105 protein-coding genes, 1 other RNA gene and 1 riboswitch (1 of these 107 cut by a window edge) are annotated in these 112,900 nt (G+C 69.8%); of the genes, 42 read left to right on the top strand and 64 right to left on the bottom strand.

What is annotated here, in order from left to right; all coding sequences use genetic code 11:
* From fliD to D9R12_RS09885, 14 genes are all read left to right on the top strand, one after another.
* On the top strand, positions 1-964 hold the 3' portion of the coding sequence (gene fliD, locus D9R12_RS09950; RefSeq protein WP_014159470.1) for a flagellar filament capping protein FliD. Its footprint begins 386 nt before the window's first position; the window shows 964 of its 1,350 coding nt (coding positions 387-1,350); its start codon lies beyond the left edge, outside the window; its stop codon occupies positions 962-964.
* Between the two features lie 12 nt (positions 965-976).
* Positions 977-1,366, top strand: a complete 390-nt coding sequence (fliS, locus tag D9R12_RS09945) for a flagellar export chaperone FliS (RefSeq protein ID WP_014159469.1) — start codon at positions 977-979, stop codon at positions 1,364-1,366.
* Positions 1,366-1,677, top strand: coding sequence for a hypothetical protein (locus tag D9R12_RS09940; protein WP_014159468.1), 312 nt, complete (start codon positions 1,366-1,368; stop codon positions 1,675-1,677). The genes fliS and D9R12_RS09940 overlap by 1 nt, the downstream gene beginning before the upstream one ends.
* 425 nt (positions 1,678-2,102) lie before the next feature.
* Positions 2,103-2,684: a PilZ domain-containing protein gene (locus D9R12_RS09935; RefSeq protein WP_122230165.1), complete on the top strand. Its 582-nt coding sequence runs from the start codon at positions 2,103-2,105 to the stop codon at positions 2,682-2,684.
* 88 nt (positions 2,685-2,772) lie between these two features.
* Positions 2,773-3,402, top strand: a complete 630-nt coding sequence (locus tag D9R12_RS09930; protein ID WP_122230163.1) for a response regulator — start codon at positions 2,773-2,775, stop codon at positions 3,400-3,402.
* 226 nt (positions 3,403-3,628) lie between these two features.
* Entirely contained in the window at positions 3,629-5,026 is a 1,398-nt protein-coding gene (gene rpoN, locus D9R12_RS09925) for an RNA polymerase factor sigma-54 (protein ID WP_122230161.1), read from the top strand.
* A complete protein-coding gene (locus D9R12_RS09920; RefSeq protein WP_122230159.1) occupies positions 5,026-6,549 on the top strand; it encodes a sigma-54 dependent transcriptional regulator in 1,524 nt (507 codons plus the stop codon). Before rpoN ends, D9R12_RS09920 begins: the two co-directional genes overlap by 1 nt.
* 61 nt (positions 6,550-6,610) lie before the next feature.
* Entirely contained in the window at positions 6,611-6,979 is a 369-nt protein-coding gene (gene fliE, locus D9R12_RS09915) for a flagellar hook-basal body complex protein FliE (protein ID WP_122230157.1), read from the top strand.
* A gap of 388 nt (positions 6,980-7,367) precedes the next feature.
* Positions 7,368-9,083: a flagellar basal-body MS-ring/collar protein FliF gene (gene fliF, locus D9R12_RS09910; RefSeq protein ID WP_122230155.1), complete on the top strand. Its 1,716-nt coding sequence runs from the start codon at positions 7,368-7,370 to the stop codon at positions 9,081-9,083.
* On the top strand, positions 9,076-10,080 hold the full coding sequence (gene fliG / locus D9R12_RS09905; protein WP_122230153.1) for a flagellar motor switch protein FliG: 1,005 nt from the start codon (positions 9,076-9,078) through the stop codon (positions 10,078-10,080). Before fliF ends, fliG begins: the two co-directional genes overlap by 8 nt.
* Complete coding sequence (locus tag D9R12_RS09900; protein WP_122230151.1) at positions 10,080-10,694, top strand: FliH/SctL family protein; 615 nt, start codon at positions 10,080-10,082, stop codon at positions 10,692-10,694. Before fliG ends, D9R12_RS09900 begins: the two co-directional genes overlap by 1 nt.
* Positions 10,691-12,097, top strand: coding sequence for a flagellar protein export ATPase FliI (gene fliI, locus D9R12_RS09895; RefSeq protein WP_122230149.1), 1,407 nt, complete (start codon positions 10,691-10,693; stop codon positions 12,095-12,097). Before D9R12_RS09900 ends, fliI begins: the two co-directional genes overlap by 4 nt.
* Before the next feature lie 43 nt (positions 12,098-12,140).
* Entirely contained in the window at positions 12,141-12,596 is a 456-nt protein-coding gene (gene fliJ, locus D9R12_RS09890) for a flagellar export protein FliJ (protein ID WP_122230147.1), read from the top strand.
* Positions 12,593-13,984, top strand: coding sequence for a flagellar hook-length control protein FliK (locus tag D9R12_RS09885; RefSeq protein WP_122230144.1), 1,392 nt, complete (start codon positions 12,593-12,595; stop codon positions 13,982-13,984). Before fliJ ends, D9R12_RS09885 begins: the two co-directional genes overlap by 4 nt.
* A gap of 54 nt (positions 13,985-14,038) precedes the next feature.
* Here D9R12_RS09885 and D9R12_RS15795 read toward each other — a convergent pair whose 3' ends face one another.
* Positions 14,039-14,215 carry a hypothetical protein gene (locus tag D9R12_RS15795; protein ID WP_170159221.1) on the bottom strand — a complete coding sequence of 59 codons (177 nt, stop codon included), beginning with the start codon at positions 14,213-14,215 and terminating at the stop codon, positions 14,039-14,041.
* Positions 14,216-14,793: 578 nt separating this feature from the next.
* Here D9R12_RS15795 and D9R12_RS09880 point away from each other — a divergent pair.
* The 5 genes from D9R12_RS09880 (at position 14,794) to fliP (ending at position 18,164) form a co-directional block, all read left to right on the top strand.
* Positions 14,794-15,288, top strand: coding sequence for a flagellar basal body-associated FliL family protein (locus D9R12_RS09880; RefSeq protein ID WP_014159455.1), 495 nt, complete (start codon positions 14,794-14,796; stop codon positions 15,286-15,288).
* Complete coding sequence (gene fliM / locus D9R12_RS09875; protein ID WP_122230142.1) at positions 15,288-16,292, top strand: flagellar motor switch protein FliM; 1,005 nt, start codon at positions 15,288-15,290, stop codon at positions 16,290-16,292. Before D9R12_RS09880 ends, fliM begins: the two co-directional genes overlap by 1 nt.
* A complete protein-coding gene (fliN, locus tag D9R12_RS09870) occupies positions 16,289-16,621 on the top strand; it encodes a flagellar motor switch protein FliN (RefSeq protein ID WP_122230140.1) in 333 nt (110 codons plus the stop codon). Before fliM ends, fliN begins: the two co-directional genes overlap by 4 nt.
* A 281-nt stretch (positions 16,622-16,902) precedes the next feature.
* Positions 16,903-17,301 carry a flagellar biosynthetic protein FliO gene (gene fliO / locus D9R12_RS16195; protein ID WP_122230358.1) on the top strand — a complete coding sequence of 133 codons (399 nt, stop codon included), beginning with the start codon at positions 16,903-16,905 and terminating at the stop codon, positions 17,299-17,301.
* On the top strand, positions 17,298-18,164 hold the full coding sequence (gene fliP / locus D9R12_RS09860) for a flagellar type III secretion system pore protein FliP (RefSeq protein ID WP_122230138.1): 867 nt from the start codon (positions 17,298-17,300) through the stop codon (positions 18,162-18,164). The genes fliO and fliP overlap by 4 nt, the downstream gene beginning before the upstream one ends.
* Before the next feature lie 244 nt (positions 18,165-18,408).
* Here fliP and D9R12_RS09855 read toward each other — a convergent pair whose 3' ends face one another.
* Positions 18,409-18,750, bottom strand: a complete 342-nt coding sequence (locus D9R12_RS09855; protein WP_122230136.1) for an endonuclease domain-containing protein — start codon at positions 18,748-18,750, stop codon at positions 18,409-18,411.
* A 395-nt stretch (positions 18,751-19,145) separates the two neighbouring features.
* On the opposite strand from D9R12_RS09855, the gene D9R12_RS09850 reads away from it, so the two are divergent.
* From D9R12_RS09850 to D9R12_RS09790, 13 genes are all read left to right on the top strand, one after another.
* The gene (locus D9R12_RS09850) at positions 19,146-19,415 is read left to right on the top strand and encodes a flagellar biosynthetic protein FliQ (protein ID WP_014159449.1); all 270 of its coding nucleotides are present in this window, start codon (positions 19,146-19,148) and stop codon (positions 19,413-19,415) included.
* A gap of 19 nt (positions 19,416-19,434) precedes the next feature.
* Positions 19,435-20,223 carry a flagellar biosynthetic protein FliR gene (gene fliR / locus D9R12_RS09845; RefSeq protein ID WP_122230134.1) on the top strand — a complete coding sequence of 263 codons (789 nt, stop codon included), beginning with the start codon at positions 19,435-19,437 and terminating at the stop codon, positions 20,221-20,223.
* A 26-nt stretch (positions 20,224-20,249) separates the two neighbouring features.
* Positions 20,250-21,413 (top strand): flagellar biosynthesis protein FlhB, encoded by a 1,164-nt coding sequence (flhB, locus tag D9R12_RS09840; protein WP_122230132.1) that lies wholly within the window; start codon positions 20,250-20,252, stop codon positions 21,411-21,413.
* Positions 21,410-23,494: a flagellar biosynthesis protein FlhA gene (gene flhA, locus D9R12_RS09835; RefSeq protein ID WP_122230130.1), complete on the top strand. Its 2,085-nt coding sequence runs from the start codon at positions 21,410-21,412 to the stop codon at positions 23,492-23,494. Before flhB ends, flhA begins: the two co-directional genes overlap by 4 nt.
* A gap of 223 nt (positions 23,495-23,717) precedes the next feature.
* Positions 23,718-25,394, top strand: a complete 1,677-nt coding sequence (gene flhF / locus D9R12_RS09830) for a flagellar biosynthesis GTPase FlhF (protein ID WP_122230128.1) — start codon at positions 23,718-23,720, stop codon at positions 25,392-25,394.
* Positions 25,381-26,235 (top strand): MinD/ParA family protein, encoded by an 855-nt coding sequence (locus tag D9R12_RS09825; RefSeq protein ID WP_122230126.1) that lies wholly within the window; start codon positions 25,381-25,383, stop codon positions 26,233-26,235. Before flhF ends, D9R12_RS09825 begins: the two co-directional genes overlap by 14 nt.
* Positions 26,232-26,984 (top strand): RNA polymerase sigma factor FliA, encoded by a 753-nt coding sequence (locus tag D9R12_RS09820; protein ID WP_122230124.1) that lies wholly within the window; start codon positions 26,232-26,234, stop codon positions 26,982-26,984. Before D9R12_RS09825 ends, D9R12_RS09820 begins: the two co-directional genes overlap by 4 nt.
* Positions 26,985-28,024: 1,040 nt before the next feature.
* On the top strand, positions 28,025-28,768 hold the full coding sequence (locus D9R12_RS09815; protein ID WP_122230121.1) for a flagellar motor protein: 744 nt from the start codon (positions 28,025-28,027) through the stop codon (positions 28,766-28,768).
* Positions 28,769-28,793: 25 nt separating this feature from the next.
* Complete coding sequence (motD, locus tag D9R12_RS09810; protein WP_122230119.1) at positions 28,794-29,816, top strand: flagellar motor protein MotD; 1,023 nt, start codon at positions 28,794-28,796, stop codon at positions 29,814-29,816.
* Between the two features lies 1 nt (position 29,817).
* Complete coding sequence (locus D9R12_RS09805; protein WP_122230117.1) at positions 29,818-30,597, top strand: ParA family protein; 780 nt, start codon at positions 29,818-29,820, stop codon at positions 30,595-30,597.
* Positions 30,594-32,039 (top strand): putative bifunctional diguanylate cyclase/phosphodiesterase, encoded by a 1,446-nt coding sequence (locus D9R12_RS09800; protein WP_122230115.1) that lies wholly within the window; start codon positions 30,594-30,596, stop codon positions 32,037-32,039. Before D9R12_RS09805 ends, D9R12_RS09800 begins: the two co-directional genes overlap by 4 nt.
* 9 nt (positions 32,040-32,048) lie before the next feature.
* On the top strand, positions 32,049-32,708 hold the full coding sequence (locus D9R12_RS09795) for a sensor histidine kinase (RefSeq protein WP_014159438.1): 660 nt from the start codon (positions 32,049-32,051) through the stop codon (positions 32,706-32,708).
* 90 nt (positions 32,709-32,798) lie between these two features.
* Positions 32,799-33,884: an HDOD domain-containing protein gene (locus D9R12_RS09790; protein WP_170159220.1), complete on the top strand. Its 1,086-nt coding sequence runs from the start codon at positions 32,799-32,801 to the stop codon at positions 33,882-33,884.
* Positions 33,885-33,979: 95 nt separating this feature from the next.
* Here the strand turns inward: D9R12_RS09790 and D9R12_RS09785 are convergent, their stop codons facing one another.
* The 3 genes from D9R12_RS09785 to ubiE all read right to left on the bottom strand — a co-directional run bounded on the left by D9R12_RS09785 (position 33,980) and on the right by ubiE (position 37,575).
* A complete protein-coding gene (locus D9R12_RS09785) occupies positions 33,980-35,953 on the bottom strand; it encodes a M1 family metallopeptidase (RefSeq protein WP_122230111.1) in 1,974 nt (657 codons plus the stop codon).
* A 384-nt stretch (positions 35,954-36,337) separates the two neighbouring features.
* Positions 36,338-36,805, bottom strand: a complete 468-nt coding sequence (locus tag D9R12_RS09780; RefSeq protein WP_122230109.1) for a YbaK/EbsC family protein — start codon at positions 36,803-36,805, stop codon at positions 36,338-36,340.
* 8 nt (positions 36,806-36,813) lie between these two features.
* Positions 36,814-37,575 carry a bifunctional demethylmenaquinone methyltransferase/2-methoxy-6-polyprenyl-1,4-benzoquinol methylase UbiE gene (gene ubiE, locus D9R12_RS09775; protein ID WP_122230107.1) on the bottom strand — a complete coding sequence of 254 codons (762 nt, stop codon included), beginning with the start codon at positions 37,573-37,575 and terminating at the stop codon, positions 36,814-36,816.
* 86 nt (positions 37,576-37,661) lie between these two features.
* Here ubiE and D9R12_RS09770 point away from each other — a divergent pair, with 86 nt between their 5' ends.
* Both D9R12_RS09770 and D9R12_RS09765 read left to right on the top strand, forming a co-directional pair.
* Positions 37,662-39,350, top strand: coding sequence for an MFS transporter (locus D9R12_RS09770; RefSeq protein ID WP_122230105.1), 1,689 nt, complete (start codon positions 37,662-37,664; stop codon positions 39,348-39,350).
* Positions 39,347-40,459, top strand: a complete 1,113-nt coding sequence (locus D9R12_RS09765; RefSeq protein WP_122230103.1) for an HlyD family secretion protein — start codon at positions 39,347-39,349, stop codon at positions 40,457-40,459. Before D9R12_RS09770 ends, D9R12_RS09765 begins: the two co-directional genes overlap by 4 nt.
* A gap of 70 nt (positions 40,460-40,529) precedes the next feature.
* Here D9R12_RS09765 and fucP read toward each other — a convergent pair whose 3' ends face one another.
* A complete protein-coding gene (gene fucP, locus D9R12_RS09760; protein ID WP_014159431.1) occupies positions 40,530-41,840 on the bottom strand; it encodes an L-fucose:H+ symporter permease in 1,311 nt (436 codons plus the stop codon).
* A gap of 131 nt (positions 41,841-41,971) precedes the next feature.
* Here fucP and D9R12_RS09755 point away from each other — a divergent pair, with 131 nt between their 5' ends.
* Complete coding sequence (locus D9R12_RS09755) at positions 41,972-42,427, top strand: nucleoside deaminase (RefSeq protein WP_122230101.1); 456 nt, start codon at positions 41,972-41,974, stop codon at positions 42,425-42,427.
* Here D9R12_RS09755 and D9R12_RS09750 read toward each other — a convergent pair whose 3' ends face one another.
* From D9R12_RS09750 to D9R12_RS09735, 4 genes are all read right to left on the bottom strand, one after another.
* Complete coding sequence (locus D9R12_RS09750; protein ID WP_043290865.1) at positions 42,428-42,862, bottom strand: hypothetical protein; 435 nt, start codon at positions 42,860-42,862, stop codon at positions 42,428-42,430.
* A 128-nt stretch (positions 42,863-42,990) separates the two neighbouring features.
* Positions 42,991-44,346, bottom strand: coding sequence for an ATP-dependent protease ATPase subunit HslU (gene hslU / locus D9R12_RS09745; RefSeq protein WP_122230099.1), 1,356 nt, complete (start codon positions 44,344-44,346; stop codon positions 42,991-42,993).
* 287 nt (positions 44,347-44,633) lie between these two features.
* Complete coding sequence (gene hslV / locus D9R12_RS09740) at positions 44,634-45,185, bottom strand: ATP-dependent protease subunit HslV (RefSeq protein ID WP_014159427.1); 552 nt, start codon at positions 45,183-45,185, stop codon at positions 44,634-44,636.
* A gap of 96 nt (positions 45,186-45,281) precedes the next feature.
* Entirely contained in the window at positions 45,282-45,614 is a 333-nt protein-coding gene (locus D9R12_RS09735) for a hypothetical protein (protein ID WP_210538865.1), read from the bottom strand.
* An 80-nt stretch (positions 45,615-45,694) separates the two neighbouring features.
* Between D9R12_RS09735 and D9R12_RS15785 the strand changes: the two genes are divergently transcribed.
* Entirely contained in the window at positions 45,695-45,838 is a 144-nt protein-coding gene (locus tag D9R12_RS15785) for a hypothetical protein (RefSeq protein ID WP_014159425.1), read from the top strand.
* Between the two features lie 83 nt (positions 45,839-45,921).
* Here the strand turns inward: D9R12_RS15785 and xerC are convergent, their stop codons facing one another.
* The 9 genes from xerC to D9R12_RS09690 all read right to left on the bottom strand — a co-directional run bounded on the left by xerC (position 45,922) and on the right by D9R12_RS09690 (position 57,933).
* Complete coding sequence (gene xerC / locus D9R12_RS09730) at positions 45,922-46,911, bottom strand: tyrosine recombinase XerC (protein WP_244671868.1); 990 nt, start codon at positions 46,909-46,911, stop codon at positions 45,922-45,924.
* Positions 46,911-47,585: a DUF484 family protein gene (locus D9R12_RS09725; protein WP_122230097.1), complete on the bottom strand. Its 675-nt coding sequence runs from the start codon at positions 47,583-47,585 to the stop codon at positions 46,911-46,913. The genes xerC and D9R12_RS09725 overlap by 1 nt, the downstream gene beginning before the upstream one ends.
* Complete coding sequence (gene dapF, locus D9R12_RS09720; protein WP_122230094.1) at positions 47,582-48,424, bottom strand: diaminopimelate epimerase; 843 nt, start codon at positions 48,422-48,424, stop codon at positions 47,582-47,584. The genes D9R12_RS09725 and dapF overlap by 4 nt, the downstream gene beginning before the upstream one ends.
* Positions 48,417-48,701 carry an LPS translocon maturation chaperone LptM gene (gene lptM / locus D9R12_RS09715; protein ID WP_014159421.1) on the bottom strand — a complete coding sequence of 95 codons (285 nt, stop codon included), beginning with the start codon at positions 48,699-48,701 and terminating at the stop codon, positions 48,417-48,419. Before lptM ends, dapF begins: the two co-directional genes overlap by 8 nt.
* 91 nt (positions 48,702-48,792) lie before the next feature.
* Positions 48,793-50,973 carry a S9 family peptidase gene (locus D9R12_RS09710; protein WP_122230092.1) on the bottom strand — a complete coding sequence of 727 codons (2,181 nt, stop codon included), beginning with the start codon at positions 50,971-50,973 and terminating at the stop codon, positions 48,793-48,795.
* 88 nt (positions 50,974-51,061) lie between these two features.
* Positions 51,062-53,167: a prolyl oligopeptidase family serine peptidase gene (locus tag D9R12_RS09705; protein ID WP_122230090.1), complete on the bottom strand. Its 2,106-nt coding sequence runs from the start codon at positions 53,165-53,167 to the stop codon at positions 51,062-51,064.
* A gap of 74 nt (positions 53,168-53,241) precedes the next feature.
* Complete coding sequence (locus D9R12_RS09700) at positions 53,242-53,574, bottom strand: hypothetical protein (protein WP_043290329.1); 333 nt, start codon at positions 53,572-53,574, stop codon at positions 53,242-53,244.
* 351 nt (positions 53,575-53,925) lie between these two features.
* Positions 53,926-56,706: a preprotein translocase subunit SecA gene (gene secA, locus D9R12_RS09695; RefSeq protein ID WP_122230088.1), complete on the bottom strand. Its 2,781-nt coding sequence runs from the start codon at positions 56,704-56,706 to the stop codon at positions 53,926-53,928.
* Positions 56,707-56,979: 273 nt separating this feature from the next.
* Positions 56,980-57,933 carry a M23 family metallopeptidase gene (locus D9R12_RS09690; RefSeq protein ID WP_014159415.1) on the bottom strand — a complete coding sequence of 318 codons (954 nt, stop codon included), beginning with the start codon at positions 57,931-57,933 and terminating at the stop codon, positions 56,980-56,982.
* Between the two features lie 72 nt (positions 57,934-58,005).
* On the opposite strand from D9R12_RS09690, the gene D9R12_RS09685 reads away from it, so the two are divergent.
* On the top strand, positions 58,006-58,416 hold the full coding sequence (locus D9R12_RS09685; protein ID WP_014159414.1) for a DciA family protein: 411 nt from the start codon (positions 58,006-58,008) through the stop codon (positions 58,414-58,416).
* A gap of 129 nt (positions 58,417-58,545) precedes the next feature.
* Here D9R12_RS09685 and lpxC read toward each other — a convergent pair whose 3' ends face one another.
* The 15 genes from lpxC to D9R12_RS09610 form a co-directional block, all read right to left on the bottom strand.
* Entirely contained in the window at positions 58,546-59,463 is a 918-nt protein-coding gene (gene lpxC / locus D9R12_RS09680) for a UDP-3-O-acyl-N-acetylglucosamine deacetylase (RefSeq protein ID WP_122230086.1), read from the bottom strand.
* Positions 59,464-59,839: 376 nt separating this feature from the next.
* Positions 59,840-61,096 (bottom strand): cell division protein FtsZ, encoded by a 1,257-nt coding sequence (gene ftsZ / locus D9R12_RS09675; RefSeq protein WP_122230084.1) that lies wholly within the window; start codon positions 61,094-61,096, stop codon positions 59,840-59,842.
* Between the two features lie 304 nt (positions 61,097-61,400).
* Entirely contained in the window at positions 61,401-62,636 is a 1,236-nt protein-coding gene (ftsA, locus tag D9R12_RS09670) for a cell division protein FtsA (protein ID WP_014159411.1), read from the bottom strand.
* The gene (locus D9R12_RS09665) at positions 62,633-63,526 is read right to left on the bottom strand and encodes a cell division protein FtsQ/DivIB (RefSeq protein ID WP_122230082.1); all 894 of its coding nucleotides are present in this window, start codon (positions 63,524-63,526) and stop codon (positions 62,633-62,635) included. The genes ftsA and D9R12_RS09665 overlap by 4 nt, the downstream gene beginning before the upstream one ends.
* Positions 63,523-64,479, bottom strand: a complete 957-nt coding sequence (locus D9R12_RS09660) for a D-alanine--D-alanine ligase (protein WP_122230080.1) — start codon at positions 64,477-64,479, stop codon at positions 63,523-63,525. Before D9R12_RS09660 ends, D9R12_RS09665 begins: the two co-directional genes overlap by 4 nt.
* Positions 64,476-65,927 carry a UDP-N-acetylmuramate--L-alanine ligase gene (gene murC, locus D9R12_RS09655; RefSeq protein WP_122230078.1) on the bottom strand — a complete coding sequence of 484 codons (1,452 nt, stop codon included), beginning with the start codon at positions 65,925-65,927 and terminating at the stop codon, positions 64,476-64,478. The genes D9R12_RS09660 and murC overlap by 4 nt, the downstream gene beginning before the upstream one ends.
* Positions 65,924-67,045, bottom strand: a complete 1,122-nt coding sequence (murG, locus tag D9R12_RS09650) for an undecaprenyldiphospho-muramoylpentapeptide beta-N-acetylglucosaminyltransferase (RefSeq protein ID WP_342345477.1) — start codon at positions 67,043-67,045, stop codon at positions 65,924-65,926. Before murG ends, murC begins: the two co-directional genes overlap by 4 nt.
* A complete protein-coding gene (gene ftsW / locus D9R12_RS09645) occupies positions 67,042-68,340 on the bottom strand; it encodes a putative lipid II flippase FtsW (RefSeq protein WP_014159406.1) in 1,299 nt (432 codons plus the stop codon). The genes murG and ftsW overlap by 4 nt, the downstream gene beginning before the upstream one ends.
* Positions 68,340-69,425 (bottom strand): phospho-N-acetylmuramoyl-pentapeptide-transferase, encoded by a 1,086-nt coding sequence (mraY, locus tag D9R12_RS09640; protein ID WP_122230074.1) that lies wholly within the window; start codon positions 69,423-69,425, stop codon positions 68,340-68,342. Before mraY ends, ftsW begins: the two co-directional genes overlap by 1 nt.
* Positions 69,415-70,902 carry a UDP-N-acetylmuramoyl-tripeptide--D-alanyl-D-alanine ligase gene (locus D9R12_RS09635; RefSeq protein WP_122230072.1) on the bottom strand — a complete coding sequence of 496 codons (1,488 nt, stop codon included), beginning with the start codon at positions 70,900-70,902 and terminating at the stop codon, positions 69,415-69,417. Before D9R12_RS09635 ends, mraY begins: the two co-directional genes overlap by 11 nt.
* Entirely contained in the window at positions 70,899-72,410 is a 1,512-nt protein-coding gene (locus D9R12_RS09630) for a UDP-N-acetylmuramoyl-L-alanyl-D-glutamate--2,6-diaminopimelate ligase (protein ID WP_122230070.1), read from the bottom strand. Before D9R12_RS09630 ends, D9R12_RS09635 begins: the two co-directional genes overlap by 4 nt.
* Complete coding sequence (locus tag D9R12_RS09625) at positions 72,407-74,194, bottom strand: peptidoglycan D,D-transpeptidase FtsI family protein (RefSeq protein ID WP_244671877.1); 1,788 nt, start codon at positions 74,192-74,194, stop codon at positions 72,407-72,409. The genes D9R12_RS09630 and D9R12_RS09625 overlap by 4 nt, the downstream gene beginning before the upstream one ends.
* A 104-nt stretch (positions 74,195-74,298) precedes the next feature.
* Positions 74,299-74,562: a cell division protein FtsL gene (ftsL, locus tag D9R12_RS09620; protein ID WP_014159401.1), complete on the bottom strand. Its 264-nt coding sequence runs from the start codon at positions 74,560-74,562 to the stop codon at positions 74,299-74,301.
* Positions 74,559-75,686: a 16S rRNA (cytosine(1402)-N(4))-methyltransferase RsmH gene (gene rsmH / locus D9R12_RS09615; protein WP_122230064.1), complete on the bottom strand. Its 1,128-nt coding sequence runs from the start codon at positions 75,684-75,686 to the stop codon at positions 74,559-74,561. Before rsmH ends, ftsL begins: the two co-directional genes overlap by 4 nt.
* Positions 75,687-75,700: 14 nt before the next feature.
* Positions 75,701-76,183 (bottom strand): division/cell wall cluster transcriptional repressor MraZ, encoded by a 483-nt coding sequence (locus tag D9R12_RS09610; RefSeq protein ID WP_122230062.1) that lies wholly within the window; start codon positions 76,181-76,183, stop codon positions 75,701-75,703.
* A 292-nt stretch (positions 76,184-76,475) separates the two neighbouring features.
* On the opposite strand from D9R12_RS09610, the gene D9R12_RS09605 reads away from it, so the two are divergent.
* On the top strand, positions 76,476-77,246 hold the full coding sequence (locus tag D9R12_RS09605; protein WP_122230060.1) for an NRDE family protein: 771 nt from the start codon (positions 76,476-76,478) through the stop codon (positions 77,244-77,246).
* 49 nt (positions 77,247-77,295) lie between these two features.
* On the opposite strand, the gene rnpB is transcribed toward D9R12_RS09605, so the two are convergent.
* Positions 77,296-77,654, bottom strand: an RNA gene (gene rnpB / locus D9R12_RS09600) — RNase P RNA component class A.
* An 89-nt stretch (positions 77,655-77,743) separates the two neighbouring features.
* On the opposite strand from rnpB, the gene D9R12_RS09595 reads away from it, so the two are divergent.
* Positions 77,744-78,718, top strand: coding sequence for a zinc-dependent alcohol dehydrogenase family protein (locus D9R12_RS09595; protein WP_170159218.1), 975 nt, complete (start codon positions 77,744-77,746; stop codon positions 78,716-78,718).
* Positions 78,719-78,849: 131 nt separating this feature from the next.
* On the opposite strand, the gene rsmI is transcribed toward D9R12_RS09595, so the two are convergent.
* Entirely contained in the window at positions 78,850-79,668 is an 819-nt protein-coding gene (rsmI, locus tag D9R12_RS09590) for a 16S rRNA (cytidine(1402)-2'-O)-methyltransferase (protein WP_122230056.1), read from the bottom strand.
* Between the two features lie 68 nt (positions 79,669-79,736).
* Between rsmI and D9R12_RS09585 the strand changes: the two genes are divergently transcribed.
* Entirely contained in the window at positions 79,737-81,119 is a 1,383-nt protein-coding gene (locus D9R12_RS09585; RefSeq protein WP_122230054.1) for a penicillin-binding protein activator, read from the top strand.
* On the top strand, positions 81,112-81,498 hold the full coding sequence (locus D9R12_RS09580) for a YraN family protein (RefSeq protein ID WP_122230052.1): 387 nt from the start codon (positions 81,112-81,114) through the stop codon (positions 81,496-81,498). The genes D9R12_RS09585 and D9R12_RS09580 overlap by 8 nt, the downstream gene beginning before the upstream one ends.
* A 169-nt stretch (positions 81,499-81,667) precedes the next feature.
* On the opposite strand, the gene thiL is transcribed toward D9R12_RS09580, so the two are convergent.
* The 10 genes from thiL to D9R12_RS09530 form a co-directional block, all read right to left on the bottom strand.
* Positions 81,668-82,648, bottom strand: a complete 981-nt coding sequence (thiL, locus tag D9R12_RS09575) for a thiamine-phosphate kinase (protein WP_122230050.1) — start codon at positions 82,646-82,648, stop codon at positions 81,668-81,670.
* 9 nt (positions 82,649-82,657) lie between these two features.
* Positions 82,658-83,125: a transcription antitermination factor NusB gene (gene nusB / locus D9R12_RS09570; RefSeq protein ID WP_014159392.1), complete on the bottom strand. Its 468-nt coding sequence runs from the start codon at positions 83,123-83,125 to the stop codon at positions 82,658-82,660.
* On the bottom strand, positions 83,122-83,589 hold the full coding sequence (gene ribH, locus D9R12_RS09565; protein WP_014159391.1) for a 6,7-dimethyl-8-ribityllumazine synthase: 468 nt from the start codon (positions 83,587-83,589) through the stop codon (positions 83,122-83,124). The genes nusB and ribH overlap by 4 nt, the downstream gene beginning before the upstream one ends.
* Positions 83,590-83,621: 32 nt before the next feature.
* A complete protein-coding gene (ribB, locus tag D9R12_RS09560) occupies positions 83,622-84,743 on the bottom strand; it encodes a 3,4-dihydroxy-2-butanone-4-phosphate synthase (RefSeq protein WP_122230048.1) in 1,122 nt (373 codons plus the stop codon).
* The gene (locus tag D9R12_RS09555) at positions 84,740-85,360 is read right to left on the bottom strand and encodes a riboflavin synthase (protein ID WP_122230046.1); all 621 of its coding nucleotides are present in this window, start codon (positions 85,358-85,360) and stop codon (positions 84,740-84,742) included. The genes ribB and D9R12_RS09555 overlap by 4 nt, the downstream gene beginning before the upstream one ends.
* 199 nt (positions 85,361-85,559) lie before the next feature.
* A riboswitch (FMN riboswitch) is annotated at positions 85,560-85,738 on the bottom strand.
* Between the two features lie 81 nt (positions 85,739-85,819).
* Positions 85,820-86,914, bottom strand: coding sequence for a bifunctional diaminohydroxyphosphoribosylaminopyrimidine deaminase/5-amino-6-(5-phosphoribosylamino)uracil reductase RibD (gene ribD / locus D9R12_RS09550; RefSeq protein WP_122230044.1), 1,095 nt, complete (start codon positions 86,912-86,914; stop codon positions 85,820-85,822).
* Positions 86,907-87,398, bottom strand: a complete 492-nt coding sequence (locus D9R12_RS09545) for a GNAT family N-acetyltransferase (protein WP_425479091.1) — start codon at positions 87,396-87,398, stop codon at positions 86,907-86,909. Before D9R12_RS09545 ends, ribD begins: the two co-directional genes overlap by 8 nt.
* The gene (gene nrdR, locus D9R12_RS09540; protein WP_122230042.1) at positions 87,395-87,928 is read right to left on the bottom strand and encodes a transcriptional regulator NrdR; all 534 of its coding nucleotides are present in this window, start codon (positions 87,926-87,928) and stop codon (positions 87,395-87,397) included. Before nrdR ends, D9R12_RS09545 begins: the two co-directional genes overlap by 4 nt.
* Before the next feature lie 149 nt (positions 87,929-88,077).
* Positions 88,078-89,346, bottom strand: a complete 1,269-nt coding sequence (gene glyA / locus D9R12_RS09535) for a serine hydroxymethyltransferase (RefSeq protein WP_122230040.1) — start codon at positions 89,344-89,346, stop codon at positions 88,078-88,080.
* A gap of 210 nt (positions 89,347-89,556) precedes the next feature.
* Entirely contained in the window at positions 89,557-90,021 is a 465-nt protein-coding gene (locus D9R12_RS09530) for an RcnB family protein (protein WP_122230038.1), read from the bottom strand.
* Between the two features lie 238 nt (positions 90,022-90,259).
* On the opposite strand from D9R12_RS09530, the gene ettA reads away from it, so the two are divergent.
* Complete coding sequence (gene ettA, locus D9R12_RS09525; RefSeq protein ID WP_122230036.1) at positions 90,260-91,924, top strand: energy-dependent translational throttle protein EttA; 1,665 nt, start codon at positions 90,260-90,262, stop codon at positions 91,922-91,924.
* A 234-nt stretch (positions 91,925-92,158) separates the two neighbouring features.
* Here ettA and def read toward each other — a convergent pair whose 3' ends face one another.
* The 18 genes from def to D9R12_RS09430 form a co-directional block, all read right to left on the bottom strand.
* Entirely contained in the window at positions 92,159-92,689 is a 531-nt protein-coding gene (gene def, locus D9R12_RS09520; protein WP_122230034.1) for a peptide deformylase, read from the bottom strand.
* Positions 92,686-93,873 (bottom strand): nicotinate phosphoribosyltransferase, encoded by a 1,188-nt coding sequence (pncB, locus tag D9R12_RS09515; RefSeq protein ID WP_122230032.1) that lies wholly within the window; start codon positions 93,871-93,873, stop codon positions 92,686-92,688. Before pncB ends, def begins: the two co-directional genes overlap by 4 nt.
* 49 nt (positions 93,874-93,922) lie before the next feature.
* A complete protein-coding gene (locus tag D9R12_RS09510; RefSeq protein WP_122230030.1) occupies positions 93,923-94,768 on the bottom strand; it encodes a glycosyltransferase family 2 protein in 846 nt (281 codons plus the stop codon).
* Positions 94,752-95,597, bottom strand: coding sequence for a glycosyltransferase (locus D9R12_RS09505; protein WP_122230028.1), 846 nt, complete (start codon positions 95,595-95,597; stop codon positions 94,752-94,754). Before D9R12_RS09505 ends, D9R12_RS09510 begins: the two co-directional genes overlap by 17 nt.
* Entirely contained in the window at positions 95,594-97,870 is a 2,277-nt protein-coding gene (gene gspD, locus D9R12_RS09500) for a type II secretion system secretin GspD (RefSeq protein WP_122230026.1), read from the bottom strand. Before gspD ends, D9R12_RS09505 begins: the two co-directional genes overlap by 4 nt.
* Positions 97,871-97,879: 9 nt before the next feature.
* Positions 97,880-98,695, bottom strand: a complete 816-nt coding sequence (locus D9R12_RS09495; protein WP_147475073.1) for a general secretion pathway protein GspN — start codon at positions 98,693-98,695, stop codon at positions 97,880-97,882.
* Positions 98,685-99,320: a type II secretion system protein GspM gene (gspM, locus tag D9R12_RS09485; RefSeq protein WP_122230020.1), complete on the bottom strand. Its 636-nt coding sequence runs from the start codon at positions 99,318-99,320 to the stop codon at positions 98,685-98,687. Before gspM ends, D9R12_RS09495 begins: the two co-directional genes overlap by 11 nt.
* The gene (locus D9R12_RS09480; protein WP_122230018.1) at positions 99,310-100,455 is read right to left on the bottom strand and encodes a PilN domain-containing protein; all 1,146 of its coding nucleotides are present in this window, start codon (positions 100,453-100,455) and stop codon (positions 99,310-99,312) included. Before D9R12_RS09480 ends, gspM begins: the two co-directional genes overlap by 11 nt.
* Positions 100,452-101,321 (bottom strand): type II secretion system minor pseudopilin, encoded by an 870-nt coding sequence (locus tag D9R12_RS09475; RefSeq protein WP_122230016.1) that lies wholly within the window; start codon positions 101,319-101,321, stop codon positions 100,452-100,454. Before D9R12_RS09475 ends, D9R12_RS09480 begins: the two co-directional genes overlap by 4 nt.
* Entirely contained in the window at positions 101,318-101,956 is a 639-nt protein-coding gene (locus tag D9R12_RS09470) for a general secretion pathway protein GspJ (RefSeq protein ID WP_014159373.1), read from the bottom strand. The genes D9R12_RS09475 and D9R12_RS09470 overlap by 4 nt, the downstream gene beginning before the upstream one ends.
* The gene (xpsI, locus tag D9R12_RS09465; RefSeq protein WP_122230014.1) at positions 101,953-102,372 is read right to left on the bottom strand and encodes a type II secretion system protein XpsI; all 420 of its coding nucleotides are present in this window, start codon (positions 102,370-102,372) and stop codon (positions 101,953-101,955) included. The genes D9R12_RS09470 and xpsI overlap by 4 nt, the downstream gene beginning before the upstream one ends.
* An 86-nt stretch (positions 102,373-102,458) precedes the next feature.
* The gene (gene xpsH, locus D9R12_RS09460; protein ID WP_425479090.1) at positions 102,459-102,974 is read right to left on the bottom strand and encodes a type II secretion system protein XpsH; all 516 of its coding nucleotides are present in this window, start codon (positions 102,972-102,974) and stop codon (positions 102,459-102,461) included.
* A gap of 43 nt (positions 102,975-103,017) precedes the next feature.
* On the bottom strand, positions 103,018-103,455 hold the full coding sequence (gene gspG, locus D9R12_RS09455) for a type II secretion system major pseudopilin GspG (RefSeq protein ID WP_122230010.1): 438 nt from the start codon (positions 103,453-103,455) through the stop codon (positions 103,018-103,020).
* A gap of 50 nt (positions 103,456-103,505) precedes the next feature.
* Entirely contained in the window at positions 103,506-104,723 is a 1,218-nt protein-coding gene (xpsF, locus tag D9R12_RS09450; protein WP_122230008.1) for a type II secretion system protein XpsF, read from the bottom strand.
* A gap of 43 nt (positions 104,724-104,766) precedes the next feature.
* Positions 104,767-105,105 carry a GIY-YIG nuclease family protein gene (locus tag D9R12_RS09445; RefSeq protein ID WP_122230006.1) on the bottom strand — a complete coding sequence of 113 codons (339 nt, stop codon included), beginning with the start codon at positions 105,103-105,105 and terminating at the stop codon, positions 104,767-104,769.
* An 86-nt stretch (positions 105,106-105,191) separates the two neighbouring features.
* Entirely contained in the window at positions 105,192-106,916 is a 1,725-nt protein-coding gene (gene gspE / locus D9R12_RS09440) for a type II secretion system ATPase GspE (protein WP_425479089.1), read from the bottom strand.
* Positions 106,917-107,084: 168 nt separating this feature from the next.
* Entirely contained in the window at positions 107,085-111,518 is a 4,434-nt protein-coding gene (purL, locus tag D9R12_RS09435) for a phosphoribosylformylglycinamidine synthase (protein ID WP_122230004.1), read from the bottom strand.
* Positions 111,519-111,624: 106 nt separating this feature from the next.
* On the bottom strand, positions 111,625-112,458 hold the full coding sequence (locus D9R12_RS09430; protein WP_122230002.1) for a disulfide isomerase DsbC N-terminal domain-containing protein: 834 nt from the start codon (positions 112,456-112,458) through the stop codon (positions 111,625-111,627).
* Positions 112,459-112,900 lie beyond the last annotated feature (442 nt).

Genomic DNA, 112,900 nt, shown 5'->3' with positions numbered 1-112,900 from the left:
TGGCAGCACCCGCCTGGACGTGAGCATCTCCTCGTCCAACAACACCCTGGCCGGCATCCGCGATGCCATCAACGCCGCGGCCGGCGGCAAGGGCGTGGCGGCAAGCATCGTGACCGGCGAAGATGGCGCGCATCTGGTGATGACCTCGCTGGACGGTGGCACCAACAACGCCATGACCATCAGCGCCAACAACGACAGCGGCGACCTCTCGGCCCTCAGCTACGGCGACGGTGCGCCCGGAAGCATGACCCAGCTGGTGGCTGCGAGCGATGCCCAGGTCAAGGTGGATGGCATCGTGAAGAAAAGCGCCAGCAATACCGTCACCGGGATGGTGGATGGGGTGACGTTCAATCTCGCCACCGCCAGTGTGGGCACCACCACGCAGATGACGATCACCAACGACACCGCGGCCCAGTTCACCGCGGTCAAGAATTTCGCCGACAAGTACAACGCGGTGCTGCAGTCCATCGCCTCGACCACCAGCTACAACAGCAGCACCCAGGTCGCCGCCGCGCTGAACGGAGATTCGATGGTGCGTGGCACCAGCCGCCAGCTGCGCGATCTGGTCAGCGCCAACGTGGTCGATCTGGGGGCCATGGGAATCACCTTGTCCAAGGACGGCTCGATGACCCTGTCCCAGGCCGACTTCAGCGCGGCCATGGCCAAGGACGCCTCGGCGCTGACCAAGGTCTTCGGCAGCGGCACCGACACGATGGTGAGCGGAATGTCCACGGTGCTCAAAGGCCTGACCACCAGCGGCGGCCTGCTGGATTCGCGCAGCGACAGCCTGAGCGCGCAAACCAGGAAGCTCGATGCGCAGAAGCAAGCCCTGGACACCCGCATGGCCGCCGCCGAGGCGCGCTACAAGGCCCAGTTCACCGCGCTGGACACGCTGATGACCCAGCTGCAGAGCACCAGCGATTTTCTGACCCAGCAACTTGCCAAGAGCAGCAGCAATGACTAACCGAGCCGCCCCATGAACGCGCGCAGCCTCGCCAACCACTACAAGCAGACCGGCGCCAGCAGTGCCGTGCTCGATGCCAGCCCGCACCAGCTGATCGCGATCATGCTGGCCACCGCGCGCGAGCGCGTGCGCCTGGCGATCGCCTCGCTGGAGCGCGGCGATGTGACCCGCAAGGCACACGCGATCACCGACACCTGCGCCATCATCGGCGGGCTCAACGGCGCGCTGAACATGGAAGCCGGCGGCGAGATCGCCCAGGGCCTGGCCGCGCTGTATGACTACTGCCAGCGCCGCCTGCTGGCGGCTAACCTCAACAACGATGCCGCCCCGCTGCACGAGATCGACGGCATCCTGGACGACATCGAGTCGGCCTGGCGCCAGATCGCGCCGAAGGCGCCGTGATGGACGCCGCGCCGCAGTCCGCGACGGCGGGCGTGCCCGCGCTGCCGGCAGCGGCCATCGGCCAGGCCATCGGCGTGGAGGATTTCGACCAGGCCGCCGAGCTGCTGGCCCGGCATCAGCACCAGCTGGTCGTGGCCCTGGCCGGGGTCGACCTCAACACCGCCGACCGAGCGCCCTGGCTGCAGCTGCTGACCGAACACCGCGGCCTGATGGGCCAGCTGCGCGCCGCGCGCGACACCGCCGCGATGGAACTGGCCCGCCTGGACGCCGGCCGCCGTGGCGCCAACGCCTGGCTGCGCGCGCTGAAGTAGGCCTCAGGGCGCGGCGTGCTCCTGGCCCCCTCCCTTGCGCAGCAGGGGAGGGCTGGGGAGGGGTTGCTGTTGGCTTGGTGCTGTTGCGTCCGCAAAAGCACCCCTCCCCAGCCCTCCCCTTCGCGGTGCGAAAGGGAGGGGGCGCAGCGCCAAGCACCCCAGCCCAGCCCTCCCCCTCGCGATGCGAAGGGAGGGGGCCAGCGCCGGGCACCCCACCCCAGCCCTCCCCTTCGCGATGCGAAAGGGAGGGGGCGCAGCGCCAAGCACCCCTCCCCAGCCCTCCCCTTCGCGATGCGAAAGGGAGGGGGCGCAGCGCCGAGCACCCCACCCCCAGCCCTCCCCTTCGCGGTGCGAAAGGGAGAGGGTGGCACCCACCCAGCACGCCGTTTGCGCCATCCTTGCGCGCCCGTCCTGCCGAGTGCGCCATGACCGAGGTTCCTTCGATGACGCCCGAGCAAGCCCGCCACGCCCTGTTTGGCGAGATCCTGACCCTGGAGGAAACCCGTGCGGCCCGCTTCCTGCCCGGCGCGCTGCTGCCGGCGGCGGTCCAGGACGCCTGCGCCCAGGGCGAAGCACTGCTGCGCGCGCTGGCGGTGATCGACGACGGCGCCGCGCGCAGCGACGAGCAGGACCCGCAGGGCGAGCCGGCACTGCTGCGCATGGAGGCCAAACTGGACGTCCTGACCCTGCTGGTGGCCGAGTTGGCGGCCGCGCAGGAACGCGGCGATCCGCGCCAGCCGCTGGTGTGGTCCGCGCGCGGGGTGGAGCTGGTGGCAAGTGACCCGCCCGCGGCCGGCCAGCAAGGCCTGTTGCGCGTGCGTGCCTCGGACTGGCTGCCAACCTGGCTGCTGTTGCCTGCGCAGGTGCTGGCGGTGCAGGCCGAAGGTGCGGGGACACGGGTCTGGCTGGCGTTCGTGCAGCTCTCGCCGGCGCTGCAATCGGCGCTGGAACGCCATGTCTTTCGCATCCATCGACGCGAGGTGGCGCAGCTGCGCCGCGAGCGTTAGGCCCCGGGGCGACCGGCGCCTTGTTGCCGCGCCGGTGGTTTCGTTAAGGTGACATGCGGCCAGGGCGGCCGAAACAGGAGTCTCACCCTTGCGCGTGCTGATCTGCGATGACCATGCCCTCGTCCGCGCCGGCGTCAAGCGCCTGCTGGAAGCGATGGACGGGGTGGAGGTCGTCGGCGAGGCCGCGGGTGCCGACGAGGTGGTGATCAAGGCCCGGCAGGTGCTGCCGGAGGTCATCGTGCTGGACCTGTCCCTGAAGGGCCGCAGTGGCTTTGATGCGCTGGCCGAACTGCGCCGCACCTGTCCCGAGGCGGCCATCGTGGTGCTGTCCATGCATGAGGACGTGCTGCACGTGCGCGAGGCGCTTTCGCGCGGGGCGCTGGGCTACGTGGTCAAGGACGCCTCGCCGGCCGAGCTGGAGATCGCGCTGCGTGCGGCGGCGGCCGGTCGCAATTTCCTCAGTCCCCAGGTCGCCGCGCCGCAGCTGCGCGGCTACCGCGCCGCGCGCGAGCCGGGCGACATCGAAAGCCTGCCGCGCCGCCAGCGCGAGATCCTCGACGCGCTCGGCGCCGGGCGCACCACCAAGCAGATCGCCGCCGACCTGAACATCAGCGTCAAGACGGTGGAAACCCACCGCGCGCGGATGATGGAAGCGCTCGGCTGCCGGAATGCCGGCGAGCTGCTGCGCGTGGCCATGCGCCACTACGACCGGCCGTGACAAAAACCCCGTCTTGTGACGCAGTCGACACCTGACCGGGCGTGTCACTTCATGGCCAACCGCTTCGATTCACGTCATTTTTACGACGCAATGTCGGGCATTGCCTTACATTGCGCCGGGAAAACCCCGAGTCCCTACAGGGATCACCCTGATTAGAGACCCGTCGCGTCAACTTCACGATAGCTCCCAAGCCGGCACCGCAGCCGGATGACCCGGAGAAATCAACGTGAAAGGCACCCTGACCGCCAGGATGGCGCAAGGCGTCAACCTGACGCCGCAACTGCTCCAGTCCATCCGCCTGCTGCAGCTGAGCGGCCAGCAGCTCGAACAGGAACTGGCCCAGACCCTGGAGCGCAACCCGTTGCTGGAGACCGCGGACGCCGAGCCCGAGCTCGACACCGGCGAGGACGCCGAAGTGGCGCAGCGCGAAACCGGCGCCTGGGACGAACTCCCCGAGGCGGCCTTCCTGTCCGGCCTGTCCGGCAACAGCGCCGGTGGCGGCGATCTGGACGATGCCAGTGCCCGCATCGCCGAAGGTGAGTCCAGCGACATGCGCCTGCGCCTGCTGGACCTGCTGGCCCTGTCCTGGCGCAAGGCCGAGCTGACCATGGCCGCCTGGTGGCTGGACCGTTGCGACGACAACGGCTACCTGGAGCAGCCGCTGCAAGCGCTGCTGGCCGAGGGCGCGGCCTGCTTTGATGTGGACCAGCTGCAGGTCGTGCGCCAGCGCCTGCTGCACGGCGAATGGCCCGGCATGGCCGCCGCCGATCCGGGCGAGTGTCTGCGCGCCCAGCTGCGCATGGCCCCGCAAGGCCCGGCCAACGCCCTGGCCGCGCGCATCCTGGCCGAGCACCTGGCGCTGCTGGCCGCGCACGACGATGCCGCCCTGGCCGCCGCCACCGGCGCCTCACTGGAGCAGGTCCAGGCCGCCGTCGCCCTGCTGATGTCGCTGCGGCCCCATCCGGCCCAGGCCCCAGCCATGGCCGAGCCGGCCCACATCGTGCCCGACGTGGTGGTGTGGTTTGCCGGCGGCGCCTGGCGGGTCGCGCTGGGCCGCCACAGCAGCCCGCGGGTGCGCATCTCGGCCCATTGCGAGCGCGCCCTGTCCGGCACCGGCGGCGGCAACGCGGTGCTGCGCGGCCTGCTGGACGAGGCCCGCTGGCTGGTCCGCGGCCTGGCCATGCGCAACGACACCCTGATGCGCACCGCCCAGCTGCTGGTCGAGCGCCAGCGCGGTTTCCTGGAGCATGGCGAGGAAGCCATCCTGCCGCTGACCCTGCGCGAGGTGGCCGACGCCATCGGCGTCCACGAATCGACCGTCTCACGCATCGTCTCGGGCAAGTACATCCAGACCCCGCGCGGCACCATCGAACTCAAGCGCCTGTTCGCGGTACGCCTGGAAGGCGCCGATGTCTCCGGCAGCGCGGTGCGCGCCATGGTCAAGCGCCTGATCGAGGACGAACCGCGCACCGCGCCGCTGGCCGATGAGGTCATCGCCGGCCTGCTCGCCCGCCAGGGCGTGCGCATCGCCCGCCGCACCGTGGCCAAGTACCGCGATCAGCTGTCCATCGGTCCGGCCAAGGCCCGCCAGTCCCGCCAGAACAGCCAGCAGGTCGCCGCCTGATGAACACCGCCCGCATTCTCGTCATCGACCAGGACATGGACCGCGCCGAGCGCGTGGCGACCCTGCTGGAGTTCATGGACTACACCCCGCGCATCGTCGCCGAGGTGGCCGACATCGACCCGGCACGCGCGCGCCCGACCGACTGGATGGCGGTGATCGTCGGCGAGGTGGACGATGCCGCGCTGGCCGGCTTCACCGCCTGGCTGGCCAAACAGCCGCTGCACCCGCCGGTGCTGGAGCTGCCCGGCCACGCCCCGGACGCGGCCTGGCGCGCCGCCCTGCACCGCCAGACCGTGTGGCCGCTGGATTTCCCGGTGCGCCGCACCCAGCTGCAGGACGCACTGGCCAAGGCTGCGGTCAAGCACGCCGAAGCGCAAGCCCGGGTCGGCCGCGCCCAGTCCGGCCCGACCGGGCGCAGCGCGCGCGCGGTCGAACTCAACCGCATGATCGACCAGGTCGCCCCCCACGACACCACCGTGCTGATCCTGGGCGAGTCGGGCACCGGCAAGGAAGTGGCCGCCCGCGCCCTGCACGAGCGCTCGGCCCGCCGCGCCAAGCCCTTTGTCGCGGTCAACTGCGGCGCGATCCCGGCCGATCTGCTGGAAAGCGAACTGTTCGGTCACGAGAAGGGCTCCTTCACCGGCGCCCTGACCCAGCGCAAGGGCCGTTTCGAGATGGCCGAAGGCGGCACCCTGCTGCTGGACGAGATCGGCGACATGTCCCTGGCCATGCAGGTCAAGCTGCTGCGCGTGCTGCAGGAGCGCAGCTTCGAGCGGGTCGGCGGCACCCAGACCATCAAGTGCGACGTGCGCGTCATCGCCGCCACCCACCGCGACCTGGAAGCGCGCATCGGCACCGGCCAGTTCCGCGAGGACCTGTTCTACCGGCTCAACGTGTTCCCCATCGAGATGCCCGCCCTGCGCGAGCGCATCGAGGACCTGCCCGAGCTGGTCGAGGCCATCACCCGCCAGCTGCGCGACCAGGGCCGCGGCCATGTAACCCTGTCCGAGGAAGCCATCACCGCGCTCAAGCGCCACCCTTGGCCGGGCAACGTGCGCGAGCTGTCCAACCTGATCGAGCGCCTGTCGGTGCTGCACCCGGCCGCCACCGTGCGCGCCGCCGACCTGCCGCCGCGCTACCGCGGCACGCTGCCCGGCGAAGGCCTGGACGCGGCCCCGGTGCTCTCCCAGATCGCCCGGCCGCAGATGCACCAGAGCGACCTGATGGCCGCCCTGGCCGAGCCGGTCGCCACCGCGTCGGTGCCGGTCACCATGGCCGCCCCGGCCGCCACGGCGCCGGCCAGCGACAGCACGCTGCCGGCCGCCGGCATCGACCTGCGCAACCACATCGCCACCATCGAGCTGGACCTGATCCGCGCCGCCCTGGCCCAGGCCGGTGGCGTGGTCGCCCACGCCGCGCCGCTGCTGGGCCTGCGTCGCACCACCCTGGTGGAGAAGCTGCGCAAGTACGGCATCGACCGCGAGGCCAGCGACGCCATGCCGGCGGTCGCGGCAGGTTTCTGACGGGGCCGGTGGCACGGGATTTGCCTGATCAGGTCAAGAACCCGTCCGCCGGAAAGCCGCAATGACCGACGCCATCTCCTCGATCCTCTCCCAGATCCGCGCGCATGAAGCGCGGACCCGGGAAGGGCTCGGCAGCGCCATCGACGTCGGCGGTTTGGGCAACGTCGGCAAGCCCGGCGGCACCGGCGAAACGGCGCCGGCCAACGGCGCAGGCTTCGGCCAGCTGCTGTCCAGGGCGATCGACAACGTCAGCCAGACCCAGGCCAACGCCGGCGCGCTGCAGACCGCCTTCGAACTGGGCGATCCGCGCGCCGACCTGGCCCGCACGATGGTCGCCATGCAGCAGGCGCAGGTGGCATTCCGGGCCACGGTCGAGGTCCGCAACCGCCTGGTCCAGGCCTACCAGGACGTGATGAACATGCCGGTGTGAGGCCGGGACTCGGGGTCCGGGACCCGGGACCCGGGAAAGCAGAGACAACATCGAAAGACGCACGCCACAGCTTGAATCGCCAAGACGAGAAGGCCACGGCAGGACACGCTTTCCCCGGGACTCGGGGTCCGGGACCCGGGACCCGGGAAAGCAGAGACAACATCGAAAGACGCACGCCACAGCTTGAATCGCCAAGACGAGAAGGCCACGGCAGGACACGCTTTCCCCGGGACCCGGGTCCCGGGTCCCAAGTCCCGACAGAAAAAGACAACAAGACCACAGCAGAACGCTTTCCCGGGTCCCGGGTCCCGGGTCCCGAGTCCCGAGTCCCGGGTCACCAGTCCCCGTCCCACGCCCCGACACACCAGCCCAACCCGACCCCTGACCCATGAGCGCAACCGCCCTTCCCAAAGCTGCCAACGCCCTGCGCGAGCTCGGGCGTTTCCAGGACATCCCGGTGGTGCGCCAGCTGGGCGTGTTCGTGCTGGCCGCAGCGGCCATCGCGCTGGGCCTGTGGCTGTTCTTCTGGACCCAGAAGCCGGACGACGTGATGGTCCAGGCCGGGCTGGATGCCAAGTCCACCGCCGAGGCCTCCGATGCGCTGCGCACCTCGCAGATCCCGTTCAAGCTCGACCCCGCCTCCGGCGCGCTGACCGTGCCGGCCGACCAGGCCGGTGCCGCGCGCATGGCCCTGGCCAGCGCCGGCATCGCCGCAGCCAACCCGGCTGGCTACGAGTCGCTGCAGGGCGACCAGGGCTTCGGCACCAGCCAGTTCGTCGAGAACGCGCGCTACCAGCACGCGATGGAGATCGAGCTGGCCCGCACCATCACCCAGCTGCGGCCGGTACGCGAAGCCCGGGTCCACCTGGCCATGCCCAAGCCGTCGGCCTTCACCCGCCAGAACGAGCCGGCCAGTGCCTCGGTGGTGCTGCAGCTCAACGCCGGCCAGACCCTGGAACAGAACCAGATCGATGCGATCGAGCGCCTGGTGGCCTCCTCGGTGTCGGACCTATCGCCCGAGCGGGTCACCGTGGTCGACCAGTTCGGCCGCCTGCTCTCGCAGGACGATCCGACCAGCGAGGAGGCGGTCAGCAACAAGCAGTTCGAACAGCAGCGCCGTCAGGAAGCGATGTACGTGCAGCGCATCGAGGAACTGCTGGCGCCGATGACCGGCGCTGGCCGGGTCAGCGCCAAGGTCAGCGTGGACATGGACTTTGCCCAGACCGAGCAGGCCAGCGAGACCTACGGCCCGCAGCCGGCGATCGTGCGCAGCGAACAGCTGAGCGAATCGGGCACCCTGTCCCCTTCCAACGCCAACGCCCAGGGCGTGCCGGGCAGCGCCAGCAACACCCCGACCCCGGCCAACACCGCCAGCCCGGCCGCACCGGCCAATGGCGCCGCGCCGGCCGCCGACGCCACCGCTACCGCCAATCCCGGCGGTGGCCAGGGCACGCGCAGCTCGGTCCGCAACTACGAGATCGACCGCACCCTGACCCATACCCGCCAGGCCACTCCGCGCATCCGCCGGGTCACCGCCGCGGTGCTGGTGGACAACGTGGCCGGTGCCCCGGCCGCCGCGGGCAAGCCCGCCGCCAGCCGCGCGCTCAGCGACGCCGAACTCAAGCGCATCCAGACTCTGGTCCAGCAGGCCATCGGCTACGACCAGCAGCGCGGGGATGTGGTCTCGGTGGTCAACGCGCCGTTCGCCGCGTCGGCCATCGACGCGCCGGACACTTCGGTGCCGCTGTGGCAGGACCCGCGCACCCTGACGATCGCGCGCCTGGTCCTGGGCGGGCTGGCGGTGCTGGGACTGATCTTCTTCGTGCTGCGCCCGGCCTTCAGGTCGATGCTCTCCCCGCGCGGCGCAGCCGGCAGCGCCCTGGCGCCGGTGGCTGCTGGGCCGCAGGTGATGCCCACGGTGGCCGGCGAGATGGTGGAGGACGAGGACGTGCCGGTGAAGCTCTCCCCGGCCTATTCGCCCAAGCCGGTGCTGCCGCCGGCCCCGGGCTTCGACCAGAAACTGCAGAGCGCGCGCGAGATCGCCAGCGCCGATCCCAAGCGCGTGGCCCAGGTCGTGCGCGAGATGGTGGCTTCCGATGGCTGACCAGGACGAAAAACTCAGCGGCACCCAGCGCGCGGCCGTGGTCCTGCTGTCGCTGGGCGAAGCCCAGGCCGCCGAAGTGCTCAGGCACATGGGCGCCCGGGAAGTACAGAAGCTCGGCCTGGCCATGGCCAGCGTCGGCGACATCCCGCACAAGGTGGTCGAGCAGATCATCGGCCAGTTCGTCGACACCCTGCAGCAGCCGGCCAAGATCGGCGACGGTGCCGACGAGTACGTGCGCGCCGTGCTGATGCAGGCGCTGGGCGAGGAACGTGCCAGCGGCCTGATCGACCGCATCCTGACCGGCCGCAACACCCCCGGCCTGGAAGCGCTCAAGTGGATGGAGCCCAAGGCCATTGCCCAGCTGGTGCGCAACGAACACCCGCAGATCATCGCCATCGTCATGGCCCACCTGGAAGGCGACCAGGCCGCCGAAGTGCTCAAGTGCCTGCCGGCCGAGCTGCACGGCGACCTGCTGGTGCGCATCGCCACCCTGGACGGCATCCCGCCGCAGGCGCTGGCCGAACTCAATGACGTGATGGCGCGCCAGTTCACCGGCAGCCAGACCAAACCCTCGGCCATCGGCGGGGCCAAGGTCGCGGCCAACATCCTCAATTTCGTCGAGGCCGGCCAGGACGAAGCGCTGCTCAAGGCCATCGCCGAGGTGGACGACAGCCTGGGCACGCAAATCCGCGACCTGATGTTCGTGTTCGACAACCTGGCCGGGCTGGACGACCGCACCATGCAGGCGATCCTGCGCGAGGTCTCCACCGACAAGCTGGCCCTGGCCATGCGCGGCGCCGACATGCGGGTGCGCGAGAAGATCACCCGCAACATGTCCCAGCGCGCGGCCGAGATCCTGCTCGACGACATGGAAGCGCGCGGCCCGGTGCGCCTGGCCGAAGTGGAAGCGGCGCAGAAGGACATCCTGGACCAGGTCCGCAAGATGGCCGAGGCCGGCGAGATCTCCATCAGCACCCGCGCCGAGGCCCTGATCTGATGCGCAGCCCCTTCGCACCCGCCGCCGATGCGGTGCGCTGGAACGCCCCCGGCCTGGGGCCGGCCGCGGCCGAGCCGGCCTTGCCCAAGCCGCCGACCGCCGCCGAGATCGACCAGATCCGCAGCGCCGCCCAGGAAGAGGGCCACGCGGCCGGCTATGCCGCCGGTGTCGCCGCCGGCCAGGCCGAGGTGCAGCGCCGCATCGCCCAGATCCAGGGCGTGCTGGATGGCTTCATCCATCCGCTGGCGCGCCTGGATGGCGAAGTGGCCGATGCGCTGGCGGACCTGTCGGTGCGCATCGCCGGGGTGCTGGTCGGACGCGCCTATGCCGCCGACCCGACCCTGCTGGCCGACCTGGTGCGCGAAGCCCTGGATGCGGTGGGCAGCGGCAGCCGCGAGATCGAACTGCGCCTGCACGGCGATGATTTCGGCGTGCTCGCCCCGCACCTGGCCGGCCTGGACGGCGTGCGCCTGACCGCCGACCCGGCCCTGGGCCGCGGCGAACTGCGCCTGCACAGCGAGGGCGTGCGCATCGACGGCACGCTTCATGCACGGCTGCAGTCGGTGCTGGAAGCCGCCCTGGCCGCCAGCGACGAGGCCACGACCCCGCAATGAACACCACCGCGCACCGCGCCGCCACGATCGAGGGCCTGCAGGGCGCACGCAACCTGCGCCTGGCCGAGCGGCTGCGCGCGGCCGCGCCGGAGCCGCCGCACATGGGCCTGGTCCGCGAAGGCGTGCTGCGCCGCGCGGTCGGCCTGACCCTGGAAGCCTCCGGCTGCAGCGCGCCGAGGGGCTCGCGCTGCCGCGTGGCCACCTCCGGCGGACGTTGGGTCGATGCCGAGGTGGTCGGCTTCTCCGGCGACCGCACCTACCTGATGCCGACCGGCGACCTGCAGGGCCTGCTGCCCAACGCGCGCGTGGTCTGGACCCGTCGCAAGGGCGAAGTGGCCGTCGGCGAAGGCCTGCTCGGCCGGGTCATCGACAACGAAGGCGCACCGCTGGACGGCAAGGGCCCGATCCGCGCCGAACGCTACGTGCCGCTGGCTGGCACTCCGATCAACCCGCTCTCGCGGATGCCGATCAGCGAGTCGCTCGATGTCGGCGTGCGCGCGATCAACGCCGTGCTGCCGATCGGCCGCGGCCAGCGCGTGGGCCTGTTCGCCGGCTCGGGCGTGGGCAAATCCACGCTGCTGGGGATGATGACCCGCTTCACCGGGGCCGACGTCATCGTGGTCGGGCTGATCGGCGAACGCGGCCGCGAAGTGCGCGATTTCGTCGAAGCCACGCTGGGCGAGGAAGGCCTGCGCCGTGCGGTCGTGGTCGCCGCCCCGGCCGACCGTCCACCACTGGCGCGCCTGCATGGCGCGCTGCGCGCCACCGCGATCGCCGAGTGGTACCGCGACCAGGGCCTGCAGGTGCTGCTGCTGATGGATTCGCTGACCCGCTTCGCCCAGGCCCAGCGCGAGATCGGGCTGTCGGTCGGCGAGCCGCCGACCACCCGCGGCTATCCGCCCAGCGTGTTCGCCAAGCTCCCGGCCCTGGTGGAGCGTGCCGGCATGGGCGCCGACGGGCGCGGTTCGATCACCGCCTTCTATACCGTGCTGACCGAAGGCGATGACCAGCAGGAGCCGATCGCCGACGCCTCGCGCGCCATCCTTGACGGCCACATCGTGCTGACCCGACGCATCGCCGATGCCGGCCAGTACCCGGCCATCGACATCGAGCAATCCGTCAGCCGGGTGATGCAGGACATCACCGACGCGCCCTGGCGCGAACACATCCGCAAGCTCAAGCGCCTGATCGCCGCCTACAACGCCCAGCGCGACCTGATCGCGATCGGCGCCTACCAGCGCGGCAGCGATCCGAATGTGGACCAGGCGCTGGCGCGCTGGCCGGCGATCCAGAATTTCCTCGGCCAGGACGTGCGCGAGTGCTCGGATGTGGCCGCCAGCCGCGATGCGCTCTCGCGCCTGCTCGACGAGGGCAACGGCCAGCCGTTCCCGCTCACGCAGTAACCGTTTCAACCCACGAAAGCCCCCACGCAAGAGACCCACGACCATGCGCTCCCAACGGCTCGACCCGCTGATCAAGGTGACCCAACAGCGCCAGGATGAGGCCGCCCGCACGGTGGCCGAACGCGAACAGGCCGTGCGCGAGCAGCAGGAGCGCCTGGAGGCGCTGCGCCGCTACGCCGAGGAATACGCCGCCTCGCCGGCCAACGCGACCATTTCGCCGGCGCTGCTGGTCAACCGCATCGCCTTCCGCGAGCGGCTCAATGCGGCCGTGGTACAGCAGGCCGGCATCGTCGACAGGAGCCGCCAGCTCAGCGACGTCGAACGCGCCCGCCTGATGCTGGCCAGCCGCCAGACGCTGGTGCTGGAGAAGCTGGCCGACAGCTATCGCGCCCAGGAAGCACAGGTCGAACAGGCCAAGGCCCAGCGCGAGCTGGACGAGATCGGCAGCCGTCGCAGCAACGTGACCGCCCTGGCGATCAGCGCGGGAGAGGACGCATGAGCGTGGGCAACGCCACCGCAACGCAGGGCAACGTGCTGCTGGCCGGCGCCGGTGGCGGCGGCTTGGCCAATGCCCGCGCGCCCAGCGAGGCGGCGCAGGACCGGCTCAGCTACGCCGACTTCGCCGCCAGTGCCGATGCCAGCGCCAACTCGGCTTCCCCCCAGGACGCAGCTGCGCCCGCGGCGGCCAGCCCCGCTGGCCTGGCGCCGCCGCCCTCCACCACGACGGCGCTTGCCATGCACAACGTGTCCTCCTTGCAGCAGGGCGCAGCCGCTGCGGCGGCCGCCACCAACCAGGCCGCCTCCCTGGCCGCCAATGCCGCCAAGCTAGTGGGCACGACGGCCGCTTCGGCCACTGCGCAGGCCAAGGACAGCGCCAGGATGGCCGCCGCCGAGGCACCGGCCGATGCGTTGTCGATGCGCGCCGCGCTAGGGGCGCAGGAACCGGGCGATGCCGCCACGACGCCTCCGCTGGCGACCAGGTTCGCCGAGGCCACCGACGCCGACCCCGCGGCTGAAGCCACCCCGCCGGCCGAGACCACGCTGTCCCAGCAGATGCTGGCGCTGCTGGCCGGCAGCCTGGCGATCGCTGCACCGGCCCCGCCCGCGCAGAACGCGGTGACCCTGCCGGTCGCCGACACCAGCGCCACCGGCGCAGGCACCGGCACGGCTTCGGCACTGATGGCCAGCAATGCCGCCAGCCAGCTGCAGCAATCGCCGGGCCTGGCCCAGGCCGGCGCACTCTCGGCGCTGCTCGATCCCAGGGCCGCCGCATCCACCGACACGCCGGCCGATGCGCTCAAGCTGGCGCTGAACGTGGCGGCCGACGCAGATGCTGGCAGCACGTTCGCGGTGCAGACCGACAAGGACGACAGGACTTCATTGTTTGGCCTGTCCGGCACCGGCGCCACCGCGCCCACGTTGGATCGTCCGCTGACCAGCAACGCGGTCACCGCCACGCCGCTGGCCATGCCGACGCGCCCGGACGATGGCTTCGACGATGGCCTGGGCGCACGCATCGGGTGGATGGCCGAACAGAAGCTTGGCCATGCGCAGATCCGCCTCAACCCGGAAAACGCCGGCCCGATCGATGTGCGCATCCAGCTGGACGGCAGCCAGGTCAACGCCAGCTTCCACAGCGCCAGTGCCGAGGTGCGTCAGGCACTGGAAGCCAGCCTGCCGCGCCTGCGCGAAATGCTCGGTCAGCAGGGCATGCAGCTGGGCAACACCGACATCGGCCAGGGCCAGGCGCAGCAACAATCCGGGCAGGGCCAGCCCGCACCGCGCGGCGTCACCGGCGGCAGCGACACCGGCACCCTGGCCGGCGTTGCCGCCGCACCCGCCCCGATCCTCGTGCGCAGCCGCGGCCTGCTGGACGAGTACGCCTGATCGCCCGCGCCGTGGCACCCGGCGCAAGCGCCGGCGCGGGTGGTGCCCCTAGCGCTACGACGCCAGGGGACCGCTGTAGCCGTCAACGAAACCATCAACGAAACTGCCCAGGCCCGCTGCCGCGAACAACACCAGGGCCGCGGCCAGCAAGATGTTGCGGCTGTTCCTGCGATAGCCGATGACCAGGCAGATGACGCCCACGGCCAGCAGTGCGTACTCGAGAATGTCCATATTCGTTCTCCGGTGATGTGAAAGGTCGCCCTGGCGCGCGTCGGCCAGGCCAGCTCGAAAGTTCCCGGTTTTCAGCCCTGAAACCCAGCCCGCGCGTGCGCCGGGCCGGCCCAAGCGGTGACCGGCTCATCGTCCAGCGTGGCGCACGCGCGCGGTGTGGTGGCGACATGGGCGCGCGGGCCTGTGCATGCCTCGGTCATCTTTACCTTCCCTGTTCGATGAAGGGGTTGCCCCCAGCGGCGGGTTTTTTTCCCGGCCCTGCGCACGGAGCGGCCGGCACGGGGATTGTTCGGTCCGGTGCGGCGGGCGTCAAGCTCGCGGACCGGGCCTGAAACCCACGCGCGACCTGCGCTTCGGGTCGGCCCGGCGAGGCGAGGTCCGTACGACATCGGCACCGCAAGCCCCCAGTCGGCTGCGCTGATCGCCTGATCGCCGCCTGCTGCCCGACCGCCGACGGAATCCCGCCGCCGCCACCGTCGGCGCTTCGTCGCGCCACCCGCCAGCAACCCCGCGGCTGCGGCACGCGGCTTGCAGTGGCATCGGAGGAGTCCTTTTCCATCAATACCGGAGTTGTTCCCGTGGCGACCAAACCCGCAGCGGCCGATGCGCCGAAGAAGAAGAGCAAGCTGCCGCTGATCATCGGCGCGGTGGTGCTGCTGGGCGGCGGCATGGCCGGTGGCTGGTTCCTGCAGCAGCGCGGCGCCAAGCATGCCGCGACCGCCGAAGCTGGGCCCCGCGCTGCGCCCGCCAGGGCCGCGGCCACCTACTACGCGCTGGAACCGGCCTTCGTGGTCAACCTGGCCGATACCGATGCCAACCGCTACCTTCAGTGCGACGTGCAGCTCATGACCCGCGATCCGGACACGCTCAAGGCCATCGAGGCCCAGGCCCCGGCCATCCGCAACCGCCTGCTGCTGCTGTTCGGCCAGCAGACCTCGGTGCAGCTGGCCCAGCGCAGCGGCAAGGAGCGCCTGCAGGCGGCGGCGCTGGAGGAGGTCAAGAAGGTGCTGGCCGCCGAAGGTGGCGCCAACAAGCCCGAAGCGGTGATCTTCACCAGCCTGGTCGTGCAGTGATGAGCGAGGAGCTGCTGTCCCAGGAGGAAATCGACGCCCTGCTCCACGGCGTGGACAGTGGCGCGGTGGGCATGGGTCCGGCCGCCGCGCCGGGCGAAGTGCGCAGCTACGACTTCAACAACGCCGGCCGTGTCGTGCGCAGCCGCCTTCCCGGACTGGACACGGTCAACGAGCGCTTCGTGCGCAACTTCAAGACTGGCCTGTTCAACCTGCTGCGGCGTGCGCCGGAGCTGACCTACCGCGGCACCGACGTGCTGCGCTTCGACGAATACGCCAACGCCCTGCCGGTGCCGGCCAGCGTCACCCGCGTGCACATGGCCCCGCTCAAGGGCACCGCCCTGGTGGTGTACGAGCCGCGCCTGGTGTTCACCGTGGTGGAGAACTTCTTCGGCGGCACCGGGCGGATGCCGGCGCGCCTTGAAAACCGCGAGTTCACCCCGTCCGAGCAGCGGGTGATCCAGCTGATGCTCAAGCAGACCTTCACCGACCTGGCCGAGGCCTGGACACCGCTGCTGGCAGTGCATTTCCAGGCGCTGCCGCCCGATCCCTACACCCCGATCGGCGAGCTGATGGACGGCCGCGACCACATGGTGGTCAGCCGGTTCTCGGTGGCGCTGGAAACCGGCGGCGGCGATTTCGCCATCGCCATTCCCTACAGGATGCTCGAACCGCTGCGCGAGGACCTGGAAGCCCCCCGCCGCCCGCACGCCGAACCGGACACCACCTGGGCCCGTGCGATGCGCACGGCCATCGAACAGGCCAGCCTGGAAGTGAGCCTGTCCATCGCCCATCGTCAGATCAGCCTGCGCGAGCTGTCGCGCCTGAAGGTCGGCGACATCATCCCGATCGAGCTGGCACGCCCCGTGCATCTGGAAGTCGAACGCACGCCGATGTCCGTCGGCGAGTTCGGCACCCACAACGGCTTCAACGCCTTCAAGGTCACCCAGGTGCAGTTCCCGCACGTGCCCTCCTCCAATGATTCCCAAGAGCCTGTCGCCTCATGAGCACCGAGAACGCCGCCCCCGCCGCCTTCGATCCGCTGACCGCCGAGCCCGGCGCGCCGGTGGCCGGCGACCTGAACCTGGACGTCATCCTGGACGTGCCGGTGCAGCTGTCGCTGGAAGTGGGCCGCACCCGCATCCCGATCCGCGACCTGCTGCAGCTCACCGCCGGTTCGGTGGTGGAGCTGGAACGCGCCGCCGGCGAACCGTTGGACGTGTTCGTCAACGGCACCCTGATCGCCCAGGGCGAAGTGGTGGTGGTCAACGAGCGTTTCGGCGTGCGCCTGACCGACGTGGTCAGCCCGGCCGAGCGCATCAAGAGGCTCAAGTGAATCCTGCGGCGCCCGCACCGGCGCCGGCCCACCCGGCGCCCGGCGCGGGCGCCGCATCGCCGTTGATCGCAGTCCCGGCGATGGCCATTGCCTCCACCAATGCCGGCAACACCGCTGCACCGGATCAAGCCAGCCAGATGCCAGCCCAGCGCGAAGCCACGTCAGCCGCGGCCGCGCCTGCCGGCAACGCGCCGACACAGGCCCGGGCCACTGGCAGCGACGCCGCACTCGCCGGCAACGCGCCAGCCAGCGCACCGGCGCAGGTCGAAAAGCAGTTCACCGTGCCCGGTCACCCGGCCAGTACCGCCACCACCACCCAGCTGGGCACGCCGATCGGTGCGCCTGCGGCTTCGCCCGGCGGCGCCGGCAGCATCGGTGGCGCCGTGCTCGCCCTGGTCCTGGTGGTCGGCCTGATCCTGGTATTGGGATGGCTGGCCAAGCGCATGCCGGGGATCGGCGGGGCCAGCAATCCGGCGTTGAAGGTGATCGGATCGCTGTCCCTGAGCCCGCGCGAACGGGTGGTGGTGGTGGCCGTCGGTGACACCCAGCTGGTGCTGGGCACCGGCGCCGGCGGCACCCGCCTGCTGCACCAGCTCGACACACCGCTGCCCGTCACCCCGGCCAAGGCGCCACCCGCCTTCGCCCAGGTGCTGGCGCAACGCTTGGGCAGAAAGCCGTGAGCCGCCCGCGTGTCCGGTCACGTGCCCGCCTGATCCGCCTGCTGGTGGTCCTGTTGCTGGGCATTGCCCTGCCGCTGGCCGGCAGCGCGTTGGCCCAGCAGGCCGCCGCACCAGCCGCGCCGCAGGCCCAGGCCCCGGCCGCCACGCCGGCGCAGAACAGCCTGCCCAGCGTCGCCGACCTGGCCGGCCAGCAGCTGCCGCAGGTCAACGTCGGCCAGGTCGGCGGCGAGAAGGTCAGCATGCCGCTGCAGGTGCTGCTGCTGATGACCTCCATCACGCTGCTGCCGGCGGCGCTGCTGGGGATGACTGCCTTCACCCGGATCATCATCGTGCTGGGCCTGCTGCGCCAGGCATTGGGCACCGGCCAGACGCCGTCCAACCAGGTGCTGCTGGCGCTGGCGCTGTTTTTGACCTTCATGGTGATGACGCCGGTGTTCGATGCGTCCTGGGCCCACGGCATCGCGCCGTACCTGGACAAGACCATGGACTTCAAGACCGCATGGAGCGCGGCGATCGACCCGTTCCGCGGCTTCATGCTGGCCCAGGTCCGGCAGAACGACCTGATGACCTTTGCCGGCCTGTCCCACACCGGGCCCTATGCCAATGCGCAGGACGTGCCGTTCGGCGTGCTGGCCGCCTCGTTCCTGACCAGCGAGCTGAAGACCGCCTTCGAGATCGCGTTTTTGATCTACATTCCGTTCGTGATCATCGACCTGGTGGTGGCCAGCGTGCTGATGTCGATGGGCATGATGATGCTCTCGCCGATGCTGATCTCAGCGCCGTTCAAGATCCTGCTGTTCGTGCTGGTCGACGGCTGGGTCCTGGTGGTCGGCTCGCTGGCCTCAAGCTTCAATCCGTTCTGACGCCAGGGGCAAAAGCGACCCCTCCCCAGCCCTCCCCTGCGCTGCGCGCAAGGGAGGGGGCCAGAGCACACGGCGACAACCAGGCTGACCCGCTTTTCGCCCCCTCCCTTGCGCAGGGGAGGGCCAGAGCACACGGCGACAACCAGGCTGACCCGCTTTCCGCCCCCTCCCTTGCCCGCGCAGCGCGCAGGGGAGGGCTGGGGAGGGGTCGCTTTTGCTTTTGCTTCCGCCTCCGCTTTGCGCCTCAGTCCGGCAGCGCCAGCCGCCGCAACAGGTCCTCCAGCACCGCATCGGTCTGCTGAAGCACCTCGTGGTTCCAGTAGCGCACGACGCGGTAGCCGGCCGCGTTCAGGGCGGCGGTCCGGCGCGCATCGGCCTGGGCCCGAGCGCCGTGCTGCCCGCCGTCCAGTTCCACGATCAATCGGGCCGCCGGCGCGGCGAAATCGGCGATGAAGCCTGCGATCGGCATCTGCCGGCGGAACTTCACGCCCGCCAGCTGCCGGCCGCGCAGGCGCTGCCAGAGCCGGTGCTCGGCGTCGGTGGGGGCGTTGCGCAGCGTGCGTGCGCGGTGACGCAAGGCATCCATGCCTGGGTCCTGGGTCTGGAAAGACAACCCAGCGTAGCAAGGCTGGCGGGGCTGCTGGAAGCCCAAAGCAACCCCTCCCCAACCCTCCCCTGCGCTGCGCGCAAGGGAGGGGGCCAAAAGCCCTGGTCGTCAGCGGACTGGATTGGCCCGGCCCTCCGGCAGCGCAGACGAGGGGCGCGAAAAGCCTGCCGGCGTCGCTGTTGCCGTGCGCTCTGCCCCCTCCCTTGCGCGCAGCGCAGGGGAGGGCTGGGGAGGGGTCGCTTCTGCCGCGAAAGGTCGCTCCCATGCAGCGACCACCCCGGGGGCCGCACCCACCAACCCCGGCACGCGCCTTGCAACTGCCCTGCGCAGGCGCCGGGCTTCCGGCGCGTCCTCTCAACATCGCGCAGCACGCCATGACCCCCGAAACCGCCATGACCGAAATTTCCCGCGGGCTGGAGACCGCCCTGGTCCTGGGCGCGCCGCCGCTGCTGGCGGTGCTGGTGATCGGGGTGGTGGTGGGGATCGCCCAGGCCGCCACCCAGATCAACGAGCCGACCATCGCCTTCGTGGTCAAGGCGCTGACCCTGGTGGCGACCCTGGCGGTGGCCGGCAACTTCCTGCTCGGCCGGTTGACCAGCTTCACCGTCGATCTGTTCCACCGCATCCCGCAGCTGATTGGCTAAGCGGCAGGCACTGCGCGCCATGGACACCGTGACCCTGACCACGTCCACCGGCGTGGACCTGTTCGGCCTGCTGGCCACGGTGCTGTGGCATGCGCTGCGGATCGGTGCGGCGGTGCAGGTGCTGCCGGTGATCGGCGGCCGGACTCTGCCGGCGCGGGTGCGCCTGATCCTGGTGTTGGCCCTGTCGGCCACACTTTCCACGGTATTGCCGCCGGCCCCGCCGATGGCGATCGATGCGGCCACGGTGCTGGGCGTGCTGCGCGAGTTCACCGTCGGCATCGCCATCGGCCTGATGCTGCGGCTGGCGTTCGAGGCCGGGCAGCTGGCCGGCGAACTGGTGTCCCAGGGCATGGGCCTGTCGTTTGCGACCATGGCCGATCCGCTGAGCGGGGCGTCCTCGCCGGTGCTGGCGCAGTGGTTCTTCCTCGTGTTCTCGCTGCTGTTCTTCACCCTGGACGGGCACCTGGCGCTGATCAGCCTGCTGGCCGACAGCTACGTCAACCTGCCCATCGGCGCAGCCCTGCCCGATCGCCAGGCGGTGCTGTCGGCGGTGCCGGAATTCTTCGGCGCCTGCCTGCGCGCCGGGGTGCTGCTGGCGCTGCCGGTGATCATGGCGCTGCTGGCGGTGAATATCGCGTTCGGGGTCCTTGCCCGCGCGGCCCAGCAACTCAATCCCATGCAGATCGGCCTGCCGGTCTCGCTGCTGGTCGGCCTGGTCCTGCTGATGCTGCTGGCACGCCAGCTGCAGGCCCCGGTACAGGCGCTGTTCGACCAGGCCTTTGCCGCCGCGCACGCGGTCACTGGCTGAACACGGCCGCCTGACAGGACCGCACGATGAGCAGCCAGGACCAGGAAGACCGCACCGAGGCCCCGACCGAAAAACGCCTGCGCCAGGCCCGGGAGAAAGGCAACGTCCCGCGCTCGCGCGAACTGGCCAACGTGGCCGTGCTGGGCTGCGCGGTGCTGGCACTGAAGGCCAGCGCCGGCCACATCGGCGCGGCCAGTCGCGACTGGATGCGGGCCGCGCTGCACTACGACCGCGCCCTGCTCGACGCGCCCGACCGGCTGCTGCCGCACGCCGCGGGCCTGCTGGGATCGCTGGTGGCGCCGATGCTGCCGATGCTCTTCGCTGCGCTGATCGCCTGTGCGATTTCCCCGGCGATCATGGGCAGCCTGCGCTTTGCCGGGCAGTCGCTGCAGCCGGATTTCTCGCGTCTGAACCCGATGTCCGGCCTGGCCCGGATGTGGGGCAGGGAAAGCCTGGCCGAGGTGCTGCGCTCGCTGCTGCGGGTGGCCTTGATCGGCGGGATCGGCGGCTGGATGGTGTACCGCGCGTTCAAGGCCTTGCTGGGCATGCCGCAGGCCTCGCTGGAGCAGTCGGTGGCCGGCGGGGTGCAGATGGCCATGACCACGTTGCTGGCCATGGTCGGTGCGCTGGGCGCACTGGCCCTGATCGACGTGCCGTGGCAGCACTTCCAGTACCGGGCCAGGCTGAAGATGACCAAGCAGGAGATCCGCGACGAGCACAAGGAGGCCGAGGGCAATCCGGAGATGAAGGCCCGGGTGCGCCAGGTGGCCATGCAGATGTCGCGGCGCCGGATGATGGAGGCGGTGCCCACCGCCGATGTGGTGCTGGTCAACCCCACCCACTACGCGGTGGCCCTCAAGTACAAGGCCGACGGCGGCATGCGCGCGCCGGTGGTGGTGGCCAAGGGCATGGACGAGATGGCCATGGCGATCCGCGAACTGGCCGGGCAGCACCGCATCGCGGTGGTCGAGGCCCCGCCGCTGGCACGGTCCTTGTACAGGCAGGCCCAGCTCGATCAGGAAATCCCGGTGAAGCTCTACGCAGCCGTCGCACAAGTCCTCTCCTACGTGTACCAGCTGCGCGCCTGGGCCCCTGGTCGCGGGCCGATGCCCTCGCTGGCCGAGGTCGATGCCGGACCCGAGGGCGCGGTCGACTTCGATCCGCACGGCGCCGGGGAGTCCTCGCCGTGAGCGCACAACCCGGACGGATCTCCGTCAACGGCGTGATCGGCGCGATCCGGAGCGGTGCGGCCGCCCCGCTGGTGGTGGTGGCGATGCTGGCCATGGTGATCGTGCCGCTGGCGCCGATCGTCCTGGACGGGCTGTTCACCATCAACATCGCCCTGTCGCTGGTGGTGATGCTGGCGGTGGTGTACGTGAAGCGGCCGCTGGAGTTCTCGATCTTCCCCAGCGTCCTGCTGATGGTCACCCTGCTGCGGCTGGCGCTGAACGTGGCCTCCACCCGGGTGGTCCTGCTGCACGGCCACAAGGGTCCGGGCGCGGCCGGCCATGTGATCGAGTCCTTCGGCCAGTTCGTGATCGGCGGCAGCTTTGCCGTGGGCATCGTGGTCTTCGCGATCCTGACCATCGTCAACTTCGTGGTGGTCACCAAGGGCGCCGGGCGCATCTCCGAGGTCTCGGCGCGCTTCATCCTGGACGCCCTGCCCGGCAAGCAGATGGCGATCGATGCCGACCTCAACGCCGGCCTGCTGACCCGCGAGGAAGCCAAGGCCCGCCGCCAGGAAGTGCGCGAGGAAGCCGACTTCTACGGCTCGATGGATGGTGCCTCCAAGTTCGTCCGCGGCGATGCCATCGCCGGCATGCTGATCCTGGCGATCAACATCATCGGTGGCCTGCTGATCGGCGTGCTCCAGCACGACATGGGCTTCGGCGATGCGTTCAGGACCTACACCCTGCTGGCCATCGGCGACGGCCTGGTCGCGCAGCTGCCGGCGCTGCTGATCGCCACCGCGGTGGCGATGTTGGTGACCCGCTCCACCGGCGAGCAGGACATGGGCGCCACGGTGTCCAGGCAGGTGTTCGGCCACCAGCGCGCGCTGACCGTGGCCGCGCTGCTGCTGGGCCTGATCGGGATCATCCCGGGCATGCCCAACATCCCGTTCCTGCTGCTGGCCGGCATCCTGGGCTTTGCCGCCTTCAGGCTGCACCAGCGCACCCTGGCCGCGCCCCAGGCCGAAGCCGCCGCGGCGGCCAGTGCCGGCGCCGCCGCCGCGCCCAATGCCGAGCTGAGCTGGGACGAGATCCGCCCGGTCGAGCCGCTGGCCCTGGAAGTGGGCTACAAGCTGATCGCGCTGGTGGACAAGCAACAGGGCGGCGAGCTGCTGGCGCGGCTCAAGGGCGTGCGCCGCAAGCTGACCCAGGACCTGGGCTTCCTGATCCCGGCCGTGCACGTGCGCGACAACCTGGAGCTGGCTCCGGGCCAGTACCGGGTGCTGGTCCACGGGGTGCCGCTGGCCGGTGGCGAGATCCACCCGGATCGCGAACTGGCCCTGGACCCGGGCCGGGTGTTCGGGGCGCTGGACGGCATCCCCGGCAAGGACCCGGCCTTCGGCCTGGATTCGACCTGGATCCTGCCCAGCCAGCGCGCGCATGCCGAATCGCTGGGCTACACCGTGGTCGATGCGGCCACGGTGGTCGCCACCCATCTGTCGCACCTGATCCGCGAGCGCGCCGCCGAACTGCTGGGCCTGGAAGAAGTACAGCAGCTGCTGGCCACCCTGGGCCGCGGCGGCAACGCCAAGCTGGTCGAGGACCTCACGCCCAAGCTGCTGCCGCTGTCGGTGGTGGCCAAGGTGCTGCAGTCGCTGCTGACCGACAGGGTCCCGCTGCGCCAGATCCGTCAGATCGTGGAGACCCTGCTCGAGCACGCCCCGCATACCCAGGACCCGGCCCAGCTCACCGCCGCGGTGCGCGTGGCGTTGGGCCGCTTCATCGTCCAGGAGATCAACGGCATGGCCGAAGAGTTGCCGGTCTACACCCTGGCCCCGCAGCTGGAACGGGTGCTGCAGGATTCGGTCAACGGCGCCGGCGCCGCGCTGGAGCCGGGCCTGGCCGAACGCATCCACCAGAACCTGAGCCAGTGCGTGACCCAGCAGGAAAGCAAGGGCGAACCGGCCGTGCTGCTGGTCCCCGGCGGGGTGCGCGCCTCCATCGCCCGCCTGGTCCGCCACAGCGTGCCGGCGCTGTCGGTGCTGGCCTATTCGGAAGTGCCCGAGGACAAGCGCCTGCGGCTGGTGGGGGCGGTGGGCTGAGCCGGAAGGTGGGTTCGCGCGGATTCCTGCGTCGACCCCGCCTCGGTGGTCCCGGGTCCGCGCCAGGCGCTGCCGGGGCCATGGGCACGCCGGCGATCGGCCATGCCGGGGCTTCCGCGCCGACACACCGTCGCTGCCTGCGCCCGGCGATCGCGGCACGGGTCCTGCATGGCCCTGGACAGCGTGATGCCGGGTGGCCGGCAGCGCAGGAGGTCCACTGAAAATGAACATCAAGCGTTTCGTTGCCAGCGACATGCGCACCGCCCTGCGGATGATCCGTGATGCGCAGGGCCCCGATGCGGTGATCCTGTCCAGCCAGCCGGTGGCCGGTGGCATCGAAGTGGTCTCGGCCACCGGCTACGACCAGGCCGCTCTGGCCCGGGCCATGCGCGCCGCCGGTGCCGACCCGACCGACTCCAGCCCGGCCGCACTGTCGGCCCTGGCCCAGGGCCACGCCGGAATCTCGGCAGCCGCCGGAATCCCGGCGCCGCCCGCACCGCCCGCAACACCAGCCGACACGGGCGCCGCAGCGGCCGGCCGCCAGGCCGACCCGGCCGCCGCGTTCGCCGCGGCCCTGACCAGCCCCCGCGCCGAAACCGCCGCCCCGGAGTCGCTGCTGGCCCGCGCCCGTGCCCGCCTGCGCGGCCAGCATGGCGAACAGACCCTGGCCGAACAGGCTCCAGCTCCGGCTCCGGCCGCGCCGACCCGCACCGCCGCACCGGCGCAGCTGCATGCCGCCCAGGCCGAGGTGGCGCAAACGCCGGTCCCCGACTTCGCCGCCAGCCTGCGTGCGCGCCTGGCAGCCAGCCAAGCCCAGGCGCGCGTCACCCAGGACATGACCGGCACCGACCAGGCCCAGCTCGCCGCGCCGCTGGCCCAGGTCACGGTCGGCGCGGAGGTCGAAGCCGCCGCGCCGGCTGCGCTCACGCCGGCCGCAGCGCCAGTCGAGGCCGATCGTCCAGCGCTGTCGCTGGTACCCACCGCCGAGGTCGACCCGGCGATTGCCGCCATGCGCGAGGAGATGGCCCGCATGCGCGCGCTGATGGAAACGCAGATCGAGCAGCTCTCGCTGGAGCGCCTGCGCGGGTCGCCGGCGCGGGCGGCGGCCTTCGATGCGCTGATCGGCCACGGCTGCGAGCAGTCGCTGGCCCAAGCCGTGGCCCTGCGCATCGACCCGGCGCTGCCGGTGTCGCAGATCAATGCCGCGCTGATAGCCGAGCTGGCCCGCAGCCTGTCCATCGCCGCTTCCGAATCGATCGACGAAGGCGGGGTGATCGCCCTGGTCGGCCCGACCGGCGCCGGCAAGACCACCACCGCGGCCAAGCTGGCCGCGCGCTTCGCCGCCCGCCACCGCGCCCGCGACGTGGCCCTGGTCACCACCGACTGCGAGCGTCCCGGCGCACACGAACAACTGCAGGCCCATGGCCGCAAGCTGGGCATCACCGTATGCGAGGCGCGCGGGATCGGCGGCCTGCAGCTGGCGCTGGAGCAGCTGGCCGACTACCCGCTGGTGCTGGTCGATACCACCGGCTACGCGCCGACCGACCGCGCCCTGTTCAACCAGATCCTGTGGCTGCGCGCCACGCGCAAGGTCCGCAGCCTGCTGGTGCTGCCGGCCAATGGCCACCCGCAGGACCTGGGCGAGGTGATCCGCCGCTACCGGCCGGCCGCACCCGAAGGCCTGGTCCTGACCAAGCTGGACGAAACCGGCTACCTGGGCAGTGCGCTGTCGGTCAGCACCCGTGCCGGCATGCCGATCGCCTACACCACTCACGGCCAGCGCATCGACACCGACATCGAGGCCGGCGATGCCGAGCGCATCGCCCAGGCGATGGAAAGCGCGCGCCGCAGCAGCGAGGTCGCCACTCACGGCATCGAGGCCCGCCATGCAGTCGCCTGATGCCAGCGCCCTGCGCATGCCGCGGGTGATCGCCGTGGCCAGCGGCAAGGGCGGGGTGGGCAAGACCACCACCTCGATCAACCTGGCCGCGGCCATGGTCAATGCCGGCCAGCGCACCCTGTTGCTGGATACCGACTTGGGCCTGGCCAATGCCGATGTGATGCTGGGCCTGTCCCCGCGCTTCACCCTGTCCGATGTGTTCGCCGGCAAGTGCACGCTGGCCGACACCCTGCTGGAAGGCCCCAACGGCCTGCTGGTGGTGCCGGCCGCATCGGGCAAGCAGCACATGGCCCAGCTTTCGGCGCAGGAACACGTGGGCCTGGTCCATGCCTTCTCCGAGCTGGACCTGCCGCTGGAGGTGATGGTGATCGACAACGCCGCCGGCATCGCCGATGGGGTGCTGACCTTCTGCCAGGCCGCGCACGATGTGGTGGTGGTGGTCTGCGACGAGCCAGCCTCGATGACCGACGCCTACGCGCTGATCAAGGTGCTCGGGCGCGACCGCGGCGTGCAGCGCGTGCACGTGCTGGCCAGCCAGGTGGCAGACGCCGCCGAGGGCCCGGCCCTGTTCGCCAAGCTCGAACGGGTGGTCTCGCGCTTCCTGGACATCACCCTCAACTATCTGGGCGCGATCCCGCGCGACGAGTGGCTGCGCCGCGCGGTGCAGCGCCAGGAAGCGGTCGTGGACGCCTTCCCCTCGGCGCCCTCGGCCGCCGCCTACCGTGAGGTGGCCCGGCGTGCCCGCCAGTGGCAGCAGCCCACCGGCCCGCGTGGGCACGTGGAATTCTTCCTTGAACGCCTGGTCGGCCAGCCCGCCGCCCCGGGGAGCCGCACGCCATGAACGCCCTTGCCGCCAGAAGCTATCGCGCCCACCAGAACGGCTCGGCCAGCGACATCGTCGAAAGGCACGGCGAGCTGGTCCGCCGCATCGCCCACCACCTGGCCGCGCGGCTGCCGGCCAGCGTGGAGATCGACGACCTGATCCAGGCCGGCATGCTCGGCCTGATCGAGGCGGCCCGCAACTACCAGGCCGACCAGGGCGCGACCTTCGAGACCTATGCGTCCATCCGCATCCGCGGGGCGATGATCGACCAGATGCGCCGCGGCGACTGGACCCCGCGTTCGGTCCATCGCAACTACCGGCAGATGATCGCCGCGGTGCGCCGGATCGAGCAGTCCACCGGCCGCGCCGCAAGCCCGGCCCAAGTGGCCGCGGCGATGGAGATCCCGCTGGAGGAATATCACCAGCTGGTCGAGGACGCTGCCCGCGGCCAGCTCTCCAGCCTGGACGCGCACATGGACGAGCACGACGGCGAACCGCAACTGGCCACCGCCGACCACGCCACCCCGGCACGCGCGTTCGAGGACCAAGCATTCCGCTGCGCCCTGGCCGAGGCCATCGCCAGCCTGCCCGAGCGCGAAGGCCTGGTGCTCTCGCTCTATTACGAGCAGGAACTGAACCTGCGCGAGATCGGCGCGGTGCTGGCGGTCAGCGAATCGCGGGCCTGCCAGATCCATGGCCAGGCCATGGTCCGCCTGCGCGCCCGCCTGGCCGACTGGAAGCGCGAGCCGCAGGACCCGGAAGACTGACGGACACGCGGCAGCGCAGGCCATCCTCGATCGCGCTGCGCTTGGCCCCCTCCCTTGCGAAGCAGGGGAGGGATGGGGAGGGGTTGCTGTTGATCTGCTCGTTCTTGCATGTGCTGCGCGCCGAAAGCAAAGGCACCCCTCCCCGACCCTCCCCTTCGCGCTGACGCGCGAAAGGCAGGGGCAAGGCAGCGTTCTTGATTTGCCCGGCCCACCGAGCGAGCCGCTTGGCCCGCTCCCTTGCGAAGCAGGGGAGGGATGGGGAGGGGTTGCTGTTGATCTGCTCGCTCTTGCATGTGCTCGGCGCCGAAAGCAAAGGCACCCCGACCCTCCCCTTCGCGCTGACGCGCGAAAGGCAGGGGGCAAGGCAGCGTTCTCGATCCGCCCGGCCCACCGAGCGAGCCGCTTGGCCCCCTCCCTTGCGAAGCAGGGGAGGGATGGGGAGGGGTTGCTGTTGATCTGCTCGTTCTTGCATGTGCTCGGCGCCGAAAGCAAAAGCACCCCTCCCAGACCCTCCCCTTCGCGCTGACGCGCGAAGGGGAGGGAGCAAGGCAGCGTTCTCGATGTGCCGGTCCACCGAGCGAGCCGCTTGGCCCCCTCCCTTGCGAAGCAGGGGAGGGATGGGGAGGGGTTGCTGTTGATCTGCTCGCTCTTGCATGTGCTGCGCGCCGAAAGCAAAGGCACCCCTCACCGACCCTCCCCTTCGCGCTGACGCGCGAAAGGCAGGGGGCAAGGCAGCGTTCTCGATGTGCCCGGCCCACCGAGCGAGCCGCTTGGCCCCCTCCCTTGCGAAGCAGGGGAGGGATGGGGAGGGGTTGCTGTTGATCTGCTCGCTCTTGCATGTGCTGCGCGCCGAAAGCAAAAGCACCCCTCCCAGACCCTCCCCTTCGCGCTGAGGCGCGAAAGGCAGGGGCAAGGCAGCGTTCTCGATGTGCCCGGCCCATCGAGCGAGCGTCACCTGCCCCAGGCGTCCTCGACGCTGCCCACCACCTCGTCCGAAAATTTCCTCTTCAGGATCGCGGCCTGCGGCCGTCAAAGACACCATGGACAAGCTCAGCCTCATTGGTGGAATCCTCGCCCTGTGCGCGCTGCTGCTGGGCAGCGTGCTCAAGGGCGCGGGGATCGAAGCCCTGTGGTCGCCGGCCGCGTTCGTCATCGTCGTGGTCGGCACCTTCGCCGCGATCATGCTCCAGACCCACATGAGCACCTTCATGCTGGCCTGGAAGATCGCCCGGTGGGTGTTCATGCCCCCGTCCCAGGACCGCGCCGGCGTGCTGGCCAAGATCGTCGAGTGGTCCAACACCGCACGCAAGCAGGGCCTTTTGGGGTTGGAAGCGCAGGTCAAGGACCAGGACGATGAATTCATCAAGAAGGGCCTGCAGATGGTGGTCGACGGGATCGAGCCGGACGCGATCCGCAACGTCCTGGAAACCGACATGCACCACCAGCAGACCCGCGACACCGCCGCGGCCAAGGTGTTCGAGGGCATGGGCATCTATGCGCCGACCCTGGGCATCATCGGCGCGGTACTGGGCCTGATCGCGGTGATGAAGAACCTGGCCGACCCGTCCAAGTTGGGCCACGGCATCGCCGGCGCGTTCACCGCCACCATTTACGGCATTGGCCTGGCCAACCTGCTGTTCCTGCCGATGGCCAGCAAGCTCAAGGCGCTGATCGCCGAGCAGAACGAATCGCGCGAGATGATCCTGGAAGGCCTGATCGCCATTGCCCAGGGCGAGAACCCGCGCAACATCGAGTCGCGCCTGTCCGTCTACGTGCAGCACTGAACCGTTCAAGGGACCTGAGGCGATCATGGCGCGCAAGCACCAGCACGAAGAACACGCCAACCACGAAGCCTGGGCCATCCCCTATGGCGATCTGGTAACGCTGCTGCTGGCGCTGTTCGTGGTGATGTACGCCATTTCCTCGGTCAATGAAGGCAAGTTCCGCGCGGTGTCCGATGCGCTCAACGCCGAGTTCGGCGGGCCGCCGCGTTCGGTCTCGCCGCTGCAGCTGGGCAAGCACCAGCTGCTGGGGTCCTCCTTCGATCGGCCCTCGCTGGCCACCGCCGCCGCACGCATCGGGCCGGCCCCGGCCAGCGAGCTGATGCAGTCCAGGGCCCGCCAGGCACTGGACATGCCGCGCTACGGCAAGAGCACCGCCGGCCGGCTGCCCACCGACATCGACGGTCCGGGCGGCGGCAAGGACACCTCCGAAGGCCAGCTGATCGCGCTGGGCGAAGACCTGCAGGCCGTGCTCTCTGACCTGGTGCAGAAGAAACTGGTCACCGTGCGCCGCGGCGCCAACTACCTGGAAGTGGAAATCCAGAGCGACATCCTGTTCGCCAGCGGCGTGGCCAGGGCCAACCCGGCGGCCACCAACATCGTGCGCCAGCTGGCCGAGGTCCTGCGCAAGGTGCCCAACGCGGTGCGCGTGGAGGGCTACACCGACAACCAGCCCATCGCCACCGTGCAATACCCTTCCAACTGGGAACTGTCGGCCGCGCGCGCGGCCAGCGTGGTCCACGTGCTCGCCGACCAGGGCGTGCCCGCTTCGCGCCTGGCCGTGGTCGGCTACGGCGAACACCAGCCGATCGCCGACAACGCCACCGCGGCCGGACGCAATGCCAACCGCCGGGTGATGCTGGTGATCCTGGCCACCCCGCAAGGCGCGCCACAGGGACCGGACGCCATCATCAAGCCCCCGCCGGTGATCGCTCAGGCGCCTGCACCGGCCGCGTCGACCGCGGCCGGTGCCGCCGACCCTGCGCCGGCCACTGCCGCACCTGCGATGATCGGCGCGGGCACGCATGCACCTGCCACAGGGGGCAACTGACATGCAGATCTGGGCAATCGCCAATCAGAAGGGCGGGGTGGGCAAGACCACCAGTACGCTGTGCCTGGCACGCGGGCTGGCTGAATCCGCCCGGCAGGTCCTGCTGGTCGACTTGGACCCACATGCCTCGATGACGCGCGCCTTCAACGTGCCGCGCCATCCGGTGCCCCTCGGCACACACGAACTGTTCTCGGCCGACGCACCGTCGCTGGACGCCCTGGCCCGGACCACGCCCATCGATGGCCTGCGCCTGCTGGCCGCCCAACCGGGACTGGCCACGCTGGAACGCCGCAGCGCGACCCAGCCTGGCCTGGGCATGGCCCTGCAGCGCGCACTGGCCAGCGTCACCCACCTGTATGACTACGCGCTGCTGGACTGCCCACCCACCCTGAGCCTGCTGATGGTCAACGCGCTGGCCGCGGCCGACCGCCTGGTGGTGCCGACCCAGACCGACCCGCTGGCCCTGCACGGCCTGGCCGACATGCTGCACACCGCCGAGATGGTGGAGACCTCGCGCCGCCGTCCACTGGCGCGCTTCGTGCTGCCCACGCTGTTCGACCGGCGCACCGCCCTGGGCCAGCAGAGCCTGGAGCTGCTGCACGGCCTGTACGCCGGACGGGTATGGCCCGATGCGGTGCCGATGGATGCGCGCCTGCGCGACGCCCGGGCCATCGCCGCCAACGCACCGCTGACCGGCGCCGGTGCCGAAGCCTACCGGCAGGCACTGGCCTGGCTGCTGGCTCAGCCGCCGGCGACCTCGCCGCAGAGCCAGGCCGCATGAGCAGCCCGCCCAACCAAGACCCGCTGGCGAACTACCTGGACGCGCTGCTGGACGGCGCGTCGCGCGAACCTTCGCGTGCCGAGGAAGACCCGGTCACCGGCCTGCCCAACCGCAACGCGCTGCTGACGGCCCTGGACGCGCGGCGCATGTCCAGCGAACCCACCACGGTGGCCTTGCTGGGCCTGGACAACTTCCGCTCGATCATCGTGACCCTGGGCCACGGCACCGCCGACACGGTGCTGCAGGTGGTGGCCGCGCGGCTGATGGCGCGTCTGCCCGATGACGTCTTCCTCGCCCGCCTGGAGGGCGACGAGTTCGCCATGGCCTTTCCCAGCGCGCGCCAGAAGACCATCGAGGCGATGCTCAATGCACTGCTGCTGGACCTGGCCCAGCCATGCGAGGTCGATCTGCACCGGGTGCACCTGGATGCGTGCATCGGCATGGCGCTGGACCATGACGAGACAGCGGACAGCAGCGACAGCCCCGGCGCCGACGAAGTACCCGCGGTCGATGTCTCGCCCGAGGTTCCCGATGCGCTGGAACTGGTCACCCGCGCGCAGCTGGCCATGCATCACGCCAAGCGCAGCCGCGGCCGTTCGCTGCGCCGGTTCGAACCGGGCATGCGCACCGAGGCCATCGACCGGCGCAGGCTGGACCTGGAACTGCGCCGGGCCGAACGCGACGGCGAGTTCGAGCTGCACTACCAGCCGCAGATCGAACTCAAGTCCGGTCGCGTAGCCGGTGCCGAGGCGCTGCTGCGCTGGCGCCATCCCGAGCGTGGCCTGCTGATGCCGGCCGCGTTCCTGGATGCGCTGGCCATCAGCGGCATCGCCACCACGGTGGGCTGGTGGATCCTGGAACAGGCCTGCAGGGACGCCACCACCTGGCCACTGGTCGATGGCCGGCCGCTGGCGGTGAGCGTCAACCTGTTTCCGGCCCAGTTCGACCACGAGGACTTCCTGCACGAGGTCGACACCGCCCTGGCCAACAGCGGCCTGGCCCCGGCCCGGCTGGAGCTGGAACTGACCGAAACCATCGCCCTGCGCAACGACGGCAGCGCCGGCGCCACCCTGCAGGCCCTGCGTCGTCGCGGCGTGCGCGTGGCCTACGATGATTTCGGCACCGGCTACGCGTCGCTGTCGATGCTGCATCACCTGGCCGTGGACCGGGTCAAGATCGACCGCGGCTTCGTGCGCGATGTGATGCAGGACCGCGGCGATGCAGCGATCGTGCGCTCGATCCTGCTGATCGCGCGCAACTTCGACCTGCAGGTCACAGCCGAAGGCGTCGAGTCGACCGTACAGGCCGAGTTCCTGCGTGCGCTGGGCTGCAACGAGGTGCAGGGCTACCTGTATTCGCCCGCGCTGCCGGCGCCGGAATTCGACCAGTGGCTGGCCAACTACCAGCAGGCCCGCCAGTTGCCCGGCGGCCGGCTCGGGTAGTCTTCGCGGATGAGCGCCTCCGGCCATCCGACCCCATCGCCCCCTGCGCTGCCCACCCGCCAACGGCTGGCCGTGCAGGAAGCCGAACGCGCCCGTATCGCCCGTGACCTGCATGACGAGCTCGGCCAGCTGCTGACCGCGCTGCGCCTGAGCGCCAGCGCGCTGGCGCAGACCCTGCAGGACCCGGCCCAGCAGGACCTGGCCTGCGATGTGCTGGCCCTGGCGCAGGACGCGCTGGAACGCATTCGCCGGCTGGCCCGCGGGCTGCATCCGCCGCAGCTGGACAGCTTCGGCCTGGTCGCCGCGCTGCAGGCGCTGTGCGAGGATCTGAGCCGGCGCGGGCCGGCCCGGCTGCAACTCACTCTGGCCACCCCGGTACCGCGGGCAGCAGCCGAGGTGGAACTGGCCGCCTACCGCATCGCCCAGGAAGCAATCAGCAACGCCTTGCGCCACGGCCAGGCCACGCACGTGCGCCTGCACCTGTCCGTGGAAGCCAGCCTGCTGCAGCTGCAGATTGACGACGATGGTCGCGGCCACGACATCGACGCGGCGCCCGGCTTCGGCCGCCTGGCCATGCGCGAGCGCGCCACCGCGCTGGGCGGTACCCTGCAGGAAACCGCTGCCGCCACCGGCACCTGCCTCATCGCCCGGCTGCCACTGCACGCCTGAACGCGCGTCTTGGGTGCGCGACAGTCCATGTGTACGGCAACCGCGTTGCTATCATCCGTGCCCGAAGGCACCACACCATCAGGAGAGACCGTGCACATCGTCGTGGCAGGCCAACATCAGGAAGACGCCGCGACCCTGCGCGCCGAGCTGGCCGAACAGGGCCTGGACTGGCAGGTCACCTGGCTGCCGCTGGACGATGGCCCCACGCCGCTGGACGCCCTGCAGGCGCCGGACGCGCTGGTGTGCTTTTCGGCCGACGGCTGGAACCGCTGCAGCCTGTTGCTCAATCACGCCCGCGAGCACCATCCACTGGCCGCGCGGTTTGTGCTGATGGACGGCCAGCGCGACGAGGAGGTCATGCATGCGCTGGACGTGGTCCATCGCGTGCTGCCCGAACCGCTGGATGGTGCGGCGGTGATCGAGGCGATCGAGAGCATGGCTGCGCTGCGCGACCTGCTCGACGATGCCGGCCTGAAGCAGGCCATCGAGCGCGCCGGACCGCTGCCGGCTGCGCCCAGGCAGTACCTCACCCTGACCCGCATGCTGCGCGATCCGGCGACCCAGGCCGGCGACGTGGTGGCGGTGGTCTCGCAGGACCCGGCGCTGGCCGCGCGGGTGCTGCGCCTGAGCAACTCGGCCTATTACTCCGGCGGCCGCGAGATCAGCGACCTGCGCACGGCGGTCATCCGCCTGGGCCAGGACGCGCTGCGCCAGCTGGTACTGGCCAGTGAAGTGTTTTCCTCCGGTCCCGGCGCCGACGTGGTGCGCGAGCGCGCGATGAGCATCTCGCGCCTGAGCGCGCAGCTGCTGCCCGGCGCCAGCGCCGGCCTGGCCGGCACCGCCGGGCTGCTCTCGCAAGTGGGGCTGCTGTTGCCGCCGATGCAGGTCCAGCAGGGCGGCACCGCCGTGATCCTGCCGCAGGGCATCGCCGGTGCCTATCTGCTGGGCCTGTGGGGCCTGCCGACGCCGATCGTCGAAGCGGTCGCCTTCCACCAGCAGCCGGCGCAGTCGGGCACCGTGTTCTGGGTCACCGGCGCGGTCCATGTGGCCGCGGCCCTGGTCGAAGGCCACGAACCGGACACCGACTACCTGCGGCGCGTCGGCCGCCTGGATCAGCTGCCGCGCTGGCGTGCGCTGGCCGATGCCCAGCTGGAACCGGTGGCCAGCCCGGGCTGAGCGCACCGCCGCGCCGGTGGCCGGCCCTTGAAGAAATGAAAAAGCCGCCGTCCGGTCCGCAGCTGCGGACCGGGCGGCGGCTTTTCGTGCCGGACTTAGTGCGCCGGCACGGACGGCGTCGGGGCCACGGATGCTTGCGGCTCGGGCGCAGCCGCCTTGTCCAGCATCGCCCTGACCGAGCCGGTGGTGATCGGGTGATAGCCCGGCTCGGCCCTGGCGAAGACCTCCCTGGCGAAGGCCAGGCCCTCGGGGGTTTTCACCAGCTCGGCATAGATCGGCAGGATCAGCTTGCGCCGGCCCACGCGCTGGATGAACTCACCGGCGGCCGGCCAGGCGTCCCTGTCGCCGCTGCGGATGGCCAGTGGATACCAGCGCATGGCGATCTCGCCGTTGGGCGTGCCGGTGAAGTGGTAGGTGGCATCGAGCTGTTTGAGCTTGTCCAGCGGCTGGGTCTCGCCCAGGCCCTCGATGAAGTGCACCCACTGCTGGGTCACCCACTGCTCGGTGACCTGGCTGGACGGCAGCGTGCCGCTGCCCAGCCAGGCGATGCGCGCGGTATCCACCAGGGCAAAGCCACGCGACTGCGCGCGCGGCGCCGAGGGCGGGATGCCGGGCTGGTCGAGCCAGGCGTCCAGTTCCTGCGCGGTGACCGCGTTGGGATTGCGGGGCAGCAGGTTGTTCTTCAGGTCATCGACGAACGCATCGGTGGTCACGCTCGTGAACGCATGGTCGTCGAACCACTTGCGCAGGAACGGATCGAACAGCTCGCGGCCGAAGCGCTGTTCCAGGAACTGCAGGAACCAGGCGCCCTTGACGTAGGCCACCTCGCTCAGCGCATCGTCCGGGTCGGCACCGCCCAGCGGCGGCATGCGCAGCAGCTGGCGCTCGGGCGGCAGCGCCTTCAGCTCGTTGGCCGCCAAGTCGGCCTGGTCGATCTGGCGCTCCATCTCGGCCATCTCCTGGCCGTACAGCGCCTCGGTGATGCGCGCCTGGACGTAGGTGGTGAAGCCTTCGTTGAGCCAGATGTCCTTCCAGCTGGCATTGGTCACCAGGTTGCCCGACCAGCTGTGCGCCAGTTCGTGGGCCACCAGCGACACCAGCGACCTGTCGCCGACGATCACGGTCGGGGTGGCGAAGGTCAGGGTCGGGTTCTCCATGCCGCCGAACGGGAACGAGGGCGGCAGCACCAGGATGTCGTAGCGGCCCCAGCGATACGGGCCGTACAGCTGCTCGGTGGTGGTGATCATCTTCTCGGTGTCGACGAACTCGGCTGCGGCCCTGTCGGCCATGGCCGGTTCGGCCCACACCCCGGCGCGGTCGGACAGCGGGCGGAACACCAGATCGCCGGCGGCGATGGCCAGCAGGTAGGACGGGATCGGCTTGTTCTGCACGAAATGGTAGTCGCCATCGCGCACCGAGGCCGGGTCGTTGCCCGCGCTCATCAGCACCATCAGGTCCGGGCGGCTGGTGACGCGGGCGGTGTAGGTGAAGCGCACCCCCGGGGTGTCCTGCAGCGGCACCCAGCTGCGCGCGTGGATGGCCTGGGACTGGCTGAACATGAAGGGCAACTGCTTGCCTTCGGTCATCGATGGCGCCAGCCACTGCAGGCCGGAGGCTTCCGGCGTGGTGTGATAGCTGATGCGCACGATCGGGTTGCGCTGCGGCGCCTGCACGGTCAGCTTGCTGCCCAGCACCTGGTCGGCGTCGGCCAGTGCGTATTGCAGCGGGGCGAAGGTCTTGCCGGCCGCATCGCCACCTTCGACCTTCTCGATGGTCAGCGCGCGGGTATCCAGCACCAGCGTGGTGGCCGCAGGGTCCTTCCAGTCCAGCCGATAGGTGGCCGTGCCACCGATCTGCCTGCTGTCGAAATCCACCTTGACGTCCAGTGCCAGGTCCTTGATGACCACCTGGTCGGGCTGTGCGTAGGAACTTTCATCGTGGCGACGGTCGGGCGTGTTCACTGCGGCAGGCTTGGCGGCGGTGGCGGGCGTGTGGTCGGGTTCGGGGGACTTCGAGCAGCCGGCCACCAGCACGGCGGCGGTGGACAGGCTCAACAACATGGCACGCATCAGGCAAGGTCCTGCAACGGAAGAAGAAGCCAAGTCTAGAACGCGCCACGCATTTGTAGGCCGCATCGCTGGGATTTTGCCCCTCTCCCCCCGCAAGCGGGGCGAGAAGGCACGGCTTGCGCGCCACTGGCGCGCGTGCCTTGTGGAGCGCCCGCGCCGCTGGCGCGGGCCGGGGTGCGAAGCAGAGGGTCAGGGTGAGGGGGATAGGGATGACGGTCATGCTGACGACGACACATCAACGTTCCGAAGCCGGCTGCGGTTTGCTGGGCTTCAAGCAAAAGCCCCCCTCACCCCAGCCCCCTCTCCCCCCGCAAGCGGGGGAGAGGGGGCCGAGCACATCGAGCAGACAGTTACTCCCACGAAGGCGAAGCCTCATCGACCTGCTCAGGCCTGGCGGCAGACGTCCACCCAGGAGGCATCGATCAGTTCGGCCATCCACCCCGGCGCGATCCTCACCGCGCTGTTGGTCGCTCCCGCGGCGGGGATGACCACATCGAAGCACCGCAGCGACACATCGCAGTACACCGGCAGCGGCGTAGCCAGCCCGAACGGGCAGACGCCGCCGACCGGATGCCCGGTCAGGGCCAGGACCCGCTCGGGGTCCAGCATCCGGGTCTTGCCGCCGAAGGCGGCCTTCATCTTGGCGTTGTCCATGCGCGCATCGCCACGGGCCACGACCAGGAAAGCCTCGCCATCCTGCTTGCAGAACGCCAGGGTCTTGGCGATCTGTCCCGGCGCCACCCCGTGCCGGGCGGCGGCCTCGGCCACCGTCGCGGTGGAACCGTCGGTCACCACGATCTCCAGGTCCGGCGCATGGGCGGCCAGGAAAGCGCGCACCGACGCAAGGCTCATCGCCGCGCTCAGGCCTTGTAGCCGTCGTGGATGGCGACGATGCCGGCCGACAGGTTGGTGTAGCGCACGCGGGCGAACCCGGCCGCGGCCATCATCGCCTTGAGCTGTTCCTGCGGGGGGTGCTTGCGGATCGACTCGGCCAGGTACTGGTAGCTGTCGGCATCGCCTGCAAACAGCTTGCCCAGCCTGGGCAGGACCTTGAACGAGTGGAAGTCGTAGACCGGCTTGAACCACTCCGGGGTGACCTCGGAAAACTCCAGCACCCGCGCCTGTCCGCCGACCTTGAGCACGCGGTACATCTCGCCCAGGGCGGCGTCCTTGTCGGTGACGTTGCGCAGGCCAAAGGCAATCGTCACCAAGTCGAAGCTGTTGTCCGGGAACGGCAACGCCTCGGCGTTGAGCTGCACGTACTCCATGCCCGCCACCAGACCGCGGTCGGTCATGCGGTCGCGGCCGACGGTGAGCATGCCGGCATTGATGTCGCCCAGCACGATGCTGCCGGTCTTGCCGACCCGCTCCCTGAGCAGCGCGGCGATGTCGCCGGTGCCGCCGGCCAGGTCCAGCACCCGGTCGCCCGGCTTGACCTGCGCGGTGGCGGTGAAGTAGCGCTTCCAGAGGCGATGAATCCCCAGGCTCATCAGGTCATTCATCAGGTCGTACTTGCCGGCCACCGAGGTGAAGACCTGGCCGACCAGCTTCTGCTTGTCGCGCGCGGCGACGTCGCGGAAGCCGAAATGGGTGGTGCCCGAGGTGTAGGGGGATTCGCTCATGGGTCGATTATCGCATCGCTCACCTGTCGTGGGCGTCAGGAATGCAAGAATCGCGGCCCCGGGACCTTCCCCCCCTGCACAGCATCGTGGCCGACAAGTACGCCCCACGCCAATGGTTGCCGCACGAACGCCCGATGCTGCCGGGGTCGGCCTCCACCCCGCTGCATCGGCCCCTGCGCCGGGTCCAGTACGCCATCGTCGGCACGGTGGTGGCCCTCACCGGCGGCCTGGGCAATGCGCTGATCACCGCCAATCTGCAGTACCTGCAAGGCCCGCTGGGGGCCTATGCCTACGAGATGGCGTGGCTGCCGGCCGCCTACGTGATGACCAACCTGTCGGCCAACCTGGTCCTGGTCAAGTTCCGCCAACAGTTCGGGCTGCGCCACTTCACCGAGATCTTCCTGTCCCTGTACGCGTTGATCGCGCTGGGCCACATCTTCGTCAACGACCTGTCCTCGGCCATCGCGGTGCGCGCCGCGCATGGTTTCGCCGGGGCGGCACTGAGTTCGCTGGGGCTCTACTACATGATCCAGGCGTTTCCGGCCAGGCATCGCCTGCGCGCGGTGGTGATCGGATTGGGGATGGGCCAGTTGCCGCTGCCGCTGGCGCGGGTATTCACCACCGAACTTCTGGAGTTGGGCGAATGGCGCGGCCTGTACCTGTTCGAGCTGGGCCTGGCGGTGGTCGCCCTCGCATGCGTAATCGCGCTCAAGCTGCCCCCGAGCGACCGCATCCGCACCTTCGAAAAACGCGACGCGGCCACCATCGTGCTGTTCGGCGGCGGTGCGGCCGGGCTGGCCGCGGTGCTGTCGCTGGGGCGCTACCTGTGGTGGACCAGCACGCCATGGCTGGGCGTGACCCTGGCCTGTTCCATCGTGCTGATCGCCGCGGCCCTGTGGCTCGAGCACCACCGCGCCAACCCCATGATCAACACCCGCTGGCTGGCCAGTGGCGACATGCTGCGACTGGGCCTGACCCTGCTGCTGATCCGGATCGTGCTGTCCGAGCAGAGCACCGGCGCCCTGGGCTTCCTGCAGGCCCTGGGGCTGAGCAACGACCAGATGCATACCCTGTTCCTGGTCATGCTGTTTGGCTGCATTCTTGGCGTGGGACTGAGCGCGCTGCTGATCCGCCGCGAGCATGTTGCTTACCACCTGATCGCCGCGGTGGCCGCGATTGCCGTGGGGGCGTTCATGGATGCCGGCTCCACCAGCCTGACCCGCCCGGCGCAGATGTACCTGAGCCAGTTCCTGCTGGCCTTCGGCAGCGTCTTCTTCCTGGCCCCGGCGATGATCAGCGGGATCGGCGCGGTGGTGGCCCAGCCGGGCAACCTGATCAGCTTCGTGGTGCTCTTCGGCATGGCCCAGAACCTGGGCGGCCTGGTCGGCAGTGCCTTCCTTGGCACCTTGCAGGTGGTGCGCGAGAAATACCACTCCAGCGTCCTCAACGAGCACCTGACGTTGCTCGACCCGCAGGTGGCCGCGCGGGTCCAGGCCTACGCCGGCGCCTATGCGCACACGGTGGGCGACCCGGCGGCGCGGCAGGCGCTGGCCCTGCGCCAGCTGGGCGCGGCGGCCACGCGCGAGGCCAACGTGCTGGCCTACAACGACGTGTTCCTGGTCATCGGCTGGATCGCGCTGGCCACGCTGGCCTGGAACGGTGCCCTGATCGCCTGGCGGCGCTGGCATCCGCCGGCGCCGCCGCCAGCCAATCCGGCACCGGCCAGCACCCCGGCCCTGCCGATTCCCTCCGACGCCGCTTCCGGACACCCATGAGCACACCTGCCGCCGATCCTGCCCCGGTCCCCTCACCCGAAGCCGAGCAGGCCGCACGCGCGCGCCGCCGGCGGCGGCGGCGCATCGTCGGCTACGTCGCCTTCATCGTGGTGGTGTTGCTGGGGGTGGCGCTGGTGCTCTATGCCTGGCGCCTGCCGCCCTTCACCAGCACCCTCCAGACCACCGAGAACGCCATGGTGCGTGGCCAGGTCACCCTGATCGCACCGCAGGTCAGCGGCTACGTCACCCAGGTGCCGGTCCAGGATTTCCAGCACGTGCGCGCCGGCCAGCTGCTGGCCCAGATCGACGACCGCATCTATTACCAGCAGCTCGAACAGGCCCAGGCCCAACTGCAGAGCGCGCAGGCCAACCTGGACAACTGGGTCCAGCAGAAGGCCAGCGCCGAAGCCAGCGTCGCCGAAAGCCGGGCCGGGGTGGCCAGCAGCGCCGCCCAGCGCGACAACGCCCGCGTCAGCCTGCGCCGCATCGAGGCCCTGACCGCGCAGCAGATGCTGTCCAGGCAGGACCGCGACACCGCCTTCGCCACCGATGCCCAGGCCCGCGCCAGCCTGGCCCAGGCCCAGGCCGCGCTCAACGCCGCCGAACAGGGCGTACGCAGCGTGACCGTCAATCGGGCCACCCTGGAGGCGGCCGTAGCCAATGCCCGTGCGGCCGTGCGCCTGGCCCGGATCAACTTCGACAACACCCGCATCGTGGCCCCGCGTGCCGGCCAACTGGGCCAGGTCTCGGTCCACCAGGGCGCCTATGTCACCAACGGCACCCAGCTGATGGCCATCGTGCCCGACGTGCTGTGGGTGGTGGCCAACATGAAGGAAACCCAGATGGCCCAGGTGCGGCTGGGCCAGCCGGTGTCCTTCAGCGTCGATGCCCTGGGCGGCGCGCGCCTGCACGGCCATGTCCAGGAGATCTCGCCAGCCACCGGTTCGGAATTCAGCGTGCTGCCCGCCGACAACGCCACCGGCAACTTCGTCAAGATCGCCCAGCGCATCCCGGTGCGCATCAGCATCGACCCGGGCCAGCAACCGGCCACGCGCCTGCGCCCGGGTATGTCGGTGGTGGTGGGCATCGACACGGCCGCCCGGCGCTGACATCACACCCGGCGCGGCATGAAAAAGGCACCCGGTGAGCGCCGGTCCGCTACGCCAAAGGCTTCGGCGCCTACTTCACCGGGGTCGAAGCCACCACCGGCTCGCGCACGCGCGACCCGCTCAGGCCGTAGTAGGCGATGTACAGGTAGCACACCAGCGGCAGCACGAAGGCGTGCTGCAGGCCGATGCGATCGGCCAGGAAACCCATCAGCAGCGGCAAGACCGCGCCGCCGACGATGGCCATGATCAGCAGCGAGGAGGCCTTGCTGGTCAACGGCCCCAGCTTGGCCATCCCCAGGGTGAAGATGGTCGGGAACATGATCGAATTGAACAGGCCGATCGCCACCACCGCATACACCGCGGTCATCCCGCTGGTGGTCAGGGTCACCAGCAGCAGCAGCGTGGCGATGCCGGCAAAGGTCGCCAGCAGCTTGCCTGCATCGATCCTCAGCAGCAGCGCCGAACCGATGAAGCGGCCCACCATCGCGCCGGTCCAGTAGGCCGAGACGTACCGGGTGGCCGCCTGCTCGGACATCGCGCCAATGTCGGGCATGGACAGGTAGTTGACCAGATAGCTGCCGATGGACACCTCGGCGCCGACGTAGAAGAACAGGCCCAGCACGCCCAGCAGCACATGCCGATGACGCAGCGGTTCAAACAGCCCGTAATGGCGGGTTTCGTTCTTTTCGCTGGCCTCGGTGATGGCCGGCAGGCGAAACAGGAAGATGAAGATGGCCAGCGCGAACAGCGCAATGCCCAGCCCCAGGTACGGCATCTGTACCGACTGCGCCTCGGCGGCACGGTAGGCCAGCATCTGCGCCTGCGACATGGCCGCCAGCTGCTCTGGCGTCCTGGGCTCGGCGGCCAGGATCAGCAGTCCACCGAACAGCGGCGCGATCGCCGTGCCCAGCGAGTTGAAGGCCTGCGACAGGTTGAGGCGGCTGGAAGAAGTCTTCTCCGGGCCCAGCAGCGCCACATACGGATTGGCCGCCACCTGCAGCGCGGTGATCCCGGTGGCCAGCACGAACAGCGCGCACAGGAACAGCGGGTAGCTGTACATCGCGGCGGCCGGCCAGAACAGCAACGCGCCCACGCCGGCCACGGCCAGGCCGGCGACGATGCCGTTCTTGTAGCCCAGCCTGGCCACCAGCCGGCCGGCCGGCAGCGCCATCAGGAAATACGCACCAAAGAAGGTGAACTGGACCAGTGCGGCCTGGGTGTAGTTGAGGGTGAACACCGACTTCAGGTGCGGCATCAGGATGTCGTTGAGGCAGGTCAAAAAGCCCCACATGAAGAAGATCGTGGTGACCACCGCCATGGCCAGCTTGGGCGTCGAGTGGGCCGTCGGCGCGGAGGTCGATGAGGGGCTGGCATGCGTCATTGGACGTTCCTGCTGGTGTCGTTTCGGCGTAAGCCACCAGTATTTCATGTGCACCGTCATCACCCTGTTGCGATGCAATATCCTTTCGTCCATGCCCGCAACCGGCGCACCCTGCCGATGGAGAGTTCCACATGATCGCCACGCCGAACTACCAGGCCCTGCTGCAGACCGCCATCGACCAGGCCCGCGCGGGCCTGGCCGAGGGCGGCATCCCCATTGGCGCGGCGCTCTACCACGACGATGGCCGGCTGCTGGGCTGCGGCCACAATCGCCGTGTGCAGGAAGGCGATCCATCGGCGCACGGCGAGACCGACGCCTTCCGCAGGGCCGGCCGCCAGCGGCGCTACCGGGACACGCTCATGGTCACCACCCTGGCCCCGTGCTGGTATTGCAGCGGCCTGGTGCGCCAGTTCAACATCGGCACCGTGGTGGTGGGTGAATCGCGCACCTTCCAGGGCGGCGTCGCCTGGCTGCGCGAAGCCGGGGTCAAGGTCATCGACCTGGACAGCCAGGAATGTGTGGACCTGCTCGGCGGCTACATCGCCGCCAATCCCGAAGTGTGGAACGAGGACATCGGCCAGGACTGATTACCGCGGATCGATGTGGAACGCGCCGAAGGCGATGCCCAGATCCCAGCCCCTGCCGGTGGCCGCCAGCGCCAGCGAGACCTCACCCTTGGTGAGCACCTGGGCATCGCTGGATTTCACGGCGCCGGCGTGCGCCTCGGCGGTGACATAGCTGCCCAGCACCTCGCGCGCGCTGTGCACGTCGCTGAAAACACCGGTGCCCTGGAGGGTCGATTTGCCTGCAGTCAAGCCACCCCCCTTCATGCTGATCCTGACCGGCAGCGAGGTACCGTTGCTGCAGGTCACCACGCCGGTGCCCTTGGCGGTCTTGTAAATGACCGACCAGCCCGACGCGGAGAAACGCAGCTTGCACTTGATATCGGGCGGCTTGGCTTGCGCCGGCACCGACAGACCCGCCAGGGCCAACAACGAAACCAGCACGGTGGCACGAATCATCATCTTGTCCTTGTCTGTCTGCTTGAAGGGCTGTCGAGCCGAACCTGCCCGGCTGAAACCTGCACGGCCGCGCCCCGCCCCGGGCAGGCGCGGCGCGGGAATCGGCCAGGTCCCTCCATCGGGCGCGCCTACAGGATGTAGCGGCTCAGGTCCGGGTCCTGGACCAGTTCGCCCAGGTACTTGTCCACGTAGGCGCGGTCGATGGCCACGGTCTCGCCGCCGCGGTCGGGCGCCTCGAAGCTGAGCGTGTCCAGCAGCCGCTCCAGCACGGTGTGCAGGCGGCGTGCGCCGATGTTTTCCTGACGCTCGTTGACCTGGGCGGCGATCTCGGCCAGGCGGTCCACCGCTTCGGCATTGAAGGAGACGGTGACGCCTTCGGTCTGCATCAGCTGTACGTACTGCTTGGTCAGCGCAGCCTTGGGTTCGGTCAGGATGCGGACGAAATCGTCCTTGCTCAGCGCCGCAAGCTCCACCCGGATCGGGAAGCGGCCCTGCAGCTCGGGAATCAGGTCGGACGGCTTGGCCAGGTGGAACGCGCCGGAGGCGATGAACAGGATGTGGTCGGTCTTGACCGTGCCGTACTTGGTCGAGACGTTGGACCCTTCCACCAGCGGCAGCAGGTCACGCTGCACGCCCTCGCGGCTGACATCGCCGCCGCCGACGTTGTCGCCACGCTTGGCGACCTTGTCGATCTCGTCGATGAAGACGATGCCATGCTGCTCGCAGGCCTCGATCGCCGCGGCCCGCACCTCGTCCTCGTTGACCAGCTTGGCGGCCTCTTCTTCCACCAGCTGCGGGCGCGCGGCCTTGATGGTCATGGCGCGCTTGTGGGTCTTGCCACCGCCGAGGCTGGAGAACATCTGCTTGAGCTGCTGGCCCATTTCCTCCATGCCCGGCGGGGTCATGATGTCCACGCCGCCGGCGTTGACCGACAGCTCCAGTTCGATCTCGCGCTCGTCCAGCTCGCCCTTGCGCAGCATGCGGCGGAACTTGGAGCGGGTGTCGCCATCCTGCGCCGATGCCTCGCCCGAGACCACCGACGGATCGAAGCCGATGCCACCGCTGCGCCTGGGCAGCAGCGCATCCAGCAGGCGGTCCTCGGCGCGCTCCTCGGCCTGGGTGCGCACCCGGGCCTTGGCCTGTTCGCGATACAGCTTGACCGCGGTGTCGGCCAGGTCGCGGATGATCTGCTCGACATCCTTGCCCACGTAACCGATCTCGGTGAAGCGCGTGGCTTCGACCTTGACGAACGGCGCGTTGGCCAGCGTGGCCAGGCGGCGCGCGATCTCGGTCTTGCCCACGCCGGTGGGCCCGATCATCAGGATGTTCTTGGGCATCACCTCGTTGCGCAGCTCCGGCTCGAGCTGCGCGCGGCGCCAGCGATTGCGCAGGGCGATGGCCACCGCGCGCTTGGCCGCGTGCTGGCCGACGATGTGGCGGTCCAGCTCCTGCACGATTTCTCTGGGCGTCATCGTGCTGTTCATGCGGGCATCCCTGCCGCGACATGCGCGGCTGTCGGAGAGACCGGCCCGCACATCCATGTGCGGGCGTTCGCCGGGACCAGATGCGCTTGAACGCATCTGGTCTTGTCCGGCTCACCCTGCACGATCTCGCGCGGGGTCATGGTGGCAGAGGTGTTGTCGGGATTGGACATGGGGTCGGCAGCGGGATGAGGAGTGAGAAAGGAGGGGGCAACGGCATGAGCGGGGCGCGGGAGGAATGAGCGCACGATGATGTGATTTCTCACTTCCCCTTTACGCGCTCCTCGCTGCTAGAGCTCTTCGACCACCACGTTGCGGTTGGTGTAGATGCAGATGTCGCCGGCGATGTTGAGCGACTCGACCGCGATGGTCCGGGCATCCAGCGCGGTGTGACCCAGCAACGCGCGCGCGGCCGACAACGCATACGCGCCCCCGGAGCCGATGGCGATGATGCCGTCCTCCGGTTCGATCACATCGCCGGTGCCGCTGATGATCAGCGAGGTGTCCTTGTCGGCCACCGCCAGCAGCGCTTCCAGCTTGCCGTAGCGACGCTCGGTGCGCCAATCCTTGACCAGCTCGACCGCAGCGCGTTGCAGCTGGCCGTGCTTTTCAAGCTTGGCTTCGAACAGCTCGAACAGGGTGAAGGCATCGGCGGCCGCACCGGCAAAGCCGGCCAGCACGTGGCCGTCGCGCCCCAGGCGTCGCACCTTGCGCGCGTTGCCCTTCATGACCGTATTCCCCAGCGTCACCTGGCCGTCACCGGCGATGGCAACCTTGCCCTCGCGACGGACCGAGAGGATGGTGGTGGCGTGGAAGACGTGGGGGTTCTGGCTGGGATCCATGGCAACTCCGATGCGGTCCGAACCAGATGGGGCCGCCGCCCTGATCTTCAACCATGGCCACTGGCCCTGGGCGCCGGCGTCGAGGACCCGGGGAACTCAGGGTTGCCTGGCCGCTGCCGCACCCATCTGCTCCACACGCTGGCACGCCGCTTTGGCCTGCACCGGGTTGGACTTGGCCTGGGCCATGGTGGCATCGAAACTGCTCGCATATCCGCGGTCGAAGGTCGAGGCGCCCACGCCCTTCTGCAGCATGCGCGCGCGCAGCCCGGCCTTGTGCTGGTCGGCTGCGGACTGGTCCATCTTGCCGCAGTACACCGCGATGGCATCGACCTGACCACCTGTGGCAATCAGCTGTTCGTTGTAGCCCGGCGGTGCCTGGCTGCTCTGGGCGTGCGCCACGCCTGCGCATGCCAGCACGGCCATAGCCATGACCCTTCCGAACGTCGTGATGCGCTTCATCCGTCAGCTCCCTGCTTCGCTCAAGAGCCTGCCATCCTTGACGATCCCGCATGAACCGCACTTGGATCGGCCGGCGTGCCAGCGCCTGTGCAGCGGCCATCGGCGCGGACCGGGCCAGCGCGGGTGTCATCCAGCAGAAACAGCGGCTGGAACCGCTGGTAGTCAGGACCTGGCAGCCGGAAACCGGGACATGACGGCCATGCAGGTGGCATGGATGCCAGCATCGAGCGCGGCCCACCGCCGCGCGCCACCTGCGGCCCCTCACATCGCCGACGCGTCAGGACTTGCGCCTGGCGCGCGGATGGGCGCCGTCATAGACCTTGGCCAGGTGCTGGAAGTCCAGGTGTGTGTAGATCTGGGTGGTGGCGATGTCGGCGTGGCCGAGCAGTTCCTGCACGCCGCGCAGGTCGCCGGAGGATTCCAGGATGTGGCTGGCAAAACTGTGCCGCAGCATGTGCGGATGGACGTGCTTGAACAGCCCCTGCCGCTGCGCCAGGGCCTTGATCCGCAGCTGCACCGCACGCGGGGAAATGGGCGCATCGCCGCGCCCGGGAAAGACCTGCGCGGTGTCGGCAGTCGGCTTCTGCGCGCGCCATTGGAGCAGCGCTTTTCTTGCGTGCGAACCGACCGGCACGATCCGCTGTTTGCGGCCCTTGCCCAGCACCGTGACCAGACCCGCATCCAGGTCCATGTCGCTCCAGCGCAGCGCGCACAGCTCGCTCAGGCGCAAGCCGGAGGAATAGAACAGCTCCAGCAGCGCGCGGTCGCGCAGGCCCATTGGCGCATCGGTGGGCACTTCGACCAGCTGCACCGCCTCGTCGGCGTCGAGCACCTGCGGCAGCTTGCGCGGCGCCTTGGGCGCACGCAGCCCGGCCACCGGGCTGGCGCCGATGCGCCCGTGCCTGAGCAGCCAGCTGTAGAAACTGCGGCAGGCCGAGAGCCGGCGCTGCAGGCTCTTGGGCGCCAGCCCGGCGCGATGGCCGCTGGCGATGAAGGCACGCAGTTGCTCGCTCTGCAGTTCGCTTGGGGCCGGCAGCTGCTGGGCCTGGGCCCACTGCTGCAGCGCGCGCAGGTCGCGGCGATAGGCATCGAGCGTGTGTGCGGAAACCTGGCGCTCGACCTGGAGGTGGGTCAGGAACTGGGCGATGAAGTCCGGATCCGGGCCCGGGAAGGCAACCGCAACGGCACGATCGCCTGGCGGTGGATGCTTTTGCTCCGCCGGGTCCCGGGCCCCGGGTCCCAAGTCCCGGCGTTCCCGGACCTTCATCACCCGTACCGCCGCAGCGCCGCCGCCAGTGACTGGCCCATCATCCGCAGGAACAGCGTGCCCATGCCTGGATAGAAGCGGTTGCCGTCGCAGCTGCCGACCGCCACCAGACCCACGCCCGGCAGCGGCAGCAGTGCCGACGATGCCACTTCCTCGGCCCGCGCCGCGTACAGCAGCGCGTTCTTCTGCGGCTGCAGGCGGCCGCAGATCGGCTCGCCATCGGCCAGACAGTCGCGGAACGGCGCCAGGTGCGAGCTGTCGGCCGGCACCGCCTGCAGCCAGGGCGCATCGCTCAGCTCCGGCGGCATCTGGCCCAGCAGCACGATGCGCACCAGGTCGCCGTGGAAATCCTCTTCCAGCGAAGCGGCCATCGCCGCCAGGGTGGTGGCGCGGCTGTCCTGGCGCATCAGGGCCAGGGTCAGCTGGTGCACACGCACGGCCAGGCGCTCGTTTTCCAGGGCATTGGCCGACAGTTCGCCCAGGCGGCGCGACAGTTCGCGGTTCTTCTCGCGCAGCACGTCCAGCTGGTAGCTGGCCAGCGAGGCGGTCGGGCCTTCCTCGCGCGGCACCACCAGGGTCAGCGCCAGGTCCGGGAACTGCTGCAGGAAGGTCGGATGCCGGCGCAGCCAGGCGGCCACTTCGTGTGCGCCGAGTTTCTCGGTGACCTCGCTCATTGCTTCCACTCCCCTTCAAAGACGAATGTGGCCGGGCCGGACATCACCAGATCGGCGGCATCGTGCGGCCACTCGATCTGCAGTTCGCCGCCGGGCAGGGCGACGGTGACGCTGCGCTCGACCAGCCCCGCACGCATCAGCACCGCCGCAGCCGCACAGGCACCACTGCCGCAGGCCAGGGTTTCACCCACGCCACGCTCGTACACGCGCAGGGCGATGCGCTGACGCGAGACGATCTGGGCGAAGCCGACGTTGACCGAGTCGGGAAAGGCCGCATGGGCCTGCAGCGCCGGGCCCAGTGCGTGCACCGGCGCGGTGGCCAGCTCGTCCACCTGCACCACCGCGTGCGGATTGCCCATCGACACCGCGCCGAATGTCACCTTGGCCTGGTCCAGGGTCACTTCGTAGAACGGCTGCTCGGTTGCGAAGCCGGCCAGTGGAATCTCGGCCGGATGCCAGCGTGGTACGCCCATGGCCACCGCAAAACCGGCCGGCACCTGATGCACCTGGTGGGTGCCGGCCGGACTGTCCAGCTGGAAACTGCCCTGCCCGGCCACGCCATCGCGCACCAGCCAGGCCGCCACGCAGCGCGCGCCGTTGCCGCACTGGCCGGCGGCCGAGCCATCGCCATTCCAGATGCGATAGGACGCCACCGAGCCTGCTTGGCGTGGTGTCTCGATGGTCAGGATCTGGTCGCAGCCCACGCCGGTATGGCGGTCGGCCAGTCGTGCGGCCAGCTTGGCATCGGGTGCTGGCTGGCCGCCGCGCAGGTCGAGCACGACAAAGTCGTTGCCCGCCCCGTGCATCTTGGAAAACCGCAGCGGGGCCTGATCAGCCATCCCCGTCGGCACCGCCCCTGTCCAGGGCCTGATCGGCGGCCTGATCGGCGGGGCTGGGCGCGGTGGTGCCGTCCTGCGGCGTGGTCTGCACCGGCGGGGTGGCGCCGGGTTCGCCCGCTGCGGCCGGCTGGGTCGGGTCCGCGGCCGGTTCGGCCGCAGGCGCAGGAGTGGTCACCGGTGCCGGCTTTTCCGGCAGCACCAGCGGACCCTTGTTGCCGCAGGCGGTCAGCGCCAGCAGCGTGGCGCACCAGAGCGCCCATCGCGATACGGTGTTCATGGCTCGAGTATAGCGATTCGACCCGGCCCACGGCCGGCCCGCGCCGGCAGTCCGTCGCAACGGCACGACGTCAGGGGATTTCCCACGTCGATCAGCGCGCCGTGCCGGCCACGCCCAGCTGGTCCAGCATGAAGGCGTAGTACTCGGCCATTTCCTGGTAGCGGCGGAAGCGGCCGGACTTGCCGCCGTGGCCGGCTTCCATGTTGGTGCGGAACACGACCGGCTGGCTGCCGGTGTTGAGGTCGCGCAGGCGGGCCACGTACTTGGCTGGCTCCCAGTACTGCACCTGCGAGTCCCACAGGCCGGTGCCGACGAACATCGCCGGATAGGCGCGTGGCTTGAGGTTGTCGTAGGGCGAGTAAGTGACCATGTAGTCGTAGAACTGCTTGTTCTCGGGATTGCCCCACTCGTCGTACTCGTTGGTGGTCAGCGGGATGCTCGGGTCGAGCATGGTGGTGACCACATCGACGAACGGCACCTGCGAGATGATCACCCGATAGTCGTCCGGGGCCATGTTGGTGATGGCGCCCATCAGCAGGCCGCCGGCACTGCCACCCATGGCCGCCACCCGGTCCCTGGCGGCGTAGCCCTGCGCAACCAGTGCCCGGGTCACGTCGATGAAGTCGGTGAAGGTGTTCTTCTTGTTGAGCAGCTTGCCGTTGTCATACCAGGCCCGGCCCATTTCCTCGCCGCCGCGGATGTGGGCGATGGCATAGACCATGCCGCGATCCAAAAGGCTCACCACCGGGCCGGAGAAACCCGGGTCCATCGACGCGCCATAGCTGCCGTAGCCGTACTGCAGCAGTGCAGCGGTGCCGTCCTTGCTGAAGCCGTTCCTGTAGACCAGCGAGACCGGCACTTGGGTGCCGTCACCGGCGCTCACCCACAGCCGCTCGGTGGTGTAGCGGGAGGCGTCATAACCGGGCACCGGCTGCTGCTTCATCAGACGGCGCTCGCCGGTGACGGTGTTGAGCTCGTAGGTGGTGACAGGGGTGGTCAGCGAGGTGTAGCTGTAGCGCAGCCACGGCGTGTCGTGTTCGGAGTTGATGTCCAGGCCCATCGAATAGGCCGGCTCGTCGGCCCTGACATAGGTTGCCTGCGCATCCTGCGCAAAATCCCGCGCCTCCATGTCCGGGCTCTGCAGTTTGTTCCCGTCCTTGCCCAGCAGGCGGATGCGCTGCAGGCCCTGCGAACGCTCGCCGATCGCGGTGAAACCGTCGAACAGCTCGAAATCCTCGATGTAGACGCTGTCGCTGTGCGCGACCCAGTCCTTCCAGTCCTTGCGCGAGGAACTGCCGTCCGGCGCGGTGACCAGCTTGAAGTTGGTGGCGCCATCGGCGTTGGTGCGGATCACCCAGCGCCCGTCGAAGTGCTCGGCCTGGTATTCCACATCGCGCGCGCGCGGGGCCAGCACGGTGAAGGTTTCCGGATCGGCCGCCAGTGCGTAGCGCTCCTCGCTGGAGACGGTGCTGTGCACGCCAATGGTGATGTACTTCTCGTCGCGGGTCCTGCCCAGGCCCATGTAGAAGCTGTCATCGTGCTCTTCGTAGACCAGCACGTCCTGCGCCACCGGCGTGCCCAGCACGTGCTTCTTCACCCGCACGGTCAGCAGGGTCTCCGGATCGTTCTCGACATAGAACAGGGTCCTGTTGTCATCGGCCCAGACCACGTTGGGCGACACCCCGGGGATCTCGTCGGGCAGCACCTTGCCGCTGGCCAGGTCCTTGAAGCGGATCGTGTACTGGCGCCGGCCGACCGCATCGTCGGCGTAGGCCAGCAGCTGGTTGTCCTGGCTGAGCTCCCATGCGCCGACGCTGTAGTAGCTCTTGCCCTGGGCCAGGACGTTGACATCCAGCAGCACTTCTTCGGGCGCCTGCATGCCGCCCTTGCGCCGCGCATGCACCGGATAGTCCTTGCCGGCCTCGTAGCGGGTGTAATACCAGTAACCGCGCTGGCGGTACGGCACCGTGGCATCGTCCTGCTTGATGCGCGCGACGATCTCTTCGTACAGCGTGTCCTGCAGCGGCTTGAGCGGTGCCATCACCGTATCGGCGTAGGCGTTCTCGGCCCTCAGGTAATCCAGTACCTGCGGATTGCTGCGCTCGTCGTCGCGCAGCCAGTAGTACTCGTCCTGGCGCTGGGCGCCGAACGGGGCGGTGACCACATGCGGCTTGCGGGCCGCATCCGGCGGGGTGGCAGTGGTGGCGGCGGTGGAGGAAAGCGGCGTACTCATCAGCAAGGTCACAGCCAGCAGGGCAGGGAGGGGCTTCATGGATAGGTCTGTCCGGATCGGGTTGCAAGGGCCGCACGGCCGATCGTCGGTGCGGCATGCAATGCACGCGCGGGGTGATGCCGGCGCCTTACTTGCTCAGCTGATCCCACAGGAAGGTGTAGGCCAGCGCGCTCATGTGCGCGGCCTGCGCGTTGTCGGCTGCACCGCCGTGGCCGCCTTCGATGTTCTCGTAATAGCGCACGTCCTTGCCGGCGTCGAGCATCTTGGCCGCCATCTTGCGCGCGTGGCCCGGGTGGACCCGGTCATCGCGCGTGGAGGTCATGAACAGCGTTGGCGGGTAGGTCTTGCCCGGGTCGAACAGGTGGTACGGCGAAAAGGTCCTGATGTAATCCCAGTCGCCGGTATCGGGATCGCCGTACTCGGCCATCCATGAAGCCCCGGCCAGCAGGTGGCTGTAGCGCTTCATGTCCAGCAGCGGCACCTGCACCACGATCGCGCCGAACAGCTGCGGATACCGGGTCAGCATGTTGCCCATCAACAGGCCGCCGTTGCTGCCGCCCTGGGCGCCAAGATGCTCCGGCGAGGTGACCTTGCGCGCGACCAGGTCCTGGGCCACCGCGGCGAAGTCCTCGTAGGCCTTGTGGCGGTTGGCCTTGAGCGCGGCCTGGTGCCAGCGCGGGCCGTACTCGCCGCCGCCACGGATGTTGGCCACCGCGTACACGCCGCCCTTTTCCAGCCAGCCCTTGCCGATGCCGCCGGAATAGCCCGGTGTCAACGAGATCTCGAAGCCACCGTAGCCATACAGCAGGGTCGGCGCGGTCCCGTCGAAGCTCAGGTCCTTCGGCCGCACCAGGAAGTACGGCACCCGGGTGCCATCCCTGGAGGTGGCAAAGTGCTGTTCGATCACATCGCCCGAGGCGTCGAAGAACGCCGGCATGGCCTTGAGCGGCTCGATCCTGGCCTGCTGCTGCCCGACATCGGTCAGCAGCAGGGTGGTCGGGGTCAGGTAGTCGGTGACGGTCAGCCACAGCGCGTCGGATTCCTGGCTGTCCACGGCGCTGGCGCTGATCGCGCCGAACGGCACATCGCCCACTTGCAGCGGCCTGGAGATCCACGTGCCATCGCGGTGGGTCAGCACGCTCAGGCGGTTCTTCACGTCGTGCATGACGTTGAGCACGATGTGGTCAGCGGTGAAGGTGGCGCCAGCCAGCGAGGTCGTGTCGGTGGGCTCGAACAGCACGTCGAACTGACGCTCACCGGCCATGAACGCGTCGAAGCGCGTGACCAGGAACGATCCGGCCTGATAGGTCCTGCCGCCCACCGTCCACGGCTCACGCAGCTCCAGGCCCAGCCATTGGCGGTGCACCGACTTGTGCGCCGAGTTGGGCGCATCGACCTTGATCAGCGCTCCGCCCTTGTCCCGCAGGTACAGCTCATCGTTGTAGAAGGCGATGGTGCGGGTGACGAAATCGCGCTCGAAGCCCGGGGTGGGATCGTGGCCTGCGGCGATGTACATGTCGTCGGCCTTGCCTTCGTAGACGACCTTGGCCGCTGCCAGCGGCGTGCCGCGCTTCCATTCCTTGACCATGCGCGGATAGCCCGAATGGGTCAGGCTGCCTTCGCCGAAATCGGAGTAGACGTACACGGTGTCCGCATCGATCCAGCCCAGCCCGCCCTTGGCCGCCGGACGGTAGAAGCCGCCTTCGACCCAGGTCTTGGTGATCAGGTCGAACTCGCGGCTGACGTCGGCATCGGAGCCACCGCGCGAGAGCGCGATCAGGCAGCGGGTGTTGTCCGGCTTGCGACATTGCGCGCCGTGCCAGACCCAGGTTTCCTGCTCGGCGGCGTTGAGTGCGTCGATGTCCAGCACCGTCTCCCAGGTGGGATTGGGCTTGCGGTATTCGGCCAGCGTGGTCCGGCGCCAGACGCCGCGTGCGTGGTCCTTGTCCTTCCACAGGTTGTAGTAGAAGTCGCCGATCTTCTCCACGTAGGGAATCTTGGCGTCCGAATCCAGGATGGTGCGGATGTCGGCTTCCAGCTGCTTGAACTGCGGGGTGGCGGCCAATTCGGCTTCGGTTCTGGCGTTGCGTTCCTTGACCCAGGCCAGCGGCCTGGCGCCTTCGACCTCTTCCAGCCACTGGTACGGGTCGTCGGTCATGGCGGTCTCCTGGGCATTGGCAGTGGCACTGGCGGCGGCCAGGCCGGCAAGCAGGGCAAGGGCGAGTGGGTTCAAGGCGGGTCTCCGTGCAAGGCAGATGGCCGCCGCACGCTAGCACAGGCCTTGCGCCCGACATCCCGTGCCGAAGGTCAGGCCGCGCGTGGCATCCTGGCTGGCCGCGGCCGGCGTCGACGGGCCTGCACGGCAACCCGGGCAGACGGTACCGAGACGGCGAGTGCAGCCCGGGCGGCGGGGCGGGTCTTCGGCCAGGCTGGCAGGCGGAAGCGGTGCAGCGACCACCACGCCACCAGCGGCAGGCCGGCCAGCCACAGCGGGGTCCAGCCCAGCAGTTCGGTGCTGCCGCGCCCGCCCGGCAGCAGCAGCACCAGGCTCAATCCGGTCAGCGCAAGCGTCCGCAGCACCAGCTCCAGGCACGGATCGGCCGGGCAAGCAGCGTGGACATCTCTGGGTCGGTGGGCCATGGCGGTGGGTCCTGTCGGGGCTGGCCACGCAGGCTGCGCGATGGGCTTCTCACCGGCTGCGACATCGACGCCCCCGGGCACGCCTTGTTGACGCTTGCATGCCTGGCTTGCCGCCTGTGGAACCTCGCCCATCATGCCGACCGACGACGCCACCCCGCCCATCGATCGCGCTTCATGGACGCCTGCATGCCATCGCCCACGTGCCCCACTTTTGCGGCGGCGAAGAAGGCGCGCAAGCGCTGAGGTTGTTTCTTCGTGCAGCGGCCGTCACCCGCGTGTTTGTCGCGCAGGTGCAGACGTTGGCTGGATCGATGACACGCACATCGCCGCGACCTGAAAGCCGCGCTTTGGTCAGTTCAGCTGGCCATGGCAGTGCTTGTACTTCTTGCCGCTGCCGCAAGGGCACGGATCGTTGCGGCCGACCTTGGGGTGCTCGCGCAGGATCGTGCCCTGGAGGCCGGCGGCGGCCGGCTGGGCGGCCTGCGCCTGGGCGCCGGCAGCGCCCTCGCCGCGCTGGGCGCGCGCTTCGCTCTCCTCGGCGACATAACCGCCGGTGTCGGCATGCTGGAACTGCATGGCCCGCTGCTGGGCCTCGGCCAGTCGGCGCTCCTGCGCCTCCAGTTCGGCCACTTCCTCCTCGCTGCGGATGCGCAGGCGCGCCAGGATGGTGACCACCTCGCGCTTGACGTTCTCCAGCATCTCCGAGAACAGCTCGAAGGCTTCCTTCTTGTATTCCTGCTTGGGCTGCTTCTGCGCGTAGCCGCGCAGGTGGATGCCCTGGCGCAGGTAGTCCATGCGCGCCAGGTGTTCCTTCCAGCCCTTGTCCAGCACGGTCAGCATCACGTGCTTTTCCAGCGCGCGCATGGTTTCGGCGCCGATCTGCGCTTCCTTCTGCGCGAAATGCGCATCCAGCGCTTCGCGCACGCGCGCCTGGATGCGCTCGGCATCCAGTTCCTCGGCTTGCTGCGGCCACTGGGTGATCGGCAGGTCGATGCCGGCCTCGGACGCCAGCTCGGCCTGCAGCCCGGCCAGGTCCCACTGCTCGTCGATCGAATTGGGCGGCACGTAGCGCGCCACCAGATCGGCGACCACATCGGCGCGGATGCCATCGATGTTGTCCTTGACCGACTCGGCGTCCAGCAGTTCGTCACGCTGGGCGTAGATCACCTTGCGCTGGTCGTTGTTGACGTCGTCGAAGTCGAGCAGGTTCTTGCGGATGTCGAAGTTGTGCGCTTCCACCTTGCGCTGGGCCTTTTCGATCTGACGGCTGACCAGGCGATCCTCGATCACGTCGTCCTCCTTCATGCCGATCAGCTTCATCGCCTTCTGCACCCAGTCGCTGGCGAAGATGCGCATCAGGTTGTCTTCCAGCGACAGGTAGAAGCGCGAGGAACCCGGGTCGCCCTGACGCCCGGAACGGCCACGCAGCTGGTTGTCGATGCGCCGTGACTCGTGGCGTTCGGTGCCCACGATGTGCAGGCCGCCGGCGGCCTTGACCTGCTCGTGGCGGGTCTTCCAGTCGGCCTTGACCCGGGCGATGTCCAGCTCCGGCGCGTCCTCGCCCAGTGCGGCCAGTTCGGCCTCCAGCGAACCGCCGAGCACGATGTCGGTGCCGCGGCCGGCCATGTTGGTGGCGATGGTCACCGCGCCCGGACGGCCGGCGTTGGCCACGATCTGCGCCTCGCGCTCGTGCTGCTTGGCGTTGAGCACTTCGTGCGGCACGTTGTTCTTGCGCAGGTGCTCGGACAGCATCTCCGAGGTCTCGATCGATGTGGTGCCCACCAGCACCGGCTGGCCGCGCGCGTAGCAGTCCTGGATGTCGGCCAGCACGGCGTTGAACTTGCCGGTGCGGTTGAGGAACACCTGGTCCGGGAAATCCTTGCGGATGGTCGGCCGGTGGGTCGGGATCACGATCACTTCCAGGCCGTAGATGCTCTGGAACTCGTAGGCCTCGGTGTCGGCCGTGCCGGTCATGCCGGCCAGCTTGCCGTACATGCGGAACAGGTTCTGGAAGGTGATGCTGGCCAGGGTCTGGTTTTCGCGCTGGACCGGCACGCCTTCCTTGGCCTCCACCGCCTGGTGCAGGCCATCGGACCAGCGCCGCCCCACCAGGGTGCGGCCGGTGAACTCATCGACGATCACCACCTCGCCATCGCGCACGATGTAGTCCACGTCGCGCTGGTAGATGGCGTGCGCGCGCAGGGCGGCATTGAGGTGGTGGACCACGCCCAGGTTCTGCGGCGAATACAGGCCGTCGTCCTCGTCGTCCCTGAGGATGCCGGCGCTGCGCAGCAATTGTTCTGCATGGGTCTGGCCGGCTTCGGACAGGTGGACCTGCTTGGATTTTTCATCCACCCAGTAATCGCCCTCGCCTTCCTCGGTTTCCTGCCTGACCAGCGAAGGCACGATCCGGTTGACCCGGATGTACAGCTCCGGCGAATCGTCGGCCGGGCCGGAAATGATCAGCGGGGTGCGCGCTTCGTCGATCAGGATCGAGTCGACCTCGTCGACGATCGCGTAGTGCAGGCTGCGCTGGTGGCGGTCTTCGCGCGCCATGGCCATGTTGTCGCGCAGGTAGTCGAAGCCGAATTCGTTGTTGGTGCCGTAGGTGATATCGGCGGCATAGGCGGCGCGCTTGTCGCCGTGGGCCATGCCCGGATAGACCACGCCCACGCTCAGGCCCAGCCAGTTGTACAGCCTGCCCATCTGGGCCGCGTCGCGGCGGGCCAGGTAGTCGTTGACCGTGACCACGTGCACGCCCTTGCCCTCCAGCGCGTTGAGGTACACCGGCAGCGTGGCCACCAGGGTCTTGCCCTCGCCGGTGCGCATCTCGGCGATCTTGCCCAGGTGCAGGACCATGCCGCCAACCAGCTGCACATCGTAGTGGCGCAGGCCCAGCACACGGATGGAGGCCTCGCGGCACACGGCGAAGGCTTCGGGCAGGAGCTTGTCCAGCGCTTCGCCATCGGCGATGCGCTTCTGGAATTCGGGGGTCTTGGCCTTCAGTTCATCATCGCTGAGCTTCTGGATTTCAGGTTCCAGTGCATTGATGCGCACCACCAGGCGGTCGAGCTGTTTGAGCAGGCGTTCGTTGCGGCTGCCGAAGACGCGGGTGAGCAGGCTGTTGATCATGAAAGAAGGAACCGGAATGGGAAGGAGCGTCGGCGCCGGCAGGCCTCGTTCGATCCCCAAGGCCAGGCGCCGAAAAGCGAAACAGGGCGCACGGGGCCCGGTTCCGGCAACACGGCATTGTAGCTTGGGGCGCCACCGGACGAATCAAGGCGCCCGGCACGGAAGCAGCCCAGGCTGCAGGCTGCTCGCTGGGTGGGAGCGGCCATGGCGGCGATGAAGCTTTCCCGGTACATCCCTCGCCGCCATGGCGGCTCCCACGCGAGACAATTGCTCCTACCCGCGGCCGCGCCCGCCCAGGGGTGTGGTGTTCTCACCCAGGAACTTGCGCGGATTGACCACGCGCCCGTCTTCCCACACTTCAAAATGCACGTGCGCCCCGGTCGAGCGCCCGGTCGAACCGGCCCTGGCCACGGTCTGTCCGGCGCGGACCAGGTCGCCCGGCTTGACCACCAGGCGCGAGTTGTGGGCGTAGCGGGTGACGTAGCCGTTGCCGTGGTCCACTTCCACCACGTTGCCGTAGCCGCTGCGCGCGCCGGCGAAGCTGACCACGCCGTCGGCCACCGACAGCACCGGATCGCCCACGCTGGCCTTGAAGTCGATGCCCTTGTGGCGCTCGCCGCCGCCACCGAACGGATCGGCCCGACCGCCGAAACCGGAGGTGATGTAGGTGTTGGCCAGCGGCATGCGCGAAGGCGTGGCATTGCGGTCCAGCTGGCGGTTGAACAGCAGCGATTCGAGCACCGACAGCTGCTGGCCGGAGGCGTCAAACCTGCCCTGCAACTGGTCCAGGCCGTCGGCCAGCGCAGCCGGCGGCATGTCGCTGGTGGCACCTTCCGGACCGCCGACGCCGACCGGCTCGTCGAAGTTGAACTCGCCGTCCTGCAGCTTGCCGATCCGGGTCAGGCGCTCGCCCAGTGCGTTGAGCCGGTTGGCCTGGGCCTGCAGCTCGCCCAGGCGCGCGGACATGGCGTTGATTTCCTGCTGGGCGCCACGCTTGACCTGGTCCAGTTCGGCCTGCTGGCGCTCGGTCCTGGCCTGCAGCCAGGACACCTGGGCCATGCCGAAGGCACTGCGCCCGACCAGCCCCAGCATCATTCCACCGGCCACCAGGATCCCCGCGCTCAGCAGTGGCCGGGTGTGGCTGAAGCGCCGCATCTGCGCAGTGCGCAGGCGCAGGTGATGGCTCACCCAGGAGCGCGTATTGTGAACAATGTTGTTGAAACTCATGGATCTGTGATGCCCCATCCAAAGTCCCAGCCGCGTCGTCCGGCGAGTCCGCTCCCGGCCCTGGAGGCCGCGATGGCGTCGTCTGCCGCCGACCCATTGCGTCATGCCCTGCGGCTGGACGCGCTGGAACAGCAACTTCGCCCTTGCCTGCCGTTTCCCCTTTCGGAGCACTGCCGGCTTGCCAACATCGCGGGCGACCGTCTTGTTTTCGTGGTCGACTCGCCGGTGTGGAACGCCAGGCTGCGCCTGGCGTCGGCCGAACTGGTCGAAATGGCCCGATCCCTCGGTTTAGGGGTCAACTCCGTGACCGCCCGAACGTCCGTGCACCCCCTGTTTCCGACCGCGCAAGCCGGTCCGCCGACCCAGGGGCCTTCGCCGACCGCACGCCAGGCGCTGCGGGTGGCACTGGCCATGCTCGAGGAATCCGTGGCCGCCGAGTCATCTATCGTGAAACAGGGCCCGCACACTGGCGCGAAAAGTTAAGCGCCAGTGCAAGGACGGGGCATCCTACCGGCCCGAGGGATGCGAGTCGTTAGATCGAGGTTATAAAAAAGTTATCCGGCGCCTGTTCAGGCGACAGGATTCACAGAATGGCCAGATCGCCGCCGCAGTTCAGTGCGCCAGGAGCGGCGCGCCGTACAGGGCCGGGGCCGTTTCCCGGACCTCGGGGCCGAAGGAGACTTCTTCCCAGGCATCGGTCTGGGCCAACAGCGCGCGGACCAGGGCGTTGTTGAGCGCGTGGCCTGACTTGAAGCCCTCGTACCTGCCCAGGATCGGATGTCCGGCCAGGTACAGGTCGCCGATCGCGTCCAGGATCTTGTGGCGCACGAACTCGTCGGCGTAGCGCAGGCCGTCGTCGTTGAGCACGCGGAACTCGTCCAGCACGATCGCGTTGTCCATCGAGCCGCCCAGGCCCAGGTTGCGTTCGCGCATGTATTCCAGATCACGCATGAAGCCGAAGGTGCGCGCACGCGCCACCTCCTTGATGTAGCCGCCGGTGGAGAAGTCCACCTCGGCGCGCGACTGCGAGGCCGGGATCATCGGATGGTCGAACTGGACCGTGAAGCCCAGCTTGAAGCCTTCATAAGGATCGAAGCTGGCGATCTTGTCGCCATCGCGCACTTCCACGTGCTTGAGGATGCGGATGAACCGCTTGGGCACGTTCTGCTCGACGATGCCGGCCGACTGCAGCAGGAACACGAACGGACCGGCCGACCCGTCCATGATCGGCAGCTCGGCCGAGGACAGCTCGACATACACGTTGTCCACGCCCAGGCCAGCCAGGGCCGACAGCAGGTGCTCGACGGTCTGCACCTTGGCCGCGCCGCAGCTCAGGCCGGTGCACAGGGTGGTCTCGGTGACCAGCGTGGCATCGGCGGGAATCTCCACCACCGGCTCAAGATCGACGCGCCGGAACACCACCCCGGTATTGGGCGCGGCCGGGCGCAGGGTCATGAACACCTTTTCGCCGCTGTGCAGGCCCACGCCGGTGGCGCGGATCACGTTTTTGAGGGTGCGCTGGGGAATCATGGATTGCAGTTGGAGGACTCCAACGTCAAGATTTCGTGAGAATACCATGCCGGCGGTGAACCTGTACGGGGCAGGACAGTAATCCCCTCGACGCCGAAAGGGTGCCCGGGTGCCGCTGCAGGAAAAAACCCGCCGGACCGGCTACGCCGGCCCGACGGAAAACCAAGGGACATGACACGGTGACACGGTAACGCTGCCGCCCTTGCGCAGCCGCCGCCGGTCCCACTGGCGGCACGCAGGCGCTGCGGACGGGTGAATCAGTCGGCCTGGGTGAGCGGCACACACGCCAGGCACGGCCTCGCGTGCCGGCGAACGCCCGGCCATGGATGGCCGGGCAGGCCTATCCGGAGTCGCATCTGTTCCGCCATGGACGGCATCAGTCCGCTTGGCGACGCAGAAACGCCGGGATATCCAGGTAGTTGTCCGGCAGCTCCGCCGCCCCGGCCGGGGCACTGGACGCAGTGGCTTCGCCCGCATTGCGGCGCAGGCCCAGGCCCTGGGTCGCACCGACCACCGGATCGGACTTGCTGGTGGTGGTGTTGGGCATGGCCACCGCATCGATCGGCATGCCGGTGGTGGCGTCACGGACCAGCTTGATCGGTGCGCGCACCGGCTCGCGCTGGAAGCTGCCGCCCAGGTCGGCGCCGGTGCGGACCGGCTGGCGCACGGCGGCGCGGTTCAGGCCGGTGGCGACCACGGTCACCCGCACTTCGTCCTGCATGTTCGGATCGAGCACGGTGCCCACCACCACGGTGGCGTCCTCCGAAGCGAAGCCTTCCACGGTGCGGCCGACTTCGTCGAACTCGGCCATGGTGAAGTCCGGACCTGCGGTGATGTTGACCAGGATGCCGTTGGCGCCGGCCAGGTTCACATCGTCCAGCAGCGGGTTCTGGATCGCCGCTTCGGCCGCGGCCTGGGCGCGGTCGTCGCCACGGGCCACGCCGGTGCCCATCATGGCCAGGCCCATCTCGCTCATCACCGTGCGCACGTCGGCGAAGTCGACGTTGATCAGGCCCGGACGCACGATCAGGTCGGCGATGCCCTGCACCGCGCCCAGCAGCACGTCGTTGGCGGCGCGGAAGGCCTGGATCATGGTGGCGTTGCGGCCCAGCACGGTGATCAGCTTCTCGTTGGGGATGGTGATCAGCGAGTCGCAGTGCGTGGACAGTTCCTCGATGCCCTTGAGCGCGACCTGCATGCGGCGGCGACCCTCGAACGGGAACGGCTTGGTGACCACCGCCACGGTCAGGATGCCCATTTCCTTGGCCAGCTGGGCCACCACCGGCGCCGCGCCGGTGCCGGTGCCGCCGCCCATGCCGGCGGTGATGAACACCATGTCCGCGCCGGTCAGCGCCTCGATGATGCGGTCGCGGTCTTCCAGTGCGGCCTGGCGGCCCACTTCCGGGTTGGCGCCGGCGCCCAGGCCCTTGGTGACATTGCCGCCCAGCTGCAGCTGCAGCTTGGCGCCGCAGTTCTTGATGGCCTGGGAGTCGGTGTTGGCGGTGATGAATTCCACCCCGTCCACGCTGCTGTTGACCATGTGCGCCACGGCGTTGCCGCCGCCGCCGCCCACGCCGATGACCTTGATGACCGCGTTGGGGGTCATCGTTTCAACCAGTTCGAAATGTGCCATGTCCGTTGTCCTCATTGAGGCCGGGACTCGGGACTCGGGACTGGGGACTGGGGAAAGCCGCTTTCCCGTACCCTGCCCGGCCTTCGCGCCGGCGATTTTTCTGGTGGATGTCGCTTGTTGCCTGGAGCCGGGACTCGGGTTTCGGGACTGGGGACTCGGGAAAGCTGCTTTCCCGTACCCTGCCCGGCCTTCGCGCCGGCGATTTTTGCTCGTTCTTTCCGCCCTCCGTTCCGCTCTCCGCTCTCCGCTTTTCCGAGTCCCGGGTCCCGGGTCCCGGGTCCCGAGCCCCAAGTCCCGGCCTGATTCAAAACTCGCCGCGATACCAGTTCTGCAGTTTCTTGAACAAGCTGCCGGCCTTGCCGGTGGGCAGCGACGGGCGGCGCGGATGTTCGATCTGGCTGCCCATCAGCAGCAGGCCCACGCCGGTGGCGTGGACCGGGTTGCCGACCACTTCGCCCAGCCCGGTGACGTGCTGCGGGATGCCGATGCGCACCGGCATCTGCAGCATTTCCTCGGCCAGCTCGACCACCCCTTCCATCTTCGAGGCACCGCCGGTCAGGACCATGCCGGCGCGGACCAGCTCTTCGAAACCCGAGCGGCGCAGCTCGGCCTGGACCATCTCGAAGATCTCCTCGTAGCGTCCCTGCACCGCCTGGGCCAGCGCATGGCGCGGCATCCGCCGTGGCGGGCGGTCGCCGACCGATGGCACCTGGATGCTTTCCTCGGCGGTGGCCAACTGGGCCAGCGCGCAGGCGTAGCGAACCTTGATCTGCTCGGCTTCCGGGGTGGGCGTGCGCAGCATGTGGGCGATGTCGTTGGTGACGTGGTCGCCGGCGATCGGCAGCGACGCGGTGTGGCAGATCGCGCCCTGCACGAACACGGCCAGGTCGGTGGTGCCGGCGCCCATGTCGACCAGGACCACGCCCAGCTCGCGTTCGTCGGCAGTCAGCACCGCCACCGAGGAGGCCAGCGAGGACAGGATCAGGTCGTCGATCTGCAGGCCGCAGCGCTGCACGCACTTGGAGATGTTGGCCGCGGCCGACTGCGCGCAGACCACCAGGTGTGCATGGACTTCCAGGCGCACGCCGGTCATGCCGACCGGATTGCGGATGCCTTCCTGGGAATTGTCCAGCACGTATTCGCGCGGGATCGCGTGCAGGATCTTCTGGTCGGCGGGGATGGCCACGGCCCTGGCCGCATCCAGCACCCGATCCAGGTCCGACCAGGTCACCTCGCCGTCGCGGATCGGGACGATGCCCGGCGAGTTCCTGCACTGCACGTGGGCGCCGGAGATCGAGGCATAGACCGAGCGGATCTCGCAGCCGGCCATCAGCTCGGCTTCCTCCACCGCGCGCTGGATCGACTGCACGGTCGATTCGATATCCACCACCACCCCGCGCTTGAGCCCGCGCGATTCATGGCTGCCGATGCCGATCACCTCGATCGGGTTGCCGGGCGAATATTCACCGACCAGCGCCGTCACCTTGGAGGTGCCGATGTCCAGTCCGACGATCAGGGATTTGTCGCCTTTGCGGTTCATGTCGTCCTGCTGGAAATGGCGGATGAGGAGAAAGCCGGGACGCGGGACGCAGGACGCGGGACTCGCAAGAGCGGTGCCCGCGCGTTCCATACCGATGCCGCTTCTCTCGCCGTCGCCGGTGTCGCTGTTGCGCGCGCGCTTACCGAGTCCGGAGTCCCGGGTCCCGAGTCCCCGCTTTTGAGTCCCGGGTCCCGGCTTTGCTCGGCCCAGGTCAGGGAGAAGCCGTTGGTGTAGCGCAGGTCCGCCCGTTGCAGCGTGCGCGGGTCGCCCAGCAGACGCGGCAGCAGACGCGCGAAGCGCTGCAGGCGCGGGCGCGCATCGGCCCGGCCGATCACCACGTCCAGGCCGCTGCCCAGCTTCAGCGACCAGCTGCCGCGCGCATCCATCACCAGCGCATCGACCTTCAGGCCCATCGGCGCGAACAGCGCGCTGGCCTCGTTGTACAGCGCCACCACTTCGCCCACCTGCGCGTCGGGGCCGCCCAGCTGCGGCAGCGCGCTGGCATCGACGTTGCGCGGCACCGGGAACAACGCGCCTTCGACCGACAGCAGGCGATCGCTGCCCCAGCGCGCAAACGGCTTGTGCTCGACCACGATCACTTCCAGCGTGTCGGGCCAGCGCTTGCGCACCTGCGCGCGTTCGACCCACGGCAGGCGTTCGACCGCATCCTGGGCCTGGCCCAGCTGCACGGCAAAGAACCCGCGCTGTGCGTACGGCATCACCACCGCGCGCAGTTGCGCCGGATCCACCCGATGCAGCGCGCCACTGACACGCAGGCGGGTCAGCGGCCAGCGCTCGGCGCCGATCCAGCCGTTGAACACGGCCACCACCGGCAGCGCGACCAGCGCCAGGGCCAGGATCCAGGTCAGCACGCGCAGCACGTTGCTCATGCCGGGCGCGCCTGAAGGGTCGATTCCAGGATGCGCCAGCACAGTTCCTCGAAACCGATACCGGCCTGGCGCGCCGCCTTGGGCACCAGCGAATGGCTGGTCATGCCCGGCGCGGTGTTCACTTCGATCAACTGCAGGCCGCGTGACACATCGCGCATCACATCCACCCGGCCCCAGCCGCTGCAGGCGGCACTTTCGAAGGCAGCCAGTGACAACCGGCGGATCTGGATTTCCTCCTGGCCGGACAGGCCCGGGCACAGATACTGGGTGTCCTCGGCGATGTACTTGGCGTGGTAGTCGTACCAGGCCCCGGCCGGCACGATCCTGATCGAGGGCAGCGCGACCCCGTCCAGGATGCCGACGGTGTATTCCTCGCCCTGCACCATCTGCTCGATCAGCAGCTCGCCGTCATAACCGGCGGCAAAGTCGATGGCCGGCTGCAGGTCCTGCTCGGCCAGGACCCGGAACACGCCCACGCTGGAGCCTTCGGTCGAGGGCTTGACGAACACCGGCAGACCCAGCTCGGCCGCCGCCGCGCGCAGGTCGTCCCCGCGCCGGATGCGGCGGAAGGCCGGAGTCGGCAGGCCCGAGGCGATCCACACCTGCTTGGTGCGGATCTTGTCCAGGGTCAGGGCGCAGCCCAGCACGCCCGGCCCGGTGAAGGGCACCTTCAGCGCCGTCAGCAGGCCCTGCAGCACGCCATTTTCACCGTCGCCGCCGTGCAGGATGTTGAACACCCGATCGATGGCACCGGCCCGGATCTGTTCCAGCAGGGCCGGCAGGCCATCGACCGCATGGGCCTGCACGCCCCGCGCCTGCAAGGCCTCGAGCACGTTGCGCCCCGAGTTCAGGGACACCTCGCGCTCGCTGGAGGTCCCGCCCATCAACACGGCAACCCGACCGAACGCGGCCGGATCGGTGTTGCGCGGCGGCGGGAAGGACGGCGCGCTCATGCGTCGGTGCCCTTCGAAAAGCCGTGCGCGGCGATCTGCTGGGCCACATGGCCAATGTCGCCGGCACCCATCATCAGCAGCAGGTCGCCGTCCTGCAGCAGGTCGGGCAGCACCGCCGGCAGCTCGCCGACCTGGCTGACCACGACCGGTTCGTTGCGGCCGCGCGCCCGGATCGCGCGCGCCAGCGACTTGGCATCGGCGCCGGCGATGGGTGCTTCGCCGGCCGGATAGACCTCGCTCAGCACCAGCGCATCGACTTCGCTCAGGACCGCGGCGAAGGCGTCGAACTGGTCGCGGGTGCGGCTGTAGCGATGCGGCTGGAAGGCCACCACCAGGCGCTTGTCCGGCCAGCCGCCGCGGGCGGCGGCGAACACCGCGGCCAGCTCGTTGGGGTGGTGGCCGTAGTCGTCGATCAGCTGCACCGTGGCGCCGCGGCCGGTGTCGATCGCACCCAGGTCGTTGAAGCGGCGGCCGATGCCGGAGAAGTTGGCCAGCGCGCGGGCGATCGTGCCCGGCTGCACGCCCAGCTGCCAGCCGACCGCGGCCGCGGCCAGCGCGTTGAGCACGTTGTGCCTGCCCGGCAGGGCCAGGGTGACGTTGACCGACACATCCTCGGGCAGGCGCAGGGTGAAGCGCATCCGGCCCGCTTGCTGGACCACGTTTTCGGCGCGGATGTCGGCGTTGTCGGACAGGCCGTAGGTCATCACGTGGCGCGGGGTTTCGGCGGCCAGCGCGGCCACTTCCGGATCGTCGATGCACAGCACCGCCAGGCCGTAGAACGGCAGGCGCTGCAGGAATTCGGCGAAGGCGGCCTGGACCCGGGCAAAGTCGTTGCCGTAGTTCTCCAGGTGATCGGCGTCGATATTGGTGATGACCGCGATCAGCGGGCTCAGGCGCAGGAAGCTGCCGTCGCTCTCGTCGGCCTCGGCCACCAGCCACTGGCCATCGCCGAGCTTGGCATTGGCGCCGGCCGAGAGCAGCTGGCCGCCGATCACGTAGGTCGGATCCAGGCCACCTTCGCTCAGCACCGCCGCGGTCAGGCTGGTGGTGGTGGTCTTGCCGTGGGTGCCGGCCACGGCGATGCCGCGGCGAAAGCGCATCAGCTCGGCCAGCATCATCGCCCGTGGCACGATCGGGATGCGCTGGCTGCGCGCCTCCATCAGCTCGGGGTTGTCGGCCCTGATCGCGCTGGAGACCACCACGCAATCGGTGCCCAGCACGTTGGCGGCATTGTGGCCGCGCATCACCCGCGCGCCCAGCGAGGCCAGCCGCCTGGTCGCGGCATTTTCCGCGGCATCGGAACCAGACACCTCATAGCCCAGCGTGCACAGCACTTCGGCGATCCCGCTCATGCCCGAGCCGCCGATGCCGACAAAGTGCACGCGGCGGAAGACCTGGGCCAGGTCGCCGGTGTTCTGCAGCCGGCGTTCACGCGCCGCGGCAATCATGCGGCCTCCTCCAGAATGATGTCTGCGATGCGCTCTGCGGCATCGGGACGCGCCAGGCGGCGCGCGGCGGTGGCCATGTCCAGGCGGCGCGGTGCATCGGCCGACAACACCGCCAGCACCCGCTGCAGCTGCACGCCCAAGCTGTCGTCCTGCTTGAGCAGGACCGCGGCGCCATGTTCGACCAGGTAGCGGGCGTTGCGGGTCTGGTGGTCGTCGACCGCGGCGGCGAAGGGCACCAGCACGCTGCCGACCCCGGCCGCGCACAGCTCGGCCAGGGTCGAGGCACCGGCCCGGCACACCACCAGATCGGCCCATGCATAGGCGCCGGCCATGTCGGCGATGAAGCTTTCCACGCTGGCCTGGACGCCGGCCTGGGCGTAGGCCGCATCGGCCTCGGCGCGCAGTTTTTCGCCGCACTGGTGGCGCACCTGCGCCGGCAGCTTCAACGCGGCCAGGGCCTGCGGCACGGCGCTGTTCAAGACGCGCGCGCCCTGGCTGCCGCCCAGCACCAGCAGGCGCAGCGGGCCGTTGCGATCGGCCAGGCGCTGGTCGGGCGCGGCGATGGCCGCGATCTCCGCTCGCACCGGGTTGCCGACCACTTCCTCGCGCGCGGCGAAGCTGCCCGGGAAGCCGGTCAACACCCGCCGGGCGAACCTGGACAGGACCTTGTTGGTCATCCCCGGCGCGCGGTTCTGTTCGTGCACCAGCAGCGGACGGCCTTGCAGGCGTGCGGCCAGGCCACCGGGGCCGGCGGCGTAGCCACCGAAGCTGATCACCGCGCGCGGATCGCGCCGGCGCAGCACCGCAGCGGCGGCCTTGACCGCGCCCAGCACGCGCAGTGGCGCGCCCAGCAGGGCCAGGGTGCCCTTGCCGCGCAGGCCCCTGACCGCGATGGTGTCCAGGGCGATGTCGTGCTGCGGCACCAGCCGCGTTTCCATCTGCCCGTCCGCGCCCAGCCACACCACCGGCACGTTGCGCGCGCGCAGCACCTTGGCCACGGCCAGCGCGGGGAAGATGTGGCCACCGGTGCCGCCGGCCAGGATCATCACCGGATGCTCCTCTTGCATCTGCGCACCGACAGGTGCGGGCCTTTGCGAGGCAGTGGCGTGAACACTCATCCGATCCTCTCGAAGGTGGGCTCGATGCGCGAGGTCAGGCGACTGCTGCCGCGGGTGGTCGCGGCCGCCGCTGCGACAGGGGCCGCAGGGGCGGGCGAAGGCGAAGGCTTGCTGCCATCGGCCGGCGGCGGCGCCGCTTCCCCACGCAGCAGGGCGACCTGCCTCTCGGCCCGGCTCAACTCATACGACACGCGCAGCAGCAGGCCCATCGCCGCGCAGGTCATCAGCACCGAGGAACCGCCGGAGGAGATCAGCGGCAGGGTCAGGCCCTTGGTCGGCAGCATGCCCAGGTTCACGCCGACCGAGACGAAGGCCTGCATGCCGATCCACAGGGCGATGCCGAAGGCGATGTAGCCGGCGAAGTGGCGGCGCATCTCCACGCAGCGATAGCCGATGTAGCAGGCGCGACCGACCAGCAGCGCGTACAGGCCGATCACCGCGCACACCCCGGCAAAGCCAAGCTCCTCGCCGATCACCGAGAAGATGAAGTCGGTGTGCGCCTCGGGCAGGTAGTTGAGCTTCTGCACCGAACTGCCCAGCCCGACCCCGGTCCACTGGCCGCGGCCGATGGCCATCAGCGCGTTGGACAGCTGGTAGCCCGAGCCCAGCTGGTCGGCCCACGGATCCAGGAACGAGGTCACCCGGCGCATGCGGTAGGGTTCGAACACCACCAGCGCCACCAGCCCCGGCAGCGCAACCAGCACCGGCATCGACATGCGCGGCAGGTTGACCCCGCCCAGCACCAGCATGCCGGCGGTGATGCCCAGCAGCAGGGTGGACGAACCGAAGTCCGGCTGCGCCAGCAGCAGCGCGATCAGCAGCACCGCCACGCCCAGCGGCTTGAGCATCGCCGGCCAGGTGGCGTTGACCTCATCGCGAAAGCGCACCAGGTAGCTGGCCAGCCAGACGATGTAGAGCACCTTGACCGCTTCGACCGTCTGGAAGCGGGTGACCAGCAGGTTGATCCAGCGCCGCGCGCCGTTGACCTTCACCCCCAGCCCCGGGACGAACACCAGCAACAGCAGCAGCACGCAGCCGATCAGCAGCAGCCGGTTGTACTTCTCGATGGTCTTCAGCTCCATGCGCATGGCCGCCCAGGCCAGCCCCAGGCCCAGGCCCACGAACAGGACGTGGCGGGTCAGGTAGTAGAACGGCGTACTGGCCATGGCGATGGAACTGGAGGCCACCATCACCACGCCCACCGAGATCAGCGCGGCAACAGCGCTGGCCAGCCAGAAATCGTACTGGCCGACGATGGATTCCAGGCGCGTGGCCTGCCTGCGATGGTCGTTCATCAGCGCACCTTCAATGTGGCCAGACCGACGAGCACCAGGATCACCGTGATGATCCAGAAGCGCACGATCACGCGCGGTTCCGGCCAGCCCTTGAGCTCGAAATGGTGGTGGATCGGCGCCATGCGGAAGACCCGCTTGCCGGTCAGCTTGAACGAGGCGACCTGGATCATCACCGACAGCGTCTCGATGACAAAGATCCCGCCCATGATCACCAGCACCAGCTCCTGGCGCACGATCACCGCGATGGTGCCCAGGACCGCGCCCAGGGCCAGCGCGCCGATGTCGCCCATGAACACCATGGCCGGATAGGTGTTGAACCACAAAAAGCCCAGGCCGGCACCGGCGATGGCCGTGCAGATGATCACCAGCTCGCCGGCGCCGGGCACCTGCGGGATCTGCAGGTAGCTAGAAAACACCGCATTGCCCGAGGCATAGGCGAACACGCCCAGCGCGCAGGCCACCATCACCGTGGGCATGATCGCCAGGCCATCCAGGCCGTCGGTCAGGTTGACCGCGTTGGAGAAACCGACGATCCAGAAGTAGGCGATGGCGATGAAGCCCACCCCGGCCAGCGGCAGGGCCACGGCCTTGAACAGCGGGATGTAGAAGGTGGTCGCGGCGGCGACATCGGCGGTGTGCCACAGGAAGAGGCCTGCGGCCAGGCCGAAGATCGACTGCAGCAGGTACTTCCAGCGCGACTTCAAGCCATTGGGATCGCGCCTGACGATCTTGATCCAGTCGTCATACCAGCCGATTGCACCGAAGCCGAGCATCACCACCAGCACCAGCCACACGTAGCGGTTGCGCAGGTCGCCCCACAGCATCACCGACAGGAACACCGTCACCAGGATCAGCGAGCCGCCCATGGTCGGGGTGCCGGCCTTGGAGAAGTGCGATTGCGGGCCGTCGCTGCGGATCGGCTGCCCCCCCTTGAACTGGGCCAGCCGGCGGATCACCGCCGGGCCCAGCCACAGTGACAGGAACAACGAGGTCAGCGCCGCCAGGATGCCGCGCAGGGTGATGTAGTTGAACAGCGCGAACAGGCTCTCCAACTGGGTCAGCCAGCGGGTCAGTTCAAGCAGCATGCGCGGTGCCTCCCGAAGAGTGCGTGGGTGCGGCCGGAAGCAGCGCCGACACGATGCGGTCCATGGCACTGCCACGGGAGCCCTTGATCAGAAGCACGGGACCCGGGACCCGGGACCCGGGACCCGGAACAGCAGCTTGCGCAGGCGCGACGGACAGCGTTTGCGCCTGCTTCTCGCGGGTTCCGGGTCCCGGGTCCGGGTCTGCGATCTGTTGCAGATCGTGCTGCAGGGCCTGGGCCAGCGCGGCATGACTGTCGAACACGCGCGCCCCTTCGCCGAAGGCGTGGGCGGCATGGGCACTGAGCGGCCCCAGCGCATACAGCCGGGCGATGCCGGCCTGCCGGGCACGGGCGCCGGCGGCAGCGTGCAGCGTGGCGGCTTCCGGGCCCAGTTCGCGCATGTCGCCCAGCACCAGCCAGCCCTGTCTGGTCGCGGCAGCCAGGGTGGCGATGGCGGCATCGAGCGAGGCGGGATTGGCGTTGTAGCTGTCATCGATCAGCATCGCGCCACGGTCCAGCCGATGGGCCAGGAGCCGGCCGGCGACCGGTCGGGCCGCGGCCAGGCCTTCGGCGATCACCGCCAGCGGCACCCCGCAGCCCAGCGCGATGGCCGCCGCGGCCAGCGCGTTGCGCACGTTGTGGCGGCCCGGCAGGGCCAGCGCGACCGGGGCTTCACCGTCCGGGCTGACCAGGGTGAAGCGCGAGCCCTGGGCATCGGTCATGACCGCGCGGGCGCTGACCTCGGCGCTGGATTCCAGGCCGAAGCGCAGCACCCGCCGGCCCGGGACCAGGGCGGCGAAGTATTCGCCGAAGGCGTCGTCGGCGTTGATCACCGCCACCCCATCGGCCGGCAGCGCGCTGTAGATCGCGCCCTTGGTTTGGGCCACGCCCAGCAGGCTGCCCAGGCGTTCCAGGTGCGCGGCGGCGACGTTGTTGACCAGGGCCACGTCCGGGCGCGCGATCCGGGTCAGGTAGGCGATGTCGCCCGGCTTGCCGGCGCCCATTTCGTAGACGGCGAACTCGGCCTGGTCCGGCGCCTCGATCACCGCCAGCGGCAGGCCGATCTCGTTGTTGCGATTGCCGGGACTGGAATAGGTCTGGCCGGCGCGCTGCAGGATGGCGCTCACCAGCATCTTGACGCTGGTCTTGCCGTTGCTGCCGGTGATCGCCACGACCTTGCCGCTGCGGTCGCGCTGCAGGCCGGCGGCAAGCCGGGCCAGGGCCAGCTGGGCGTCGGCCACGATCACCTGCGGCAGCTCGGATTGGACCGCGTGCTCGACCAGCAGCGCCGCCGCGCCAGCCTGTGCGGCCGCGGCGACAAAGTCGTGCCCATCAAAGCGCTCGCCACGCAGGGCCACGTACAGACTGCCGCTGCGCAGCGCGCGGGTGTCGTTGGACACTGCGTCCACTGTGGTGTCCTCGCCGTGCAGGTGGCCGCCGGCCAGGTGGGCGATGAGCGAGAGCGCAAGCCGGTTCATCGCCGCACCTGCGCAGGGTCCGGCGCGCGCGCCTGCAGGGCGATGCGGGCCTGCACGGTGTCATCGAAGGCCTGCTTGACCCCGCCGATGTCCTGATAGGGCTCGTGGCCCTTGCCGGCGATCAGGACGATGTCGCCGGCCCTGGCTTGGCCGATGGCGCGGGCGATGGCCGCGGCGCGATCGCGCTGCACGGCGTAGACCGCATCGTCGGAGAAGCCGGCGAGGATGTCGGCCACGATCGCCTCGCCGTCTTCGTGGCGCGGATTGTCGTCGGTGACGATCACCACATCGGCATGGTCCTGCGCGATCCTGGCCATCTGCGGACGCTTGCCGGCATCGCGCTGGCCACCGCAGCCGAACACGCAGATCAGCCGGCCGGCCACGTGCGCGCGCAGGCTGGTCAGGGCCTGCGCCAGCGCGTCGGGTGTATGCGCGTAGTCGATCACCACCAGCGGCTGGCCATCGACGCCGCCGAGGCGGTTCATGCGGCCGTGGATCGGCTGCAGCTGCGTAAGCGTGCGCGCGATCTGCGCCGGCGCATCGCCGGTGGCCAGCAGCACGCCGGCCACCGCCAGCAGGTTGTCGACGTTGAAACGGCCCAGCAGTGGCGAGCGCACCGGATGGGTGGTGGCGCCGATCACCAGGTCGAAACCGATCCCGGCGTTGTCCAGCACCACCTCGCGCGCCTGCACGCGGGCAGCGGTCGCGCCATGGGCGCTGACCCCGACCAGCTGCACGTCCCCGGCCAGCGTGCCCGCCAGGGTCGCGCCGAAGCCATCGTCCAGGTTGATCACCGCCGCCTTCAGCCCCGGGCGCTGGAACAGCCGCGCCTTGGCCGCGCCGTAGCGCTGCATGTCGCCGTGGTAGTCCAGGTGATCGCGGCTGAGGTTGGTGAACACCGCCACGTCGAAATGCACGCCGTCCACGCGGGTCTGGGCCAGCGCGTGCGAGCTGACTTCCATCGCGATCGCCTGTGCGCCGGCATCGTGCAGCTGGGCCAGCAGCGCATGCAGCTCGAGCACCAGCGGTGTGGTGAAGCCGGTCGGCCGCAGCTGGCCGTACAGGCCCGCGCCCAACGTGCCGATGCTGGCGCTCACGGTGCCGCGCAGGTGCCAGGCCTGGCTCAGCAGCTGCACGGTGGAGGTCTTGCCGTTGGTGCCGGTGACACCGACCATCGTCATCTGCTGCGAGGGGTGGCCGTAGAAGGTGTCGGCCAGCGCCCCCAGGCGCGCCCGCAGGCCGGGCACGGCGATCGCATCGGCTGGTGCGGGCAGCGACTCCGGGGCCGGCGGTTCGAACAGGATCGCCACTGCGCCGCGCGCACGCGCCTGCTCGACAAAGCCCAGTCCGTGCCAGCTGGAGGCGCTGTTGTCGACCGGGCCGATCGCCACGAAGGCATCACCGGCGCGCACGCTGCGGCTGTCCTGGGTCAGGCCGTGCACGACCACCCCTGCCGGGATGGCGGGCACGTCGGGCAGCAGCGCGGACAGGGCCATGGCGCGGCTCATTCCAGGCTCCTGGGCAGGGCCGGTTCGGTCTCGGCCTGGATCGGTGCGGGCAACGGCCTGGGCAGCGCGGCGACCGTGGCTGGCGCACGCCTGGGTGCCTGTGCGGCGCGCCTGGCTTCGTCCCTGGCCTGCATCGCCAGCCAGCTGTCGATATCGTCCGGCGGCACGTCCATCAGGCGCAGGGTGCCTTCCATGACGTTGTGGAACACCGGCGCCGAGACCAGGCCGCCGTAATACTTGCCGGCCTGCGGATCGCGGATCACCGTGACCATCACGTAGCGCGGATGGGTGGCCGGCACCAGCCCGGCGAACAGCGCGGTGTAGTGGCCCGAGGCATAGCTGCCGCCGGCGGCGATGCGCGCGGTCCCGGTCTTGCCGGCCACGTGGTAGCCGGGGATCGCCGCGTCTTTCGCGCCGCCCTGGGTGACCACGGTCTCCATCATCGCGATGACCTGGCGGGCCACTTCAGCCGGGACCACCTGCACGGCATTCTCGTTGCGCATGCCCTTGACGAAGGTCGGCGTCACCAGCTGGCCGCCGTTGCCGATGGTGGCGTAGGCGCGTGCAATCTGCAGCGGCGACACGTTCAGGCCGTAGCCGTAGGACATGGTGGTCTTGGTGGTGCCGTACCAGCCCGGGCTTCCGGGCGAGGGCACCGTGCCGGTGGCTTCCCCGGGGAAACCGCTGTGCGGCTTGCTGCCGTAGCCGAAGGCCCGGACCGTGTCGTAGAAGGTCTGGTCCGGCACCTTCTCCACGATCTTGGCCGCGCCGATGTTGGAGCTGCGGGTGATCACCCCGCCCACGGTCAGCACGCCGTTGTTGCGCGGCACATCGCGGATGGTGAAGCCACCCCTGAGCGCCATGTAGCCGGGATTGGTATCGATCAGGGTGTTGGCCGTCACCACCCCGGCGGCCAGCGCGGTGGACACGGTCAGCGGCTTCATCGTCGAGCCGGGCTCGACCAGGTCGGTCACCGCCCGGTTGCGGTGCGCGTCCGGCCTGCCAAGGTCAGCGGCGTTGGGGTTGAAGGTCGGCAGGTTGGCCATGGCGATGACCTCGCCGGTGGCCACGTCCAGGATCACCACCGAACCGCCGGCCGCCTGGTTTTCCTCCACCGCGTTGCGCAGCTCGCGGGTGGCCAGGTACTGGATGCGACGGTCGATGCTCAGGGTCAGGTCATTGCCTGGCTGCGCGGCGCGCACCAGGTCGATGTTCTCGACGATATGCCCGGCCTGGTCGCGGATGACCTTCTTCAGGCCCGGCTTGCCGCGCAACCAGTCGTCGAACGCCAGCTCCAGGCCTTCCTGGCCACGGTCGTCGATGTTGGTGAAGCCCAGGATGTGGGCCATCGCCTCGCCCTGCGGGTAGAAGCGCTTGTACTCGCGCTGCGCATACACCCCCGGCACGTGGCGGGCGACGATCGCCCTGGCCGCGTCGGGGTTGATCCGGCGCTTGAGGTACATGAACTCGCGGTCGGCCTTCTGGCTGACCCGGCGGGTCAGGCTGTCCAGCGGCTCGCCCAGCGCCTGGGCCAGCTCGGGGAAGCGGTCCGGGTTCTTCATCAGCTCCTTGGGATCGCACCACACCGATTCGACCGGCGAGGACACCGCCACCGGCTCGCCATTGCGGTCGGTGATCATGCCGCGCGAGGTCGGGATGGCGATCTCGCGCATGAAGCGCGCATCGCCCTCCTTCTGATAGAAGTCGCTGTTGACCAGCTGCACGTAGGCGGCCCGGCCGATCAGGCTGACCGAGCACAGGGCCATCGTGCAGCCGACCAGCATCAGCCGGTTGCGCAGGCTGAAGCGTGCGCGGTTGCGGTTGCGCGGCAGCGCGCCGCGGCGCTCGCCGTTGCGGTTCAGCCGCCGGCCGATGGCCTGGCGCAGGCTCATGGGCGGATCACCACGATATCGGCCGACTCGGGCGACTTCATGCCCAGCCGGTCGCGGGCGATCTGCTCGACCCGGGTGCTTTCGCCCACGGTGGCCTGCTCCAGCTGCAGGCGGCCGAACTCGATGTTGAGCTCATCGCGCTCGCGGTCCAGCTTGTTGAGCTGCACGAACAGCACCCGGTGCTGGTGGCGCGCATACACCACGCCGATGGCGGTGGCGATGTTGGCCACGATCACGATGAACAGCAGGACCCGGGTCATGCCGCGCCTCGCTCAAAAGCCGGGACTCGGGGGTGGAAAGCCGGGACTCGGGGGTGGAAAGCCGGGACCCGGGACCCGGGACCCGGGACCCGGGAAAAGCCGGAGCCGGTTCCTGGCCGGTCCACAGCCGTCTTGCTCTTGCCGTGACCGGGACCCGGGTCCCGGGTCCCGGGCCCCGGCTCTCCCAGCTTCTCGGCCACGCGCAGCACCGCGCTGCGGGCGCGCGGGTTGGCGGCGGTTTCTTCCGGCCCGGCGCGCACCGCCTCGCCGACGATCTTCAGGGCCGGGATGAAGTCCTGCGCCACCGGCAGGCGGCGGTTGCCGGCCGGCGCCTTGGCATGGCCGGCGATGAAGCGCTTGACGATGCGGTCTTCCAGCGAATGGAAGCTGATCACCGCCAGGCGTCCGCCGACCTTGAGCCGCGCCAGCGCCGCGTCCAGGCCCGTTTCCAGGTCGGCCAGCTCGCGGTTGATGTGGATGCGGATGGCCTGGAAGCTGCGCGTGGCCGGGTGGATCCGGCTCTTGTCGGTTCCGGGCCTGGCGCGCGGCATCACGCTGGCGATCAACTCGGCCAGCTGCGCGGTGCGGGTGAGCGGGGTTTCGGCGCGGCGGGCGACGATGGTGCGGGCGATGCGCCGGCTCATGCGCTCCTGGCCGTAATTGAACAGCACATCGGCGATCTCGCCCTCATCGGCGCGCGCCAGCCACTGCGCGGCGCTCTGGCCCGACTCCGGATCCATGCGCATGTCCAGCGGACCGTCCTTGCCGAAGGAGAATCCGCGCTCGGCCACGTCCAGCTGCGGCGAAGACACGCCCAGGTCCAGCAGCACCCCGTCCAGGCCGCCGGCGGTGGCGTCCCACTGCGCCAGTTCGGCAAAGCTGCCGCGCTGCACCGACACCCGCGCATCGCCATCGAACACGGCATGCGCATGGGCGATCGCTTCGGGGTCCTTGTCCATCAGCAGCAGCCGGCCTCCCGGGCCGAGTTGTTCCAGCACGCCGCGCGCATGGCCGCCGCGACCGAACGTGCCGTCCAGATAGATGCCGTCCGCCTTCACCTGCAGCGCGTCCATGACCTGCGCAAACAACACCGGAAGGTGGCCGGGCTGCGCGTCGGAGCGCATCCGGGCCCCCACCGTCACAGCCTGAGTCCGAGCAGTTCCTCGCCCAGATCCTCGTCAGACAACGTCTGCTGGATCTGCGCGCGGTGCGCCTGCTCGCTCCAGAGTTCGAACTTCTCGCCCATGCCCAGCAGCACGGCCTTCTTCTCGATCCCGACCGCGGCCCGATGGCTGGGCGGGATGGTGATCCGGCCGTTGCCGTCCGGCTCCAGGAAGGCAGCCGAACCGACCAGCTTCTGCTGCAGGGTGCGCACGGTCTTCCTGACGTTGGGCATGGCCATGACCTCGTCACGGACCCGCTCCCAGGCGGCCTGCGGATACAGCCACAGGGCACCGGCCTCGAACGGGTTGTAGGTCAGCACCAGGCGATTGCCACACGCACGCGCGACCAGGTCGCGGTAGACGGTGGGAACCGCCAGCCTGCCCTTGTCATCCACGGTGATGGCGGTTTCGCCCTGGAACACGTCCCCTCGCCCTTCAACTGCATTGCCGGCCGTCATTGAACCACGAAAAACCGCTGAACCCCCGGTTTTTCCACTAGTCCCCACACTAGCACTGGCGATCGGGTTGTCAACAACTCACGGCGAAGGAAATCACCTGCCGGATCAATGGCTTGCGCAAAACTTCACAGACTTGTTCAAACCTTATCCACAAGTTGCTGTTTCGTCTCAAATTTTGAGACTGATCCGGAATTCAGCCGGGTGCCGGGGATGTGAAGTGACCGCTGTCACGGGACACCTCGGGCCCGCGCCACCGCTGGCCATTGCGCAAAAAGCCACCAACAATGGCGCCATGTGTCTGCTCGCCCTTGCCTGGAAAACCCACCCGCGTTGGCGCCTGGTCCTGGCCGGCAACCGCGACGAATTCCACGCCCGCCCCGCCGCCGCGCTGGCGCCCTGGCCCGAGGCGCCCGGTCTGGTCGCCGGGCGCGACCTGCAGTCCGGCGGCAGTTGGGCCGGCGTGGGGCCCCGGGGCCGGGTGGCGGTGGTCACCAACGTGCGCGACCCGGGCGTGGCCGCACCACCCGGTGCTCCGTCACGCGGCGCGCTGGTGGCCGACTTTCTGAAATCCAACGCGGGCGCGGCCGACGCCGCCGCCGCACTGCACGACCAGGCCGGCCGCTTCGCCCCGTTCAACCTGCTGCTGGCCGACGCCGCGCAGTGTCACTACGTCGGCAACTGGCCGACACCGGTCCAGCGCGTGGTGGCCGCGGGCGTGCATGGCATGTCCAACGGGCCGCTGGACGACCCCTGGCCCAAGACCCGCCGGCTGTGCCGGGTCCTGCAGGCCTGGCTGCAGGGCCCGGCCGAAGATCCGGCCGCCCTGTGGGAGGCGCTGGCCGACGAGCACCTGGCCGCCGATGCGGACTTGCCCAATACCGGCGTGCCGCTGGACCTGGAACGTCGGCTCTCGGCCACCTTCATCCGCGGCGAGCGCTACGGCACCCGCGCCAGCACGCTGATCGCCATCGCCCACGATGGCACCGGCTGGATCGCCGAACGCCGCTTCGGTCCCGAAGGCCGGTTCGACGGCCAGACCCGCATCGCCTTGCCGGCGGCCTGAAAACACAACGCCCCGCGCTGGCAAGAAGCGGGGCGTTGCCTGAAGACAGTGGCGGAGCCGGCCTGTAAGCCGGGTTCTGTCGTGGACAGTCATTCCTCTAGGCGCATCGTCACCGATACGCTCAAGCAACCTACCCGGACCCGACGCGGGCAGCGTCATGAGGTCCCTATTCGGTCTTGCTCCCGGTGGGGTTTACCGTGCCGGTCTGTTGCCAGACTCGCGGTGCGCTCTTACCGCACCATTTCACCCTTGCCTGATCCGCACCCGAAAGGTGTGGCCATCGGCGGTTTGCTTTCTGTTGCACTGGCCGTCGGCTCGCGCCGCCCAGGCGTTACCTGGCACCGTGCCCTGTGGAGCCCGGACTTTCCTCGGCATTCTTGCGAATGACGCGACTGTCCAGCCAGCTCCGCCACGCGCATTGTCCCATAGATGCGTCATTGTCATGCCCTTTCGATCCGGCCCTGGCCACGCACGCCTATACTCGGGCCATGCGCGCCATGCTGCTTCGCCATCCCGGGCAACCGCTGGAATGGGCCGAACTGCCCGATCCGGTCCCTGGGCCGGGCGAGGTCCTGATCCGGGTCGGCGCCTGTGGTGTCTGCCGCACCGACCTGCATGTGGTCGACGGTGACTTGCGACAGCCCGCCCTGCCGCTGATCCCCGGGCACGAGATCGTCGGCCGGATCGTGGCGCGCGGCCCGGGCGTGCAATCCCTGGCGATCGGCCAGCGCGTCGGGGTCGGCTGGCTCAGCCATACCTGCCAGCACTGCCAATACTGCCAGGACGACCGCGAAAACCTCTGCGACCATCCCGGCTTCACCGGCTACACCCGCAACGGCGGTTTCGCCGAACTGACGCTGGCCGAGGCCCGCTTCACCTATCCGCTGCCCGAGGCCGGCGACGACGCGCAGATGGCACCGCTGCTGTGCGCCGGGCTGATCGGCTGGCGCGCGCTGGTGATCGCCGGCCAAGGCCAGCGCCTGGGCCTGTACGGCTTCGGCGCCGCCGCGCACCTGATCGTGCAGGTGGCGCGCTGGCAGGGCCGCCAGGTGCATGCCTTCACCCGCCCGGGCGACCAGGCCGCGCAGGCCTTCGCCCTGTCGCTGGGGGCCAGCTCGGCCGGGCCGTCGGACCGGCCCTCGCCGCAGCTGCTGGACGCGGCGATCATCTTCGCGCCGGTCGGAAGCCTGGTCCCCACCGCCCTGGCCTCGGTGCGCAAGGGCGGCCGGGTGGTGTGTGCGGGCATCTACATGAGCGACATCCCGTCCTTTCCGTATGAACTGCTGTGGGAAGAGCGGCAACTGGTGTCGGTGGCCAACCTGACCCGCCGTGACGCGCACCAGTTCCTGGCGCTGGTGCCCAAGGTCGGCCTGCACGCCAGCGTGGTGCGCTACCCGCTGGCACAGGCCAATCAGGCACTGTCGGACCTGCGCGAAGGCCGGCTGAGCGGCGCGGCGGTGCTGGTGCCGTGAAACGCTGACATTGGCCGCGCGCGGCTGCGACGCCGGCAGCACGCCTTCTGCCGAGACCCGATCCGGCCTGCCCCGCACCCCCGCTACCCAGGCCTGTCCCTTGCTGCCTTGCGGCGTCGCCGGCGCGGCCCTTAGCCGCCGTACAGCGCCTTGCGCGGCGCGCCGGTGATCTCGGCGGCGAGCCGGGCGGCGGTGGACGGCGGCAGGTGGTCCTTGAGCAGGGCGTGGACGCGGCGGCCTTCGGCCAGCCGGGCGTCGGCATCGGCGGCGGCGCCCTGGACCATCACCACGAACTCGCCCTTGCGCTGGTTCTCGTCGGCTTCCACCTGGGCCAGCAGCGCGGCCAGCTCGCCATCGAGCACGGTTTCAAAGAGCTTGGTGAGTTCGCGCGCGATCGCCGCCGGGCGCTGCGCGCCGAACACGGCGACCAGGTCGGCCAGCGACTCGGCGATGCGGTGCGAGGATTCGTAGAACACCAGGGTGCGCGGCTCGCTGACCAGCGTGCGCAGGTGCTCGCGCCGGGCCGAAGGCCTGGCCGGCAGGAAGCCTTCGAACACGAACCGATCGCTCGGCAGGCCGGCCACGCTGAGCGCGGCGATCGCCGCGCACGCACCGGGCACCGGGCTGACCCGGATCCCGGCCGCCCGCGCCGCGCGCACCAGCCGGTAGCCGGGATCGGAGACCAGCGGCGTGCCGGCGTCGCAGACCAGCGCCAGCGACTGGCCCTGCTGCAGCCGGGCCACGATCCGCGCGGCGATGGCCTCCTCGTTGTGCTCGTGCAGCGCCAGCAGCGGGGTGGACAGGCCGAAGTGCGAGAGCAACTGGCCGGTGCGCCGGGTGTCCTCGGCGCAGATCGCATCGACCGTGCGCAGCGTCTCCAGGGCCCGCGGGGTGAGATCGGACAGGTTGCCGATCGGCGTGGCGACGACGTGGAGCGTGGGGACGGCCATGGGAAAGGCACTCGTGCGGCAAAGGGTAGAATCCTAGCCCGTTCCTCCCACGCCGCCTTCGAACGCCCATGGAAAAGCGCTCCGCCACCCTGCTCGCCTCGGCCCTGCTGGCCCTGTTCCTGGCCGGCTGCGCCACCCGGGTCGGCACCGGCAGTGCGGCCAGCCGTGCCGAGCAGAACGCCGCCTTCGCCCAGGCCAGCGCCCTGGCCGCGCAGCGCTCCGGGCTCAAGGGCCAGGCCCTGAGCGAGAACACCCGCCAGATCCAGGCGCTGCTGGCGGGCCTGGACAATCCCACCCTGACCCGCGAGACCGCTGGCCTGGCCGTCGGCGACCCGCTGTATCCGCTGGCCGGCAACCTCATGCTCGAACGCGGGCTGGAGCTGCCGCGCCCGTTCGACCGAGGCAGCAGGTGGAACTTCGACGCCAACGGCCGCCCGCCGGCCGATCGCGACGGCTACCGGCCGCCGCTGAAGCTGGCGGTGCTGCTGCCGCTGTCCGGGCCGATGGCCACCGCCGCCGGCCCGGTGCGCGACGGCCTGCTGGCCGGCTACTACGGCGAAACCCGCCGCCGCCCGGAAATCCGCTTCTACGACACCGCCAGCAGCCCGGCAGACGCCACCAACGCCTATGCGCGCGCGGTGAGCGAGGGCGCGGAGATGGTGGTCGGGCCGCTGGGCCGCGAGCAGGTCGATGCGATCTTCCGCCAGCCCACCCTGACCGTACCGGTGCTGGCCCTGAACAGGGGCGAGTCCGAAGTGCCCGACGGCGCGGCCAGCTTTTCGCTGGCGCCGGAGGCCGAGGGGGTCAGCGTCGCCGACTACCTGCTCAAGCTGGAGCGCAAGCGCGTGCTGGTGATCGGCGGCAACGACGACAACGGCCGGCGCGCCTCCGACGCCTTCCGCAAGCGCTTCACCGAAGGCGGCGGCGCGGTGGCCGACATCATCATCGTGGGCGAGGCGCCGGCCGACCTGTCTGCGCCGCTGGTTGCGGCGGCGGCCAAGGACGTCGATGCGATCTTCCTGGCGGTGCGCGGCCCGACCGCGCGCGCGCTGACCCCGCAGCTGGCCCTGGCCGGCCTGGGCGGCAAGACCCGGGTGGGCACCTCGCTGCTGATCCAGGGCACCGGCAAGCCGGAAGAAGACAACGTGCTGGACGGAGTGATCTATCCCACCGAGGCGTGGTCGGCCAGCGGCGTGGCCGGCCTGCCTTCGCCGGCCACCGTGGCCGCGACCCTGCCCACCGCCCGCGGCGGCGCGGCGCGGCTGTTCGCCTTCGGCTACGACGCCTGGCTGCTGAGCGCCTACATGCAGAAGCTGGCCGAAGGCACCGGCGCCAACCTGCGCGGCGCCACCGGCACCCTGACCGTGGACGGTTTCGGCACGGTCCTGCGCGCGCCAGCCTGGGCGACCTTCAGCGGTGGCATGCCGGTGCCGATCAGCGGCGGTGGCTGAGCGCCGGGCACGTGGCGACACGGCCGAAGCCGCAGCCCGGGCCACGCTCGAACGCGGCGGCCTGACCTTCGTCGCCGGCAACGTCCGCTTCCGCGGCGGCGAACTGGACCTGGTCATGCTGGACCGGGGCGCGCGCGGCGGCGCCTGCCTGGTGTTCGTGGAAGTGCGCTATCGCGCGACCGACGCCTTCGGCGGCGGCGCCGCTTCGGTCGACCAGGCCAAGCGCCGCAAGCTGGTCCACGCCGCACAGCTGTTTTTGGTCCAGCAGCCGCAGTGGGCCAACCATCCCTGCCGTTTCGACGTGGTGGACGCCCACGGCGATCCGGCCAGGCCCGCGATCACCTGGCTGCGCGATGCGTTCCGCGCAGACGAGGCCTGAGTGCTGCCCGACAGCTTCAACCACGCCAGGATGATGCGGGCTGCGCGAGCGGTGCTGGGCCGCAGGCGCATCAGCCACGGGTCGTGGGCGACGACGGTCGGCGTCTGGCCGATCGGCGCCGGCCACTTCAGTGCGGGTCGGTTGCCGACGCCGTGGTCGCAGCGACGGATCAGCCGAAGTGGGCATAGCCGGCACGCGGCGGCGTCCACACCGCGCCCTGCGCGTCGCGCGCCTGCACGCCCTGCCCGGCCACGATCCGGCCCACGCGCACGCCGGGCACGCCGGCCAAATCCAGCGCCTGCTGCACCTGCTCGGCGCGCTGCGGCGGCGCGGTGAAACACAGTTCGTAGTCGTCGCCGCCGCCGGCCTGCCACGGCCAGCGCACCTGCGGCTTGAACCGTGCCAGCGCGCGCGAGACCGGCAGCCGGGCCAGATCGACCTGCGCGCCGACGCCGCTGCGCGCGCACAGGTGACCCAGGTCGGCGAGCAGGCCATCGGAAAGATCGATGCAGGCCGAGGCCAGGCCGAGCAGCGCACGCCCGGCTTCCACCCTTGGGGTGGGTCGGTCCAGGCGCGCACGCAGCGAAGGCTCCACCGCCGCGCCGGAACACATCGACTGCAGCGCCGCGGCGGCATCGCCCAGCGTGCCGGTCACCCAGACCTCGTCGCCGATGCGCGCGCCATCGCGGCGCAGGGCGTGGCCGGCTTCGACATGGCCCAGCGCGGTGACCGCGATCGACAGTGGCCCGCGCGTGGTGTCGCCGCCCACCAGGCTGACGTCATGCAGCGCGGCCAGCGCCAGGAAGCCGTCGATGAAGCCATCCAGCCAGCGTGGGTCGGGCTGCGGCAAGGACAGCGACAGCGTGCACCACGCCGGGCGGGCGCCCATCGCCGCCAGGTCGGAAAGATTGACCGCCAGCGCCTTCCAGCCGATATCGGCCGGCGCGGTGTCATCGGGAAAATGCACGCCGGCATTGAGCGTGTCGGCGGTGACCACCAGCTGCATCCCGGATGGCACCGCCAGCAGCGCGGCGTCGTCGCCGATGCCCAGCGCGACGTCCGCGCGCAGCGCCACGCGCGCAGCGATGCGCGCGATCAGGTCGAATTCGCCAGGGGCGGACGCGCCGTTGGCCAGGTCAGCTGGAACCATCGCGCAGCGTCAGCGGCTGCGCGCGTTGGCTTCGGCTGCGCGCCATTCCAGCGCGGCGCGGTCCAGCACGCCGTTGACGTAGGTGTGGCCATGCTCGGCGCCAAAGCGCTTGGCGGTTTCGATGGCCTCGTTGATCACCACCCGATAGGGCACGTCGGGGCGATGGCGCAGTTCGTAGGCGGCGATGCGCAGCACCGCGCGTTCGATCTGGTCGACCTCGGCCACGGTCCGGTCCAGGTGCGGCAGCAGCGCCTGATCCAGCGCGTTGCTGTGCGCCATCACCCCACGCACCAGGTCCTCGAAATATTCCAGGTCGGCGAGCTCGTGCGCCTGTTCATGGGCGAACTGGGCGATCACGCCCTGGGTGGTGCCGCCGGCCATCTGCCAGGCGTAGATCGCCTGCAGCGCGCGCCGCCGCGCGCGGGCGCGCAGGACCGGATCGACGCCGTCACCGCGACGCGGGCCGGGACGGCTCATGGCAGCGCCTCCAGCAGGTTGACCAGCTCGACCGCGGCCAGTGCGACTTCCTCACCCTTGTTGCCGTGGCTGCCGCCGGCGCGGGCTTCGGCATCGGCCGCGTCCTCCACGGCCAGCACCCCGTTGAGCACCGGGATGCGGTAGTCCAGCTGCACCCGCATCAGGCCCTCGGCACAGCCGTCGGCCACCTGCCGGTAGTGGCGGGTATCGCCGCGGATCACGCAGCCCAGCGCCAGCAGCGCGGCATGCTTGCCGGCCTGGGCCAGGCGCGCGGCCACCAGCGGGATCTCCCAGGCACCGGGGACCCGGATCACGTCCACCTGGTGCTCGGCCACGCCGTTGCCGGCCAGTTCCCTGCGTGCGCCAGCCACCAGCGCATCGACGATGCGCGCGTTCCAGCGGCTGGCGATGATCGCGTAGCGCGTGCCTTCGATCGCGCGCAGGTCGCCTTCGTAGTGGGTCATCGGTCGCTGCAGCCAAAAAAGGGTCGGTCAGTTTAGCGCGTGGTGGCCAGATCGGCCGCGGTGAGGGTTTCCACCACCTCCAGCCCGAATCCGGCCAGGCCCACCTGCCGACGCGGCGTGCCCAGCACCCGCAGCTTGCCCAGGCCCAGGTCCGACAGGATCTGCGCGCCGGCGCCGTTGCGCCGCCACTGGCCCACGTCCTTGTCCTTGCCGGGCGCGGGCAGCGGGGTCTGCCGGCGCAGCCGCGCCAGCAGCGCCTGGGTGTCGCGCGGGGCGGACAGCACCACCATCACGCCCTGGCCCTCGGCGGCGATCGCGCGCAGCGCATCGGTGGCGGCCACGCCGAAATCGTCGCGCCGCCAGTGCAGCAGGTCGGCCAGCGGATTTTCGACCTGGACCCGCACCAGGGTCGGCGTTGCAGCATCCGGCGTGCCCCTGACCAGGGCGAAGTGCAGGTCGTTGGCGATCCGGTCGCGGTAGGTGACCAGGTTGAACGGGCCGAATTCGGTGTCGATCTCGCGCTCATCCACGCGCTCGACGGTGTGCTCGGTGGCCAGGCGATGGGCGATCAGGTCGGCGATCGAGCCGATCTTCAGGCCATGGGCGCGGGCGAACCCTTCCAGCTCGGGGCGGCGCGCCATCGAGCCGTCGGGATTGAGGATTTCCACCAGCACCGCCGCCGGTTCCAGCCCGGCCAGCATCGCCAGGTCCACCCCGGCCTCGGTATGCCCGGCGCGGGTCAAGACCCCGCCGGGCTGGGCGATCAGCGGGAAGATGTGGCCCGGCTGGTGCAGGTCGGCCGGCCTGGTGTCGGGCTTGACCGCGGTGCGGATGGTGTGGGCGCGGTCGTAGGCGGAGATGCCGGTGGTCACGCCCTCGGCCGCCTCGATGCTGACGGTGAAGTTGGTCTGGAACTGCGCGGTGTTGGCCTGGACCATCGGCGCCAGGCCGAGCTGGCCGGCGCGTTCGCGGGTCAGCGGCAGGCACACCAGGCCGCGGCCGTGGGTGACCATGAAGTTGATGTCCGACGGCCTGACCAGCTCGGCGGCCATGATCAGGTCGCCTTCGTTCTCGCGGTCCTCATCGTCGACGATCACGACCATGCGGCCTGCGCGGATGTCTTCCAGCAGTTCGGGGACGGTGGCGAAGTTCATGCCTGCGCTCCCGGCGCGTTGGCCGCGCGCGCGCCGAGCAGGCGCTCGACATAGCGCGCGACCAGGTCGATTTCCAGGTTCACCGCATCGCCCACACCGATCTGGGCAAAGCGTGTGTGGGCGACGGTGTGCGGAATCAGTGCGACCTCGAAGCCATCGCCGTCGACCGCGTTGACCGTCAGGCTCACGCCATCGACGCAGATCGAGCCCTTCCTGGCGATGTACCTGAGCAGGCCGGCCGGCGCGGCGAAACGCCAGCGCTGGGCGCGCGCATCGGCGTGCACCGACAGCACCCGGCCCAGGCCATCGACGTGGCCGCTGACCAGATGCCCGCCGAGGCGATCGGTCGGGCGCATCGCCCGTTCCAGGTTGAGCGTGGCGCCCACCTGCAGCGCGCCCAGAGTGGTGAGCGAGAGGGTTTCGCTCGAGGCATCGGCCTGGAAGCTGTCCGCGTCGAAGGCGACCACGGTCAGGCACACGCCGTTGACCGCGATGCTCTCGCCCAGCTGCACCGCCTCGAACGGCAGCGAGCCGACCTCGAAGGTGAAGCGGGTATCGCCGCCCAGCGGCGTGGCGGCGGCCAGGCGGCCAAGGCCTTCGATGATCCCGGTGAACATCAGCGCGCCTCCGCTGCTTTAATCAGGCGAAGGCAAACCCGGCCCGGCTCGGCTGTTCCTTGAATCCCCGCACAGGGATGTGCGGGCTTTTGCAGAGGGATCTGCGAATACTTACTCATCAACGTTTCTCGCAAAGGGGCAGAAGCGAAAAACGCCACAAGGCAAAGGACCCGCGCACGACGATCAAGGCCGCGCGGCGGGTCGTCTTCTTTCATCCGGACTTTCTGGCGCCGGGATGCGGCACCAACCGTCGGCTCCGGCATCGGACCGGATCTGCTGACCTGCGTGGGCGTCACCCCCCTCGCAGCGCTCGCGGGCTCGTGCGCGCCAGGCGCACCTACCGCCGGTGGGGAATCGCACCCCGCCCTGAAGACGTTCATGGATGCCGGCGAACCGGCGATGCACATTCTACCAGTGCCGGCCGCGACCGATCGCGCACGCAGCGTTGCAGGGGTGGCCTCAGCCGGCCGGCCGCAGCAGCAGGCGCAGGTCCGCACCGACCCTGCGCTCGTCGACCACGCGCAGGCGCTGCTGCTCGGCCAGCGCGGCAATGCCCAGGTGCGAGAGCAGCGGACGGGCGCCGTCGCCGAGCAGGGTCGGGGCCAGGTAGAGCAGCAGCTCGTCGACCAGCCCGGCGGCCATCAGCGCCCCGGACAGGGTGGCGCCGGCCTCGACCTGGACTTCGCAGACCCGGTGCCGGGCCAGCGCGGCCAGCACCGCACGCAGGTCCAGGCGGCCTTCGTGCAGCGGGATCTGTTCGAAGTGCACCTGGTCGTGGTCGGCCACGCGCGCGGGCAGCGGGCCGTGCAGGTACAGGGTGGGCGCATCGCCGGCCTGCACCCGGACCTGGTCCAGGCTGGCCAGCGTGGCATCGAGCACCACCCGCAGCGGTGGCACGACCGGCTGGTCCTCTTCAGGCCGTGCGGTGAGCGAAGGATCATCGGCGATCACCGTGCGCGCCCCGGTCAGGATCGCGCCGGAGCGCGCGCGCCAGCGCTGCACATCGGCCCGCGCGGCCGCGCCGGTGATCCACTTGGACTCCCCGCTGGCCATGGCGGTGCGGCCATCGACGCTGGCGCCCAGCTTGACCCGCAGCCACGGGCGCCCGCGCACCACCTGCGAGAGGAAGCCGCGGTTGAGCTCGCGCACCTGCGCTTCCAGCAGCCCGACCTGCACGGCGATGCCAGCGGCCCGCAGCTTCTCGAAGCCCGCCCCGTCCACCTGCGGAAACGGGTCGCGCATGGCGGCCACCACGCGGCTTACCCCGGCAGCCACCAGCGCATCGGCGCATGGCCCGGTGCGTCCGGTGTGCGCGCATGGCTCCAGGGTCACGTACACGGTGGCGCCGCGCGCGCGCGCGCCGGCCTGGCCCAGCGCGAACACTTCTGCGTGCGGCTGCCCGGCATATTGATGGAAGCCTTCGCCCACCACCGTCTGGCCGTGGGCGATCACGCAGCCGACCATCGGGTTGGGCTTGGTGGTCCAGGCGCCGCGTTCGGCCAGGCGCAGGGCACGGGCCATGTGGGCGTGGTCGGTGGCGGAAAATTCAGACATCCACGACTCCAGGGGCGATGGCCATGACCACCACCTGCAACGGTCCCAGCGCCAGCCGGTCCAGCGGCTGCCAGCCCAGCCGCGCGTAGTACGGCACCAGCGCATCCTGGCAGTACAGATGCAGGCGCGGCACCTTGAGCGCAGCGGCGGCCTGCACGCCGTGCCGCACCAGCGCCGCGCCGATGCCGGCCGCGCGCGCCTGCGGGCGCACGTACAGCGAGGCCAGCCACGGCCTGTACTGGTCGATGCGTTCGTCATCGTTGGCCAGCAGGCTCACCGACCCCAGCCACTGCTCGCCCTCCAGCGCCAGCCAGGTCGTGGGGATCCGGTCGCCGCGGCCATGGCTGGCCAGTTCGGCCTGCGCCTGGTCCAGCCGCCAGTCCGGGGACAGGCCACCGAAGGCCTGCAGGTGCGCCTGCGCCACCTCGGCCAGGTGCTGCGGGTAATCCCAGAGCGGTGCGATCTGCAAGGCTGCGCGGCTCAACGTTTCTTGTGCTTGGCGTCCGGCGTGCCAAACGGCAGCACCTCACCACCCAGCAGCGGCAGCTGGCCCTCGCCGGGCAGGTCGCGCTCCAGGCGATCGAGTTCCTCGCGGAAATCGGCCACGTCCTCGAAGCTGCGATACACCGAGGCGTAGCGCACGAAGGCCACGTGGTCGAGCCTGCGCAGCTCGGCCATGACGAATTCGCCGATCCGGCGCGAGGACAGTTCGCGCTCGGTGGTGCGGCGCAGCTGCTGGATCACCGCGCGCACCGCCGCCTCGATCTGCTCCTCGGACACCGCGCGCTTGTGCAGGGCGCGGTCGAAGCTCTGGCGCAGCTTGCGCGCGTCGAAGACGTCGCGACGACCGTCTGACTTGATCACCGCCGGCAGCTTCAGCTCGATGGTTTCCAGGGTGCTGAAGCGCTCGCCGCAGGCCTCGCACTCGCGGCGCCGGCGGATGGTGGCCCCGTCCTCGGACACGCGCGAGTCGATCACGCGGGTGTCGGTGTTCTGGCAGAAGGGGCAGTGCATGGGCTGCTCAGGGGCGGAGGATGAGAAACGAGAAGTGAGGAACGAGAAGTAATGAGAAGTGAGAAGTGAGAAGTGAGGAGTGAAGAGTGAGGAGTGAGGAGTGAGGAAAAAGCCAGGGGCGGGTGTTACTCGTTTCTCACGCCTCGCCTTCAGCCATACACCGGGAACTTCCTGCACTGCGCGGTGACCTTTTCGCGCACCGCCGCCAGCACCGAGCCATCGCCTGGCGCGTCGAGCACCTCGGCGATCCAGTTGGCCAGCTCGATCGTGTCGGCCTCCAGGTAACCTCGCGTGGTGATGGCCGGCGTGCCCAGCCGCAGGCCCGAGGTCACGAACGGCGAGCGCGGATCGCCCGGCACCGAGTTCTTGTTGGTGGTGATGTTGGCCTTGCCCAGCGCGGCCTCGGCATCCTTGCCGGACACCTGCTTGCCGATCATGTCCACCAGCATCAGGTGGTTCCGGGTGCCGCCGGAGACGATCTTGTAGCCACGCGAAATCAGCGTGTTGGCCATCGCTTGCGCGTTCTTGAGCACCTGCTGCTGGTAGGTCTTGAAGCCCGGCTCCAGTGCCTCCTTGAAGGCCACCGCCTTGGCCGCGATCACGTGCATCAGCGGGCCGCCCTGGATGCCGGGAAACACGATGGACTGCAGCTTCTTCTCGATCTCCTCGCCGGCGCCCCTGGCCAGGATGATGCCGCCGCGCGGCCCGCGCAGGGTCTTGTGGGTGGTGGAGGTGACCACGTGCGCGTGTTCCAGCGGGCTGGGATACACCCCCGCGGCCACCAGCCCGGCCACGTGCGCCATGTCCACGAACAGGAACGCGCCCACCTGGTCGGCGATGGCGCGAAAGCGCGCCCAGTCCACCACCTGCGAGTACGCGCTGAAACCGGCCACCACCATCTTCGGCCTGTGCTCCAGGGCCAGGCGCTCGACCTGGTCGTAATCGATCAGGCCTGCTTCGTTGACCCCGTACTGGATCGCATTGAACAGCTTGCCGGACACGTTGACCTTGGCGCCGTGGGTGAGGTGGCCGCCATGGGCCAGCGACATGCCCAGGATCGTATCGCCCGGCTGCAGCAGCGCCAGGTACACGGCCTGGTTGGCCTGCGAGCCGCTGTGCGGCTGGACGTTGGCATACATGTCCTGGGGGGAGCCTGCGCCGAACAGTTGCTTGAGCCGGTCGATCGCCAGCTGCTCGGCGATGTCCACGAACTCGCAGCCGCCGTAGTAGCGCTTGCCCGGGTAGCCCTCGGCGTACTTGTTGGTCAGCACGCTGCCCTGGGCCTGCATCACCGCCGGGCTGGTGTAGTTCTCGCTGGCGATCAGCTCGACGTGATCCTCCTGGCGCTGGGCTTCGGCGGCGATGGCCTTGGCCAGCTCGGGGTCATAGCTTTCGATACGGACGTCACGCGGGAACATCTGGGCTCCGGGATTCAGGACGGGTCGGCTGCCGCCATCGCGGGGTCGCCGCGCGGGCCTGCAGGGCAGCGAATTGTAAGCCTTCCGGGCATGGGGCCACCAATGCCAGCGCCGGAGTGCCGATTCCACGCCACGGGGCGCATCGGCGCGTCCACGAAAAAGGGCGCATCGGCGAGGATGCGCCCTTGGCCTTTCAGCAACCCGAGGCAATCAGTGGTTCAGCAGCAGATCGGTAATGACGCCGGTGGCGATGGCCACCAGGATCAGGTTGCCGCGGTCGTCGCGGACCCAGTGGTGCCCGTGAGGCGGACGACGCACGTAGTAACGGTCGTAGTCGTTGATCACGTAGGTCCGGCCACTGTAATAGTTGTCGTAACGATGACCGCGCTCGTAGGCATACGGACGGTAGACGCGCGGCGGCGGGCCCGGGCGGTAATGGTTGTGTACCACCACCGGGCGGCGGTAGCCGTCGCGGTACCCGTCGCGATAGGCATCGCGGCGGTCGTAACGGTCGTAATGGTCGGCTCGGCGGTCGTGGTGCTTGTCGTGGCCTTTGTCCCAGCCGTGGTGGCCGCGGCCACGGCCGTGGTCACGTTCGCCTGCCATGACCGGCGCTGCCGCCAGCGACATGGCAAGGACCGGAATGCTCAGCAGGGACAGGATCGTGCGTTTCATGGCGTCTACTCCGTAACGTGGTGTCACGCTGCCGATGATGCGCCGTCGGGGTGAACGGAAACTTGCTGGAAACGGTTCACAAAACTTCGGTTAATACTCCGGAATCCCCCTGTTCAGTTTCGGCCTTCCGGTTGGGACGCCGCTCCCCAGCGCCTATACTGGGCCATCCCTTTCCACCGACCTCCTCGCCTGTTCCGTGTGGCGCGGTTGGCCGGCTGCGTCCAATGTCGGAGATCGCATGTCGCAATACATCTACACCATGAACCACGTGTCCAAGATGGTGCCGCCCAAGCGCCAGATCCTCAAGGACATTTCGCTCAGCTTCTACCCCGGCGCCAAGATCGGCCTGCTGGGCCTGAACGGCGCCGGCAAGTCGACGGTGCTGAAGATCATGGCCGGGGTGGATACCGATTTCGAAGGCGAAGCCCGCCCGCAGCCAGGCATCAAGGTCGGCTACCTGGCCCAGGAACCGGAACTCGATCCCGAGCACACCGTGCGCGAAGCGGTCGAGGAAGGCGTGGGCGAAGTCCTGCAGGCCCAGGCCGCGCTGGATGCGGTGTATGCCGCCTACGCCGAGGAAGGCGCCGACTTCGACGCACTGGCCAAGGAACAGGAGCGCCTGGAAGCGATCCTGGCCGCCGGCGATGCGGCCACCCTGGAGCAGCAGCTGGACGTCGCCGCCGATGCGCTGCGCCTGCCGCCGTGGGATGCGATCGTCGGCAAGCTCTCCGGCGGCGAAAAGCGCCGCGTGGCGCTGTGCCGGCTGCTGCTGCAGAAGCCGGACATGCTGCTGCTGGACGAACCGACCAACCACCTGGACGCCGAGTCGGTGGAATGGCTGGAACAGTTCCTGGCCCGGTACCCCGGCACCGTGGTGGCCGTCACCCACGACCGCTACTTCTTGGACAACGCCGCCGAGTGGATCCTGGAGCTGGATCGCGGCCGCGGCATTCCGTGGAAGGGCAACTACACCGACTGGCTGATGCAGAAGGAAGAACGCCTCAAGCAGGAGGACAGCCAGGAAAAGGCCCGCCAGAAGGCGATCCAGAAGGAACTGGAATGGTCACGGCAGAACGCCAAGGGCGGCCGCACCAAGGGCAAGGCGCGCCTGGCCCGGCTGGAAGAGCTGCAGTCGGTGGACTACCAGAAGCGCAACGAGACCAATGAAATCTTCATCCCGCCGGGCGAGCGCCTGGGCAACGCGGTGATGGAGTTCAGGAACGTGTCAAAGAAGTTCGGCGACCGCCTGCTGTTCGAGAACCTCAACTTCCTGGTCCCGGCCGGTGCCATCGTCGGCATCATCGGCCCCAACGGCGCCGGCAAGTCGACCCTGTTCAAGATGATCACCGGCCAGGAGAAGCCCGACAGCGGCCAGATCGTGATCGGGCCGACGGTGAAGCTGGCCTACGTCGACCAGAGCCGCGAGGCACTGGAAGGCAACCACAACGTCTTCCAGGAGATTGCCGGCGGCCTGGACATCCTCAACATCAACGGCATCGAGATCCAGTCGCGCGCCTACATCGGCCGCTTCAACTTCAAGGGCCAGGACCAGCAGAAGCTGGTCGGTTCGCTCTCCGGCGGTGAACGCGGTCGCCTGCACATGGCCAAGACCCTGCTGCAGGGCGGCAACGTGCTGCTGCTGGACGAGCCGTCCAACGACCTGGACATCGAAACCCTGCGTGCGCTGGAAGACGCGCTGCTGGAGTTCCCCGGCAACACGTTCGTGATCTCCCACGATCGCTGGTTCCTGGACCGCATCGCCACCCACATCCTGGCCTTCGAAGGCGACTCGCACGTGGAGTTCTTCCAGGGCAACTACCGCGAGTACGAAGCGGACAAGAAGCGCCGCCTGGGCGTGGATGGCGCCCAGCCGCATCGCCTGCGCTTCAAGGCGCTGAAGTGATGCCTTGGCGCACCGGCGCAACGCGCGGGTGCCTGTGCCAAGCCCGGCAGAGGCATGCCTCTGCCATCCCCGCGCAGGCGGGAAATGCTTTTCAACAGCCGTATGGCTGGTCATCCAGGGACGTTGCTTTGGGGCCTGAACTGCCGGGCTTTTCTTCGTGCGACCCAAGGTGTCCAACGGCACCTCAAATCAGCTGCGGCGCACGGTCCGGCACCTGGTCGCCAGCCTCAACCTTCAGATCGCCGGTGACCGACCCTCTGCAAACAGCACGTCGGTGAACCCGAAGGTGGAGAAATCGCGGATCCGCGACGGGTACAGGATCCCATCCAGGTGATCGACCTCGTGCTGGACCACGCGCGCGTGGAAGCCTTCGGCGACCCGCTCCACGCGCTGGCCCTGGGCATTCCAGCCGCTGTAGCGGATGTGCCTGAAGCGCGGGATCACCGCGCGCAGGCCGGGGATGGACAGGCAGCCTTCCCAGCCGTCTTCCAGTTCATCCGACAGCGGTTCGACCACCGGGTTGAACAGTGCCGTGCGCGGCACCGCCGGGGCGTGCGGGTAGCGCGCGTTGTGGTCGAAACCAAACACGATCACCCGCTTGCCCACCGCCACCTGCGGCGCGGCCAGGCCCACGCCATTGGCAAGTTCCATGGTCTGGAACATGTCCTCGACCAGGTCGCGCAGTTCGCCGGTGGCAAAGTGCTCGACCGGTTCGGCCCGCTGCAGCAGCATCGGTTCGCCCATGCGGATGATGTCGCGGATCATGAGATTTCCTCCTCTGGGGGAAGACCGAACACCTGGCGCAGATAGCGCACGTAGTCCGGATCGTCGCACATGCTCTTGCCGGGCGAATCGGACAGCTTGGCCACCGGCTGGCCATTGCAGCGGGTCATCTTGATGACGATGTTCAGCGCCTGCGGGCCCAGGTCGTTGGTCAGGTTGGTGCCGATGCCGAAGGCCAGCCGGCAGCGGCCGCGGAAGTGCGCCGACAGGCGTTCGACCTTGTCCACGTCCAGCCCGTCGCTGAACACCAGCGACTTGGTCCGCGGGTCGGCGCGGTTGGCCGCCAGGTGCGCCAGCATGCGCTCGCCCCACACGAACGGATCGCCCGAATCATGGCGCATGCCGTCGAAGAGCTTGCAGAAATACATGTCGTAGTCGCGCAGGAAGGCATCGATGCCGACCACGTCGCTCAGCGCGATGCCCAGGTCGCCACGGTACTCGCGCGCCCAGGCTTCCAGCGCGGCGCCCTGCGAATCGCGCAGACGCGGCCCCAGCGCCTGGAAGGCCTGCAGCCACTCGTGGGCCATCGTGCCCATTGGCGTCATCCCGTACTGGCGGGCGAAATACACGTTGCTGGTGCCCACGAACTGCGCCCCCAGGCCATCGCGCAGCAGCGGCAGCATCCGCCCATGCCAGCTGCGCGAATAGCGCCGGCGGGTGCCGTAGTCGGCGATCGCGCAAGCGGCCGCATCGGGGATCGCGCGCAGGCGCTGGAGCTTGGCCTGCAGCCGACGCAAGCCTTCCTCGGCGTCGCCCTGGCCCAGCGCATCGAAATAGACCTCGTTGATGATCGCCAGCAGCGGCACCTCGAACAGGATCGTGTGCAGCCACGGGCCCTCGATCACCAGCTCGATCTCGCCGGGCACCTCGGCCGATGCCTTGAGCGAGACATACTTGCGGTCAAAGTGGAACAGGCCGAGAAAGTCGACGAAATCGGACTTGATGAAGCGCAGGCCGCGCAGGTAATCCAGCTCGTCGTCAGCCAGGTACAGCGTGCACAGTGCGTCGATTTCAGCACGGATGCGCGGCAGGTGCGAAGCCAGGTCGATGTTCGGGGTGCGGCACTTGAAGCGGTACTGCACCTGTGCGGCCGGGTATTGATGCAGCACCGCCTGCATCATCGTGAACTTGTACAGATCGGTGTCGAGCAGCGAGCGAATGATCATGACGGCATTATGCGCGCGGCCTGGCCTGCCCGAGCCACACGGGCTTAGGTCAGCGCAGCAGACGCTGCATCGCAGCCAGGACGAAATGCGCCCAGATCGCGGCCCACACGCCGATGCGGACCGGCAGCGCGCGCTGCGCGGCTTCGAACCTGCAAAAGTAACGCCACAGGCCACGATGCTTGTGCCATTCCACGAACAGCGGCCGCGCAGCGCTGGACACCCCGCGCAGGTGCAGCACGGACACGTCGTTGGCCACCGCCACCCGGGCCCCGGCCAGGCGCGCGCGCCGGCACAGGTCCAGGTCCTCGGCATGCAGCCGGTAGCCGGGGTCGAAGCCGCCCAGCGCATCGAACAAGCCGCGGGCGATGAACATCAGCGCGCCGGAGGCTGCCTGCACGTCCTGCACCGCCCGGGAGTCGTCCACCGGCACGCCCAGCTGGCCGCCCTGGCCGGGGCTGCGCAGCATCGCGCCGAAGTCCGGGTCGCGGCGGCGCGCGGCGCTGTCGCGCTGGCCGTCCGCGTCGATCAGGTCCACGCCCAGCAGCACCGGATGCAGGGCCTGGGCGTGCGCGCGCAGGCGCGCCAGGGTGTCGGCTTCGACCATCAGGTCGGGATTGACAAAGGCCAGCCACGGCGCCGACGCATCGGCCGCGCCCTGGTTGCAGCCCACCGAAAAGCCGGGGTTGTCCGGATTGGCGATGAAACGCACGCGCCGATCGCGTGCGGCGTGGCGCTGGACCAGCGCCAGGGTGCCGTCATCGGAGCCGTTGTCGACCACCCGGATCTGGACCACGCCCTGGGCGGCGCGCAGCCGGGTGAGGCAGGCCTCGATGGTCGAAGCGCTCTGGTGGGTCACCACCACCGCGGCGATGCCGCCCTCAGCCGAACAGTTCACGCTGCGGTTCCATCACAAGCCGGGCGTGGCATGCCTGCAGGCGGACGCGGGCCTGTTGCAAGGGGTCCTCCATCAGGAAGCGCGCCAGGCGCGCGTTCCAGTCCGGCCAGCGCGCGGCCAGCGCGTCCAGGTCGCCATCGGCCGGGCCGCCTTCGCCGGCGCGGGCGACGAAGGCGGTCTGGCACAGCACGTTGCGCCAGCCCAGCCCGGACAGACGCAGTGACAGGTCGATCAGTGCCGCATACCCGCTGCGGTAACTGTGCTGGTCCAGGCCGCCGGCACGCGCACGCGCGCGGCCACGCAGGGCCACGGCATGGCTGACCGCGGCGGGCAACTCGGGATAGGTGGCCGGCATCGCCGCGCAGGCCTGCGCGGTGCGCTGCCGGTCGGCCGGCGGCTGGTCCACTTCGCCCAGGCGCGGCCAGGCAGCCGTTTCGCCGGCATTGCACCAGGGGGTGGCGGTGGCGATGGACGCATCGCTGGCCAGGCAGCCGGCCAGCTGCACCAGCCAACCCGGCAGCGGCTGCGCATCGGGCGCCAGCACCACCACATCCAGGCCGGCACAGGCGGCGAGCATTTCATCCAGGTGCGCCACTTCGCCCAGCGGCGCGGGCCGGCGCGTGTAGTCGGCCTTGAGCCGGGTCCGGCCCAGCCAGCGCTCGATCAGTGCGCGGCCGCGCGGCCCGCTCTGCGCATCGTCGGCCAGCCACACCTGGGTGCCGGCCGGCGTGGCGGCGTCGAGCGCGGCCAGGCACGCATCGAGCGCGGCCTCGTCCACCCCGACCGGCAGCAGCACCACGGGCAGCGCGTCGGCAGGAACCGGGCTCACTTGTCCTTCGGCGGATTCAACGGTTCCATCGCGCGGAACTGCTGGCTGTATTCGTCGGTGAGGTTGCGTGCTTCCTGCGGGTTGCGCACGATGGTGGGCGTGAGCAGGACGATGACTTCCTGCCGGTCCGTGCTCTGGGTCCTGGAACCGAACAGGCCGCCGATGACCGGAAGTTTGCTCAGATAGGGCACGCCGGAGGAGCCGTCTTCGGTGGAATCGCTGATCAGGCCGGCCAGCATGATGGTGTCGCCGCTCTGCACGGCTGCCTCGGTCCTGACAAAGCGGGTGTTGATCGGGACGTTGCAGGCGGAGACGGCGGCGTTGCAGTTGGCCGGCGCAGCACCGGGGGAACTGACTTCCTGCGCGATCTCCATGAACACCGTGCCGTCCCTGGTCACCCGCGGGCGCACCTTGAGGATCACGCCGGTGTCCAGGTACTGGACCTGGCTGTAGGTGTCCACGCCGATGCCGGCGCTGACCGAATAGGAGTTCACCGGAATCTGGGTACCGACCTTCAACTCGGCCTCGGCATTGTTGCGCACGAACACCGACGGGGTCTGCAGGATGCGCAGGTCGGTCACCTCGTCCAGGGCCTGGATCACCGCGGCGGCATTCTTGCCCAGGAAGGTCCAGCCCAGACCGCCGCTGCCCACCGTGCCGGCCAGATCGCCCCAGATATCGCGGCCGGCGGCGCTGGGCAGGCCGGCGCCGTTGCCGATCACACTGCTGGCATCGCCGGTGAGCGGCGCGTTGACCGCCTGCTCGAAATACCAGTTCACCCCGTACCGCAGATCGCCAGTCAGGTTGACCTCGGCCACCTGCGCCTCGATGTGGACCTGCATCGGCATGACATCGAGCTTGTCGATCACCTCGCGGATCGAGCGCCAGGCGGTGCCGCTGGCACGCACCAGCAGGGAGTTGGTTTCCTCCACCGCGGCCACCCCCACCTTGTTGCCTTCCACTTCCAGGGTGACCGCGCCGTTGCCTTCCTGGCGCTGGCTCAGCGCCAGATCGCCGCCACTGCCCCCGATGCCCGAACCCGCTCCGGTCGACATTGCATTGCCAAGCCCGCTGTCCGGGCCAGCATTGTCCAGGCCGGACGCGCCCGAACGGCTGCCGAACTGCAGCGTGCTGCCGCTTTCGCCGATGCCGCTGGAAGTCAGCGAAGCGCCGATCGCACCCGGCGCCAGGGTCGTGCCGGCATTGCCGTCGTTGCGACCACCGCCACTGCCGAACACCTCGGCCAGCCTTTGCGCCAGGTCGCGCGCCTTGATGTATTTGAGCTCATACGAAAACAGCCGCGGGCTGTCGCCGGCATTGTCGATGCGCTCCAGCCAGTCGCGGATCTGGTCCAGGTAGGCCGCCTGCGGGGTGATCACCATCACCGCGTTGGCCCCTTCCAGCGGCATGAACCGGAACATGCCGGCGCTGGGCGTCTTGCTGGCCTCGCCGAAGACCTTTTCAAGGTCGGACACCACCTTGGTGGCCTGCCCGGTCTCCAGCGGGAACACGCCCACCGACATGCCCGCCAGCCAGTCCACGTCGAAGATCTGCACGGTGCGCAGGTAGTTTTCCAGCTCGCTGCGCGAACCGCCCAGGGTGATGATGTTGCGGGTGGGATCGGTGGCGATGACTGCGTCGGGCCGCGCGTACGGCTCCAGGATCTTCTTCATCTCGTTGGCCGCGATGAACCGCAGCGGCACCACCCGCACCTCGTAGCCGCGCGCGTTGCCGGCACCGCCCGAACGCGGCGCCACGGTACCGGCCAGGGCCTGGTCGGCCGGGACGATGTTGTAGCGGCCCTCGGCATAGACCAGGCGCGCGTTGTTCCAGCCCAGCACCTGCTCCAGCAGCGACAGCGCCTGCGCCGGCGACACCGGACGCGGCGTGGCCAGGGTCACCGTGCCCTGCACGCCGGGCGCGATGACGTAGTTCTGGCCCAGCATGTCGCCCAGGATCGCCTTGACCACCGCCTGCAGCGATTCGCCTTCGAAATTGAAGGTGGCGCTGCCGTTGCTGGCAGCGGCCGGTGCCGGCGGCGCGGACGCGGCGGCGCTGCGGTTGATCACCTGGCCGCTGCCGCGGCGGATCTGCGCCTGCGGCCCGGTCACCGGCGGTTCGGCCGATTCAAGCGGCGCGGTCTGCGCGGCGCCTGCACGGGCCTCGGGATTGGCGACATTGCCCTGGCGCTGCACGGTGGGCACCGGCGCGCTGGCGCAGCCGGCCAACAGGGCCAGCAGGAGGCCGATGAGGATGGTGGGGCGTGACGTCATGTCCTCACTCTACTTGGTCGTTTCCGGCGCACCGGAGTTCTGTTGTTCGCGCATCTGCCGGCGGCGGGCCTGGATGCGTTCGCGGATGGCCTGCATCTGCTGCTCGGTGGTCAGCGCCGGCGCTGGCTCGGCGGCATCGGGATTGGCCGCCGGCGGCGCGCCACGCACCTGGGTGTCCGAGGGCGAGGGCCGCTCGCGCGGCGGCGTCTGCGCGCTGCCCGCGCCAGCGGCCGGGGTGGCCGCACCCGGCCCGCTCTGCGCTGGCCGTTGGCCCTGCGGCTGGGCCCCGGCCAGCCGGGTCGGCGGCTGCCCGCCCTGGCCGTCGAATACCCGCAGTTCCAGCGTGCGCCGGCCTTCGGGGCCTTCGAACACCGCCCGGCGTGGCTCCAGTGCGGTCAGGTGCCAGGCCGGAGCAGCCGGCGGCGCATCGCCCAGCCTGACCCGTACCGCCGAGGCCGGACCGCCCTGACCCGGCGACTGCAGGATCGCCAGGCGCACGCGCGGGGTGATCAGCACGCTGGTCAGCACGTAGTCGAAGCCCTTGCCGGCCTGCTCGCCACCCTGGCCTTCCAGGAAGAAATCGTGTGGCTGGCGGTCAGCGGCAAACACCGGGCGGCGCACGATCTCCGAATATTGCTGCAGCGGTCCCAGCCGTTCCGGCGCCGGCCTGGGCAGGGCCGGCAGCGCCTGGACCAGCGCCGGGTCGTCGGCCAGCGGCACGATCCGGCTGCCCATGCCGGCCAGCGCCAGCACGGCCGTCAGCACCGACCAGCCCGCCACCGCCAGCAGCAGCCAGGTGCGCGGGCCGAGCGATTCACTGCGCATGCGCACCTGCGCGGGCCGGCGTGGGCGCGGCAGCGGAAGGGTTCAGATAACCGGACAGGTCGAAGCTCACGTTCAGTCCTCCGGCGGAATCGGGGGCATTGGGCGTGCGGAAGTTGAAGCTCTGCGCCAGGATGTTGAGGTTGTCCACGAACAGGCGCGGGCTGCCCGATTCCAGCGCATGCAGGACCGCGGCGGTTTCCGGCACGCCGCAGCGCAGGGTCACCTGGACCACCACGCGCGGAAAACGCTCGCCGCCGCCGGCCGGGAACGGCGAGCGGTTGGTGATGGCGCAGCTGCGGTTGCCGGGGCTGGCCTGGCCGACCACCGTTTCCAGGCGCTGGGTCAGCGCGGCGGTGGCCAGCTCGGCCGAGGGTTCGGACAGAAAGCCCGGCTGCTTGCCCAGTGCAGCCTGGGCGGCGGCGAGCTGGCGTTCGACCTGCGGGCGCTGCTGCAGCTGGGTGCGCACCCGCAGCTCACGCTGCTGCAAGGCCTCGATGCGGGCGCCGAGCGCGCGCATCGGCACGGTCCACCACGGGTGGACCAGGACCAGATAGGCCAGCGCCAGCGCGGCCAGCAGCAGGCCCAGTGCCAGCCAGCGGTCCCGGCCTGCGCGCCTAGCCGGCATTGGCATTCCTGCGCGCGGCCGGGGCAGTGTTGGAAGGCGGCTTGGGACCGGCCAGCTGGGCGGTCATGCTGAACCGGTCCAGGCGGGTCCGGCGATCCATCTGCAACGCGCCGGTCAGCGCCGGCGAGGTCCACAGCCTGGAGCCTTCCAGCACCTTGACCAGGCCCGGCGCCTGCGGACTCAGGCCGATCAGCAGCAGCCGATCGCCTTCGATCGAGACTTTCTCCAGGTAGGTGCTGTCGGGCAGCAGCCGGGTCAGTTCGTCCAGCACCTCGATGGTGGTCGGGCGCGCGGCGCGCCGGGCCTGCAGGAACTTCGCGCCTTCGACCAGATCGACCAGCTGCTGGCGCTTGGCGGCGACCTCGCGGGCGCGGGCAGCGCTGCGTTCGACCTGTGCGGCGAAGGCATCGGCGGCGGCGCGGCGGTTGGCCAGCACCTGCCAGCCGGCGAAGGCCAGCGCCAGCACCGCCACCACGGCCGCAACCAGGTTCCAGCGACGGGCCGGACCGGCGCCACGCACGCGCCCGGCCGGCGGCAGCAGGTTCACCCCCAGCGGCTGGCCGTGCGCATCGGCGACATCCAGTCCGGCCAGGCCCGCGGCGAGGGGGCCCAGGGCCTCCAGCGCGCGGTCCACGCCCTGGCGGCGCACGACCACCAGTTCGGCCTCGATCTGGCCATCGGGCCGGCGCCGGGTGAGGCGGGCGTCGAAGTACACCGCCTCGGCGGTAAACGGGGTCTGGCGGTCGATCTCGAAGCCGACGACCTGGCGCAGGCGCTCGGCGGCGGCGGCGGGCAGCAGCAGCGGACGGCGCAGCACCTGCACGGCCGGCAGCAGGCTCCAGCGCGGCAGGCCGGCCAGGCGCGGTGACAGCACTGCGTCCAGATCGGCGGTGGTCAACGGCAGGGGCACAGTGGCCAGCGGTTCCAGCCCGGCCTGGCCGGCCCGCAGCAGCGCCACCTGGTCGTCCTGCGGGACCAGCAGCAGGCGCTCGGCGGCCAGCCCGAACAACACGCGCCAGCGCGACGGCAGCCAGCTGGCCAGCGCATCGCGCCACCAGGAAAGGAAGCGGCCGGCAGCGCCCAGCCAGCGCCCCAGGCCCGGCAGCACAGCCGTGCCGGCGCGCGGTGTCGTCATCGGGGCTCCCAACCTTCCTCCCAGCGCAGCGTGGTGTACATCGAACCCGGTGTGGGCCCGCCCCCGGCCCGCACCACCGCCCGCAGCACCGCCTGGCGGCCATCGGGGGTGCGTGCGCGGCTCTGGATACTATACGTGCCGGTGCCCTGGCCCACGAGCGCCGGCTGGCCGATGCTGCCCTGGCGCTGGGCCAGCACCAGGCCGGGGTCCAGGCCCAGCGCGGTCAGCACCGGAGCTTGTGCATAGCGGGGATCGGGCCGGCCGCGGCCTGCGTAGATGGTCAGGTAGGCGCGGACCCTGGCGTAGAGCTGCGGCGTCCAGCCCAGCACCTGTTCGACCTCGGCCACCGATTCGTACGGCGCATCCTTGGCCCCGTACGGCAGGCCGGCGGCGGCATAGTCCGGGTCCTCGGCACCGCCGGCCACCTGGGACAGCGCGTCGCTGTCGCGCCAGTCCACTGCGGCGCCAGCCAGCTGCTGGGCCTGGCCCGCCTCCACGCCCACCGCGCGCAGCAGGCTGGACAGGATCTGGGCGTCGGCCTGGTTCAGATCGACCTTGCCCGATTCGTCCACCAGCTGCACCTGCACCTGGCTGCCGGCGTACTGCCAGGCGTAGGGCCGGCCATCGGGGGTCCAGCGGCTGCCGGGGTCGGGGTCGGCCACGCGTTGCAGGGCATATTCCAGCCCGGCGCGGGCGATCTGCTGGACCACGCTGCCCTGGGCCAGCACCCGGCCCTGCAGCGACTCGACCCGCGCGGAGATGGCAAAGGCGCCGATCAGCGCGGTCAGCAGCGCGATCAGCCACACCACCAGCAGCAGCGCCACCCCGCGCTGGGCGCCCGGCGCGACCAGGCCCGCCCGGCTCACGGGGCGACCTGGTGGCTGCTGCCGTTGCCCTGGGCCAGGGTCACGACCATGTCCGGCCAGCGCGTGCCATCGGCCGCTTCGATCTGGATGGACACCTGCACCGGCAGGGTCTCGACCTGGCTCCAGCCGTCCTGCCACGGGCCCAGCCTGGCGGCGTCCGGGTCCAGCCCGCGGTAGCGGAAGCGCACCGACTCCAGCCCATCGGCCAACAGCTCCGGCGGCCGCGGCGAGCCGGGCTCGGCCACGGTGCGCCCGGCCTGCACCATCGCCAGGTCCACCTGCAGGCGGCTGCCGTCCTCGACCGCCCGGACATCGTGCAGGTAGGGCCCGCCGCGGCCCAGGTAATCGGGCAGGTCGGCCACGAAGCGCATCGTCGTGGGCGTGCCGGCGAAGCGGCTGGCAATGCCGTGTTCGTCGTCCATTTCATAGGCGATCGCCTGGGCCGAAGCCAGGTGGCTGCGCAGGAAGCCCTGCACCGCGCGCAGGCGCTCGTTGCGCGCAGCAATGAGTTCGCCGCGATGGACCATCGCGGTGGCCGCGCGCAGGGTCGCAAAGCCCACCGCCAGCCCTGCCGCCAGCAGCAGCGTGGCCAGCAGGATTTCCATCAGGGTGAAGCCCTGGGCGTGGCGCCTCATGGCGCGGCCCCCGGCGTGCCCTGCGGCGCGACCAGGCGCAGGCTGCGCCACTGCAGGCGTTCGCCCGCGCCGCTGCCCCAGGCCACGGTCAGCTGCACTTCCAGCAGGCGCGTGGCGGCGGGTCCGGTCAGGGCGGTGTCCGCGCGCTGCGGGTCGGTCCAGGGTTCGATGTCCAGGGTCCAGTGGTAGCGGCCCTGCTCCAGGTCGCCTTCGTCATGGCCCGGCACCGGCGCGCTGCCGGCGCCGACCTGGGCCAGCAGCGTCTGCGCGTGCAGGGCCGCGCGCCCGGACAGGTTGGCGCGCTGGATCTGCCGCGCCGCCCCGGACAGCGAGCCCAGCAACAGGGTCAGTGCCAGCGCCAGCAGGGCGAAGGCGACCACCACTTCGATCAGGGTGAAGCCGCGCTGCCGGGCCAATGACGCACGGGCACGCGCACGGCCCCCGGGGGCGCAGGCCTTTGCACCGCAAGCCTTCACGAGTCCGCGGCCGAAGTCGCGCCGCATCACGGCGCCGGCCCCGGCGTCTCCAGCCGCACCTCGCCGGTCAGCCAGGCCACGCTGATCCGGCGCACCGCCTGCCTGGCCGACAGCTCGATGCGGCCACCGGTGGAAGCGCCGTCTGGATAGAACACGATCGCGCCCTCGCCGGCCTGCGCGCTGGCCTGGCGCGCGCCGTAGAAGGCGATGCCCAGCTCCTGTGGAATCCGCCCGTTGCGCCTGCCGGGTGCGGCGTACAGGTGTCCGGACGGATTGATCACCAGGCGCTGCGGCTGGCCGCTGGCGATGGCCTGGGCGCGGGTGAAGCGCAGCTGCGTGGCGATCTCCTTGGCAGCAGAACGCAGGCGCATGCCCTGCAGGCCGCCGCTCATGGCCACCGCCGTCATCGTGCCGATCAGCGCGATCAGGGCGACCACCACCAGCACCTCGATCAGGGTGAAGCCGGAATGCCGGGTGGCGCCTGCGCGCGGCCGGCTGGACGCGCGCGGGCCGTGCGCGAGCGCCGGACTGAAAGCCCGCACCGCGGGAGGGCCGGGCCAGGGCGCGCGGCGGGCCATGCCGTGCTCAGTGCTGGTACCGGATATCGGCGTTGACGCTGTCACCGCCGGGCTGTCCGTCCTTGCCCAGGCTGATCAGGTCGAACGGGCCATCCTGGCCGGGCACCGCGTACTGGTAGGGGTGGTTCCAGGGATCCTTCAGCTCGGTCTGCTTGGCATACGGACCCAGCCAGCCACCGGCATCGCCCGGGGCGCTGACCAGTTCATCCAGCGCACCGGGCAGACGGCCAGTGTCCATCTCGAACTGCTGGATCTTCTCGGCCACGGTCTGCACCTGGGCGCGGGCCAGGTTGACCTTGGCGCGGTCGGCGTTGCCCAGGATGCGGCTGGCGGCAAAGGCGACGATGCCGCCGATCAGGATCACCACCACGATGATTTCCATCAGGGTGAAGCCGGCCTGGGCGGCGCGTGCGGGCCGTGGCGAGAAGGAACGTCGGTCGTGCATGTGCGATCTTCCATTACGTGTTGCGGGTGCGGGGGAAAGGTTTCGACAAATCAGTTGATGGCGCCGGCCAGATCGTACAGCGGCACCAACACGGCGATGATGACCGCACCCACCACCGCCGCCAGCACCAGGGTCACCGCCGGCACCAGCGCGGCCAGCATGCGGTCCAGCGCCTGTGCGGTCTGCGCCTCGAAGGTGTCGGCGGTCTTGAGCAGCATCGTGTCCAGCGCGCCGGACTCCTCGCCGACCTGGATCATCTGCAGCGCCAGGCGCGGAAAGCGCTTGCCGGCGCCCAGCGAGGCGGACAGCGCGCGGCCGTTCTTGACCGCATCGGCCGCGCCCTGGACATCGGCCGCCAGCGCCCGGTTGCCCAGCACCTTGCCGGCGATGCCCAGCGCCCCCAGCAACGGCACGCCGTTGCGCAGCAGCGTGCCCAGGGTGCGGGCCAGGCGCGCGGTTTCCAGCCGCGCGAGCAACGGCCCGATCAGCCTGCGCTGCAGGATCCACGCATCGAAGCGGTCGCGGAAAGCCGTGTCGCGGCGCTTGCGCTCGGCCCACAGCACCAGCGCCGCCGGGATCACGACCAGCGCCAGCCACCAGCCGGCCACGAACTGGCCGATCGCCAGCACGATCCGGGTGAACCACGGCAGCGTTACGTCCAGGCTTTCGTACATCTGCGAGAACTGCGGCACCACGTAGCCCAGCAGGAACAGCATCGCCAGCCCGACCACCAGCAGCAGGATCGCCGGATAGATCAGCGCGTTGACCACCCGGCCCTTGAGCGCGCGGCTGCGCTCCAGGTAATCGGCCAGCCGCTGCAGGGTGTCGTGCAGGCTGCCGCCGGCCTCGCCCGCGCGGACCATGTTGATGTACAGCCGCGAGAAGCTGCCGTGCTGGCGCTCCAGCGCCGTGGACAGCGGCGCACCGCCGCGCACCGCTTCGCGGATGTCGGCCACCGTATTGCGCGCCTTGTCCTCGTCGGGCAGCTCCAGCAGGATCGTCAGCGCGCGGTCCAGCGGCTGGCCGGCGCCGAGCAGCGTGGCCAGCTGCTGGGTGAACAGCACCAGCCGCTGCCCGGCAAACGCGTTGGGCTGCAGCAGCGTCTTGAATGCGCCCAGCCCGCCACCTTCGGAGGCCAGCTTCGCCTCCATCGGCAGGTGGCCCTGTTCCTGCAGGCGCGCGACCACCTCGGCCTCGCTGGCCGCTTCCATCTGCGCCTCCAGCACATCGCCGCGCGCGTTGAGGGCCTTGTAGCGGTAGAGAGGCATCAGCGAGACCTGGGCAGACGGGGTCTGGCAAAAAATCGACCCGTCATTCCCGCGAATGCGGGAATCCATGGACGTTCGCCTTTGGCACCTCTCCAACGATATCCGGCCATAAATCCCGCCAGGAAGGATTGAAAACGTCGATCAGTTGAAGCTTCCAGGCGCGTCGCCATTTCTTGATCCGCTTCTCCCGAACAATCGCCGATTCCATCGTGTCGTGCATCTGGTACCAGACAAGCCGCGTAATATCGTGGCGCTCGGTGAACCCCTGGACGGCATGTGCCCGGTGCTGCCAAGTGCGGCCGACCAGGTTGCTTGTCACGCCCACATAGAGCGTGCCATTGCGATTGCTGGCCAGCAGATAGACACAGGGCTGTTTGGCCATCGCTCTTCCTTGAACGTCCATGGATTCCCGCGTTCGCGGGAATGACGATTCCGGGCATCGCGTGCGCCGGGATGATCAGGACCCGCTCACCCATCCTCCGTCACCCGCAGCACTTCCTCGATGGTGGTCATGCCGGCCAGGGCCTTGGCGATGCCGTCCTCGTACATGGTGCGCATGCCGGCCTTGCGGGCCAGCGCCTCGATCTGGCCCATGCCGGCGTGGCGCATGATCGCCCGGCGCAGCTGATCGTCCATCACCAGGAACTCGGTGATGGTGGTGCGGCCCAGGTAGCCGGTCGGGGCCAGCGCCGAAGCGCGCGGGCGATACAGCGTGATCTGGCCTTCGGGCTGGAACCGGCGCAGCTCGAACCTGGCGATTTCCTCCGGCGTGGCCGGATAGCGTTCGGCGTGGGTGGGCTCCAGCCGACGCACCAGGCGCTGGGCCAGGATGCCGTTGATGGTGGAGGTCAGCAGGTAGTCCTCCACGCCCATGTCCAGCAGCCGGGTGATGCCGCCGGCGGCGTTGTTGGTATGCAGCGTGGACAGCACCAGGTGGCCGGTGAGCGCGGACTGGATGGCGATGCGCGCGGTCTCCAGGTCGCGCATTTCGCCGATCATGATGATGTCCGGATCCTGGCGCACGATGCTGCGCAGCGCGCTGGCAAAATCCAGGCCGATCTGCGGCTTCACATGGATCTGGTTGAGCCCTTCGATCTGGTATTCGACCGGATCCTCGACGGTGATGATCTTGACGTCGGACGTGTTGAGCTGGCTCAGCGCGGTGTACAGCGTGGTGGTCTTGCCCGAGCCGGTCGGCCCGGTCACCAGCAGGATGCCGTGCGGCTGCTGCAGCACGTGCAGGAACTGCGGCAGGAACTCATCGGTGAAGCCCAGCCGCTGGAAGTCGAACACCACCGTCTCGCGGTCCAGCAGGCGCATCACCACGCTCTCGCCATGGGCGGTGGGCACCGTGCTCACGCGCAGGTCCAGCTCCTTGCCCTGCACCCGCAGCTGGATGCGCCCGTCCTGCGGCAGCCGCCGCTCGGCGATGTTCAGCCGGGCCATGATCTTGACGCGGCTGATCACCGCGGCGGTGAGGTTGGCCGGCGGGCTTTCGCCTTCCTCCAGCACGCCGTCGACCCGATAACGTACCTTCAGGCGGCTTTCGAACGGCTCGATGTGGATGTCCGAGGCGCGCAGTTCCACCGCGCGCTGGATCACCAGGTTGACCAGCCGGATCACCGGTGCTTCGGAGGCCAGGTCGCGCAGGTGTTCGACATCGTCCAGGTCACCGCTGCTGTCACCGTCGGCGTTCTCCACGATCGCGCCCATCGCACTGCGGCCCTGTCCATGCCAGCGCTCGATGGTGTCGTCGATTTCCGAGCGCAGCCCGACCATCGCCCGCACCGGGCGGCCGATCGCCATGCGCACCGCATCGACCGCATAGCCATCGCAGGGATCGGCGACCCACAGGTTCAGCGCACCGTCGGCATCGCCCAGTGGGCAGACATGGAACTGCTTGAGGAAGCGCAACGACAGCGCCACGTCCTCGGGCAGTTCCGGGGCAACGTCGGGCAACTGCCTGGCCGCCAGCAGGGTCAGCCCCAGCACCTCGGCGCTGGTCTCGGCATGGTCGCGTTCGGACACCAGCCCAAGGCGCAGCAGCAGGGCCAGCACGCTGCCGCCGGTTTCCTCCTGCAGCCGCCGGGCGCGCACCAGATCCACGTCCTTGAGCCGGCCCTTGGCCAGCAGGGCCGCGACCACGCGTTCGTCGGCGCGCTCCGGCGCCGGACGATCGATCGATGAGGACACCGCGTTCACGTGGAAACCCAAGTCGGCATGTGCCGGCACTTTAGCAGCCGGACTGCGGCGCCGCGGAACGCTCCAGGCGCAGACAGCCGGCACCCATGCCGGTGGCGCAGGGGCCGGGGCGATGAACCGCGCCGCCTCATCGCCGGCTTGCGGATCTGTCCGGTCGAATCAGCCGCACCACACCCTTGCGTTGCGGAACATGCGCAGCCACGGCGAGTCCTCGGGCCAGCCTTGCGGCGACCAGCTCAGGTTGATGGTGCGCGCGCTGCGCTCTGGGTGCGGCATCAGGATGGTGACCCGGCCATCACTGCTGGTCAGGCCGGTGATGCCCTCGGGCGAGCCGTTTGGATTGGCCGGATAGCGCAAGGCCGGCTGGCCATCGCCATCGACGAAACGCAGCGCGACGCGGGCGGCGGCCTGGTCCACCGGTGAATCGAATTGCGCGCGGCCTTCGCCATGGGCAACGGCGACCGGAATGCGCGAGCCGGCCATGCCGCGCAAGAACACCGAGGGCGATTGGACCACTTCCAGCAGGCTGGTGCGCGCTTCGAACTGCTCGCTGCGATTGCGCAGGAAGCGCGGCCAGGATTCGGCGCCGGGGATGATGTCCTTGAGCTGGCTCAGCATCTGGCAGCCGTTGCACACGCCCAGGCTGAAGGTGTCGGTGCGGGCGAAGAACGCGGCGAACTGCGCGCGCAGCGCGCTGCGCTCCAGGATCGAGGTGGCCCAGCCGCGACCTGCGCCGAGCACGTCGCCGTAGCTGAAGCCGCCGCAGGCGACCAGGCCGGTGAACCGGTCCAGGGTGATGCGGCCTTGGACCAGGTCGCTCATGTGCACGTCGAAGGCATCGAAGCCGGCCCGTTCGAACGCGTGGGCCATCTCGATCTGGCCGTTGACGCCCTGCTCGCGCAGGATCGCCACCTTCGGCCGGGCGCCGGTGGCGATGAACGGCGCGGCCACGTCCTCGGCCGGGTCGAAGGTCAGCCTGGGCCGCAGGCCAGGCTCGGCGAAGGTGCGCGCGGTGTGGCGTTCGTCGTCGGCACTTTCCGGGTTGTCGCGCAGGCGCTGCATGGCATGGGTCACCGACCACCAGGCATCGAACAGCTGTTCCCAGCGCCATTCGGCCAGGGTGTGGCCCTGCCGGGTGACGCGCACCATCGGCGCGGTGCTGGTCCTGGCGATGCGCTGGGCGCATTGCGTCAGGGCATGGCGCTCGACCAGGTCGGCGAAGGCGGCGCGGTCTTCCGAGGCGATCTGCACGACCGCGCCGAGCTCCTCGTTGAACAGCGCGCGGAAGGCGTCATCGCCCCAGGCATCGAGCGCGATGTCCAGGCCCAGGTGCGCGGCGAAGGCCATCTCGCACAGCGTGGCAAAGGCGCCGCCGTCGCTGCGGTCGTGGTAGGCCAGCAGCAGGCCGAAGGCACGCGCATCGCGCATGAGTTCGAAGAAATTGCGCAGCAGCTGCGGATCGTCCAGGTCGGGCGCGTCGCCGCCGAAGGCCGGCAGCGCTTCGCCGCCGGCATGGACCTGGGCCAGGACCGAACCGCCCAGGCGCTGCTTGCCGCCCCCTAGGCCGATCAGCCACAGCTCGGTGTCCGGCTCGCGCGAGAGCAGCGGGGTCAGCTGGGTGCGCGCGTCATCGACCGGGGCGAACGCGGTGATCACCAGGGAAACGGGGGAGACGCTTTTGAAGCCGGGACCCGGGACGTTGAAGCCGGGACTCGGGACGTTGAAGCCGGGACCCGGGACCCGGGACCCGGGACCCGGAGAAGCAGAGGCAACGGCAGACAAAGGACCGACTGAGCCCTCGGGACTGGCGAACTCTTGCGCTTGCCGGGTGCCGGGACCCGGGACCCGGGACCCGGGACCCGGAGAAGCAGAGGCAACGGCAGACACGGGAGCGACCGACGAATCGGGACTGGCGAACTCTTGCGCTTGCCGGGTGCCGGGACTCGGGACCCGGGACCCGGGACCCGGAGAAGCAGAGGCAACGGCAGACACGGGAGCGACCGACGATCCGGAGCCGACGGGCTCTTGCGCTTGCGCTTGCTCTTCCCGGGTCCCGGGTCCCGGGTCCCGGGTCCCGGCTTCAACGTCCCGAGTCCCGGCCTCCTCGCCCCACGCCGCCTGCATCGACAGCGAGTCCTTGCCCACCGGGATGCTCAGCTCCAGCTGCGGGCACAGGTCCATGGCCACTGCGCGGACCGCATCGAACAGCAGCGCGTCCTCGCCAGGGTGGTTGGCCGCGGCCATCCAGTTGGCGGAAAGCTTGACGCGGTCCAGCGATGGCACCGGCGCGGCGCACAGGTTGGTGATCGCCTCGCCCACGGCCATGCGCGCCGAGGCGGCGGCATCGAGCAGCGCCAGCGGCGTGCGTTCGCCGATGGACATCGCCTCGCCAGCGAAGGTCTCGAACCCGGCCAGGGTGATCGCGCAGTCAGCCAATGGCAGCTGCCAGGGGCCGACCATCTGCTCGCGCGCGGTCAGGCCACCGACGCTGCGATCGCCGATGGTGACCAGGAAGCTTTTCGATGCCACCGCCGGATGGGCCAGCACGCGCAGGCCGGCCTGGTGCAGGTCCAGCGCGGCGGTCTTCAGCTCGGGCCAGCGCGGCGCGGCCGGATGCGCGGTGTCCCGGTGCATCCTGGGCGCCTTGCCGAACAGCACGTCCATGGGCAGGTCGATGGGCAGCTCGCCGGACCCGGGACCCGGAAAAGCAGAGGCCACGACAGACAAAGGACCGACCGACCCCCCAGAATCGGCGGACTCTTGCTTTTCCCGGGTCCCGGCTCCCAGGTCCCGGGTCCCGGCTCCCAGATCCCGAGTCCCGGCCTCACCCAGCACGCCATACCCCACCACCAGCCGCTCCTCGGCGGTGACCACGCCGACTGCGGCGAACGGGCAGCGCTCGCGCGCGCACAGCTCGGCAAATTCAGCCAGGCGCGCCTGCGGCACGCCCAGCACGTAGCGCTCCTGCGATTCGTTGCACCACAACTGCAGCGGCGAGAGCGAGGGGTCGTCGCTGGGCACCCGGTCCAGGTCGATCACCCCGCCCACGCCCGAGTCGTGCAGCAGTTCGGGAATGGCGTTGGACAGGCCACCGGCACCGACGTCATGGAACCAGCGGATCGGGTTGTCCGCGCCCAGCGCCACGCAGCGGTCGATGACCTCCTGGCAGCGCCGCTCCATCTCCGGGTTGGCGCGCTGGACGCTGGCAAAATCCAGGTCCTCGGCACTGTCGCCGGAGGCCACCGAACTGGCCGCGCCGCCGCCCAGCCCGATCAGCATCGCCGGGCCACCGAGCACGATCACCGCATCGCCCGGCTGCAGGGTCTTCTTCTGGACCTGATTGCGGTCGATCGCGCCCAGCCCACCGGCCAGCATGATCGGCTTGTCGTAGGCGCGGGTCAGCACGCTTCCATCGGGCGCGTGGCCTTGGGCCAGCTCGAAGCTGCGGAAATAGCCCAGCAGGTTGGGCCGGCCGAACTCGTTGTTGAACGCGGCGCTGCCCAGCGGGCCGTCCAGCATGATGTCCAGGGCCGGGGCCATGCGCGGGTTCAGCACGCGCGGGGCTTCCCAGGGCTGCGGCAGGGTCGGGATGCGCAGGTGCGAGACGGAGAAGCCGGTCAGGCCGGCCTTGGGCTTGCCGCCGCGGCCGGTGGCGCCTTCGTCGCGGATCTCGCCGCCGGCGCCGGTGGCCGCGCCGGGGAACGGCGCGATCGCGGTCGGATGGTTGTGGGTTTCCACCTTGATGGCGAAGGCCGACGCGACCGCAGGCTCGCTGCGGTACTGGCCGCTGGCCGGGTCCGGGCGATAGCGGCAGGCCAGCGGCCCTGCCACCACCGCGGCGTTGTCGCTATAAGCGCTCAGCGTGTGCTGCGGGGTCTGCTGGTGGGTGTGCTTGATCATCTGGAACAGCGAGCGCTCCTGCTCGCGGCCATCCAGGGTCCAGCTGGCGTTGAAGATCTTGTGCCGGCAGTGCTCGGAATTGGCCTGCGCGAACATCATCAGTTCCACATCCGACGGGTCGCGGCCCAGTTCGGCATAGCGGCTGCGCAGGTAGTCGATCTCGTCCTGGGCCAGGGCCAGCCCCAGGCGGGTGTTGGCGCTTTCCAGCTCGGCCAGCGCCACCCGCTGCAGCTGGCCGCGCGCCGGCGCGCTGAACAGCGCCTGGGCCGCCTGGCTGGAGTCCAGCAGCGACTGGGTCATCGGGTCGTACAGCAGCTTGGCAAGCGCAGCCTGGGCACCGGCATCGGCCGGCAGCCCGGCCAGGTCGATGCGCGTGCCGTGCTCGACCCGGGCGATGGCCAGGCCGGCGCCGCGGACCAGTTCGGTGGCCTTGCTCGACCAGGGCGAACGGGTGCCCAGGCGCGGCACCACAAAGCGCGAAACCGCGCCATCGGCCGGCGCCGACGGCGCGCCTTCGGCCTGGAGGATGCGCCGCAGCGCGTCCAGGTCCGGGGCGGCATCGCCCCGTGGATCGATGAAGAAGACCTGCCAGGTGTCCACGATGCGCACCATCGGTGCGAGGGACTTCAGACGGGATTCAAGCCGCGCGCGGCGGAACTGCGACAAGGCCGGCTGGCCTTCGAGGACGATCATGTCCGGGAACCGTGGCGAGGATGCCGTGGGAACGGGGCCGGCGATTGTAGCGAAGCCGGCGCTGGGCCGGCTTCGCGATGCGGGCGGCTGCAGGGGCAAAAGCCGGTCAGGGCATGCCCGACGGCTTGCCGGCACCGGCCGCGGCCAGCTTGTCCAGGGCCGCGCGCATCTCGGCCGGCGGCAGGTAACCGCCGATCTGGCTGCCGTCCGGAGCGAACACCGCCGGGGTCCCGCTGATGCCCAGGCGCTGGCCGATGTCGTATTCCATGTTCACCGGGTTGGTGCAGTCGCGCGCGGCAACCCGGCCACTCTGCTTGGCCTCGGTCAAGGCCTTCTTGCGGTCGGCGGCGCACCAGACCGAGATCATGTCCTTGTGGTCCTGGCTGCCCAGGCCCATGCGCGGCCAGGCCAGGTATTCCACCGCAATGCCCAGCTTGTTGTAGTCGGCGATCTGGCTGTGCAGCTTGCGGCAGTAGCCGCACTGGATGTCGGTGAAGACATTGACGGTGTACCTGGGGTTGGCCGGGGCAAACACGATCTTGTCGCTGTCCTTGACCGACTTGAGCAGATTCTGGCGGTACCCGGCCAGCGCCGGGCTGCCCTGCATCAGGTCCTTGCGCTGGCCGATATCGACCAGGCTGCCCTGCAGCAGGTACTTGCCGTCCTCGCTGACGTACACCAGCTGGCCGGCGGCGATGACCTCGCGGAAGCCCGGCAGCGGCGCCTTGCCGATGTAGTCCACCTCGACTTGCGGATTGAGCTGCCTGAGCGCGGCGCGCACCTTGGCATCGGCCGGATCGTTGCTGGCGACGGCAGCGGGCGCGGTGGGCGCGGCGGCAGGCCTGGCCGGCGCGGGCCGGGCGGCGGCGTTCTGCGGCTGCTGGGCGCAGGCCCCCAGGCTCAGGCCGGCCAGCAGGAAGAAGGGCAGGAAACGGCGCATCGGGGATTCCTGTTTCGAAGGCGGCTGCCGGGATGTGCGCGGCATGTCGGCACGGGGCCCCGCGACGGGGCTTGGTGGCGGATTCTCGCATACGGGGCATGAATGACCCGGGCCTGGGCGGGGCGGATGGGGCGGTGGTTCCCAAGCCCCTTCTCCCCACCTGCGCGTGGAGAAGGCGCGGACAGCCGGGCTGTCGATTCCTTCTCCCCCCGCGCGCGGGGGGAGAAGGAGCGAAGGCGGGCTTGTTGCTCCCCTTCTCCCCCGCAAGCGGGGGAGAAGGTGCCGAAGGCGGATGAGGGGGGCTTTGCTGTTCACGCAAGCGGCTGACGAAAACGCGGCCAGCGGCTCCAGCTTCGAAAACGTCCCCGCAGCCTCGCTTGGGTCGGCTTCGGTGCCCCCTCACCCCGGCCCTCTCCCCCGCTCGCGGGGGAGAGGGCCGGGG

Source organism: Pseudoxanthomonas spadix (assembly GCF_003703395.1).
In the GTDB taxonomy this organism is placed as follows: domain Bacteria; phylum Pseudomonadota; class Gammaproteobacteria; order Xanthomonadales; family Xanthomonadaceae; genus Pseudoxanthomonas_A; species Pseudoxanthomonas_A spadix.
This window is presented reverse-complemented; position numbering and strand designations above follow the sequence as displayed.

Excerpts from the sequence above, each read along its gene's own strand:
- fliS (WP_014159469.1), top strand. The coding sequence starts at position 977 with ATGAACGCGCGCAGCCTCGCCAACCACTACAAGCAGACCGGCGCCAGC.
- D9R12_RS09940 (WP_014159468.1), top strand. The coding sequence starts at position 1,366 with ATGGACGCCGCGCCGCAGTCCGCGACGGCGGGCGTGCCCGCGCTGCCG.
- D9R12_RS09935 (WP_122230165.1), top strand. The coding sequence starts at position 2,103 with ATGACCGAGGTTCCTTCGATGACGCCCGAGCAAGCCCGCCACGCCCTG.
- D9R12_RS09920 (WP_122230159.1), top strand. The coding sequence starts at position 5,026 with ATGAACACCGCCCGCATTCTCGTCATCGACCAGGACATGGACCGCGCC.
- fliE (WP_122230157.1), top strand. The coding sequence starts at position 6,611 with ATGACCGACGCCATCTCCTCGATCCTCTCCCAGATCCGCGCGCATGAA.
- fliF (WP_122230155.1), top strand. The coding sequence starts at position 7,368 with ATGAGCGCAACCGCCCTTCCCAAAGCTGCCAACGCCCTGCGCGAGCTC.
- fliG (WP_122230153.1), top strand. The coding sequence starts at position 9,076 with ATGGCTGACCAGGACGAAAAACTCAGCGGCACCCAGCGCGCGGCCGTG.
- D9R12_RS09900 (WP_122230151.1), top strand. The coding sequence starts at position 10,080 with ATGCGCAGCCCCTTCGCACCCGCCGCCGATGCGGTGCGCTGGAACGCC.
- fliI (WP_122230149.1), top strand. The coding sequence starts at position 10,691 with ATGAACACCACCGCGCACCGCGCCGCCACGATCGAGGGCCTGCAGGGC.
- fliJ (WP_122230147.1), top strand. The coding sequence starts at position 12,141 with ATGCGCTCCCAACGGCTCGACCCGCTGATCAAGGTGACCCAACAGCGC.
- D9R12_RS09885 (WP_122230144.1), top strand. The coding sequence starts at position 12,593 with ATGAGCGTGGGCAACGCCACCGCAACGCAGGGCAACGTGCTGCTGGCC.
- D9R12_RS15795 (WP_170159221.1), bottom strand. The coding sequence starts at position 14,215 with ATGGACATTCTCGAGTACGCACTGCTGGCCGTGGGCGTCATCTGCCTG.
- fliM (WP_122230142.1), top strand. The coding sequence starts at position 15,288 with ATGAGCGAGGAGCTGCTGTCCCAGGAGGAAATCGACGCCCTGCTCCAC.
- fliN (WP_122230140.1), top strand. The coding sequence starts at position 16,289 with ATGAGCACCGAGAACGCCGCCCCCGCCGCCTTCGATCCGCTGACCGCC.
- D9R12_RS09855 (WP_122230136.1), bottom strand. The coding sequence starts at position 18,750 with ATGGATGCCTTGCGTCACCGCGCACGCACGCTGCGCAACGCCCCCACC.
- D9R12_RS09850 (WP_014159449.1), top strand. The coding sequence starts at position 19,146 with ATGACCCCCGAAACCGCCATGACCGAAATTTCCCGCGGGCTGGAGACC.
- fliR (WP_122230134.1), top strand. The coding sequence starts at position 19,435 with ATGGACACCGTGACCCTGACCACGTCCACCGGCGTGGACCTGTTCGGC.
- flhB (WP_122230132.1), top strand. The coding sequence starts at position 20,250 with ATGAGCAGCCAGGACCAGGAAGACCGCACCGAGGCCCCGACCGAAAAA.
- flhF (WP_122230128.1), top strand. The coding sequence starts at position 23,718 with ATGAACATCAAGCGTTTCGTTGCCAGCGACATGCGCACCGCCCTGCGG.
- D9R12_RS09825 (WP_122230126.1), top strand. The coding sequence starts at position 25,381 with ATGCAGTCGCCTGATGCCAGCGCCCTGCGCATGCCGCGGGTGATCGCC.
- D9R12_RS09820 (WP_122230124.1), top strand. The coding sequence starts at position 26,232 with ATGAACGCCCTTGCCGCCAGAAGCTATCGCGCCCACCAGAACGGCTCG.
- D9R12_RS09815 (WP_122230121.1), top strand. The coding sequence starts at position 28,025 with ATGGACAAGCTCAGCCTCATTGGTGGAATCCTCGCCCTGTGCGCGCTG.
- motD (WP_122230119.1), top strand. The coding sequence starts at position 28,794 with ATGGCGCGCAAGCACCAGCACGAAGAACACGCCAACCACGAAGCCTGG.
- D9R12_RS09805 (WP_122230117.1), top strand. The coding sequence starts at position 29,818 with ATGCAGATCTGGGCAATCGCCAATCAGAAGGGCGGGGTGGGCAAGACC.
- D9R12_RS09800 (WP_122230115.1), top strand. The coding sequence starts at position 30,594 with ATGAGCAGCCCGCCCAACCAAGACCCGCTGGCGAACTACCTGGACGCG.
- D9R12_RS09795 (WP_014159438.1), top strand. The coding sequence starts at position 32,049 with ATGAGCGCCTCCGGCCATCCGACCCCATCGCCCCCTGCGCTGCCCACC.
- D9R12_RS09785 (WP_122230111.1), bottom strand. The coding sequence starts at position 35,953 with ATGCGTGCCATGTTGTTGAGCCTGTCCACCGCCGCCGTGCTGGTGGCC.
- D9R12_RS09780 (WP_122230109.1), bottom strand. The coding sequence starts at position 36,805 with ATGAGCCTTGCGTCGGTGCGCGCTTTCCTGGCCGCCCATGCGCCGGAC.
- ubiE (WP_122230107.1), bottom strand. The coding sequence starts at position 37,575 with ATGAGCGAATCCCCCTACACCTCGGGCACCACCCATTTCGGCTTCCGC.
- D9R12_RS09765 (WP_122230103.1), top strand. The coding sequence starts at position 39,347 with ATGAGCACACCTGCCGCCGATCCTGCCCCGGTCCCCTCACCCGAAGCC.
- fucP (WP_014159431.1), bottom strand. The coding sequence starts at position 41,840 with ATGACGCATGCCAGCCCCTCATCGACCTCCGCGCCGACGGCCCACTCG.
- D9R12_RS09755 (WP_122230101.1), top strand. The coding sequence starts at position 41,972 with ATGATCGCCACGCCGAACTACCAGGCCCTGCTGCAGACCGCCATCGAC.
- D9R12_RS09750 (WP_043290865.1), bottom strand. The coding sequence starts at position 42,862 with ATGATTCGTGCCACCGTGCTGGTTTCGTTGTTGGCCCTGGCGGGTCTG.
- hslU (WP_122230099.1), bottom strand. The coding sequence starts at position 44,346 with ATGAACAGCACGATGACGCCCAGAGAAATCGTGCAGGAGCTGGACCGC.
- hslV (WP_014159427.1), bottom strand. The coding sequence starts at position 45,185 with ATGGATCCCAGCCAGAACCCCCACGTCTTCCACGCCACCACCATCCTC.
- D9R12_RS09735 (WP_210538865.1), bottom strand. The coding sequence starts at position 45,614 with ATGGCTATGGCCGTGCTGGCATGCGCAGGCGTGGCGCACGCCCAGAGC.
- D9R12_RS15785 (WP_014159425.1), top strand. The coding sequence starts at position 45,695 with ATGAACCGCACTTGGATCGGCCGGCGTGCCAGCGCCTGTGCAGCGGCC.
- xerC (WP_244671868.1), bottom strand. The coding sequence starts at position 46,911 with ATGAAGGTCCGGGAACGCCGGGACTTGGGACCCGGGGCCCGGGACCCG.
- D9R12_RS09725 (WP_122230097.1), bottom strand. The coding sequence starts at position 47,585 with ATGAGCGAGGTCACCGAGAAACTCGGCGCACACGAAGTGGCCGCCTGG.
- dapF (WP_122230094.1), bottom strand. The coding sequence starts at position 48,424 with ATGGCTGATCAGGCCCCGCTGCGGTTTTCCAAGATGCACGGGGCGGGC.
- lptM (WP_014159421.1), bottom strand. The coding sequence starts at position 48,701 with ATGAACACCGTATCGCGATGGGCGCTCTGGTGCGCCACGCTGCTGGCG.
- D9R12_RS09710 (WP_122230092.1), bottom strand. The coding sequence starts at position 50,973 with ATGAAGCCCCTCCCTGCCCTGCTGGCTGTGACCTTGCTGATGAGTACG.
- D9R12_RS09700 (WP_043290329.1), bottom strand. The coding sequence starts at position 53,574 with ATGGCCCACCGACCCAGAGATGTCCACGCTGCTTGCCCGGCCGATCCG.
- secA (WP_122230088.1), bottom strand. The coding sequence starts at position 56,706 with ATGATCAACAGCCTGCTCACCCGCGTCTTCGGCAGCCGCAACGAACGC.
- D9R12_RS09690 (WP_014159415.1), bottom strand. The coding sequence starts at position 57,933 with ATGAGTTTCAACAACATTGTTCACAATACGCGCTCCTGGGTGAGCCAT.
- D9R12_RS09685 (WP_014159414.1), top strand. The coding sequence starts at position 58,006 with ATGGCGTCGTCTGCCGCCGACCCATTGCGTCATGCCCTGCGGCTGGAC.
- lpxC (WP_122230086.1), bottom strand. The coding sequence starts at position 59,463 with ATGATTCCCCAGCGCACCCTCAAAAACGTGATCCGCGCCACCGGCGTG.
- ftsZ (WP_122230084.1), bottom strand. The coding sequence starts at position 61,096 with ATGGCACATTTCGAACTGGTTGAAACGATGACCCCCAACGCGGTCATC.
- ftsA (WP_014159411.1), bottom strand. The coding sequence starts at position 62,636 with ATGAACCGCAAAGGCGACAAATCCCTGATCGTCGGACTGGACATCGGC.
- D9R12_RS09665 (WP_122230082.1), bottom strand. The coding sequence starts at position 63,526 with ATGAGCAACGTGCTGCGCGTGCTGACCTGGATCCTGGCCCTGGCGCTG.
- D9R12_RS09660 (WP_122230080.1), bottom strand. The coding sequence starts at position 64,479 with ATGAGCGCGCCGTCCTTCCCGCCGCCGCGCAACACCGATCCGGCCGCG.
- murC (WP_122230078.1), bottom strand. The coding sequence starts at position 65,927 with ATGATTGCCGCGGCGCGTGAACGCCGGCTGCAGAACACCGGCGACCTG.
- murG (WP_342345477.1), bottom strand. The coding sequence starts at position 67,045 with ATGAGTGTTCACGCCACTGCCTCGCAAAGGCCCGCACCTGTCGGTGCG.
- ftsW (WP_014159406.1), bottom strand. The coding sequence starts at position 68,340 with ATGAACGACCATCGCAGGCAGGCCACGCGCCTGGAATCCATCGTCGGC.
- mraY (WP_122230074.1), bottom strand. The coding sequence starts at position 69,425 with ATGCTGCTTGAACTGACCCGCTGGCTGACCCAGTTGGAGAGCCTGTTC.
- D9R12_RS09635 (WP_122230072.1), bottom strand. The coding sequence starts at position 70,902 with ATGAACCGGCTTGCGCTCTCGCTCATCGCCCACCTGGCCGGCGGCCAC.
- D9R12_RS09630 (WP_122230070.1), bottom strand. The coding sequence starts at position 72,410 with ATGAGCCGCGCCATGGCCCTGTCCGCGCTGCTGCCCGACGTGCCCGCC.
- D9R12_RS09625 (WP_244671877.1), bottom strand. The coding sequence starts at position 74,194 with ATGCTGGTCGGCTGCACGATGGCCCTGTGCTCGGTCAGCCTGATCGGC.
- ftsL (WP_014159401.1), bottom strand. The coding sequence starts at position 74,562 with ATGACCCGGGTCCTGCTGTTCATCGTGATCGTGGCCAACATCGCCACC.
- rsmH (WP_122230064.1), bottom strand. The coding sequence starts at position 75,686 with ATGCGCTCCGACGCGCAGCCCGGCCACCTTCCGGTGTTGTTTGCGCAG.
- D9R12_RS09610 (WP_122230062.1), bottom strand. The coding sequence starts at position 76,183 with ATGACGGCCGGCAATGCAGTTGAAGGGCGAGGGGACGTGTTCCAGGGC.
- D9R12_RS09605 (WP_122230060.1), top strand. The coding sequence starts at position 76,476 with ATGTGTCTGCTCGCCCTTGCCTGGAAAACCCACCCGCGTTGGCGCCTG.
- D9R12_RS09595 (WP_170159218.1), top strand. The coding sequence starts at position 77,744 with ATGCTGCTTCGCCATCCCGGGCAACCGCTGGAATGGGCCGAACTGCCC.
- rsmI (WP_122230056.1), bottom strand. The coding sequence starts at position 79,668 with ATGGCCGTCCCCACGCTCCACGTCGTCGCCACGCCGATCGGCAACCTG.
- D9R12_RS09585 (WP_122230054.1), top strand. The coding sequence starts at position 79,737 with ATGGAAAAGCGCTCCGCCACCCTGCTCGCCTCGGCCCTGCTGGCCCTG.
- thiL (WP_122230050.1), bottom strand. The coding sequence starts at position 82,648 with ATGGTTCCAGCTGACCTGGCCAACGGCGCGTCCGCCCCTGGCGAATTC.
- nusB (WP_014159392.1), bottom strand. The coding sequence starts at position 83,125 with ATGAGCCGTCCCGGCCCGCGTCGCGGTGACGGCGTCGATCCGGTCCTG.
- ribH (WP_014159391.1), bottom strand. The coding sequence starts at position 83,589 with ATGACCCACTACGAAGGCGACCTGCGCGCGATCGAAGGCACGCGCTAC.
- ribB (WP_122230048.1), bottom strand. The coding sequence starts at position 84,743 with ATGAACTTCGCCACCGTCCCCGAACTGCTGGAAGACATCCGCGCAGGC.
- D9R12_RS09555 (WP_122230046.1), bottom strand. The coding sequence starts at position 85,360 with ATGTTCACCGGGATCATCGAAGGCCTTGGCCGCCTGGCCGCCGCCACG.
- ribD (WP_122230044.1), bottom strand. The coding sequence starts at position 86,914 with ATGTCTGAATTTTCCGCCACCGACCACGCCCACATGGCCCGTGCCCTG.
- nrdR (WP_122230042.1), bottom strand. The coding sequence starts at position 87,928 with ATGCACTGCCCCTTCTGCCAGAACACCGACACCCGCGTGATCGACTCG.
- glyA (WP_122230040.1), bottom strand. The coding sequence starts at position 89,346 with ATGTTCCCGCGTGACGTCCGTATCGAAAGCTATGACCCCGAGCTGGCC.
- D9R12_RS09530 (WP_122230038.1), bottom strand. The coding sequence starts at position 90,021 with ATGAAACGCACGATCCTGTCCCTGCTGAGCATTCCGGTCCTTGCCATG.
- ettA (WP_122230036.1), top strand. The coding sequence starts at position 90,260 with ATGTCGCAATACATCTACACCATGAACCACGTGTCCAAGATGGTGCCG.
- def (WP_122230034.1), bottom strand. The coding sequence starts at position 92,689 with ATGATCCGCGACATCATCCGCATGGGCGAACCGATGCTGCTGCAGCGG.
- pncB (WP_122230032.1), bottom strand. The coding sequence starts at position 93,873 with ATGATCATTCGCTCGCTGCTCGACACCGATCTGTACAAGTTCACGATG.
- gspD (WP_122230026.1), bottom strand. The coding sequence starts at position 97,870 with ATGACGTCACGCCCCACCATCCTCATCGGCCTCCTGCTGGCCCTGTTG.
- D9R12_RS09495 (WP_147475073.1), bottom strand. The coding sequence starts at position 98,695 with ATGCGCAGTGAATCGCTCGGCCCGCGCACCTGGCTGCTGCTGGCGGTG.
- gspM (WP_122230020.1), bottom strand. The coding sequence starts at position 99,320 with ATGCCGGCTAGGCGCGCAGGCCGGGACCGCTGGCTGGCACTGGGCCTG.
- D9R12_RS09480 (WP_122230018.1), bottom strand. The coding sequence starts at position 100,455 with ATGACGACACCGCGCGCCGGCACGGCTGTGCTGCCGGGCCTGGGGCGC.
- D9R12_RS09470 (WP_014159373.1), bottom strand. The coding sequence starts at position 101,956 with ATGAGGCGCCACGCCCAGGGCTTCACCCTGATGGAAATCCTGCTGGCC.
- gspG (WP_122230010.1), bottom strand. The coding sequence starts at position 103,455 with ATGCACGACCGACGTTCCTTCTCGCCACGGCCCGCACGCGCCGCCCAG.
- xpsF (WP_122230008.1), bottom strand. The coding sequence starts at position 104,723 with ATGCCTCTCTACCGCTACAAGGCCCTCAACGCGCGCGGCGATGTGCTG.
- D9R12_RS09445 (WP_122230006.1), bottom strand. The coding sequence starts at position 105,105 with ATGGCCAAACAGCCCTGTGTCTATCTGCTGGCCAGCAATCGCAATGGC.
- purL (WP_122230004.1), bottom strand. The coding sequence starts at position 111,518 with ATGATCGTCCTCGAAGGCCAGCCGGCCTTGTCGCAGTTCCGCCGCGCG.
- D9R12_RS09430 (WP_122230002.1), bottom strand. The coding sequence starts at position 112,458 with ATGCGCCGTTTCCTGCCCTTCTTCCTGCTGGCCGGCCTGAGCCTGGGG.